Raw genomic sequence first — 114,065 nt, forward strand, 5'->3', positions numbered from 1 at the left:
CCGCCTTGCTTGGCGATGGCGAAGTCATTTCCGATCAGACCAAATTCCGCGCCTATTCCAAGGAATACGCCGAAGTTGAGCCTGTGGTCGCCACTTACAAAAATTTGCTGAAAGTGCAGGCCGACCTCGAAGGCGCCCAGGCGCTGCTCAAGGATAACGACCCGGACATGCGCGAAATGGCCGTGGAAGAAGTCCGCGAGGCCAAGGAAAAGCTGGCTGAGCTGGAAGGCGACCTGCAACGCATGCTGCTGCCCAGGGACCCCAACGACGGGCGCAACGTATTTCTCGAAATCCGTGCCGGCACCGGTGGCGACGAAGCGGCCATTTTCTCCGGCGACCTGTTCCGCATGTACTCGCGCTACGCCGAGCGGCGCGGCTGGCGTGTCGAGATCCTGTCGGAAAACGAAGGTGAGCACGGGGGCTATAAAGAAGTCATCGCGCGGGTCGAGGGCGACAACGTCTACGGCAAGCTCAAGTTCGAGTCCGGCGCGCACCGGGTACAGCGAGTGCCGGCGACCGAGTCCCAAGGCCGTATCCACACCTCGGCCTGCACCGTGGCGGTGTTGCCCGAGCCGGACGAGCAGGAAACCATCGAGATCAACCCGGCGGATCTGCGCGTCGACACCTACCGCTCCTCGGGCGCCGGTGGTCAGCACGTGAACAAGACCGACTCGGCGATTCGCATCACCCACTTGCCGTCCGGCATCGTGGTGGAATGCCAGGAAGAACGTTCCCAGCACAAGAATCGTGCGCGGGCCATGTCCTGGCTGTCAGCCAAGCTCAACGATCAGCAGACCAGCGCCGCCGCCAACGCCATTGCCAGCGAGCGCAAGCTGCTGGTGGGGTCGGGCGATCGCTCCGAGCGTATCCGCACCTACAACTTTGCCCAGGGCCGTGTCACCGATCATCGGGTCAACCTGACCCTTTATTCCCTCGACGAGATTCTCGCTGGCGGTGTGGATGCGGTGATCGAGCCGTTGCTGGCCGAATACCAGGCCGATCAACTCGCCGCCATTGGTGAATAAATGACCATCATCGCCAGCCTGCTGCGCGCCGCCGACCTGCCGGACTCGCCCACTGCACGTCTGGATGTGGAGCTGCTGCTGGCGGCTGCGCTGGGCAAGTCGCGCAGCTACCTGCACACCTGGCCGGAAAAAATCGTCAGCAGCGAAGCGGCGCTCACGTTTGGCGGTTACCTGCAACGGCGCCGAGCCGGTGAACCGGTGGCCTATATCCTCGGCCAGCAGGGGTTCTGGAAACTGGACCTGGAAGTGGCGCCGCACACGCTGATTCCGCGCCCGGACACCGAACTGCTGGTGGAGGCCGCGCTGGAATTGCTGCCGGCCACGCCCGCCACGGTGCTCGACCTGGGCACCGGCAGCGGTGCCATCGCCCTGGCCCTGGCCAGCGAGCGCCCGGCCTGGCAGGTGACCGCCGTTGATCGCGTGCTGGAGGCCGTGGCCCTGGCCGAGCGCAATCGCCAGCGCCTGCACCTCGGCAATGCCACGGTGCTGAGCAGCCATTGGTTCAGCGCCCTGGACGGTCATACATTTGATCTGATCATCAGCAACCCGCCCTACATTGCCGACAACGACCCGCATCTGGTGGCGGGCGATGTGCGTTTCGAGCCGGCCAGCGCGCTGGTGGCGGGCCGCGATGGCCTGGACGATCTGCGCCTGATCACTCAGCAGGCCGGGGCTTACCTGAATGCCGGTGGCTGGCTCTTGCTCGAACACGGTTACGACCAGGCGCAGGCCGTGCGCGATCTGCTGCTGAGCCAGGGGTTCGAAGGCGTGCACAGCCGCATCGACCTGGGTGGTCACGAGCGCATCAGCCTGGGACAACGGCCGTGCTGACCGATCAGGAGCTGTTGCGCTACAGCCGGCAGATTATGTTGCAGCATGTCGACATCGAGGGCCAGTTGCGCCTGAAAAACGCTCGCGCATTGATCGTCGGCCTGGGGGGGCTGGGCGCACCCGTTGCACTTTATCTTGCCGCAGCCGGTGTGGGCGAACTGCACCTGGCCGACTTCGATACGGTCGACCTGACCAACCTGCAACGCCAGATCATTCACGATACCGACAGCGTCGGGCAGACCAAGGTCGACTCGGCCGTGCGTCGTCTGACCGCCATCAACCCTGACGTCAGACTGGTCACCCACCGCAGCGCGCTGGATGCCGACTCCCTGGCCGCTGCCGTGGCGGCGGTGGACGTGGTGCTCGATTGCAGCGACAACTTTGCCACCCGCGAAGCGGTCAATGCGGCCTGCGTGGCCGCCGCCAGGCCACTGGTGAGCGGCGCAGCGATTCGTCTGGAAGGGCAATTGTCGGTATTCGACCCGCGCCGCGCCGACAGCCCCTGTTATCACTGTTTATACGGGCATGGCAGCGATACCGAACTCACCTGCAGCGAAGCCGGAGTGCTCGGCCCGCTGGTGGGGCTGGTCGGCAGCCTGCAAGCTCTGGAGGCGCTGAAACTGCTGGCCGGATTTGGTGAGCCGCTGGTGGGCCGTTTGCTGCTGATCGATGCCTTGACCACGCGTTTTCGCGAGTTGCGCGTCAAGCGCGACCCTGGTTGCGGCGTGTGCGGGGCGCCGCATGCTTAAGGACGCGCCGATCGGCGTGTTCGATTCCGGCGTCGGCGGTCTGTCGGTGCTGGACGAAATTCAACAGTTGCTGCCCCACGAGTCGCTGCTGTACGTGGCCGACTGTGGACATATTCCTTACGGCGAGAAAACCCCCGCGTTCATTCTCGAACGCTCGCGGCGGGTGGCTGAGTTTTTCCGCAGTCAAGGTGCCAAGGCGTTCGTGATTGCCTGCAACACCGCGACGGTGGCTGCGGTGGCCGACCTGCGTCAGGACTTCCCGGACTGGCCGCTGGTGGGCATGGAGCCCGCCGTCAAGCCCGCCGCCGCCGCCACCCGCAGTGGCGTAGTCGGGGTGCTCGCCACCACCGGCACCCTGCAAAGCGCCAAATTCGCCGCTTTGCTTGACCGTTTCGCCACCGACGTGCGAGTGGTCACCCAGCCGTGCCCGGGCCTGGTGGAGCTGATTGAAACCGGCGACCTGGCGAGCCCGGCACTGCGCCAGCTGTTGCAGGGTTACGTCGAGCCGCTGCTCAGTGCCGGCTGCGACACCATTATCCTCGGCTGCACGCATTATCCCTTCCTCAAGCCGCTGCTGGCGCAGATGTTGCCGCCCAGCATCATCCTCATCGATACCGGTGCCGCCGTGGCCCGCCAGCTCAAGCGGTTACTGGGCGAACGTGACCTTTTGGCCACCGGTAATCCGCGTCCAGCCCAGTTCTGGACCAGTGGTGATCTGTGTCACCTGAGAAATATCCTACCGACACTATGGAAATATCCGAGCGTTGTGCGAATATTTGGCGCGTGAAAAATTCGTGAAATAGGTCATTATCAGCTGGAACTTCCGTCTATGTGCCAGCTTCTATAGCGAGATAGCCTGTACAACACTTTATAACTTCGTTTGGAAAGGATGTTTCTTATGAAGCGCTTGTTCTGTTTGGCCGCGATTGTGGCCGCTGTGGTAGGACACTCTGTTTCGGCCAATGCTGCTGGCCTGGAGTTCGGGGTGGGGGGGACGAGCGATTCAACCATGACCTATCGGCTTGGCTTGACCTCCGATTGGGACAAGAGCTGGTGGCAGAGCGATGTGGGCCGCCTGACCGGCTACTGGAGCGGCGCCTACACCTACTGGGACGGCGACAAGACTGCAGGCGCCAGCAGCCTGTCGTTCTCGCCGGTGTTTGTGTATGAGTTTGCCGGGCAGACGGTCAAGCCTTACATCGAAGCGGGCATCGGCCTGGCGGTGTTCTCGCGCACACAGCTGGAAGACAACAATATTGGTCAGGCCTTCCAGTTCGAAGACCGCATCGGCTTTGGTCTGCGCTTTGCCGGCGGGCATGAAGTGGGCATTCGTGCCACGCACTATTCCAATGCCGGCATGAGCAGCAACAACGATGGGGTGGAAAGCTACGCGGTGCACTACACCTTGCCGCTGTAATCACCACCTCTTGCAGGAGCGAGCAAGCTCGCTCCTGCAAAGCAGGTCAGCAGGCTCAGCGATACGCCGTCGCAATTCCCTGGCGCTCTTCAAGGCACTCCGGTGCACCCATCTCGAATTCCCGGCAAATCAGCGGGCGTCGCTCGTAGATCGTGCACATCATCGTGTCCCGGTCCAGCGCCGCACACCAGCCGTCATCCAGACGCAGCATCACTTCGCCGCCCCAGTCATCGGTATCGATATAGCGCTCCGGCACGCCGGTGTCGGTGATCAGCAGCACTTCCAGCTGGCAGCAGCAGGCCGCGCACGTCGAGCAGGTGACGGCGGGTTCGTTGAGCTGAATGTGGGGGATGGTGGTCATGGGGCGCAGCTTCCAGCTTTAAGCGACGAGCTGCAAGTAGAAGCCGACCGGCTTCATCTTTTACTTGCCGCTTGAAACTTGTCGCTGGTGGCTGCTGCGGTCAGCAGCGTGAACACAAACGCCCACAGCACCGCCAACCCGGCCATCGTCGGGCCCGTGGCGTAACCGAACTGCACGCCGGCCAACTGACTTCCGGCGTAGTAAGACGCGGGCCCGCCCACCGCGCCCAGCAATGCCGCGCGCCACCAGGGCCGTGCGCTCCAGGCCAGGCAATGGTGCAAGGTGGTCGCCAGCAGAGCCCACAGCAACATCAACCAGAATGGAATCAGCGGGCCCGGCTCGTTGAAATGGAAGACCCCAAGGGCGCGCAAAGAGGTGTCCAGCAGCGTGCCCACCAGCGTGACGCTGATGATCAGCACGCCATCCTCGGCCGACGAACTGATCAACAGCAGGTGGATGGCCAGCACCGCCAGCCCCACTAGCAACCACAGGCTGTCGCCGCCCAGCACGCAGGCGAACCAGCCGCACTGGAACAGCGCCGCGTTGGCCAGCGATTTAAGCATCGAAGCGCCCGAGCAAGGGTGGATTGATCGCCGCCGGCTTGGCCAGCAACAGCTGGGCGGTGCCAATGGTGCGCTCCATGAAGCCACCTTCGCAGTAGCATAGATAAAACTCCCACAGACGCAGGAAGTATTCGTCGTAGCCCAATTCTGCAAGACGGCCATGGGCGCGGCGAAAGTTCTCGTGCCACAGGCGCAGGGTTCGCGCGTAGTGCAGGCCGAAATCCTCCATGTGCAGCAGGTTCATGTCGGTGTCGCGGCTGACGATGTGCAACATGTTCTGCACGCTGGGCAGCGCACCACCGGGAAAGATGTAGCGCTGGATGAAATCGACGCTGTTCCTGGCCTGCTCGAAGCGTTGCTCGCGAATGGTAATGGCCTGCAGCAGCATCAGCCCGTCGGGCTTGAGCAGGTGCGCGCATTGCTTGAAGTAGGTCGGCAGGAAGCGGTGGCCCACCGCCTCGATCATCTCGATGGACACCAGCTTGTCGTACTGGCCGGTCAGGTCGCGGTAGTCGCTCAGCAGCAGGGTCACCTGCTCCTGCAAGCCCAGGGCGGCGATGCGCCGTTCGGTGTAGGCGAACTGCTCTTTGGACAGGGTGGTGGTGGTGACCTTGCAGCCGTAATGCTGCGCCGCATACAGCGCCATGCTGCCCCAGCCGGTGCCGATTTCCAGCAGGTGGTCGCCGGGCTTGAGCGACAGTTTCTGGCAGATACGCTCCAGCTTGTTCAGTTGCGCCTGTTCCAGGGTGTCGTCGGCCTTAAGAAATTGCGCCGCCGAGTACATCATGGTCGGGTCGAGAAATTCTTCGAACAGGTCGTTGCCGAGGTCGTAATGGGCTGCGATGTTTTTCTGTGACCCCTTGCGCGTGTTGCGATTGAGCCAGTGCAGGCCCTGGGTGAACGGCCGTGCCATGCGCGCCAGGCCGCCTTCCATCGCGTCGAGCACGTCCAGGTTGCTGACCATCACACGCACGACAGCGGTAAGGTCCGGGCTGGTCCAGTAACCGTGGATAAACGCCTCGCCCGCACCGATCGAACCGTTGGCCGCCACCAGCCCCCATACGGCCGCGTCGAGGATGTGGATCTCCCCTAACAGGTGCGCTTCCCGTGCGCCGAACACGTGCCGTTCGCCGTCCTCGATCAGCACCAACTGGCCGTGGCGCAATTGGCTGAGCTGACGCAGCACGCCCTTGCGCAGCAGCGCACTGGTCATGCCGTTGACGTTCAGGCGGTTGGCCTTGACCGATACATTAGGGGATTTCATGGCGGCGATCCTTGGTATACCCAACTGCAGTGCGAGAGGCGCCATCGGCGGCTCGGTGGGGGAAAATCGGTGTGCGTTTGAGCAACAGGCGCACGGCCTGCCAGTAAATGGCCAGGCAGGTCTTGGCGGTCATCCAGGGGAAGCGCCGCAGGTAACGGTGCAGGCTGGCGCGGGTGAGCGGCTCTTTTTGCAGGCTCAGCGTGGCGTCGAAGACTTTGAGTTCGCCTTGCCAGTCGGCCATGTGCACACCCAACCGGTCGGCGGGCGGGCTGAAGCTCATGCGGTATTCCAGGTCGGGCGGCAAAAACGGCGACACATGGAACGCCTTGGCCACGGCGAAGTGCTGATGTTCGCCTGCGCCGAGGGCCAGTGCCGGCAGCACATAGTGATATCGCTCGCGCCAGGGCGTGTTGGTGACTTCACACAAAATCGCGGCCAACTCGCCGCGGGCCTCATAGCAGTAAAAGAAACTTACCGGGTTGAAGGCCAGCCCCCAGCTGCGGGCCTGGGTCAGCAGGCAGATGGCGCCCTCGGGCGTGCGCCCCAGGGCCTTGCTGACCTCAAGGCGCACGGCATCGGTGAGGCTCATGCCGTGGCGGGTCAAGGTGCGCAGGTAGTCCTGCTGGCGAAAGCCGAACGGCGCAAGGCGCTGGGTGCCCGCCAGGGGGGAGAGCGCGAGCACCTGCTCCTGTTCGCTTAAATCCAGGTACAGCAGGCCGATGCGGTAGCGAAAGGCGTGAGCCTTGGGCGCAAACCGGCGATGGGCGATCCAGCCGCTGTACAGGGCGCTGTTCACAGGGTTTCCCCGAAAGCCTGGGCCACGCGTAGCGCGCTGACTACGCCGTCTTCATGAAACCCGTTAGCCCAGTAGGCGCCGCAGTAAAAGGTGTTGCGCGCGCCGTTCAACTCTTCCCAGCGTGCCTGGGCGGCCACCGCCGCCAGGCTGTATTGCGGATGGGCATAGGTGAAGCGCGCCAGAATTTTGAGCGGATCGATCATTGGCGTCTGGTTGAGACTGACGCAAAACGTGGTGGCGCTGTCGATGCCTTGCAGGATGTTCATGTCGTAGGTGACGGCGGCCTGTGTGTCGAGGCTGTCGGTGAGGCGGTAATTCCAGCTGGCCCAGGCCAGTTTGCGCGCCGGCAGCAGGCGGGTGTCGGTGTGCAGCACCACGTCATTGTCGGCGTAGGGCATGGCACCGAGGATGGCTTGCTCGGCCTCGCTCGGGTCAGCTAGCAGCGCCAGGGCCTGGTCGCTGTGGCAGGCGAACACCACGCGGTCGAACGTCTCGCTGCCGGCGGCGCTGTGGATCACCACGCCGTCAGTGCTGCGCTCAACCTTGTGCACAGGGCAATCAAGACGGATTTTTTCGCGGAAACTGCGGGTCAGCGGTTCGATATACGCGCTGGAGCCCCCTTCGATCACGCACCATTGCGGGCGATTGTTCACCGACAGCAGGCCGTGGTTCTTGAAGAAGCGCACAAAGAACTGCAGGGGGAAACCGAGCATGTCCGCCAGAGACATCGACCAGATCGCCGCGCCCATCGGCACGATGTAATGGCGGATGAATCGCGGGCCGTAGCCACCGGCTTCCAGGTAGTCGCCCAGCGTCATGTCTGCACGGATGCGTTGCTGTTCAAGGTCCAGCGGCGCCTGGCGGTTGAAACGCAGAATATCGCGCAACATGCCCCAGAACCCCGGCGAGAGAATATTGCGGCGCTGGGCGAACAGGCTGTTGAGGTTATTGCCGTTGTATTCAAAGCCACTGCGCTGGTCGCTTACCGAAAAGCTCATCTCGGTGGGTTTGAACGTCACGCCGATCTGCCCCAGCAGGCGGATGAAATTGGGGTAGGTCCAGTCGTTGAACACGATAAAACCGGTATCCACCGCATAAGGCTTGCCGTCGACCGTCACGTTGGCCGTATGGGTATGCCCGCCGATGCAGGTATTGGCTTCAAACACGCTGATATCGTGGCGACGACTGAGCATATAGGCACTGGTCAGGCCGGCAATGCCGCTGCCGATGATGGCGATCTTCACAGGTCGTCCTTTTGCGGCGGCGGGCTGCGCAGCATGCGCTTGCCGATGATCAGTTGCGCCCGGCTCGGCAGTTTCGACAGCGGCCACAGGGTGGCGATGAACATCGCCGGGAACGCGATCTCCAGCGGGCGTTTGTCCAGCTTGGCGAAGATGTGCCGCGCCGCTTTGTCAGCCGGCCAGCTCAAAGGCATCGGGAAATCGTTGCGCTCGGTCAGCGGAGTATCGACGAATCCGGGGCTGATCACGGTGACGTCGATATTCTCCGGCGACAGGCTGATGCGCAGGGATTCGAACAGGTAACGCAAACCCGCCTTCGACGCGCCATAGGCTTCGGCCCGTGGCATCGGCAGGTAGGTCACGGCGCTGGCCACGCCCACCAGGTGTGGCGCGCGGCCGGCGCGCAACAGCGGCAGAGCGGCTTCGATGCAGTAGCTGCTGGCCAACAGATTGGTGCGCACCACGTGTTCGACGATGGACGAGTCAAACTGGCGCGCATCCACGTATTCGCAGGTACCCGCGTTGAGGATCACGGTGTCCAGCGCGCCCCAGGCTTCGCCGATCCGTTCGCCGATCTCGCGCACGGTCTGGCTGTTGGTCAGGTCGCCAGCCACCACCAGCACCTGGCCGGGATAGCGTTGGGCAAGTGCATCCAGCGGGCCTTGTGAGCGCGAGCTGAGGGCCACGTGGGCACCGCTGTCGAGCAGCTCCAGGGCCAGGGCGGCACCAATCCCACTGCTGGCGCCAGTCAACCAGTAACGGCGGGGCGAGTTCAGGCTCATGCGATTCTCCTTTTCAGCCAGCTTATGACTCGGCCGAATACCGGCAGGTGTTCATAGAGCATGGCGCCGGCATCGAAATAATCGCGATGGCGGTACACCTTGTTATCGCGCCACATCAGGTGCGAGCAGCCTTCCACTCGGACCACCTTGCCGCCGTTGAGGCGCGGGTGGCAAAAACTCATTTTCCAGCGCAGGTAGCCTTCGCCTTCGGCCACCTCGTCGAAGCCCTGATAGTCGAAGCGTAACTGGCTGATATGGCTGTACAGCTCGCTGAAGTAGCGGCGCAGTTCAGGCAGGCCATGGACCTGATGCAGCGGGTCGGCGAAGGCGATGTCCTGGCTGTAGAGGCTGTCGAGCAGGTGCAGGTTGTGCTTGTCGAGCGTGGCGAAAGCCTGGGCGAAGCGGCGCAGAAAGTCACTCATGCTCGGCCACCGCTTGACGGGACGGCAGGCTGCGGAAGGCGGCGAGGGCGCGCTCACGGGATTTTTTCAGGTCGACGATCGAGCGCGGGTAATCCGCCACGCCGAACAGTCCGCCTGCGGCCTCGGGGTTGTGCACTTCCTTTTTATTAAGCGCCGCCAGTTGCGGCAGCCAGTGCTTGATGAACACACCCTCGCCGTCGAATTTTTCCGACTGGCTCAATGGGCTGAAAATGCGGAAATACGGCGCCGAATCAGTACCGGTGGAGGAACTCCACTGCCAGCCGCCGTTGTTGGCGGCGAGGTCGCCGTCGATCAGGTGGCGCATGAAAAAACGCTCGCCCTCGCGCCAGTCGATCAGCAGGTTCTTGGTCAGGAACATCGCCACCACCATGCGCAGGCGGTTGTGCATCCAGCCGGTCTCCAGCAACTGGCGCATCGCCGCGTCGATGATCGGCAGGCCGGTGCGCGCTTCCTGCCAGGCCGCCAGGTCCTTGGGGGCGTGGCGCCAGGCGACGGCTTCGGTCTCGGGCCGGAACGCGCGGTGGCGCGACACCCGTGGATAGCCGACCAGGATGTGCTTGTAGAACTCGCGCCACAGCAATTCGTTGATCCAGGTGACGGCGCCAACGTTGCCCGTCTCGAACTCGCCACTGTTGCTCTGCAACGCCGCGTGCAGGCACTGGCGCGGCGAAACCACGCCGGCGGCAAGGTAGGCAGAGAGCTGGCTGGTGCCCGGTTTGGCCGGGTAGTCGCGCTCGTCCTTGTAATAGCCGATCTGTTGGTCGGCGAAGGTGTCGAGGCGGCGTCGGGCTTCGTCTTCGCCGGCCGGCCAGAGAGCGCGCAGGCTGTCGCTGGGCGCTTCGAAACCGGGCACGCTGGACGGAATCGGGTCGCTGTCGAGCGGCAGCTTTTGCTGGGCTTTTGGCGTTGCCACCAGGCGCGGCAGGGCGCTGTGCAGGCGGCTGTAGCACACCTTGCGAAACTGGCTGAAGACCTGGAAGTAGGTACCGGTCTTGGTCAGCACGCTGCCGGGTTGGAAAAACAGTTGGTCGAGGTAGCTGTGGAACGTCACCCCGCAGGCTTCCAGCGCCTGGGCCACGGCCTGGTCGCGGCGGCTCTCATGGATGCCGTATTCCTCGTTGACGTGCACCGAGGCCACCGCCAATTCCTGGCACAGCTTACTCAGCACGGCGGGAGCCTGGTCCCAGGTCGGCGCCGTGCGGATCAGCAAAGGAATATTGAGCGTGCCCAGCGCCTGGCGCAGGTGCTGCAGGTTGCGCAGCCAAAAGTCGACCTTGCACGCGGCATCGTCGTGGGCGAGCCATTGCTCGGGCGTGATCAGGTACACGGCGGCCATCGGGCCGCGCTGGCTCGCGGCGGCCAGGGCGGTGTTGTCGTGCAGGCGCAGGTCGGTGCGCAGCCAGATCAAATGCATTTAGACAATTCCACGCTCAATCAGTATCTGATGGGCCGCCAGCGGGTCTTCGGCGACGAACAGGTCAGGGATGTCCTGGGTTAGTACGGCCAATTCGGCGTGGTGGATGCACACCGTTGGTCCGGCGATCACAATCGGGCAACTGACGCCGCCCAACAGTTTGGCCAATGCCGGCACGTTCAGGGCCTTGCTCGAATACAGCAGCACGGCGCGCGGTTGCAGGTGTTCCACCGCCAGGGCCAGTTCGCCGGCGGGCAGCGGCCAGTCGAAGACTTCCACCGGGCAGTCGGCGCTGCTGGCCAGCCACGCGCTGAGCCACAGGTGCGGCTCCAGGGGCAGGTCCGAGTGGTTGACCAGCAGCAGCGGCGGACCCTTCAGTTGGCGGTTGGTGTGGTAAATACGCGCGCCGAACTTGCTGCGCAGCCAGGACAGAAAAAATACCCGCTCCATTTGCGCGCCGAACTGGCCCTGCCAGCGTTGCTCCAGCGCCTGCAGCAGCGGCAACAGTAATTGCGCACAGAGCGTGCGCGGCGGGTACAGCGCCATGGCCTGGTTGAAGGCGTCGTCGACCCGGCGCTCGGCCAGCTCGCTGATGGCCGTCAGCAGGTTCTGGTGCAGCGCGTGCCATTCGTTTTCCACGGCGTCCGGCCCGGCCTGCGCCGAGTCGATCAGGTTTTTCACCTGGCTGACCGGAACGCCTCGGTTGAGCCACGTAAGGATGGCGTGGATGCGTTGTACGTGAATATCGCTGAACAGCCGGTGCCCCTTGGGCGTGCGTTGCGGCACGATCAAGCCGTAGCGGCGCTCCCAGGCCCGCAGGGTGACCGCGTTGACGCCGGTCTGGCGCGCCACTTCGCGAATCGGCAGCCAGCCGTCTTCAAGGGCTTGAGCGATGTCATCGGATTCGTCTAGCAGGGCAGCTTTCATGGGTTAGATCGCATTTCGCAGGCTGAGGTTTTCCGGGTGCGGCTGCAGGTATGCCTGCTGAGCGATGTAGCGATCCGGGTGTTGGCGGAAATGGTGCTTGAGTAGGGTCAGCGGCACCACCAACGGCACGATGCCGTGGCGGTATTGATCGATGACGGTCTGCATTTCCTGCTTGTCGTCGCTGCTGATGGCCTGCTTGAGGTAGCCACTGATGTGCTGCAGCACATTGGTGTGGGTGCCACGGGTAGCGCACTTTTTCAGGCCGGTCATCAGGTCGCTGAAATAACAGTCGGCCAACGCCGGGAGGTCATCGCCCTTGCTCATGCTGCCCAGCAGGTTGCCCAGGCTTTTGTAGTGCACCGGGCTGTGGGCCATCAGTAAATATTTGTAGCGCGCATGGAAGGACAGCAGACGGTGACGGGTCAGGCCTTCGGCCAGCAGTTGTTGCCAGCTGGCGTAGACGAACACGCGGGTGAGGAAATTTTCCCGCAGCACCGGGTCGTTCAGCCGGCCGTCTTCTTCCACCGGCAGGTTGGGGTGGCGCGCGCAGAATGCCTGGGCGTAGATGCCGCGCCCGCCGCCGTCGACCGGGGCGCCGTTGTCGCGATAGACCTTGACCCGTTCCAGGCCACAGGACGGCGATTTCTGCATGAAAATGTAGCCGCACAGGTCTGTGTGTTCACGGGCCATCTGTTGGCCGTACTCATCGAGTGGCTGGGTGACGTCCAGCTCGCGGTGCACGGTGCCCACCGCCTGCGGATTGGCGGCATCGCCCACCAGGCGGATGGCTTCACGCGGGATACCCAGGCCGATGGCGACTTCAGGGCAGAGCGGCACGAACTCAAAATAGTCGGCCAGCGTCTCGCTGCACAGCTGGGATTGTTTGTGTCCGCCATTGAAGCGCACATTTTCGCCCAGCAAGCAGGCGCTGATGCCAATCCTGGGTTTTGCGGTGCTGGGCATGGACAAACCTCGGCAAAAAAATCCTGTACAGGTCTCAGGCTCTGTACAACTAATCTCATCATAGGTTTGATGCTGTACAAGTCAATTATTTTGTACAGCTTTTTTTGCGCGAGAGCTATTTCCAGCCCATGGTCCAATGATCGGCGTTTTGCAGGGTTTGCCAGGGCAGGCGTTGGGTGCGCCGAGTCATCACCGCCTGCAGTTCGATTTCCAGAACAGTGTTTTCCTCGTCACGAAACAGCTCGGTGACGAGGAAATGCTTTTCCTTGTTCTTCGGCGCGGTCGCGGTCCATTTCGACAGCAGCAGCTTGGCCGGATTGATGCGGTTCATTGCAGATGCTCGATCAGGCGTCGCGCCGCTTCCTGGCCGCTGAGCCAGGCGCCTTCGACACGGCCGGACAGGCACCAGTCACCACACACGAACAGGCCCAGGTCGGCGTCGGCCAGCACACCGAACTCGTGGCTGCTGGACGGCCGGGCGTAGAGCCAGCGGTGTGCCAGGCTGAACGACGGCGCCGGCATGGTGCAGTGCAGCAACTCGGCAAAGGCGCCGTGCAGGTGTTCGATCACGGCTTCCCTGGACAGGTCCAGGTGCGCCTTGCTCCAGGCGCTGGTGGCGTGCAGTACCCAGGTGTCGAGGGGAGTGTCGCGCCCGGGCTTGCTGCGGTTGCGCGCGAGCCAGTCGAGCGGGCTGTCCTGCACGAAGCAGCCTTGCATCGGCGTGTCCAGAGGCTTGTCGAACGCCAGGGCGATGGCCCAGGTGGGGTCCATTTTCACACCGGCGGCGGCACTTACCAGCTTGGGCGCGGCCGCCAGCAGCGCAGTGGCCTGGGGCGCGGGCGTGGCGATGATCACATGGCTGAACGGGCCATGGTTGCCGCCGTCGGCGTCCAGCAGGTTCCAGTGTTGTTCGCCCTGGAACACGTCGGTGATGCGGCAGCCGAAGGTCACCGGCAGGTCGTCGAGCAGTGCGCGGGTAATCGCACTCATGCGCGGCGTACCGACCCAGCGGATCTGCTCGTCGGGGGAGGGCGTGAGTTGGCCGGACTTGAAGTTGTACAGCTGCGGCTTCCACTGCTCCGCCCAGCCGTTGCTCTGCCAGCGCTGCACTTCGTTGACGAAGCGACGGTCGCGGGCGGTGAAGTACTGCGCGCCCATGTCCAGCGCGCCGGCATCGCTGCGCTTGCTGGACATGCGGCCGCCGCTGCCGCGGCTTTTATCGAAAAGGTGTACGACCTGCCCCGCGTCGCGTAACGCTTGGGCAGCGGACAGACCGGCGATGCCGGTGCCGATGATTGCGATGGGAACACTCATGGGAGGCCTCGTTTTACCGTTGGGTACAGCCTACGCCGACACCAATAGCTGTACAATCTCGTTTTTTGGTATAAGTTTTGGCGTGCCTGATTGTGTGGCGTGACCTATGGTTAACGTCGGTGACTTAACCAACGTTACGTCCGAATTCAACATTGTTCCTATTAGTAAAATAGACCAGTGACGGGCGGCGAACGTTACATGAGGAAGAACCCATGCATATTTTGCTGACCGGCGGTACAGGTTTGATCGGCCGCCAACTGTGTCGCCACTGGCTTGCCCAGGGCCATCGCCTGACCGTCTTGAGCCGCCAGCCGGAAACAGTGGCCAGGCTGTGTGGCACGCAGGTATTGGGCGTTGGCCGTTTGCAGGATGTGATTGGCGAGGTGGACGCGGTGGTCAATCTCGCCGGCGCGCCGATCGCCGACCGCCCGTGGACGCACAAGCGCAAGGCGCTGCTGTGGAGCAGTCGTATCAGCCTTACCGAAAGCCTGCTGGCGTGGATCGAAGGCCTGGCGCAGAAACCGGCGTTGTTGATTTCCGGTTCGGCGGTGGGCTGGTACGGCGATGGCGGCGAGCGCGAGTTGACCGAAGCCAGCGGCCCGGTGCAGGACGATTTCCCCAGCCAGCTGTGCATCGCCTGGGAAGAAACCGCTCAACGCGCCGAAGCCCTCGGGGTGCGCGTGGTGCTGGTGCGCACCGGTCTGGTACTGGCGGCCGAAGGCGGCTTTCTGGCGCGCCTGCTGCTGCCGTTCAAACTGGCGCTGGGCGGGCCTATCGGCAATGGTCGGCAGTGGATGCCGTGGGTGCACATCAAGGACCAAATCGCCCTGATTGATTTTCTTCTGCACAAGGAAGGCGCCAGCGGTCCCTATAATGCCTGCGCGCCACACCCGGTGCGTAATCGCGAGTTCGCCAAGACCCTGGGCCAGGTGCTGCATCGCCCGGCCTTCATGCCGATGCCGGCGTTTGCATTGAAGGTGGGGTTGGGCGAGTTGTCCGGGTTGCTGCTGGGCGGGCAGAAGGCCGTGCCCGAACGGCTGCTGGCGGCCGGTTTCACTTTTCAGTTCACGCAGTTGCATGCGGCTCTGGACGATTTGTCCAGCCGCCTTTAAGCCATAGGAAGTTGCATGACGGATCACGCGTTGTTACTGGTCAACCTGGGTTCTCCCGCGTCCACTTCGGTGGCCGATGTGCGCAGCTACCTCAACCAGTTTTTGATGGACCCTTATGTGATCGACGTGCCGTGGCCGGTGCGGCGCCTGCTGGTGTCGCTGATCCTGATCAAGCGCCCCGAGCAGTCGGCACATGCCTACGCGTCCATCTGGTGGGAAGAGGGCTCGCCCCTGGTGGTGCTCAGCCGTCGCCTGCAAGAGCAGATGACCCGGCAGTGGACCCAGGGCCCGGTCGAACTGGCGATGCGCTACGGGGAGCCCTCACTGGAAACCACCCTCACGCGTCTGGCCGCGCAGGGTATCCAAAAGGTGACCCTCGCGCCGTTGTATCCGCAGTTTGCCGACAGCACGGTCACCACGGTGATTGAAGAAGCCTGGCGCGTGATACGTGAGAAGAGGCTGAAGGTGCAGTTGTCGATCTTGCAGCCGTTCTACGATCAGCCGGAATACCTCGACGCCCTGGCGCAGAGCGCGCGGGCGTATGTGGAGCAGGATTACGATCACTTGTTGCTCAGTTTTCACGGGCTGCCCGAGCGCCACCTGACCAAGCTCGACCCTACCGGCCAGCATTGCTTCAAGGATGCCGACTGTTGCAGGAATGCTTCGCCGGCGGTGCTCGCCACCTGTTATCGCGCGCAGTGCTTCAGCGTTGCGCGTAACTTTGCCGAGCGGCTGGGGTTGCCGGACGGCAAGTGGTCGGTGGCGTTTCAATCGCGTTTGGGCCGCGCCAAGTGGATCGAACCCTACACCGAGGCGCGCCTTGAAGCGCTGGCCCAGCAGGGTGTGAAAAAGCTGCTGGTGATGTGCCCGGCGTTTGTGGCCGATTGCATCGAGACGCTGGAAGAGATCGGCGATCGCGGGCGTGAGCAGTTTTGCGCAGCGGGGGGCGAGGAATTGGTGCTGGTGCCGTGTCTGAATGACGACCCGCAATGGGCGGCGGCGCTCAACACGCTGTGCGAGCGTGCGCCTGCGTCACTGTAATCGAAACTGGCACAGCTCCAAATGTGGGAGGGGGCTTGCTCCCGATTGCGGAGTGTCAGTCACTGCATCTGGTGACTGATCCACTGCTATCGGGAGCAAGCCCCCTCTTATCAAACACAAAATAACTTTGATTTTAAAACCTGAAGTTTCAGGCAGCCACAGAGGCCCCAGTTTGCTGCGCGACAGCGTTAAGTCGAAGACTTGGCGGAGCCTCCCACATTTTTGTTTGTGTTTACAGGTTGAGGGTCAGGCTGACCGTCAGGTTGCGCGGCTCGCCCGGATTCACCCAGTAGGTGCTGTAGGACCGTTCGTAATACTTTTCATCGAACAGGTTGTTGAGGTTCAAACCCACGGTCACGTTTTTGGTGGCCTTGTAGTGAGCCAGCAAATCCACGGTGTGGTAGGCGGGCAATTCAAATCGGGTGCCCGCCTCGCCGGAGCGATCGCCCACGTAGGTAAACGCCGCGCCCAAGTCTGAACCGCGCAATGCGCCCTCCTGGAATTCATACACCCCCAGCAGACTGCCGCTGTGCTTGGCCACGCCGAGAATGCGGCTGCCGGCAGGAAGGCTGGCTTCGCCCTTGGTCACTTCGGCATCGATGTAGGCGTAGGCGCCGATCACCCGCACGGCGTCGGTCAATTGCCCGCTCACTTGCAGGTCAATGCCCTGGCTGCGGGCCTTGCCGATGGCTCGGTTGGTGTTGGTGGCCGGGTCCAGGCTGAGCACGTTTTCCTTCTCGATATGGAACGCGGCGACGGTGGCGCTGAGGCGGTCTTCGAACAGCTCAGTCTTGATCCCCACTTCATAACCCACGCCTTCTTCCGGCTTGAACGTGTTGCCGCCGGCATCCAGTCCGCTGTTGGGCTTGAATGAGGTGGACGCGTTGGCGAACACCCCGACTTCAGGCGTGAGCTGATACAGCAGGCCGGCCCGCTGGGTGAGCGCATCGTGAGTCTGCTTGCTGGTGACGTTGCGGGTGAAATCGTCGGTGCTCTGCTCGAAATGCTCAACGCGTGCGCCGACCATGCCGCGCAGGCGGTCGGTGAAGATGATCTGGTCCTGCAGGTTCAGCGCGTGGCTTTTGGTCTGCTCGAAAAAGTCGGTGCCGGAGCGCACGCCGTTGGGTTTGGGCTGACCGTAGACGGGGTTGTAGAGGTCGATGGCGTAATTGCTGCCGCCGATGGCGGTCACGCGTTCCTTCTTGCGGTAGTCCTCGTATTCGGTGCCGATCAGCAGTTCATGCTGCCAGCTGCCAATGTCGAACAGGCCGCGCAATTCCAGCTGGGTGATGCTGTCGTGCCAACCCATGGAACGTTCGCGGTAACGACGGTTGAGGGTGTGGCCGTCGGGATTCAACGCGCGGTTTTCCGACGCGTCGCCCCACAGGCTGCCCTGCTTGTAGTGACTGGCCAGGCGCAGTTTCCAGGCGTCGTTGAGGTGGTGTTCGAGGGCGGCCTGGAGGCGATTGTTGTGGTTGTCGATGTCACCATCATTGGGTTCGCCGAGGAAGGTGGAGCGCGAAACGCCGGGGGCGGCGACGATGCCACGGTCGAACGTGGAGCTGTGGCGCACGAATTCGCTTTCGACCAGCAGGCTGGTGTCCGGGTCCAGCTGCCAGCTGAACGAGGGCGCGACGAACACCCGTTTGCTCTCGACGTGGTCGCGGAAGCTGTTGTTGTCCTCCACTGCCAGGTTGACCCGTGACAGCACCTTGCCTTCGGCGTCGAGGGGCGTGTTGACGTCCAGCGCGGTGCGATAGCGGTCCCAGCTGCCGGCGCTGGTTTGCAGGGTGGTGAAGGCTTCGGGCTGCGGCTTTTTGGTGACGATGTTCACTGTGCCGCCGGGGTCACCGCGCCCATAGAGGCTGGCGGCGGGGCCCTTGAGCACTTCGATGCGTTCGATATTGGCCGCATCCGGTGTGCTCGGGTAGCCGCGGTTGGCGCTGAAACCGTCCTGGTAGAATTCTGAGGTGGTGAAGCCGCGCACGCTGTATTCGTAGAGCGTCAGGCCGCCGAAGTTGTTCTGCTTGGACACGCCGCCAGCAAATTCCAGCGCGCGTTCTACGCTGGTGCTGCCCAGGTCCTTGAGCACTGTGGCGGGGATAACGCTGATCGATTGCGGGATGTCGCGCAGGGCCGTGTCGGTTTTTGTCGCGCTGGCCGAGCGGCTGGCGCGGTAGCCGGTGACCGGGCTGGTAGCGGATTCATAGGTGTCACCGGTGACGCTGATGGTGTCCAGTTCTACGGTATTTTCTTCGGCGTAGGCGGGATCGAGCAGCAAACCCAGGGCCAGGCCAGCCAGGGGGGCAAACTTTCGAGACGACATGAGAGAGCGTTCCAAGGACGATATTGAAACAATATAACATGCCAATCGAGCGGGTTTCGCAGCGAAACATAAAGTTACAGGTGCTCGCGAGTGAGCACCTGAGCGGCTTATTCCTCTTCTTTCACCGGCGCAGGCGGCGGGCGCAGGCCGATTTCAGCCATCAGCTTGATTTCCTTGCCATTGCGCATCACTTGGATCGCCACCTTGTCGGTCGGCTTGATCCGCGCGACCTGATTCATCGACTTGCGCCCGTCGCCGGCGGGGGCGCCGTCGATGCTGAGGATCACGTCGCCCAACTGCAGGCCGGCTTTCTGTGCCGGGCCGTCGCGGAAAATCCCGGCGACCACGATCCCCGGGCGCCCGGTAAGGCCGAACGATTCCGCCAGCTCCTTGGTCAACGGCTGCACTTCGATACCCAGCCAGCCGCGAATCACCTGGCCGTGTTCGATGATCGACTTCATCACTTCCATCGCCAGTTTCACCGGGATCGCAAAGCCGATGCCCTGGGAGCCGCCGGACTTGGAGAAAATCGCCGTGTTGATCCCGGTCAGGTTGCCATTGGCGTCCACCAGCGCGCCGCCGGAGTTGCCGGGGTTGATGGCGGCGTCGGTCTGGATGAAATCTTCGTAGCTGTTGAGGCCCAACTGGTTGCGCCCGGTGGCGCTGATGATGCCCATGGTCACGGTCTGGCCGACGCCGAACGGGTTACCGATGGCCAGCGCCACGTCGCCCACACGCAGGCCGTCGGAGCGGCCGAGGGTGATGGCGGGGAGGTTTTTCAAGTCGATCTTCAACACCGCAAGGTCGGTTTCCGGGTCGCTGCCCACTACCCGCGCCAGGGTTTCGCGGCCATCACGCAAGGCCACCACAATCTGGTCGGCGCCGGTGGTCACGTGGTTGTTGGTGAGGATGTAGCCTTCGGGGCTCATGATTACCCCGGAGCCGAGGCTCGACTCCATGCGGCGTTTCTTGGGGCCGTTGTCGCCGAAGTAGCGACGAAATTGCGGGTCTTCAAAGAGCGGATGGGCCGGCTTGTTGATGACCTTGGTGGTGTACAGGTTGACCACCGCCGGGGCGGCGATGACGACCGCGTCGGCGTACGTCACCGGGCCTTGCACCACGGTGGTGGCTTGCGGCGCCTGCTGCAGGTTGACGTCAAGGCTTGGCAGGCCCACCCACTGGGGAAAACGCTGAATGATCAGCGTCGCGATCAGCACGCCAGCCAGTAATGGCCATCCAAAAAAACGCAGTGCCTTGAGCATCAAGTAAGTCCTGACAGGTTGCAGGGGGCGGGGGAGCGCCCATAATGTCGCGCATTATACGAGGCTGTGAGCACCTCGGAACCTGATATTTAGGAGTCTTTTATGGCCGTCCCCCTTACTACCCTCGTCGAGGAAGCGGACCGCTACCTCGCCAGCGCAAAAATTGCCGATTACTGCCCCAATGGTCTGCAGGTGGAAGGGCGCCCGCAGGTGATGCGCATCGTCAGCGGCGTGACCGCCAGCCAGGCGTTGCTGGACGCGGCGGTCGAAGCGCGCGCCGACCTGGTGCTGGTGCATCACGGGTATTTCTGGAAGGGCGAAAACCCGTGCATCACCGGCATGAAGCAGCGCCGCCTGAAAACCCTGCTCCAGCACGACATCAGCTTGCTGGCCTACCACCTGCCGCTGGACCTGCACGCCGATGTCGGCAATAACGTGCAACTGGCGCGTCAGTTGGACATCACGGTTGAAGGCCCGCTGGACCCGAACAACCCCAAGGTTGTTGGCCTGGTCGGTTCCCTGGCCGAGCCGTTGTCGCCCCGCGACTTCGCCCGTCGCGTACAGGACGTGATGGGCCGCGAGCCGCTGCTGATCGAAGGCAGCCCGATGATCCGCCGTATCGGCTGGTGCACCGGGGGTGGCCAGGGCTATATCGACCAGGCGATTGCCGCCGGTGTCGACCTTTACCTGAGCGGCGAAGCCTCTGAGCAGACCTTCCACAGCGCGCGGGAAAACGACATCAGTTTCATCGCCGCCGGCCATCACGCCACCGAGCGCTATGGTGTGCAGGCTTTGGGCGATTACCTGGCGCGGCGCTTCGCCCTGGAACATCTGTTCATCGACTGCCCCAATCCGATCTAAGCCACACAGTTGAGGCAAGTGTGGGAGGGGGCTTGACCGTATTGAACTGCCAAACTCGGCGGCATATTCATATACCGTTTCGATCTAGCAGGCTCCCTGATTAGAAGAAGTTGCTGTGCTAGCATGCCCCGCTCGAACACGGCCCGCTGGCCGTCCACAAGATCGTTTTTCCGTGAGTAACCATGGTCGACAAACTGACGCATCTGAAACAGCTGGAGGCGGAAAGCATCCACATCATCCGCGAGGTCGCCGCCGAGTTCGACAACCCGGTGATGCTCTACTCGATCGGTAAAGACTCTGCCGTGATGCTGCATCTGGCACGCAAGGCGTTCTTTCCGGGCAAACTGCCGTTTCCGGTAATGCACGTCGACACCCGCTGGAAATTCCAGGAGATGTACACATTCCGCGACCAGATGGTCGAAGAACTGGGCCTGGACCTGATCACCCACATCAACCCGGACGGCGTGGCGCAGGGCATCAACCCCTTCACCCACGGCAGCGCCAAGCACACCGACATCATGAAGACCGAGGGCCTCAAGCAGGCCTTGGACAAGCATGGTTTTGACGCAGCCTTCGGCGGTGCCCGTCGCGACGAAGAGAAATCCCGTGCCAAAGAGCGCGTGTACTCGTTCCGCGACAGCAAGCACCGCTGGGACCCGAAAAACCAGCGCCCCGAGCTGTGGAACGTCTACAACGGCAACGTCAACAAGGGGGAGTCGATCCGTGTGTTCCCGCTCTCCAACTGGACCGAGCTGGATATCTGGCAGTACATCTACCTGGAAGGCATCCCGATCGTGCCGCTGTACTTCGCCGCCGAGCGTGACGTGATCGAGAAGAACGGCACGTTGATCATGATCGACGACGACCGCATCCTCGAACACCTGTCCGACGAAGACAAAGCCCGCATCGTCAAAAAGAAAGTGCGTTTCCGCACCCTTGGCTGCTACCCGTTGACGGGCGCGGTAGAGTCCGAAGCCGAGACGCTGACGGACATCATTCAGGAAATGCTCCTGACGCGAACTTCCGAGCGCCAGGGCCGGGTCATCGACCATGATGGCGCCGGCTCCATGGAAGATAAAAAACGTCAAGGTTATTTCTAAGGGGCTGTCATGTCGCATCAATCTGATTTGATCAGCGAGGACATCCTCGCCTACCTGGGCCAGCACGAGCGCAAAGAGATGTTGCGCTTCCTGACCTGCGGCAACGTCGACGACGGCAAGAGCACCCTGATCGGGCGCCTGCTGCACGACTCCAAGATGATCTATGAAGATCACCTGGAAGCCATCACCCGCGACTCGAAAAAGTCCGGCACCACTGGCGATGACATCGACCTGGCCTTGCTGGTCGATGGCTTGCAGGCCGAGCGTGAGCAGGGCATCACCATCGATGTGGCCTACCGCTATTTCTCCACCGCCAAACGCAAATTCATCATCGCCGACACCCCCGGCCATGAGCAGTACACCCGCAACATGGCCACCGGTGCTTCCACCTGTGACCTGGCGATCATCCTGATCGACGCCCGCTACGGCGTGCAGACCCAGACCCGTCGCCACAGCTTCATCGCCTCGTTGCTGGGCATCAAACACATCGTGGTGGCCGTCAACAAGATGGACATCAATGGCTTCGACCAAAGCGTATTCGAGCAGATCAAGGCCGATTACCTGAAGTTCGCCGACGGTATCGCCTTCAAACCCAGCACCTTGGCGTTTGTGCCGATGTCGGCGCTCAAGGGTGACAACGTGGTGAACAAGAGCGAGCGTTCGCCCTGGTACACCGGGCAGTCGCTGATGGAGATTCTCGAAACCGTCGAGATTGCCAACGACCGCAACTACACCGACCTGCGTTTCCCGGTGCAGTACGTCAACCGTCCGAACCTGAACTTCCGTGGCTTCGCCGGCACCTTGGCCAGCGGCATCGTGCACAAGGGCGACGAGATCGTGGTGCTGCCGTCGGGCAAGAGCAGCCGCGTCAAATCCATCGTCACCTTCGAGGGTGAGCTGGAGCAGGCAGGCCCCGGCCAGGCCGTGACGTTGACCATGGAAGACGAAATCGATATCTCCCGTGGCGACCTGCTGGTACACGCCGGCAACGTGCCGCAAGTGACCGACGCCTTTGACGCCATGCTGGTGTGGATGGCCGAAGAACCGATGCTGCCGGGCAAGAAATACGACATCAAGCGCGCCACCAGCTATGTGCCGGGTTCCATCACCAGCATCGTGCACCGTGTGGACGTGAACACCCTGGCCGAAGGCCCGGCCAGTTCCCTGCAGTTGAATGAGATCGGTCGGGTCAAGGTGAGCCTCGACGCGGCCATCGCCCTGGACGGTTACGACAGCAACCGCACCACCGGCGCGTTTATCGTCATCGACCGCTTGACCAACGGCACCGTGGCGGCAGGCATGATCATCGCGCCGCCGGTCGGTCATGGCGGCGCAGCACAACACGGCAGCCTCGCCCACGTGGCCACTGAAGAACGCGCCCAGCGCTTCGGTCAGCGGCCGGCCACCGTGTTGTTCAGCGGTCTCTCCGGTGCCGGCAAGAGCACGTTGGCCTATGCGGTTGAGCGCAAGCTGTTCGACATGGGCCGTGCGGTGTTCGTGCTGGATGGCCAGAACCTGCGTCACGACCTGAACAAGGGCTTGCCGCAGGACCGCGCCGGTCGCACCGAAAACTGGCGCCGTGCCGCCCACGTGGCACGCCAGTTCAACGAAGCCGGCCTGCTGACGCTGGCGGCATTCGTTGCGCCGGATGCCGAAGGCCGCGAACAGGCCAAGGCGCTGATCGGCAGTGATCGCTTGCTGACCGTGTATGTGCAGGCCTCGCCGCTGGTATGCGCCGAGCGTGACCCGCAAGGTTTGTACGCGGCAGGCGGGGATAACATCCCCGGCGAGTCCTTCCCGTATGACGTTCCTTTGAATGCCGACCTGGTGATCGACACTCAGGCGGTGTCGCTGGAAGACAGCGTCAAGCAAGTGCTGGAACTGTTGCGCCAGCGCGGCGCGATCTAAAAAATGTGGGAGGGGGCTTGCTTCCGATGGCGGTGTGTCAGGCAGTACATCTGTCACTGATCCACTGCTATCGGGAGCAAGCCCCCTCCCACATGTTGGTCATCTTTTAGCTGGGAAATCGGTGTGCAGCTTGTCCAACAGTGCATCCTTGTCTTCCCACAACCGATTGATCCAGCCCTGGAACGCCAACCGATATTCCCCATCCTGTTCGTAATTCTTGCCAATGAACTCAGGGGGGATCTGCACTTCTTCAAAGTGCACAACCACATCCTTCACATTCCCGCACAACAAATCCCAATACCCCGGACGCCCGCCAGGGTAGTGAATGGTCACATTAACCAGTGACTTGAGCTGCTCACCCATCGCATCCAGCACAAACGCAATCCCGCCAGCCTTGGGCTTGAGCAAATAGCGAAACGGCGATTTTTGCTGGGCATGCTTGCCCGGCGTAAACCGCGTGCCTTCGGCAAAGTTGAAGATCCCCACCGGGTTGCTGCGAAACTTCGCACAGGTCCTGCGGGTGGTTTCCAGGTCCTTGCCTTTCTTCTCCGGGTGCTTCTCCAGGTACGCCTTGGTGTAGCGCTTCATGAACGGAAAGCCCAGCGCCCACCAGGCCAGACCAATCACCGGGACCCAGATCAGTTCCTGCTTGAGGAAGAACTTCAGTGGGCGGATCCGCCGATTCAACACAAATTGCAGCACCATGATGTCGACCCAGCTTTGGTGGTTGCTGGTCACCAGATATGAGTGCTGGTAGTCCAGGCCTTCAAGGCCGCTCAGGTGCCAGCGTGTGCGGCGCACCAGGTTCATCCAGCCTTTGTTGTTGGTCACCCAGGCTTCATGTGTGTGGTTCATCAGCCATTCGCTGAAACGCTTGGCGAAGGGCAACGCCTTGAACAGCGCGACGATAAACAGGAACGAACACAACAGGATCGTATTCAACGCCAGCAGCAGGGAAGCAATCACCCCGCGTACGGCAGCAGGCAGAAAATCCAGCATTCAGATATCCATAGGTCGGTTGGCGGCTTGGATCGCAGTGAGTGCGATGGTGTACACGATATCGTCCACCTGCGCGCCGCGCGGCAGGTCGTTGACCGGTTTGCGCAGGCCCTGAAGCATCGGCCCCAGGCTCACACAATCGGCGCTGCGTTGCACGGCCTTGTGAGTGGTGTTACCGGTATTCAGATCGGGGAACACGAACACCGTGGCCTTGCCGGCCACCAGGCTGTTGGGTGCCAGTTGCCGGGCCACGGCTTCGTTGGCGGCGGCGTCGTATTGCAGCGGGCCATCGATCAGCAGCGCGCTTTGCTGCTCGTGGGCGAGCAGGGTGGCTTCGCGGACCTTCTCCACTTCCTCGCCGCTGGCCGAGTCGCCGCTGGAGTAGCTGATCATCGCCACGCGCGGCGTGATGCCGAACGCGGCCGCCGAATCGGCGCTTTGCAGGGCGATTTCCGCCAGTTCGGCGGCGCTCGGGTGCGGGTTCATCACGCAGTCGCCGTACACCAGCACCTGCTCGGGGAACAGCATGAAGAACACCGACGACACCAAGGTGCAGCCTGGCGCGGTCTTGATCAGTTGCAGGGCAGGGCGGATGGTGTTGGCGGTGGAATGAATCACGCCGGAAACCAGACCGTCGACTTCATCCAGTGCGAGCATCATGGTGGCGATCACCACCGTGTCTTCCAGTTGCTGCTCGGCCATCGGTGCGTTGAGGCTCTTGCTCTTGCGCAGCGCCACCATCGGCTCGACATACCGTTGGCGAATCAGGTCCGGGTCGAGAATCTCCAGGCCGGCGGGCAGTTCGATGCCCTGGGCGCGGGCCACCGCTTCCACATCCGCGGGTTTGGCCAGCAATACGCAGCGGGCGATGCCTCGCGCCTGGCAAATGGCGGCGGCCTGCACGGTCAGTGGCTCGCTGCCTTCGGGCAATACGATGCGTTTGTTGGCGGCCTGGGCACGCTGGATCAACTGATAGCGGAACACCGCCGGCGACAGGCGCATCTCCCGCGGCGTGCCGCACCGCTGGTGCAGCCAGCGCGCGTCGAGGTGACTGGCGACGAAATCGGTGATGATCTCGGCGCGCTCGCGGTCATCGATGGGGATTTCCTTATTCAGGCTGTTGAGCTGGTTGGCCGTGTCGTAGGAGCCGGTGCTTACCGACAGCACCGGCAGCCCGGCCTGCAAGGCGCCCCGACACAAGTCCATGATGCGTGGGTCGGGCAGGGTGTCGCTGGTCAGCAGCAGGCCGGCCAGCGGCACGCCATTGATCGCGGCCAGGCTGACGGCGAGGATGATGTCGTCGCGATCACCGGGGGTTACCACCAGCACGCCGGGCTTGAGCAGCTCCACGGTGTTGCGCATGGTGCGGGCGCAGATGATGATCTTGGTCATGCGCCGGGTTTCGTAATCGCCCGCGTTGAGCACCTGCGCGCCCATCAGGTCGGCCACATCGCGGGTGCGCGGGGCGTTGAGCTCGGGTTGGTAGGGGATGCAGCCGAGCAGGCGGAAATCACCGCTGCGCAAGAGTGGCGAGTGTTCTTTAAGGCGCGCCGAGAAGGCCTCCATGCTCTCGTCGGTGCGCACCTTGTTGAGGATCACGCCGAGCACTTTCGGGTCTTTCGGCCCGCCAAACAGCTGGGCCTGCAATTCGACGCGGCCGGAGAGTTCGGTGAGCACTTCGTTTTCCGGCGCCGACACCAGGATCACTTCGGCATCCAGGCTCTTGGCCAGGTGCAGGTTGACCCGCGCCGCGTAACTGGCGCTGCGGGTCGGCACCATGCCTTCGACGATCAGCACGTCCTTGCCCACGGCGGCCTGTTGATAAAGCGTGATGATTTCTTCGAGCAGCTCATCCAGCTGACCGTCACCGAGCATGCGCTCCACATGGGCCAGGCCCAGCGGCTGCGGCGGTTTCAGTCCATGGGTACGGGCGACCAGCTCGGTGGAACGTTCCGGGCCGGTGTCGCCGGGGTGCGGCTGGGCGATCGGCTTGAAGAAGCCGACTTTGAGCCCGGCCCGCTCAAGCGTACGCACCAGCCCGAGGCTGATGGAGGTCAGACCCACACCAAAATCGGTGGGCGCGATAAAAAAAGTCTGCATGCGAATTCTCTGGAGGTGCATGGCTTGGGTGGCGCTCTATGCGTGAGCGTCTACCGTAAATCAGGTGCCAAGGTTATCGTTATTCGGTCCCGTCCGTCCGGGTTCTGTTCGCTTTCGGGCAAATCCTTGTTTAGACTTGTCCGTTCTTCATTCTTCTGCAAAAGGTCTCGCCCCATGCCGATCGCCGCCAACAAGGCTGTCTCCATTGACTATACCCTGACCAACGACGCTGGTGAGGTCATCGACAGCTCCGCCGGCGGCGCGCCGCTGGTCTACCTGCAAGGCGCAGGTAACATTATCCCGGGCCTGGAAAAGGCTCTGGAAGGCAAAGAGGTTGGTGATGAGCTGACCGTTGCCGTAGAACCTGAAGATGCCTACGGTGAGTACTCCGCCGAACTGGTCAGCACCTTGAGCCGCAGCATGTTCGAAGGTGTCGACGAGCTGGAAGTGGGCATGCAGTTCCACGCTTCCGCGCCGGACGGCCAGATGCAGATCGTCACTATCCGCGATCTGGATGGCGATGACGTTACTGTCGACGGCAACCACCCGCTGGCTGGCCAGCGTCTGAACTTCCAGGTGAAAATCGTGGCCATCCGCGACGCCTCCCAGGAAGAAGTGGCCCACGGCCACGTTCACGGTGAAGGCGGTCATCAGCACTGATTGATGCGTTAATCAGCTGGTAGCCAAAACGCCCCGACTGGTTCGGGGCGTTTTTTTTGTCCTGAGAATGTACGCGATCCAAATGTGGGAGCGGGCTTGCTCGCGAATGCAGTGGGTCAGTCGATACATGCATTAACTGATACACCGCGTTCGCGAGCAAGCCCGCTCCCACAAGGAAAACTGTGATCTATGGGCAAACAAAAATGCCCCGGACCTTTCGGTACGGGGCATTTTTTAACTGTTACGCAACTGACGTCGCGTTGGCAGTTGTTACCACTCAGGCTGCAGCAGGAACGCTCAGAGCCTTGATGTGGCCATTCAGGCGGCTCTTGTGGCGAGCGGCCTTGTTCTTGTGGATGATGCCTTTATCGGCCATACGGTCGATAACCGGCACAGCCAGAACGTAGGCTGCTTGAGCTTTTTCAGCGTCTTTGGTGTCGATGGCTTTAACTACATTCTTGATGTAGGTACGAACCATGGAACGCAGGCTGGCGTTGTGGCTGCGACGCTTCTCAGCCTGTTTTGCACGTTTTTTGGCGGAAGGTGTGTTGGCCACCGTCGAGCTCCTCGAAAGACTTTTTAGGAAATAGCAAACAAAATAGGCCGCGAATCATGCCGATGACTTGACGGGTTGTCAAGGGCGGCTGATGCGAACTGCTGAGTGGTCGATCTGAAGAGGCGGGTGATTTATTTCCGGCGCTTGACCTGTAAACTCGCGAGCTTTGGCGCTGTGCTGTTGCAGGCGCGCAGTATCGCATAAGTGGGCGCACAGTTCGCCTGCTCTTTATCCATAGGCGCAAACTCTTTCAATGAATCTGCTCAAATCGTTGGCTGCCGTCAGCTCTATCACGATGATCTCCCGGGTGCTGGGGTTCGTGCGCGATACCCTGCTGGCGCGCATTTTCGGCGCCAGCATGGCCACGGATGCGTTCTTCATCGCCTTTAAATTGCCCAACCTGCTGCGCAGGATCTTCGCCGAGGGGGCATTTTCCCAGGCGTTCGTGCCGATCCTGGCCGAATACAAGACCCAGCAGGGCGAGGAAGCGACCCGCACCTTTATTGCTTACGTCTCGGGTCTGCTGACCCTCGTCCTGATGCTGGTCACTGTCCTCGGCATGCTTGCCGCGCCCTGGGTGATCTGGGCCACGGCCCCCGGCTTTGCCAATACCCCGGAAAAATTTGCGCTGACCACCGATCTGCTGCGCGTGACCTTTCCTTATATATTGCTGATCTCCCTGTCGTCCCTGGCTGGCGCAATCCTCAATACCTGGAACCGTTTTTCGGTGCCGGCGTTCGTGCCGACCCTGCTCAACGTCAGCATGATTATTTTCGCGCTGTTCCTCACGCCTTACTTCGACCCGCCGGTCATGGCTCTCGGCTGGGCCGTCCTCGCAGGCGGCCTGGCGCAGCTGCTTTATCAACTGCCGCACCTGAAAAAAATCGGCATGCTCGTACTGCCGCGTCTCAACCTGAAAGACACCGGCGTCTGGCGCGTGATGCGCAATATGTTACCGGCGATCCTCGGCGTATCGGTCAGCCAGATCTCCCTGATCATCAATACTGCCTTCGCCTCGCTGCTGGTCTCTGGTTCCGTGTCGTGGATGTACTACGCCGACCGCCTGATGGAGCTGCCCTCCGGCGTACTCGGCGTGGCGCTGGGCACGATCCTGCTGCCAACCCTGGCGCGCACTTACGCGAGCAAGGACCGCCAGGAATACTCGCGCATTCTCGATTGGGGCCTGCGCCTGTGTTTCGTGCTGGTGCTGCCATGCTCACTGGCCCTCGGCATCCTGGCCGAGCCGCTGACAGTCTCACTGTTCCAGTACGGCCAATTCGACGCGCATGACGCCTTGATGACCCAGCGCGCACTCATCGCCTATTCTGTCGGCCTGCTCGGCATCATCGTGATCAAGGTGCTGGCGCCGGGCTTTTACGCCCAGCAGAACATCCGCACGCCGGTGAAAATCGCAATCTTCACGCTGGTCGTCACTCAACTGCTCAACCTGGTGTTCATCGGGCCGCTGGCCCATGCCGGCCTGGCCCTGGCCATCAGCGCAGGCGCCTGTATCAACGCGGGCCTGCTGTTCTACCAACTGCGCAAGCAGCAGATGTTCCAGCCGCAGCCGGGTTGGGGCCTGTTTGCGTTCAAGCTGCTGGTGGCGGTGGCGATGATGTCAGCGGTGCTGCTCGGGCTGATGCACTTCATGCCAGCGTGGGATCAGGGCTTCATGCTGGAGCGCTTCATGCGTCTTGGCGTGCTGGTGGTGGCCGGGGTGGTGGTGTACTTCGGGATGTTGCTGCTGCAGGGTTTCCGTCTGCGCGATTTCAATCGCAAGTCCCTGGGATAGAGAGTTTGTCGCGATAAAACAGCTGTTTTATCGATTCGATCCATTTGGCCTGCGCTGTTGCCTGTCGTCCGGGGCCGGGTGTGGTTATAATCGACCACTTTATGAGCAAGAAGCGCGTTATGCAGCTGGTTCGAGGTCTCCACAACCTGCGCCCCGAGCATCGGGGCTGCGTCGCCACTATTGGCAACTTTGACGGTGTTCACCGTGGTCACCAGGCTATCCTGGCCCGGCTGCGTGAGCGTGCTGTCGAGCTGGGCGTGCCCAGCTGCGTGGTGATTTTTGAACCACAGCCGCGCGAGTTCTTCAGCCCCGATACCGCGCCTGCGCGGCTTGCGCGTTTGCGCGACAAGCTGCAACTGCTGGCCGAAGAGGGCGTCGATCGAGTGCTGTGCCTGGCGTTCAACCAGCGCCTGCAAAGCCTCAGCGCCGCCGAGTTCGTCGACCGTATCCTGGTCGATGGCCTGGGCGTGCAGCACCTGGAGGTCGGCGACGATTTCCGTTTCGGCTGCGACCGCGTGGGCGATTTCGATTTCCTGCAACACGCCGGCGTCAACCAGGGATTCACCGTTGAAGCCGCGCAAACCGTCGAACTGGACGGCCTGCGCGTGAGCAGCACCCAGGTGCGTAATGCCTTGGCCGCTGCCGACTTCGCCCTTGCCGAGCGCTTGCTCGGTCGCCCGTTCCGCATTGCCGGGCGGGTACTGCACGGTCAGAAGCTGGCGCGCCAACTGGGCACGCCGACGGCCAACGTGCAACTCAAGCGCCGCCGTGTGCCGCTGACCGGGGTTTATCTGGTCAGCGTGGACATCGACGGCCAATCGTGGCCGGGAGTCGCCAACATAGGCGTCAGGCCCACGGTTGCAGGTGATGGCAAGGCCCACCTGGAAGTTCACCTGCTGGATTTTGCCGGCGATTTATACGACCGGCGTATTACGGTGGTTTTCCACCAGAAGCTGCGTGAAGAGCAGCGCTTCGCCTCGCTTGAGGCGTTGAAAACGGCGATCAATGCGGATGTCGCCGCCGCCCGTGCACTAGCCGCACCTAGCGCCCATCGCTAACCGAAGAGCCTTAAATGACCGACTATAAAGCCACGCTAAACCTTCCGGACACCGCCTTCCCAATGAAGGCCGGCCTGCCACAGCGCGAACCGCAGATTCTGCAGCGCTGGGACAGTATTGGCCTGTACGGTAAGTTGCGCGAAATTGGCAAGGATCGTCCGAAATTCGTGCTGCACGACGGCCCTCCTTATGCCAACGGCACGATTCACATCGGTCATGCGCTGAACAAGATTCTCAAGGACATGATCCTGCGCTCCAAAACCCTGTCGGGCTTCGATGCGCCGTATGTCCCGGGTTGGGACTGCCACGGGCTGCCGATCGAACACAAGGTCGAAGTGACCCACGGCAAGAACCTGGGCGCCGATAAAACCCGCGAGCTGTGCCGTGCCTACGCCGCCGAGCAGATCGAGGGGCAGAAGTCCGAATTCATCCGCCTGGGTGTGCTGGCCGAGTGGGACAACCCCTACAAGACCATGAATTTCAAGAACGAGGCCGGTGAAATCCGCGCCCTGGCCGAAATCGTCAAGGGCGGTTTCGTGTTCAAGGGCCTCAAGCCCGTGAACTGGTGCTTCGACTGCGGTTCGGCGCTGGCTGAGGCAGAAGTCGAATACGAAGACAAGAAGTCTTCGACCATCGATGTGGCCTTCCCGATCGCTGACGAAGCCAAACTGGCCCAGGCGTTCGGCCTGGCGAGCCTGAGCAAGCCGGCGGCCATCGTGATCTGGACCACCACCCCGTGGACCATCCCGGCCAACCAGGCGTTGAACGTGCACCCTGAATTCACCTATGCCCTGGTGGATGTGGGTGATCGCCTGCTGGTGCTGGCCGAAGAAATGGTCGAGGCGTGCCTGGCACGCTACGAACTGCAAGGTTCGGTCATCGCCACCACCACCGGCTCCGCACTGGAGCTGATCAATTTCCGTCATCCATTCTATGACCGCCTGTCGCCGGTGTATCTGGCCGAATATGTCGAGTTGGGTTCGGGTACGGGCGTGGTGCACTCCGCGCCGGCGTATGGCGTGGACGACTTCGTGACCTGCAAGGCCTATGGCATGGTCAACGACGAGATCCTCAACCCGGTGCAGAGCAACGGCGTCTATGCACCGTCTCTGGAGTTCTTCGGCGGCCAGTTCATCTTCAAGGCCAACGAACCGATCATCGAAAAACTGACGGAAGTCGGTGCGCTGCTGCACACCGAAACCATCAAGCACAGCTACATGCACTGCTGGCGCCACAAGACTCCGCTGATCTACCGCGCCACCGCGCAGTGGTTTATCGGCATGGATAAACAGCCCGCCAGCGGCGATACCCTGCGCAACCGCGCAATCAGCGCCATCGAAGACACCAAGTTCGTCCCGGCCTGGGGCCAGGCGCGTCTGCACTCGATGATCGCCAACCGTCCGGACTGGTGCATCTCCCGCCAGCGCAACTGGGGCGTGCCGATCCCGTTCTTCCTCAACAAGGAAAGCGGCGAACTGCACCCGCGCACTGTCGAATTGATGGAGGTCGTGGCCCAGCGCGTCGAGCAGGAAGGCATCGAAGCCTGGTTCAAGATGGACGCCGCCGAGCTGTTGGGCGACGAAGCGCCGCTGTACGACAAGATCAGCGACACCCTCGACGTGTGGTTCGACTCCGGCACCACCCACTGGCACGTGCTGCGCGGTTCCCACCCGATGGGCCACGAGACCGGCCCGCGGGCCGACCTGTACCTGGAAGGCTCGGACCAACACCGTGGCTGGTTCCACTCGTCATTGCTGACCGGCTGCGCCATCGACAACCACGCGCCGTACCGCGAACTGCTGACCCACGGTTTCACCGTCGACGAGACGGGCCGCAAGATGTCCAAGTCGCTCAAAAACGTGATCGAACCGAAAAAAATCAACGACACCCTGGGCGCCGACATCATGCGTCTGTGGGTAGCGTCGACCGATTACTCGGGCGAGATTGCTGTTTCCGAGCAGATCCTGGCGCGCAGCGCCGATGCCTACCGACGCATCCGCAATACCGCACGCTTCATGCTGTCGAACCTGACCGGCTTCAATCCGGCCACCGACCTGCTGCCGGCAGAAGACATGCTCGCCCTGGACCGTTGGGCTGTGGACCGTACCCTGTTGCTGCAGCGCGAGTTGCAGGAGCACTACGGCGAATACCGCTTCTGGAACGTCTACTCCAAGATCCACAACTTCTGCGTGCAGGAGCTGGGTGGTTTCTACCTCGACATCATCAAGGACCGCCAGTACACCACCGCTGCCAACAGCACGGCGCGCCGCTCTGCGCAGACCGCGCTGTACCACATCAGTGAAGCACTGGTGCGCTGGATCGCGCCGATCCTGGCGTTCACCGCAGACGAATTGTGGGAATACCTGCCGGGCGAGCGTAATGAGTCCGTGATGCTCAACACCTGGTACGAAGGCCTGACCGAACTGCCGGCCGACTTCGAACTGGGCCGCGAGTACTGGGAAGGCGTGATGGCCGTCAAGGTTGCGGTGAACAAGGAGCTGGAAGTCCAGCGTGCGGCCAAGGCCGTGGGTGGCAACCTGCAAGCCGAAGTCACCCTGTTTGCCGAGGAGGGCCTGACCGCCGACCTGAGCAAACTGAGCAACGAACTGCGCTTCGTGCTGATCACCTCCACCGCGAGCCTGGCACCGTATGCCCAGGCGCCGGCAGACGCGGTCGCCACCGAGGTGCCAGGCCTCAAGCTCAAAGTGGTCAAGTCGGCCTTCCCCAAGTGCGCCCGTTGCTGGCACTGCCGTGAAGATGTCGGCGTGAACCCTGAGCATCCGGAAATCTGTGGTCGTTGCGTCGACAACATCACCGGTAGCGGCGAGGTTCGCCACTATGCCTGAGGCCACTAGCCGTTTCGGACGCCTGGGCTGGCTCGTATTGAGCGTGCTGGTGCTGGTCATCGATCAGGTCAGCAAAGCTCATTTCGAAGGCGCCCTGGAAATGTTCCAGCAAATCGTGGTGATCCCGGATTACTTCAGCTGGACCCTGGCCTACAACACCGGCGCTGCCTTCAGCTTCCTGGCTGACGGCGGCGGCTGGCAGCGCTGGCTGTTTGCCGTGATCGCCGTGGTGGTCAGCGCGGTGCTGGTGGTATGGCTCAAGCGCCTGGGGCGCGATGACACCTGGCTCGCCATCGCTCTGGCGCTGGTGCTGGGCGGCGCGTTGGGCAACCTGTACGACCGCATTGCCCTGGGTCATGTGATCGACTTTATCCTGGTGCATTGGCAGAACCGTCACTATTTCCCGGCGTTCAACTTTGCAGACAGCGCCATCACCGTCGGTGCAATCATGCTTGCGCTGGACATGTTCAAAAGCAAGAAGACCGGAGCGTCCGCCAATGACTGATCATGAAGTGGCTGAACAACGCATCGGCCAAAACACGCAAGTCACTTTGCATTTTGCGCTGCGCCTTGAGAATGGCGACACCGTCGACAGCACGTTTGACAAGGCCCCGGCCACCTTCAAGGTAGGCGATGGCAACTTGCTGCCGGGTTTCGAAGCGGCGCTGTTCGGCTTCAAGGCCGGCGACAAGCGCACCCTGCAGATCCTGCCGGAGAACGCCTTTGGCCAGCCTAATCCGCAAAACCTGCAGATCATTCCGCGTTCGCAGTTCCAGGACATGGACCTGTCGGAAGGTTTGCTGGTGATCTTCAATGATGCGGCAAATACCGAATTGCCCGGTGTGGTCAAAACCTTCGATGACGCGCAAGTGACCATCGACTTTAACCACCCGCTGGCCGGTAAAACCTTGACGTTTGACGTTGAAATCATCGACGTTAAAGCGCTGTAACTAAATGTGGGAGGGGGCTTGCTCCCGATAGCAGTGTGTCAGGTATGAAAAATTGACTGACCCACCGCCATCGGAAGCAAGCCCCCTCCCACCTTTGATTTCCACAGGCAGTTCGGCCAGCATCAAAACCTGACTCAAACTGACTGCAAGACACGAGGCACAGCATGCAAATCAAACTCGCCAACCCCCGTGGCTTCTGCGCCGGCGTGGACCGGGCGATCGAAATCGTCAACCGCGCCCTGGAAGTCTTCGGGCCGCCGATTTACGTGCGTCATGAAGTTGTCCACAACAAATTCGTGGTCGAAGACTTGCGCGCACGCGGTGCCATTTTTGTCGAAGAGCTCGATCAGGTGCCGGACGACGTAATCGTTATCTTCAGCGCCCACGGGGTGTCCCAGGCCGTGCGCACCGAAGCGGCGGGCCGAGGCCTTAAAGTATTCGATGCCACCTGCCCGCTGGTCACCAAGGTGCACATCGAAGTGGCGCGCTACAGTCGCGACGGCCGGGAATGCATTCTGATTGGCCATGCCGGTCACCCGGAAGTCGAAGGCACCATGGGCCAGTATGACGCCACTAACGGCGGCTCCATCTATCTGGTGGAAGACGAAAAAGACGTCGCCAGCCTGCAGGTGCACAATCCCGAGCGTTTGGCTTTCGTGACCCAGACCACGTTGTCCATGGACGACACGAGCCGTGTCATCGATGCCTTGCGCACCCGCTTTCCGGCCATTGGCGGCCCGCGCAAGGACGACATCTGCTACGCCACGCAGAACCGCCAGGATGCGGTCAAGCAACTGGCCGACGAATGCGACGTGGTGCTGGTGGTCGGCAGCCCCAACAGCTCCAACTCCAACCGCTTGCGCGAGCTGGCTGAGCGGATGGCGACACCGGCATACCTGATCGACGGTGCCGAAGACCTGCAGCGCAGCTGGTTCGACGGTGTTGAGCGCATCGGCATTACCGCTGGCGCCTCGGCTCCGGAAGTATTGGTGCGCGGCGTGATCCAGCAACTGCATGCCTGGGGTGCGACCGGTGCCGACGAGCTGGCGGGTCGTGAAGAAAACATCACGTTCTCCATGCCCAAGGAGCTGCGGGTTCGTTCGCTGCTTTGATTGCCAGGGTGCCGGAGCTACTCCGGCACAACGCCTGCTCGGCCCTGTCGCTGCGCAGGCTGATGCGTCCGCTGGGCGCCAGTACCACCTGATACAGGCTCAGCGCCAAATCCGCGTCGCACACGTGCACAGTGCCTGCACGAAACCCCCCGCCCACAAATACCGGCTCGCCCATCCCACTGAACCGCACCTGGCTTCTAACCGGACTGTTACCTGCCATCGGCACGCGTGCGCTGTCCTGGCGTACCCTCAACACTGGATTATCGTCATCCTGATAACCGCGTCCGTTTATATCCACCACCACACGCCATCCACGGCTCCAATCGTCATCCACGGCGTGAATGATTACGGGCTGATTCCGCGCGATGGCCTCAGTGCGCGCGTAGCGCATGCCGCTGGCCAGGGATTGCGCGGCCTCCTGGCGGTGCCGGGAATCCAGCAAACCTTTGAAACCTGGCACGGCCAAATGCGCCAGGATGCCGCTCATGATCAAGCCCAGTAGCAGTTCGATCAGGGTAAAGCCCCGTTGTTTCATAAGTCGTCCCTCCATGGACCGGCTAAGTATTGAAGTGGCCTGTTCAGGTATAGCGCTCAAGTCCCTGCGTTGAATGATGGCCTTCATGTCCAAAGTATTTCGCTTTGTTCCCGAAGCGGCGGGGCTGAAAAAGCGACGCTAGTCTTGGGTCGCACCGCAGGAGTTTCCTGCGTTTTTTCGGCCCTCGACATGGATAACGACGGTAAATGCCTGCCTGCCCAACCTCCTTTTGTCCCAAGTGCCAAGCGGGCATGACTCTGATCGAAGTGCTGGTGGCGATGCTCATGCTCACCGTCGGTCTGTTGGGCGCGGCGGTGGTCCAGCTCAACGCGCTCAAGTACACCGACAGCGCGCGCATGATCAGCCAGGCCAGCTTTATCGCCTATGACCTGCTCGACCGCATGCGCGCCAATGTCGGGGCTGATTACGCATGGGCACGCACCGAGTACGCGCCGCCGGCCAGTTCCAGCGCCAGCGTGCGTGACCTCGACTTGCATGATTTCGACGCCAATATCGTCGCGTTTGCCGGTGAAAGTGCCAAGGGGGCGGTCACCCTTCGCGGTAGCGAAGTAATCGTCAGTATCAGTTGGGATGACGCGCGGGGCTCGAACGTCAGTGGGGCACGGCAAACCTTCAGCCTGACCAGCCGTATCACCGGCGACGCGGATGTTGCGCCATGAATCGTGCTGATCGAGGTTTCAGTTTGGTGGAAATGCTGCTGGCGTTGGCAGTTGGCCTGCTGTTGACGCTGGGTGTCAGTCATGTGGCGATCAGTGCCCGAGCGTCCCAGGCCAGCCAGCAGGCGGCAATGCTGCTACAGGATGATGCACGCTTCGTGCTCGGCAAAATGATTCAGGACATTCGGCAGGCGGGCATGTTTGGTTGCCAGTCAAGGGCGTTTATCGCCGATGCGCCGTTGGCGTTTGATCGGCCGATCAGTTGGGCCGTAACGGGCAGCTCCAGATCGCTGACGTTGGTGACGGCCGATTTGGGAGAGGGCAACGGCCTGCCGGATTGGACGGTGCTGTCCGACTGTTCCGGCCATGCGCAAGCCTTTGCCGGAGCTCCTCCTTCGGTAGCCCCCGGGCAGATACGCTTCGCGATACGGCAATTGACCTACACCTTCGAGTCGGGCCAGTTGAAGGTCAGCACACCGGCGGCCCCGGCAAAAACGGTGTTGGTGGATAACGTGCAGGCGTTCGACTTGAGTTTTGGCGTGGCGGCTCAATCCGAGTCGCAGCATGTGTTGCGTTATGAAAAGAGCCCGGCCGACGAGTCATTGATCCGCAGCGTGCGCATTCGCCTGACACTGCAAGACCCCACCGGGCGCGTGAAAGACCAGACCTACAACGTCGTTGCGGCGTTGCGTAACCGGCTGGGGTAAGGGGATATGGCAGGTAAGCGCGCACTTCATCATCGGCAGGCGGGCATGGTGTTATTGATCAGCCTCGTGTTCCTGCTGCTGTTGTCACTGGCCGGTTTGTCGTCGATGCAGGGTGCGGTGTCCCAGCAGAAAAGCGCGGGCAGTGCATGGCATCGCAATCAATCGCTGCAACGTGCCGAAAGTGGCCTGCGATTGGGTGAGTCGAGTCTGCGTCGAACCGCTGCCGCATGGCCAGTGTGTGCATCGGTCAAGGCCTGTGCGCCACCGCAGGAGTCGTCCGCAGTGATGGGGCCAGGGACTCATCCTGTTTCAACAGTGAAGTGGATAGCCATGCCGGACGGTGTTTATGGGATCCAGTCGCTCGGGCCGGCAGAGGGCCTGCTGCATCTGCCGCCGCACACCCCGGCGGCACTGTATCGGATCACTGCGGTGGGGATCAGCGAACAGGTACGCACTGTGCTGGAGGCCATGTACGCGCAGGTGGGAGAGGGGGAGGGCACGCGGTATCGGCGGGTCCTGTGGCGACAGTTGCATTAAGGAGATCTGTAATGGGCATGGAGAACCGGGGTTTCACCCTGATCGAGTTACTGATCGCCGTGGCGATCATCGCGTTGCTGGCCGGTATTGCCTATCCCGGCTACAGCGGCCATGTAAAAAAAGCCTATCGCGCAGAAATCGTCGCGTTGCTGACAGATCAGGCGCAGCATCTGGAGCGCTTTTACAGCCGGAACGGCACCTTTATTGATGCGAGCGGCGTCAGTGATGGCAATGATCGCTATAGAATCACGGCTGCATTGGGCCTCCATGCATTCAGCCTGCTCGCGACGCCTGTCGCCGACTCGGTGATGGCGACCGATCCCTGCGCAGCGTTCGGTCTCGCCAGCACCGGGGAACGCACCAACCCGGGGGCGATGCCCGACATGTCGCGCAAGACATGCTGGGGGCAGTGATGAGCGTGCAGGAAGATTGGGCGCCGGGCGCGCCTTTCCCTTTTTTATCGGCTGGATCAAATAATGGCTAAGCAACAGCAAGTGGTGATTGTCGGCGGCGGTGTAATCGGATTGCTGACGGCGTTCAACCTTGCCACTCAAGGGCTGGCGGTGGCTCTGCTGGACCGCGCGGGTCTGGGCCAGGAGTCCTCCTGGGCGGGGGGCGGGATTGTTTCGCCGCTGTACCCGTGGCGTTACAGCCCGGCAGTCACTGCGCTGGCCCACTGGTCACAGGATTTTTATCCACAGCTGGCAGCGCAATTATTTGCCGCAACCGGCGTCGATCCGGAGGTGCACACCACCGGTTTGTACTGGCTGGACCTGGATGACGAAAACGCAGCGCTGGCCTGGGCTGCCCGCGAAGGGCGACCGTTGAGCAAAGTCGACGTTTCGGCGGCGCATGATGCGGTTCCCGTATTGGGCGGCAGTTACTCCCAGGCCATTTACATGGCAAACGTGGCCAATGTGCGCAATCCGCGCCTGGTCAAATCCCTCAAGGCTGCTTTGCTTGCCTTGCCCGGTGTGACCCTTCACGAACAGTGCGAGGTCGACGGGTTCGTTTTGGACGGTGACGCGGTGGTGGGCGTGAACACGCCGGCAGGGCCGATCCTGGGTGATCAGGTGGTGCTCGCAGCAGGTGCCTGGAGCGGGGAGCTACTGGGCAAACTGGGCTTGGCGCTGCCCGTGGAGCCGGTCAAGGGGCAGATGATTCTGTACAGATGTGCGCCTGATTTTTTATCGAGCATGGTGCTGGCCAAGGGGCGCTATGCGATTCCCCGGCGCGATGGTCACATTCTGATCGGCAGCACCCTGGAGCACGCTGGATTCGACAAGACGCCAACCCAATACGCGTTGGAAAGCCTCAAGGCCTCGGCCGAGGAATTGATACCCGTGCTGGCGGATGCCGAAGTGGTTGGCCATTGGGCTGGTTTGCGCCCAGGCTCGCCGGAGGGCATTCCTTATATCGGCGAGGTGCCGGGCTTCAAGGGGCTGTGGCTCAACTGCGGGCATTACCGCAATGGCCTGGTGCTTGCCCCGGCATCCTGCCAGTTGTTCGCTGACTTGCTGCTTGAGCGGAGGCCGATCATCGACCCCTCACCCTATGCGCCCGCAGGTCGACTCAACGCTGGATAGATTTCGGCCCCTGCTCCAGGTGCGCCTGGGTGCAATACCAGTCCTGACGAGAGCTGATGGCGCGATCCTGCGGCAAATGCACGCCGCAGTGGGCGCAGCGCACCATCAGCGCCGCGCCGGGTTCACCGGGACGTTGCTGCCGGGCCGCCGGGCTTTTGAACTTGCGCCATAACCATACCGCGGCAGCAATGACGGCAATCCAGAACAGTAGACGAACCATGATGGGCAGTTTCTCGACAGGGAATGCGGCAGTTTAGCCAAGGACGCGGCGGGCGCACAGTGCATAAATAGGCGCCCATGAAAAAGGGAGCTCATCAGAGCTCCCTTTTTGCGTTGCGTCGTACAGATCAGTCAAACACGCCGAAGGTCATGTAGCTGAACCACGAGCGGTCCTCGTTGTTGCCAAGGGCCTGTGGCTCCTGCTCCTCGATCACATCACCGTTCTCGTCATGGGGCTTGAGCTCGGAAGGAATGGCGTCCTTGGCGTCCTGGTACTGCTTGATCACGTCCTGGTTGGCGCGGGTTTCACCTGGCGGCAACGGTGGACGGGAGTCGATCAGGCCCAGAGTGTACTTGCTCAGCCACGAACGGTTGTCGGCTTCAGCCACCTGAGGCACGAACTGGCCGTCTTTCAGGCTTGGGTGATCAGGGTAGTTGAGCTTCAGGGTTTCCAGGCTGGTGTTGGCCAGCTCGTCCAGGTGCAGACGCTGGTAGGCCTCGGTCATTACCGCCAGGCCGTCACCCACCGAAGGGGTCTCCTGGAAGTTTTCCACTACATAACGGCCACGGTTGGCGGCCGCTACATAGGCCTGACGGGTCAGGTAGTAGTGGGCGACATGGATCTCGTAGGACGCCAGCAGGTTGCGCAGGTAGATCATGCGCTGCTTGGCGTCCGGCGCGTAGCGGCTGTTGGGGTAGCGGCTGGTCAGTTGGGCGAACTCGTTGTAGGAGTCGCGGGCAGCGCCGGGGTCACGCTTGGTCATGTCCAGCGGCAGGAAGCGCGCCAGCAGGCCTACGTCCTGGTCGAACGAGGTCAGACCCTTGAGGTAGTAGGCGTAGTCCACGTTCGGGTGCTGTGGATGCAGGCGGATGAAGCGCTCGGCGGCGGACTTGGCAGCTTCCGGCTCGGCGTTCTTGTAGTTCGCGTAGATGAGCTCGAGCTGCGCCTGATCGGCGTAGCGCCCGAACGGATAACGCGACTCCAGGGCCTTCAGCTTGGCTGTGGCGCTGGTGTAGCTATTATTGTCCAGGTCTTTCTGAGCTTGCTGGTACAGCTCGACTTCGCTCAGGTTTTCGTCGACGACGTCCTTTGTTGACGAGCAAGCAGCAGTCATGGCGAGGATGGCGATCAGCAGCAGGTGTTTCACTTGCATGGCGGCTTGCGTCCCTATGACGGCCGCTGTCTTGGGCGGGGCCGTCCTGTTATGATGAGCGCCCCGTTGAAAGCCTCGGGGCAAAAGACGCCGTATTTAACCACAAGCGCGCAGCCGAAACCAAAGGCTGTGCCACGCCTAGTCTGAGCATGTCCGATAAAATTGAACTTCGCGCAGAGGTGCCGTCCGAATTGGGCGGCCAACGCCTCGATCAAGTCGCCGCACAATTATTCGCTGAGCACTCGCGCTCGCGCCTTTCCGCCTGGATCAAAGACGGCCGCCTGACTGTGGATGGAGCGGTTATCCGCCCGCGAGACATAGTCCATGGTGGTGCGATTCTTGAGCTGACTGCCGAGCAGGAAGCCCAGGGAGAATGGGTCGCCCAGGACATTGAGCTGGATATTGTCTATGAAGATGACGACATCCTGGTCATCAACAAACCCGCAGGCCTGGTGGTTCACCCGGCTGCCGGGCACGCTGACGGCACCTTGCTCAATGCCCTGCTGCACCATGTGCCGGACATCGTCAACGTCCCGCGCTGCGGCATCGTGCACCGCCTGGACAAGGACACTACCGGCCTGATGGTGGTGGCCAAGACCATCCAGGCGCAGACGCAGCTTGTTACTCAATTGCAGAGCCGCAGTGTCAGCCGGATCTACGAATGCATCGTGATCGGCGTGGTGGTGGCGGGTGGCAAGATCAACGCGCCCATCGGTCGCCATGGTCAGCAACGCCAGCGCATGGCGGTGATGGAGGGCGGCAAGCAGGCCGTCAGCCACTACCGCGTGCTGGAGCGTTTCCGCTCCCACACCCATGTGCGGGTGAAGCTGGAAACCGGGCGTACCCACCAGATTCGCGTGCACATGGCCCACATCAACTTCCCGTTGGTCGGTGATCCGGCCTATGGCGGTCGCTTCCGTATCCCTCCTGCGGCGAGTCAGACCATGGTCGAATCGCTGAAAACCTTTCCGCGCCAGGCATTGCATGCGCGCTTCCTGGAGCTCGATCATCCGACGAGCGGTAAGCGGATGAGCTGGGAATCGCCACTTCCAGACGATCTGGTCTGGTTGTTGTCGCTGCTCAAGCAGGATCGCGAGGCGTTTGTCGGATGAGTGACTGGCTGATTCCTGAATGGCCTGCGCCGTCTCAGGTTAAAGCCTGCGTTACCACCCGGGCGGGCGGCGTCAGTCTGGCGCCGTTCGATAGCCTCAATCTGGGCGATCATGTCGACGACGATCTTGACGCCGTGCTGGAAAATCGCCGTCGCCTTACCCACGCCTTTGCTATCGAGCCGGCCTGGTTGCGCCAGGTCCATGGGGTCAATGTGGTCAAGGCAGACCCGGGCCGCATTGTCGAAGCTGATGGCAGTTGGACCAGTACGCCGGGTATCGCCTGCACGGCCATGACCGCCGACTGCTTGCCGGCATTGTTCTGTAATCGCGCGGGCACCCGTGTTGCGGCGGCCCATGCTGGCTGGCGTGGCCTGGCGGCTGGGGTACTGGAAGCTGCGGTCGAAAGCCTGGCTGCCGAACCTGACGACGTATTGGTCTGGCTCGGTCCGGCAATCGGCCCGCAAGCCTTTGAAGTCGGTCCGGAAGTGCGTGAAGCCTTCATGCAGCAACTGCCTGTCACCGAACGAGCCTTTGTACCCAGTCGCAATTCCGGCAAGTTCATGGCCGACATCTACCAGCTGGCCCGCCTGCGCCTCGCTGCGCGTGGCGTAACAGCGGTCTACGGTGGCGGTTTTTGCACGGTGACCGACCCGCGTTTCTTCTCTTACCGCCGCAGCCCTCGCACCGGTCGGTTCGCCTCCCTTATCTGGCTTGAACGCTAGACTCTCCTGATCCACGTCAGGTGTTGCCTGCTTGAATCTTCCAGAATCCACCCCATCTATAAGGGCATCTGGCAGGTTTCTTCATTCAGGATGTGGTTACAGCTCCGGCCTGCTCAAAAGGAAGGTGACTAATGCGTATTGATCGTTTAACCAGCAAATTACAGTTGGCTTTGTCGGACTCCCAATCCCTGGCGGTCGGCCTCGACCATCCGGCAATCGAGCCTGCACATTTGATGCAGGCGCTCCTGGAGCAACAAGGGGGTTCCATCAAGCCCTTGTTGATGCAGGTAGGCTTTGACGTCAATAGCCTGCGCAAGGAGTTGAGCAAAGAGCTCGACCAACTGCCGAAAATCCAGAATCCCACTGGCGACGTGAATATGTCCCAGGACCTGGCGCGCCTCCTCAATCAGGCTGATCGCCTGGCCCAGCAGAAAGGCGACCAGTTCATCTCCAGCGAGCTGGTGCTGCTCGCCGCCATGGACGAGAACAGCAAGCTCGGCAAGTTGTTGCTGGGCCAGGGCGTGAGCAAGAAAGCGCTGGAAAACGCCATCAACAACCTGCGTGGCGGCGATGCGGTCAACGACCCCAATCATGAGGAGTCGCGTCAGGCTCTGGACAAATACACCGTCGACCTCACCAAGCGCGCCGAAGAGGGCAAGCTCGACCCGGTGATCGGCCGTGACGATGAGATCCGTCGCACCATTCAGGTGTTGCAACGCCGCACCAAGAACAACCCGGTGCTGATCGGTGAGCCTGGCGTGGGTAAAACCGCGATCGCCGAAGGTCTGGCCCAGCGCATCATCAATGGTGAGGTGCCAGACGGTCTCAAGGGCAAGCGGCTGTTGTCGCTGGATATGGGTTCGCTGATTGCTGGCGCCAAGTTCCGCGGTGAGTTCGAGGAACGCCTGAAATCCCTGCTCAATGAACTGTCGAAGCAGGAAGGGCAGATCATTCTGTTTATCGATGAGCTGCACACCATGGTCGGCGCCGGCAAAGGCGAAGGCTCCATGGACGCCGGCAACATGCTCAAGCCGGCGTTGGCGCGCGGTGAGTTGCACTGCGTCGGGGCCACCACGCTCAACGAATACCGCCAGTACATTGAAAAGGACGCGGCCCTTGAGCGGCGCTTCCAGAAAGTGCTGGTAGAGGAACCGAGCGAAGAAGACACCATCGCGATCCTGCGTGGACTTAAAGAGCGTTACGAGGTGCACCACAAGGTGGCGATCACCGATGGCGCGATCATTGCGGCGGCCAAGTTGAGCCATCGTTATATCACCGACCGGCAGTTGCCGGACAAGGCCATCGACCTGATCGACGAAGCGGCCAGCCGCATTCGCATGGAGATCGACTCCAAGCCGGAAGTGCTCGACCGTCTGGACCGGCGCCTGATTCAACTGAAAGTCGAATCCCAGGCCCTGAAGAAAGAGGAAGACGACGCGGCGAAGAAACGCCTGGAAAAACTCCAGGAAGAAATCCAGCGCCTGGAGCGCGAGTATTCGGACCTCGAGGAAATCTGGACCTCGGAAAAAGCCGAGGTGCAGGGCTCTGCGCAGATCCAGCAAAAGATCGAACAATCCCGCCAGGAACTGGAAGCCGCGCGCCGCAAAGGCGACCTTAACCGCATGGCCGAGTTGCAGTATGGGGTGATCCCGGACCTGGAGCGCAGCCTGCAGATGGTCGACCAACATGGCAAGGCCGAGAACCAGTTGCTGCGCAGCAAGGTGACCGAGGAAGAAATCGCCGAAGTCGTCTCGAAGTGGACCGGTATCCCGGTATCGAAAATGCTCGAAGGCGAGCGCGACAAGTTGCTGAAGATGGAGTCCCAGCTGCACCAGCGCGTCATTGGCCAGGACGAGGCGGTGGTGGCGGTCTCCAACGCGGTGCGGCGGTCGCGCGCGGGGTTGTCCGATCCTAACCGTCCGAGCGGCTCGTTCATGTTCCTGGGCCCCACCGGTGTGGGGAAGACCGAGCTGTGCAAGGCACTGGCGGAGTTCCTGTTCGATACCGAAGAGGCCATGGTGCGCATCGACATGTCCGAGTTCATGGAGAAGCATTCGGTGGCGCGCCTGATCGGCGCACCGCCAGGCTACGTGGGCTATGAGGAGGGTGGTTACCTGACCGAAGCCGTGCGGCGCAAGCCTTACTCGGTGATCCTGCTGGATGAGGTGGAGAAGGCGCACCCGGATGTGTTCAACATCCTGCTGCAGGTGCTCGAAGACGGCCGCCTGACCGACAGTCACGGGCGTACCGTGGACTTTCGCAACACGGTGATCGTGATGACCTCCAACCTGGGCTCGGCGCAGATCCAGGAATTGGTGGGTGATCGCGAAGCCCAGCGTGCGGCGGTCATGGATGCTCTGACCACGCACTTCCGCCCGGAATTTATCAACCGGGTCGATGAAGTGGTGATCTTCGAGCCATTGGCGCGGGATCAGATCGCCGGCATTACCGAGATCCAGTTGGGTCGCCTGCGTGGGCGTCTGGCCGAGCGTGAACTGTCGCTGCAACTGAGCCGAGAGGCGTTGGACAAGCTGATCGCGGTCGGTTACGACCCGGTGTATGGTGCGCGGCCGCTCAAACGTGCCATCCAGCGCTGGATCGAGAACCCGCTGGCGCAGTTGATCCTGTCGGGCAGTTTCATGCCCGGCACCAGCGTCGAGGCAACGGTGGAGAACGACGAAATCGTTTTCCATTAAGGCCGGCCCGTACGCAAATAAAGAAAGGCTCCGCATTGCGGGGCCTTTTTTTTCGATAGGGCGTTGAACTGTAAGGCAAAGGCTTGTAAAGTGCGCCCCGCAGCAATGTCAGCCCACGGATTTCTTCCCCCCAGGAAGAAATCAGAAAGAAGCGCAAATCCTTGTCTTGAAAGCAATTTAAAGGGTTGACAGAGGTTTTTAAGATTGTAGAATAGCGCGCCTCAGAGGCACTAACGTAGCGATACGGGCAGGGCTGAAGAGGAAGTTACATCGCAGTAAAATTTGAAATATGCAGTTCCGTGATAGCTCAGTCGGTAGAGCAAATGACTGTTAATCATTGGGTCCCAGGTTCGAGTCCTGGTCACGGAGCCAATTTCAAACCGGGGTATAGCGCAGTCCGGTAGCGCGCCTGCTTTGGGAGCAGGATGTCGGGAGTTCGAATCCCCCTACCCCGACCATATTTGGGTCGTTAGCTCAGTTGGTAGAGCAGTTGGCTTTTAACCAATTGGTCGTAGGTTCGAATCCCACACGACCCACCATTTTTGAGACCAGTTAGCGCTGGAATCGAATCTTAAGATCAGAGGCCAAAAGCGCTGATCGAAGAAGGCGACTGAAAGGTCGCCTTTTTTTTACCGGGGTATAGCGCAGTCCGGTAGCGCGCCTGCTTTGGGAGCAGGATGTCAGGAGTTCGAATCCCCTTACCCCGACCATATTAAAAGTCCTCGTATCGAAAGATACGGGGATTTTTTTTGTGCGCGCGAATCCTGAGCTCACCGCAAAGCACATGTGGGAGCGGGCTTGCCCGCGAATGCGGTGGTTCAGTCACAGCTGTACTGACTGACACAGCGCATACGCGAGCAAGCCCGCTTATGCACTCAGGTCTCCTTCAAGACTTGGTTATTAATGCAATTTAAGACGCGGCTCCGTACCCCGCCCAATCTTGCTGCCCAACATCAACATCGCCGTACGAAAGAACCCATACAGCGCCACCTGGTGCATGCGGTACAGCGACACATAGAACATGCGCGCCAGCCAGCCTTCCAGCATCACGCTGCCGGTCAGGTTGCCCATCAAGTTGCCCACCGCCGAGAACCGCGACAGCGAGATCAGCGAACCGTAGTCGGTGTATGTGTAGTGGGGCAGGTCCTTGCCGTCGATCCGCAGCTTCAGTGATTTCGCCAGCAAGGACGCCTGCTGGTGAGCCGCCTGCGCACGCGGCGGCACGTTGCGATCGGTGCCCGGTTGCGGGCAGGCGGCGCAGTCACCGAAGGCGAAGATGTTTTCATCATGTGTGGTCTGCAGGGTTGGCAGCACTTGCAACTGATTGATGCGGTTGGTCTCCAGCCCGTCAATCTCCTTGAGAAAGGCCGGTGCGCGAATGCCAGCCGCCCACACCTTGAGGCTCGCAGGAATTGCCTGGCCGCTGCTGGTGATCAGTGCGTCAGCGGTCACTTCGCTTACCGCTGCATTGGTCAGTACCGTCACGCCGAGCTTCTCCAGGGTTTTATGCACAGGTGCGCCGATGCGTTCCGGCAGCGCCGGCAATACCCGCGGTCCGGCTTCGATCAGGGTGATGTGCATGTTTTCCGGCTTGATCCGGTCCAGGCCATAGGCGGCCAGTTCGTGGGCGGCGTTATGCAGCTCGGCCGCCAGCTCCACCCCGGTGGCACCGGCGCCGACGATGGCGACGCTGATTTGCTCAACGGCATCGGTCTGCCCGGCATGGGCGCGCAGGTAGTGATTGAGCAACTGTTGGTGAAAGCGCTCGGCCTGTTTGCGTGTGTCTAGGAACAGGCAGTGTTGCGCTGCGCCTTCGGTGCCGAAATCGTTGGTGGTGCTGCCGACTGCAATCACCAGGCTGTCATAACCCAGCACGCGTGCCGGCACCAGCTCACGACCTTCTTCGTCGAGGGTGGCGGCCAGCTGGATTTTTTTCTGCTCACGGTCGAGGCCGCTCATGCGGCCCAGTTGGAACTCGAAGTGATTCCATTTGGCCTGGGCGACGTAATTGAGTTCGTCTTCCGAAGAGTTCAGCGAGCCGGCCGCGACTTCGTGCAGCAGCGGTTTCCAGATATGGGTCAGGTTGGTATCCACCAGGGTGATGCTGGCGGTGCCGCGCTTGCCTAGCGTCTTGCCCAGGCGGGTCGCCAACTCAAGGCCGCCGGCGCCGCCGCCGACGATGATAATACGATGGGTCATGGGGATATCTCGCAAGGCTAAAGGAAATCGGAGCAGTTACCCTCGCGAGCGCCAGGCAGCTCATAGCGTCAGGTAACTCAAAAAGGCAGATGGGCATACAAGCCTCGTCTGGTAGACGTTGCAAATGGGCGCCACGTTACAGGCGCGGTTTCAGAGGCTGATGCCCACATCGAACACTATGCTGCGCCCCAGATTGTTGCGCAAGAAATCCGGGGCATCTGGGTGGGCGAACAGCACGCGGGCAAATGTCGGCCCCACCAGCGACAGTGAGCGCCAGCCCTGACGCAGGTATTCGGTTGGCGGAGGAAAGTGGCTGTTGAGGTCCAGCACTTCGCGTTTGAGGCTGGTGAACGCGACAATATCCAGCTCGCCCAGGTCCATGCCGCGCTCTTTATAGTTAAGCGCTTTTTTGCGCAGTGTCGGCGCCAGCCGCAGCAGGAACTCATGGGCGGGAATGCGTCGCGGCTTGGCCTCGCGCCGCACCAATTGGCTGAGGGAAAACGCACTGCGCCGGCGCAGTACTTCATCGCGCCACTCATCATTAAGGCGCCGTCCCTGATCGAGCACGAAGAACACCTCGAAACTGGCGTCACGAAACAGCACATCCGGAGGCTCCTGCCCGGCGGCGTGAAACTCTTCGGCACGGAAGGGCACGTTCAGGCCTTGCAGCAGGCGCTGGCAGACCCAACGCTCACGCTCCCATTTGCGTGCATTGGACAGAAAAGCATTGGCTTGTTCGGCCGCCACGGTGAGCAGGCGCAAATAATCTGAGTCGTCCATACCTGCAGCTTAGCGTTCAAACGATGACCGCAGGAAGTCCCACTTTTATGCGACCTCAATGGCGCGGCGTCAGATCCTCGGAGAACAGCTCGTCTTCGGCATCTGGCGCCACCGGAATCTTGTGTTCTTCTGCAGCCCAGGCGCCCAGGTCGATGAGTTTGCAGCGGTCCGAGCAGAACGGCCGGTTGAGGTTGGTCGCTTTCCATTCCACGGGGGCGCCGCAGGTTGGGCAGTCGACGGTCAAGGGTTGGCTCATGATCGGCCTCCACGCAAAGTAAGGTAAAAGTGGTGCAGTCGCTCGACTTCGCCGTGCAACCAGGCGAGGTCCTGGTCATTGACCAGCACGTCATCGGCATGGTTCAGGCGGTCTTCGCGGCTGGACTGGGCCTTGAGAATTGCCTGCACCTGTTGTTCGCTGATGCCGTCGCGCTGCAGGGTACGCTGAATCTGCAGCGATTGCGGCACGTCGATCACCAGGATGCGCTGAGTCATGCTGTACTGCCCGGATTCGATCAACAGCGGCGACACCAGAATGGCGTAGGGCGACTGCGCACGCGCCAGGTGGCTGCGGATTTCCTCGGCGATCAGCGGGTGCAGCAGGGCCTCCAGCCAGAGGCGTTGCTCGGGAACCTCAAAGATCAGCTTGCGCAATGCCGCACGGTCCAGCTTGCCGTCCGGCATCAACACGCCGGCACCAAAGTGTTCGGCGATGCGTGCCAGCGCCGGTCGGCCTGGCTCGACCACCCAGCGGGCGGCGTGGTCGGCGTCGACCAGGTCGATGCCCAGGTCGATAAAGTGTTGGGCCGCCGCGCTTTTACCGCTGCCGATGCCGCCGGTGAGGCCGAGAATCCAGGGTGTTGCGACAGAAGGGGTCATCTGAAACCGACGAACTGCAAATAGAAGTCGGTTATTTGACCACCCCAGAGCAGCGCAATCCAGCCGGCAATTGCCAGATACGGACCAAAAGGTATCGGCGTGGAGACCTGTGTGTTCTTCAGGCGCATCAGGATCAGCCCCGCAGCCACGCCCAGCAGCGATGAAAGCAACAGCGTCATCGGCAGGATCTGCCAGCCGCCCCAGGCGCCGAGCAGTGCCAACAGCTTGAAGTCGCCGTAGCCCATGCCGTCCTTGCCGGTTGCCAGTTTGAACAGCCAGAACAGCGTCCACAGGCTCATATAGCCAAACACCGCACCCCAGAATGCCTCGGGCAGTGTCACCAGCAGGTCGAAGCTGTTGCCGATCAGTCCCAGCCACAGCAGCGGCAGCACCAGCACGTCCGGGAGCAATTGATGATCCATATCGATCAGGCTCACAGCCAGCAGTCCCCAGCTCAACACCATCACGGCGCCTGCCTGCCAACCGAAACCGAAATGCCACGCGACCATGGCCGAGAGCGCGGCGCATGCCAGCTCGGTAAACGGATAGCGCGCACTGATCGGGTGGCTACAGCGGGCGCAGCGCCCCCTGAGCATCAGGTAGCTCAGCAGCGGAATATTTTCCCAGGGCCGAATCGGATGATCGCAGTGAGGACAGCAGGAGTTAGGGTGCATCAGGTTGTACGTCGGCCCGGCCGGTTCGGCGGGCATGCCAAGCATCTCGCGGGACTGCTCGCGCCAGTCTCGTTCGAGCATCGTTGGCAGGCGCCACACCAGCACATTGAGAAAACTGCCGACGACAAGGCCGAGTACCGCCGCCATGGCGACAAAGGCCCAGTGCTGCTCAGTCATCAGCAGGTTCAAAACGCGGTACCCAGCTGGAACACCGGCAGGTACATGGCGATCACCAGCGCCCCGACGATGCCGCCCAGCACTACCATGATCAACGGCTCCATCAAGCTGGTGAGGTTGTCCACCTGGTTATCCACATCTGATTCGTAGTGGCTCGCCACCTTTTCGAGCATGTGGTCCAGGGTGCCGGACTCTTCGCCGATGGCAGTCATCTGGATTGCCATACGCGGGAACAGCCCGCTGCTCGCCATGGACTGATGAAGTGGCATGCCCGTGGATACATCGTGACGCATATGCTCTATCGCCTGTTTGAACAACCCGTTACCCACCGCGCCAGCCACTGACTCCAAGGCTTGTACCAACGGCACACCGGCGGCGAAGGTGGTTGAAAGCGTGCGGGCATAGCGGGCGACTGCGGATTTTTTCAGCAGTGTACCTGCCAGGGGAAGCTTCAACACACCGGCATCCAGCCGATGACGAAATCCAGATGAGCTAAGGCAGGCGTGGCGCACCCCGAAAAAAACCGTCGCCAGCCCCAGCGCAATGAGCCACCAGGCCTGCTGCATGAACGCCGACAACGCGATGATCAGCAAGGTAAAGCCAGGCAGCGTGCCGTCGACCCCGGCGAACAACTGCTCGAACTGTGGCACCACGTGGATCAGCAGCACGCTGCACACGACGCTGGCGACTACGATAACCGCGATGGGGTAGGTCATCGCCTTCCTGATCCTGGCCTTGAGTTGCTCAGTCTTTTCCTGATGGACGGCCACGCGCTCCAGCAGCGTTTCCAGTGCGCCAGCCTGCTCGCCCGCCGCTATCAGGTTGCAGTACAAGTCATCGAAGTGGCGTGGCTGTTTACGCAATGCCTGCGCCAGGCTGTTACCGGCGGCAACCTGCTGTTTCAAACCCTTGACCAGTGCCTGCATCTGCCGATTTTCAAAACCTTCGCTGATGATGTCGAAGGCTTGTAACAGCGCTATCCCGGCCTTGAGCAGCGTGGCCAGCTGGCGGGTAAAAAGCGCTATGTCCGATGGTTTGATCGGCTGGGTGAGGCCAGGCAGCCCTGGATACCTTTTACGCACACGGCCAGGGCTGATTCCCTGCTGGCGCAGTTGTGCCTTGACCAGCGCAGGGTTGTGCGCCGTGGTCTGCCCCGACACTCTGCGCCCTTTGCGATTGATGCCTTCCCAGTCGTACGTCGTTGAAGCGTTGTTCATGTCACGGTTCCGCACTCACGTCGTTGAAGACTTCCAGCTTAGTCACAGGAATGACGCTGGCAGGCTCGCTCCGGGGGCAAAATGTCAGAATGTGCGACCAAGGCGCGATTGAGCGCCTGCGGATGAGTACACTGGCGCCGTTGCAAACTACGGGGCGCAGGACGCGCCTTGTCATGGTTCTATTCTGGAGAGTGAATGTGATGCGTCAAAAAGGCTTTACCTTGATCGAATTGCTCATCGTCGTGGCAATTATCGGCATTCTGGCCACCATCGGCCTGCCCATGTACACCACGCACCAGGCCAAGGCCAAATTCACGGCCGGGCTGGCTGAAATCAGCGCGTTGAAGGCCGGTTACGAAGACACCCTGAACCAGGGGACCGTACCCACCGTCGCCTTGATCGGCGGCACCAGCCCCACCGCCAACTGCAGGATCGACGTGACAGGCGACGTTGCCACCGGCATCGGCTCCATCAGTTGCGAAATACTCGACGCCCCGGCGCCGGTGCTTGGCAAAAGCATTACCCTGACACGCAACGCCACCGAAGGCTGGAAGTGTGTCACCACCGCCGAGGCGAAATACGTCGCCAAAGGGTGTGGCGTCACAGGGGCATAAAGCGTGTTGTTAACCCGCATTCAGCGCGACAATCTGTTTCTGATCGCCACAGCGTGCCTGCTGGCGCTCGGCATCTGTGCGCCGTTCAGCGGGCATGACCTGCAACGGGGGACACAGATCTGCCTGGGGCTGTGCGCGGTGCTGTACGGGTTGTCGGTCTCTTCGCGCGAGGGGTCGGTGAATCGGCCTGCCGCCGCAGGCCTGGCACTGATTATGGTACTGGGCCTGGTATCTTCGGTGCTTGCGCATCAGCCCCTGTGGGCACTCACTGAAATGGCGCTGTTCATTTGCAGTGCGGCGATTGCGCTGGCGGTTACCTCGCTCAGGCGCCACGGCGGTGAATCGATCGATAGCGCGCTGATGTTGATCGTGCTGATGTTATGCGTGATCAAGTCCGTTCAGTACGGGTACGCGTTGATACTCGCGTTCGGCAGTGGCCAGCGCCTGCTCAACCTTGACCTGCTGCTGTCCGGATTTTCCAACAAGCGCTTCTACGGTCAATTCCAGACCTTCACCCTGCCATTGCTGGCACTGTCCCTGCTGATCCCCAAGGTCTCCCGTCCCGCACGCGCGGCCGCGCTGGTGTTGTTGTGCGTCTGGTGGTTGATTGCAATCAGCGGCGGCACCCGTGGTACATGGCTTGGCATGGCGGTGGCGGCGGCTGTGCTGGTGTGGCTTGGCCCCTCGGGGCGGCGCTGGGTGGCCTGGCAACTGGCGGGTGTTTGCGGTGGCCTGTTGCTTTACGGCTGCTTGTTCATGCTGCTGGCGCACCATTCTGGCAACGAGATTGTCAGTGCCGCCGGTGAGCGTCTCACCACGTCGCTGTCGGGTCGCGGCCCGATCTGGTGGCAGGGCTGGCAGATGATTGCCGAGCGCCCATGGTTGGGCTTCGGGCCCATGCATTTCGCCGATGTGGCCAATCCCATCGCCGCCCACCCTCACCAGGCCGTGCTGCAATGGGCCAGTGAGTGGGGCGTGCCGTCGGCACTGTGCGTGGCGGTTCTGGCAGGCTGGGGCGGCTGGGCCACCGTTGGACTGATCCGTGAGCGTGCCATGGTTGCCACGCGGGCCGATCTTCTGCGCTTATGCCTGTTTGCGGCGCTGGTCGGCGCACTGACGCAGTCCATGGTCGATGGCGTGATCGTGATGCCCAACTCGCAGGTTTGGCTGGCGTTGGTGGTGGGCTGGTTGATGGCGTTGCATGTGCGGCGAGCCCCTGAGCCGCCTGCTCTGCCGCTCGCTGCTGGCGCTTGGAGGATGACAAGTGTGCTCGCCGTGGGGCTGTTGGTGTATGTGGTAATCCGCGACGTTCCGCATCTGGAACACGCCCGGCAGGCCTATCTGGACGGGCGGGGCGATCACCTGCAGCCGCGCTTCTGGGCCCAGGGCGTGATAGCCCTGCCAAGGCCCTGAGCCGGCGTGTTCAAACGTCCCGATAGTACTTGGCTGGTATGCCAAACCACACCTGGTTGTCGGGCACATCCTTGCGCACCTGAGAGCACGCGCCAATCTCGGCATTTTCCCCAATGGTCACAGACGGCATGATCACGACGCTGGCGCCGAAGCGTGAGCCTTTCTTGAGCGTGCCTACGCATTTTTCGTCATTTTTGGTGAGGTCGGGCGTATCGGTGACCACGAATGCATATTTCATCACCACATCATCTTCAACAATGGTGTTGGCGGAGAGTGTGCCGCGACTGCCCATCAGTACGCGGTTGCCCAACTGACAGTTGTCTCGAATTTCACAGTAGGAAGTGAATGAGCAATCATCCCCAATCACTGCATTGCGACCAATTTTCGTATAGGTGCCGATTTTTGTATGCCTGCCGATTTTGGCGCCTTTGAGCACCATGGCATAGTCTTCGATCACAGCACCTTCCTTGATTTCAACATCATCTTCAATGATGCAGAACCGGCCGATCACAACACCATCGCCTATTACCGCCTTGTCTGAAACGATTGAGTAATTGTTCATTTCGATACTTTTAGTTTTCCAATGATTTTGGGACACCCGACAGATCGTCAGTTGCCGACTTCACCGTTTTGGCTGGCATGCCCATCACCAAAAGTCCGGGCTCCTCAATGTGTTTCACCACCACGGCTCCGGCACCAACCACCGTGCGCTCGGCTATGCGCGTCTGTGGTCTTACGATAGCACCCGATCCAAGAAAGCACTGATTGCCGAGTGTGACGTTGCCAGCAATCGATACGTTATTGGCAAAGTGACACTCGTCGCCGATCAATGAGCCATGACCAATCTTGCTGCCGTGTGCGATGACGCACCCCTGGCCAACGGTGGTTGTCTCGTTGACCGAGCCACGTACCACGGTCACATCGGTACCGAGGAAGGTGCCTTGCATGATTCGGGTGTAGCCGATCTGCGGCTGAACCACTCTTTGGCGCGTGGTCGGGTCCCAGATCCAGGCCGCCCCCGTTGCGCCGACGGTGGAGTGCGATTCAATGGTGACATCTTCTTCGATGGTGGTTCCGCGCATCACGGTCACGTGGGAGTGAAGGTTGGCACCTGCCTTCACAACACAGTCCTCCAGTACGCAGAAAGGTCCTATGTAAGCCGCAGGGTCGACTTCGCAATCCTCGCCAATAACGGCGGTGGGGTGGATGCCCTGAATTTTTTTTCGGTCTGGCACCATGGCTTCCATCAGGCGATAAAACACCAACTGTGGATGATCGACCTGGAGTATTACATTGCCTTCGCCGCACACATCGGCCCCTTCGCGCAGGACTATTGAATGGGTTATCGGCGGCGGCTGGCCAATGCCCGGCGCCAAAAAATAAATCCCGCCTTGCTCTATCTGACGCAGGCTCTTGAATGCAAAGGCGCTTTGAGCAGCGGTGCCATGGGCGACGAAGGCGATACCCATTTGCTGTAGCTGTTGCTGGACCTGCGCAAGCGAGAAGGTTTTCGGGGGGGTGGGCAAATGCATTCTCCACGTAGGGATGTTGGCTCGATCGTCACTCATGAAACGTCAGGCAGTCAACGAACGAATGAGGTTTCTCCCGTCACCTTCTGAGGGTGGCGATCTTTCGGCAGAGTGCCTATTATCGTTCAGCGTATCGGGCTGAGCGTCCGATGCGCGAACTGACTCAACGGCAATATTGTTTTCAGCTGATCCAAGAATGGTTCTGAAGGCCAGACGAGCAGGTATTCACGCCTGCTCTTTCGTATCTGCGCAACCTTGATGACCCAGATGCATCCCCATTCCCAGATCTGAGAGAACACCATGACCACGACTGAACTGACCCAGGAAGCCCGGCACGAAGAAGCCCTCAAAAAATACCTTGAGGCCACGCCGCAGCTCAAAGAAGAGATCAAGGACCTGAGTGCTGATGATCAGCGCGACCAGATCCAGTGGGCATTCGAGGATGAGGCCGAGAGCCAGAATCTCCAGCCTTGGGAGCTGACCCTTAAGTACACCTCGACACCGGAAGAATTCGAAACCGCACGCCTGGCCTTGCACAAAGAGGCGGCCGAGGTGCTGGGTGTCGAATGGGACGAGTACTGCGAGATGAACAACTTGGTCGTCTGAACCCGAACCTTTGCAGGAGCAAGCTTGCTCGCTCCTGCATTAATCCGGTGTCAGATACTCAGTCGCATCGACAAGTCCACCGCCTTCACATCCTTGGTCATCGCACCGATAGAAATGTAGTCCACCCCGGTTTCGGCGATGGGCAGCAAGGTGCTTTCGTTGATCCCGCCGCTCGCTTCCAGCCTGGCTTTGCCGCCGTTCAGGCGCACCGCTTCACGCATGTCGTCCAGGCTCAATTCATCGAGCATGATGATATCGGCCCCGGCATCGAGTGCTTCGCGCAATTCTTCCAGGCTTTCCACTTCAATTTCCACTGGCTTGCCCGGCGCGATTTTGTGCGCGGCGGCAACCGCTTGGCTAATGCCGCCGCAGGCCGCGATATGGTTTTCCTTGATCAGGAACGCGTCGTACAGACCCATGCGGTGGTTATGGCAGCCGCCACAGGTCACCGCATACTTCTGCGCCAAGCGCAGGCCCGGCAGGGTTTTGCGTGTGTCGAGCAACTTGACCTGGGTGCTGGCGACGAAGTCGGCCAGGTACTGGGCACGCGTGGCAACGCCTGACAGCAGTTGCAGAAAATTCAGTGCGCACCGTTCACCGCTGAGCAGCGAGCGGGCAGGGCCTTCGAGGTGGAACAGCACCTGATTGGGGCTGACACGCTCGCCATCGGCCACCTGCCAATGCACGGCGACCCGCGGATCCAGTTGGCGAAACACGGCATCCACCCAGGCCGTGCCACTGATAACCGCTGCGTCGCGGGTGATGATCGTGGCTTTCGCCAGCCGTTCAGCCGGGATCAACTGCGCGGTGATGTCGCCACTGCCGATGTCTTCCAGCAGTGCGCGGCGCACGTTGGCTTCGATTTCGGCAGCGATGTCGGCAAGACGGAGATTCGGCATAACAGGCTCCACAAACAATGTGCGCCGATTATAGGGGCACTGCGTGGCCGAACCCACCGCCACCTGCTCTTTTGCCGGTGAAACTCAGAGTTTGCTGGCGTAACGGCCCCTGTTTGCAAGATAATCCCGCGCCTTGCAATTGGCGTCATAGCTTTGACGTCCCGGTGATAATCGGATATCGGCGGCGCCCGCCTGATCGTCCCACCCCCTACACCGCCGTTTCAGGAGGCCAGGATGCACAATGACGGAAAGGTGGTGTCCATCAACAGGGCACAGGCTACGCCATCGCCGCTGGCGCGCCTGCCGGTGGTGTTGCTGCAGGTTCGCGACAAGGCTGCCCAACAGTTGCAACAGGGCTTGCAGGAGCTGTTTGATAACGCCGACGACACCTTGTTCGAAATGGCCGACAAGGCCCGCAATAACGCGGATCACCATATCTTTTTCGAGGCCATGCGCGACCTGCGGCTCAAGCGCAAGAATTTCGAACGCGCCTTCATGGCGCAACTGTTCCAGGCCTTCGCCCACCTCGGCCAAGCGGGCAGCGGTGAGCCGAAAATGGTCCCGCTGGTGTCCTACGATTCGCTGCCAGTCACCACCGACGATGCCCGCGAAAAAGCCGTGGCGCTCGAGGCGATGCTCGGCCGGGTGCGGCACCGCGATGGCCTGGCCCTGGGGCAATTGACTGCTCGTCTGAACGCCCTGCTTGGCAAGCAACTGGACGAGCGGGAAAACCCCTTGGGCCCGGCCCTGTTGTGCGAATTTTTCCTGCGCGCCGGGCGCAGCCTCGGTGTGGAAATCCGCGTCAAGCTGATCATGCTCAAGCTGTTTGAAAAATACGTGCTCAGCGACGCCGATCTGTTGTACGGCGAGGCCAATCAGTTGCTGGTGGCGACCGGCGTTTTACCTGAACTCAAGAGCGCGCCTTCCCGTCGCCGTGTTGGATGTGTGGCGAGCGAACCTGCACCGCCAGGCAGCTTGCCAGGCACCGACCAGACCCTGGATGAAAACGGTCAGCAGGACTTCGCCGCGCTGCAGCAGATGCTCGCGGCCGTGCGCGGCAGTGTGGCGCCCACTCTGGAAGCCAGCGCTGAACCCCAGCCGATTGCCACCCGCGACTTGCTGCGCCTGCTTTCCCATCTGCAGCAATACGTCCCGGAACCCCAGGCCGAGGATGACTTCGACCTGCGTAACCAGCTTGAACAACTATTGACCCGCGTCAGCGTCAAGAGCGGCAAGTCCCGCGTGGTGGAGGACGCCGACGAAGACGTGATCAACCTGGTCGCCCTGCTGTTCGAATTCATGCTCAAGGACCCTGCGGTGCCTGAAGCCTGCAAGGCGTTGATTGCGCGTTTGCAGATCCCTTTGCTGAAGGTGGCGTTGCTGGACAAACGTCTTTTCAGTTGCGCCAGTCATCCCGCGCGGCAGTTGCTCAATGAAATCGCCGTCTCGGCCCTGGGCTGGAACCCGTGCGAGGATTATCAGCGCGACAGTCTGTACCTGCGCATCGAACACGTCGTGCAGTGCCTGCTCAATGAATACGTCGACGACCCGGCGATTTTTTCCCGGTTGCTGGCGCAGTTCAGCGCATCGTGCGCCGAGGAGCAGCGGCGCAGCGAGTTGATTGAACAACACACCCGTGACGCTGAGGATGGGCGCATTCGTGCCGATGCGGCGCGTCAACACGTGGCTGACGTGCTTGACCGAAGGCTGCTGGGCAAGGTGTTGCCGCAGGCCGTGGTGCAGTTTCTGCAACAGGCCTGGAGCCAGGTGTTGTTATTGGCCAGCCTCAAGCATGGTGAGCAGTCGGTGCAGTGGCAGGCGGGGCTGCGCACCATGGACGAGCTGATCTGGAGCGTCAGCCTGCAGCACGACAGCGAGGCCGGTCGGCATCTGGTGGAGCAACTGCCGGGGTTGCTCAAGGCATTGCGTGACGGCCTGACCAGCGCAGCGGTCGATCCCTTCGACGCGCGCGATTTCTTTGTGCGCCTGCAAACGTTGCATCTGCAACCGGCGGAGGGTGTCGAGGCGCTGATTGAGGTGTGCGAGCCATGTGTGCTCGGCCCCGGTGCAGTCGATGCCTGCGAAGACCTGGCGGCGGACGATCCTGATCTGCTCAAAGCGCTGCAGCTGCGAATTGGCGGCTGGGTCGAGTTACAGGATGAGCGGCCAGCCCCCCTGCGCTGCAAGCTGCTGGCGATCATGGCACCTGTGGGTAGCTACGTGTTCGTCAACCGCTCGGGGCTCAAGGTCATGGAGAAAAGCGTCGGCCAACTGGCCCTTGCGTTCAAGCGTGGCGCTCTGCACCCGTTGGATGATGGCCCGCTGTTCGAGCGTGCGTTGACGGCAGTGACCGGCAAACTGCGCCAACTCAATCGCGGCAAGTGATCGCAACGGCAGGGTGGAACGCGGCATACTGGCCACAATTAGTCACGTTCACTTAGTCACGTTCAAGGATCCTGCATGCAACTGGACCCCGCCAGTGGTTGGTGCCAGGGCATTGGTCACTGCCCTTCGCCCAACTTCAACGAGCGCCCCTCAGGCGAAATCTCACTGCTGGTGGTGCATAACATCAGTTTGCCTCCGGCGCAGTTCGGCACTGGCAAGGTACAGGCGTTTTTTCAGAATCGCCTGGATGTCACGGAACATCCCTACTTTGAGGGGATTGCCGACTTACGCGTGTCTGCGCACTTTCTGATTGAGCGCGACGGTGCAGTGACGCAGTTTGTGTCCTGCCTCGACCGCGCCTGGCATGCCGGTGTCTCAAGCTTTGAGGGGCGAGAGACGTGCAATGACTTTTCCCTGGGCATCGAGCTGGAAGGCACGGACGACCTGGCGTACACCGATACCCAGTATGCATCGCTGATAGAGCTGACGAGCCAGTTGCTGGCGGCTTACCCGGGCATCACCCCTCAACGTATTTGTGGTCACAGCGACATCGCGCCGGGACGCAAGACCGACCCGGGCCCTGCATTTGATTGGACGCGCTTTCGTCGCGCCCTGGAGCAAGGAGAACACGCACAATGAGTTTTCTGGTGTTGGTATTGGCCGTGTGGATCGAAAAGTTCTCGGCGTTGCGCCAGCGGTTGCAGCGTGATGGCGGTTGGTTGCGCGAGCTGGCCAGGCTGGAAGCGAGCCCGCGGCTCGGCAAGCAGCCCTGGCTGGTCCTGGCCGTGCTGGTGCTGTTGCCGGTGGTATTGCTGGCGTTGCTATTGCTGGTGCTGGAGCCCGTGGCGTACGGCCTGCTGGCATTGCCGGTGCATTTGCTGGTGCTGATTTACAGCCTTGGGCGTGGCGATCTGCTCACGGCACTCGGTCCGTTTCGTGATGCCTGGCGGCGCGGCGATTTGCAGGCCGCCGAACACGTGGCCGAGCGCGACCTGAACGTGGCTGCCGACAGCGGTGAGCAGTTGCTGGAACGCGTCCAGGCCCACCTGCTATGGCAGGCCTACCAGAGCTTTTTTGCGGTGATTTTCTGGTATTTCCTGCTGGGCCCGGTCGCGGCACTGGCTTATCGCCTGCTGGCCCTGGCCAATGAACACAGCCAGAACCCCCAGGTGGCCGAGCGCTCCGGGCAACTGCGGCATGCATTCGACTGGGTGCCCGTGCGCCTTTTGGCCGCGAGCTTTGCCCTCGTAGGCAACTTCGTCGCGGTTGGCCGCGTGATGCTGCACGAACTGCTGAACTGGGACATCAGCGCCGCGCAACTGGTGGAAAAGGTCGGCCTGGCCGCCGCTGAAATCCCGCCGCCGGTCGTCGGGGCGGAAGGCATCAACAGCCTGGATCGCCTGTGGGAATTGCTGCTGCGTGCCGCCGTGCTCTGGTATGCCGGCTTCGCCATCTGGACCGTGTTGCCTTGATCAATTGCTTCTTTGGGTGGGGCATGAGCTGAGTCAGTCAACCACATTGCTGTGGCGAGCGGGCTTGCCTTAATGCCGCTCAGTTAAGCGCAGATTCCCCGTGGCGAGCAGGCTTGTCCTGCGTTGGGCTGCGCACCAAAACCAGGCGCTGAGCCGTATCAGGTAAACCGCGTTTTGCTGGATTGGGGGCGCTTCGCACCCCAACGCCGTTCAGTTAAGCCAGCGTGTTTGACGGGGCGCCTCAGATCAAGATCAAGAGCGCGGTGGCCTGAGAGCCGACCGGAATGGGGAATGTGAACGCGATCAAATGTGGGAGCGGGCTTGCCCGCGAAGGCGTCGGCCCAGCAAACATTGAGGTCGACTGACCCACCGCTTCCGCGGGCAAGTCGCAGCGCCGCTCCCAGAGGGGATTTACGCTTAACTGAACGGCATTAGGGCAAGCCCGCTCGCCACAGGGGCTCTGTTTGCTGCGTGACAAAGCCAGGTCGAAGGCTTGGCGGCGCGTTCCATATTTTGTATGTGAGAGAAGGTTGTAGGGTGTTTCGTTCGCGGTTGTGGTGCATATCCTGATTTCCTCGCGTGGCGCTTTCTGCCGACGTGGATGAGTGAGAATTCATATCATTCACTCACGTTCCAATGGAGGCACGACGATGACGGCTGCAATCGGCATCAAGGGGCACTGCGCCCATTGCGACATCACCTTTGAACTCAAGCCCTGGCAACTGAACGCCATCGCGATCCAGGAGCCTTTCGACTGCCCGTATTGCCAGCGCATTCTGCACCTGAGTTGCCCCAGGCAGTTGCGCAGGTTCAAGGCCCTGGACCACTGGGCCCTGATGCGGCCGGGCATGATTGTGCTGACCTGTGCCACGCTGATCGCGGCGCAGGTAGCGCAATGGATCGGGTTCATCGGCCTCATCGAGCAACTGAGCGTATCGCTGGGCGCGGCGCTGGTGCACGTGCTGGTGTTGCGTCATGTCCGTTACCGGCAGCAGATGACCCTGGAGCTGCAAGTGGTCAACCCGGCCCACGTGCTACCAATTGAACAGCTCGCGCGCATTGCGTGTGCTCGTCTCAGCCAGCACTAGGGGGCTGATGCCCATGCGCTCTGCCAAATCAGTACATATGGCAGGCAAGTGCTGCGGGCTGTTGCGCTGGCCCGGGTACATGGCCGGCGCCATATCCGGCGAATCCGTCTCCAGCACCATGGCCTCCAGCGGCAATTGAGCAAGCACCCTGTGCATGCGCAGGGCCTGGGGCCAGGTGGCGGCCCCGCCCAGGCCGAGTTTGAAGCCCAGCTTGATGTATTCGCGTGCTTCTTCCAGGCTGCCGGCAAACGCGTGAATGATGCCGCCCCGTGACAGGCGGATACGCTTGAGCGTGGCGATAACGGCGGCATGGCTGCGACGCACATGCACCAGCGCCGGTAACCGGAAGTCCTCGGCCAACTTCAACTGGGCCTCGAACAGCGGTTGCTGGCGCTCGCGGTTCAGCTCTTGAAGAAAGTAATCCAGACCTATCTCGCCCACGGCGCACAATTGCCGATGGCCGTGCAGGCGTGTCAGCCAGTCGCCAAGTTCAGTCAGGTCGGCAGGGCGATGTTGCTCCAGGTACACCGGATGCAGGCCGAAGGCGGCGAACAGGCCTTCATCCGCCTGCACCAACGTCCACACCCGCTGCCAGTTCTGCCGATACACCCCGAGCACCACCATGCGCTGCACGCCAAGCTGTCGGCTATGAGCGAGCACTTCACTACGGTCGGCGTCAAATTCCGGAAAATCCAGGTGGGTGTGGGTGTCGATCAGCTCCACGCTCAGGCCTCGTGAATGCGCTGCTTGAAGGTGCGGCCAATGGCGTGCACGCCGGGCTGGTAGTGTTCCTCTTCGATGGCGGCCAGGGCCAGGCTCAACGCCGCGTCGGCGATCAACTGATGTTGCTGGGCCATGGCATTGACCGGCAGCGGCAGGAAGTCCAGCAGTTGGGTGTCACCAAAGGTGCCCAGGCGCAACGGTTGCGACTTGAGCGGGTAATCGTGCAGCGCATCGAACACGCCTTGCAGCAGCACGTAGGACGTCGTCACCAGCGCGTCAGGCAAATGCCCCAGGCGTTGCAGCAGTTGCTCCATCAACTGTCGGCCGCATTCACGGCTGAAAGCCTCGCCCTGTTCAACAATCACCTCGCCGGTAAAGTCTTGCAGCGCCTGGTGAAAGCCTGCGGCGCGTTCCTGGCTGATGCTCAGCTCGGGCCGCGCGCCGATCAGCGCAATCTGCCCGGGCAGCGGTCGCAGCAGACTGCTGGTCAGTTGCTGGCACGCCTGGCGGTCGTCGCTGACCACCGAACAGAACTGCCCGGCTTCCATGACCCGGTCGATGGCAATCACCGGCAGGCCCTTGGCTTGCAGTTCGCGGTAACTGTCATCGCCTGCCGGCAGGCAACTGGCGACGAACAGCGCATCGCAGCGCCGCGCGCGAAACAGTTGCAGCAGTTGACGCTCGCTGTCGGCGTCATCGTCGGAGCTGGCAATCAGCAATTGATAGCCACGCGCCCGCGCGCCTTGCTCCAGCAGCTTGGCGATGCGTGCGTAACTGGGGTTTTCCAGGTCCGGCAAGATAAAGCCCAAGGTGCGCGTATGCCGACTGCGCAGCCCTGCGGCCTGGGGGTTGGGCGTAAAACCATGGGCTTGCACCACGGCACGCACCCGCTCGACCGTTGCACTGCTGATGCGTTGCTGTTCGGCTTTGCCGTTGATGACATAGCTGGCGGTGGTCACTGACACACCGGCCAGACGTGCGATATCGCTGAGTTTCAAAGCGGGATTTCCTTGTTTTTTGGAGCTTGCCCCGACATTTTGTCCAATCGTAACCGATTCCTGCATGCGACTAATGTCCAAGCTCAAGTGCCGAGTGGTCCTTCAAGCTTGCGCAATTAACGCGTAATCTGCCATAAATTCTAGATTAAACGTTTCAGCCAGCGTATTTTTACGACGTTCGCGACTGACTGGCTACTGCCAATTGACCATCAGCCGTTTAGTTCATAAACACGCTTACACTGTTTTATTCAAAACAATACCTAGTGCGTTGCGCGCACTAACTAGGAGAACGGCATGCTTGAGCTCACTGTAGAGCAGATATCCATGGGCCAATCGGCTGTGGATAAATCTGCTGCCTTGCAACTGCTCGCTGACACACTGGTGACCGACGGCCTGGTCGCCGAGGGCTACCTCAGTGGCCTGCAAGCCCGTGAAGCCCAAGGCTCGACCTTCCTCGGCCAAGGCATCGCCATTCCCCACGGCACGCCGGAAACCCGCGATCAGGTATTTTCCACCGGCGTGCGCCTGCTTCAGTTCCCCGAAGGGGTGGATTGGGGCGACGGCCAGATCGTCTACCTGGCGATCGGCATTGCCGCCAAGTCCGATGAACACCTGCGCCTGCTGCAACTCTTGACCCGCGCCCTCGGTGAAACCGACCTGGGCCAGGCGCTGCGCCGCGCTGAAAGCGCCGAAGCGCTGTTGAAACTGTTGCAAGGCGCGCCGCAGGAACTGGCGCTGGACGCCCAGATGATCAGCCTGGGCGTGTCCGCCGATGATTTTGAAGAGCTGGTATGGCGCGGCGCACGCCTGCTGCGCCAGGCCGACTGCGTGAGCAATGGTTTCGCCGCTGTGCTGCAGCAGGTCGAAGCGCTGCCCCTGGGCGATGGCCTGTGGTGGCTGCACAGCGAACAAACGGTGAAAAGCCCGGGCCTGGCGTTCGTCACCCCGGACAAACCCATGCGCTACCTTGGCCAGCCGCTCAATGGCCTGTTCTGCCTGGCGAGCCTGGGCGAAGCGCATCAGGCCTTGCTCGAACGCCTGTGTGCCTTGTTGATCGAAGGACGTGGCCAGGAATTGGGCCGCGCCACAAGCAGCCGCGCGGTGCTCGAAGTGCTCGGCGGCGAACTGCCGCCGGACTGGCCCAACGCGCGCGTCACCCTGGCCAACGCTCACGGCCTGCACGCGCGTCCGGCGAAGATCCTCGCGCAATTGGCAAAAAGCTTTGACGGCGATATCCGCCTGCGCATCGTCGATGGGCCGGTGGGCGCCGTGTCGGCCAAAAGCCTGAGCAAGCTGCTCAGCCTCGGCGCGCGTCGCGGTCAGGTGCTGGAGTTTGTCGCCGAACCCACCATTGCCGGCGACGCCTTGCCCGCCCTGTTGGCCGCCGTCGAGCAGGGCCTCGGCGAAGAGGTCGAACCGCTGCCGACGGTGAGCGAGCAGCTCACACCCGTCGAGATCGAACCCGTCATCAGCGCGCCGCTTGCCGGCAGCCAGAGCCAGGCCATCGCTGCCGCGCCGGGCATCGCCATCGGTCCTGCGCATGTCCAGGTGCAACAGGTGTTTGATTACCCGCTGCGCGGCGAGTCCTGTGCCATTGAGCGTCAGCGCCTGCAGGATGCGCTGGCCGATGTGCGCCGCGACATCCAGGGCCTGATCGAGCGCAGCCAGGCCAAGGCGATCCGCGAGATTTTCATCACCCACCAGGAAATGCTCGACGACCCGGAACTCACCGATGACGTCGACACGCGCCTCAAGCAGGGCGAAAGCGCGCAGGCGGCGTGGATGAGCGTGATCGAAAGCGCTGCCAAACAGCAGGAGTCGCTGCAGGATGCCTTGCTCGCCGAGCGCGCCGCCGACCTGCGCGACATCGGCCGCCGAGTGCTGGCGCAACTGTGCGGCGTCGAAAGCGCCCAGGAGCCGAGCGAGCCTTACATTCTGGTGATGGACGAAGTCGGCCCTTCGGACGTCGCGCGCCTGGACCCGGCTCGCGTGGCCGGCATCCTCACCGCCCGCGGTGGCGCCACGGCCCACAGCGCCATCGTCGCCCGTGCCCTCGGTATTCCCGCGTTGGTCGGCGCCGGGCCGGCCGTGTTGCTGCTGGCTGCGGGCACACCGTTGCTGCTCGATGGCCAGCGCGGTCGCCTGCACGTCGACCCCGATGCCGCTACGCTGCAACGTGCCACCGTGGAGCGCGACACCCGTGAGCAGCGTCTGCAAGCCGCTTCGGCTCAGCGCCACGAGTCGGCGCGCACCCGCGACGGTCATTCGGTGGAAGTGTTCGCCAACATCGGCGAAAGCGCCGGCGTGGCCAGCGCGGTGGAGCAGGGCGCCGAAGGCATCGGCCTGCTGCGTACCGAACTGATTTTCATGGCCCACTCGCAAGCCCCGGACGAAGCCACTCAAGAAGCCGAATACCGTCGCGTGCTGGACGGCCTCGACGGTCGCCCGCTGGTGGTGCGCACCCTGGATGTGGGCGGCGACAAACCGCTGCCGTATTGGCCGATTGCCGAAGAAGAAAACCCCTTCCTCGGCGTACGCGGTATTCGTCTGACCCTGCAACGCCCGCAGATCATGGAAGCGCAACTGCGCGCCCTGTTGCGCTCGGCGGACAACCGCCCGCTGCGCATCATGTTCCCTATGGTCGGCAGCGTCGATGAGTGGCGCGCGGCCCGTGACATGACCGAGCGCCTGCGCCTGGAAATCCCGGTGGCCGACTTGCAGTTGGGCATCATGATCGAAGTGCCGTCGGCTGCGCTGCTGGCGCCGGTACTTGCCAAGGAAGTCGACTTCTTCAGCGTCGGCACCAACGACCTCACCCAGTACACCCTGGCCATCGACCGTGGCCACCCGACGCTGTCCGCCCAGGCTGACGGCCTGCACCCGGCCGTTTTGCAACTGATCGACATCACCGTGCGCGCGGCTCATGCCCACGGCAAATGGGTGGGTGTGTGCGGCGAACTGGCCGCCGACCCGTTGGCTGTGCCGGTGCTGGTGGGGCTGGGGGTGGACGAGTTGAGCGTGTCGGCCCGCAGCATTCCTGAAGTCAAAGCGCGGGTGCGTGAATTCAGCTTGAGCGAGGCCCAAAGCCTGGCGCAAAAAGCACTGGCGGTGGGTTCGCCCGCCGAAGTGCGAGCCTTAGTGGAGGCCGTGTAAATGGCGAAGATTCTGACCCTGACGCTGAACCCGGCGTTGGACCTCACGGTACAGCTGCCGCGCCTTGAGCCGGGGGAGGTCAACCGCAGCGAAAACATGCTCACCCATGCGGCGGGCAAGGGCGTGAACGTCGCCCAAGTGCTGGCCGATCTGGGCCATCAGTTGAGCGTGAGTGGCTTTCTCGGCGACGCCAACCCGCAGGCCTTCGATGCGCTGATCAGCCGCCGTGGGTTCGTCGACGCATTCGTGCGCGTGCCGGGCGAAACCCGCAGCAATATCAAGATTGCCGAACACAATGGCCGCGTCACCGATATCAATGCACCGGGGCCGCAGGTGACCGAGCAGGCGCAAGCACAACTGCTCGCACTGCTGGCAGAGATCGGCCCCCGGTTCGACGCGGTGGTGGTCGCCGGCAGCTTGCCGCGCGGCGTCAGCCCGCAGTGGTTTCAGGCGTTGCTGGAGACGCTCAAGGCGCAAGGCTTGAAAATCGCCCTCGACACCAGCGGCGAAGCCCTGAGCGCCGGGCTCCAGGCCGGACCCTGGCTGGTCAAGCCCAATACCGAAGAACTGGCCGAAGCCCTGGGCGATGCCCCGGATGCCATCAGCCGTTTGCATCAGCTGGGTGTGGAACATGTGGTGGTGTCCGACGGTGCTGCAGGCGTGAGTTGGTACCGCCCCGGCGGCGCCCTGCACGCCACGCCGCCCAACGTAACGGTGGCCAGTACCGTGGGCGCCGGTGATTCGCTGCTGGCCGGGATGCTCCACGGTCTGCTCAGTGGCGATACGCCGGAACAGACCCTGAGCCGCGCCACGGCGATTGCCGCGATGGCGGTGACGCAGGTCGGTTTCGGCATCAGCGACCACGCACAGCTGGATATTTTGCAGAGCGGCGTCCAAGTGCGCGCGCTGACAGAACAATAAGAGGGTTTGTGATGAAATTAGCCATTGTTACCGCCTGCCCGAACGGCATGGTCACCAGTGTGCTGTGCGCCCGCTTGCTGGACGCCGCCGCGCAGCGCCAGGGGTGGAGCACCAGCGTCGAAGTGATCGATGTGCAGCACCCCGAACGTCAGTTGTCCGAAGCGATCCTCAACGATGCCGAGTGGGTCTTGCTGGTCAGCAGCACGCCGGTGGACATGCAACGGTTTATCGGCAAGCGTGTGTTCCAGAGCACGCCGGCCCAGGCATTGGCCGATGTCGAGGCGGTATTGCGCCGTGGGGCCGAAGAGGCTCAGGTGTACGTCGCCACGCAACAAGCGGCCAGCCAGGCGCCGCGTATCGTCGCGATCACCGCCTGCCCCACCGGCGTGGCGCACACCTTTATGGCCGCCGAAGCCTTGCAGCAGACGGCCAAGCGCCTGGGTTACGACCTGCAGGTGGAGACTCAGGGCTCGGTCGGCGCGCGCACGCCATTGAGTCCGCAGGCCATCGCCGAGGCCGATGTGGTGTTGCTGGCAGCGGACATCGAAGTCGCCACCGAGCGCTTTGCCGGCAAGAAGATCTACCGCTGCGGCACCGGCATTGCCCTCAAACAATCGGAAGCGACCCTCAACAAGGCGCTGGCCGAAGGTGTGGTGGAAAGCGCCGCCAGCGGCGCGGTGGCCAAACAGGAAAAAACCGGGGTCTACAAGCATCTGCTGACCGGTGTGTCGTTCATGTTGCCGATGGTGGTGGCAGGCGGCTTGTTGATCGCCTTGTCCTTCGTGTTCGGCATTCATGCCTTCGAAGAAAAGGGCACCCTGGCGGCGGCCCTCAAGAGCGTCGGCGACCAGGCCTTCATGCTGATGGTGCCGTTGCTCGCAGGCTATATCGCCTACTCGATCGCCGACCGTCCCGGCATCGCGCCCGGCATGATCGGCGGCCTGTTGGCCGGCACCCTGGGTGCGGGGTTCATCGGCGGGATTTTCGCCGGTTTTCTCGCCGGTTACTGCGTCAAGCTGATTACCCGCGCGGTGAAGTTGCCCCAGAGTCTGGAAGCCCTCAAGCCGATCCTGATCATTCCGCTGCTGGCCAGCCTGTTTACCGGTCTGGCGATGATTTACCTGGTGGGCCCGCCCGTGGCGCGACTGCTGACCGGCCTCACGGACTTTCTCAGCACCATGGGCACCACCAACGCCGTGCTGCTTGGCATCCTGCTCGGCGGCATGATGTGCGTCGACCTGGGCGGCCCGATCAACAAGGCCGCGTATGCGTTCTCGGTCGGCCTGCTGGCGGCCTCCAGCGGGGCGCCGATGGCCGCGACCATGGCCGCCGGCATGGTGCCGCCGATCGGCATGGGCATCGCCACCTTCCTGGCGCGGCGCAAATTTGCCCAGACCGAGCGCGAGGCCGGCAAGGCGGCGATGATTCTGGGTATGTGCTTCATCTCTGAAGGCGCGATTCCTTTCGCGGCCAAGGACCCGCTGCGGGTGATCCCGGCCAGCATCGCCGGCGGCGCGTTGACCGGTGCGCTGTCGATGTACTTCGGTTGCAAACTGGCCGCGCCCCACGGCGGGTTGTTCGTGCTGATCATTCCAAATGCGATGAATCACGCGCTGTTGTATTTGCTGGCGATTGTGGCCGGCAGCGTGGTGACCGGCGTGGTGTATGCGCTGATCAAACGCCCGGAGGCGGTAGAGCTGGCAGTCGCGCCCGCCTAGAAGAGGTGGCAGGGAGGCTTTCTGTGAGAGGGGGCTTGCTCCCACATTCAGCGCTTTATTGGCTGTAAGGTCGGTGTCATATCGGCATGGTTTAGTGGCCTCTTCGATACCCAGAGGGCACCCCCGCATGAGCCACTTCGATCTCGGCCGTCGCCGCGTGATGCAAGTCGTCGGCGCCGGCCTGTTGTTGCCTGGCCTGGCCCCGGCGGTGATCGCGTCGGTCAAGGACCGGCCTCAGCTCACCGACGGTGTGCAGTCCGGCGACCTGCTGGGCGACCGCGCGATGATCTGGAGCCGCAGCGACCGCCCCGCGCGCATGGTGGTGGAGTGGGACACCCGCAGCGTGTTCAGCAACCCGCGCCGGTTTGTCTCGCCGCTGGCCGACAGCCGCAGCGATTTCACCGCTCGCGTCGAGCTCACCGGCTTGCCGGTCGATCAGGCGATTTTCTACCGCGTGCATTTCGAGGACGCCCAGAGCGGCGTCGCCAGCGAGCCGTGGTTCGGCCACCTGCGCAGCGTGCCGCAGCAGCGCCGCGACATTCGCTTTGTGTGGAGCGGCGACACCGTCGGCCAGGGCTTTGGCATCAACCCGGACATCGGCGGCATGCGCATCTACGAAGCCATGCGTCTACGCCTGCCGGACTTCTTTATCCACAGCGGCGACACCATCTACGCCGACGGCCCGGTGCCGGCGCAACTGCCCACCGAAGGCGGGCGCATCTGGCGCAACCTCACCACCGAATCCAAGAGCAAGGTCGCCGAAACCCTCGACGACTATCGCGGCAACTATCGCTACAACCTGCTGGACGAAAACGTGCGGCGCTTTAACGCCGAGGTGCCGCAGATCTGGCAGTGGGACGACCACGAAGTGGTGAACAACTGGTCGCCCGGCAAGCAGCTCGACGAGCGTTACAAGGTCAAGGACATCAATACCCTGGTCGGCCGTGCGCGCCAGGCCTGGCTGGAGTATTCACCGATGCGCCGGCAGGACGCCGATGCTGGCGGGCGGATTTACCGCAAGCTCGCCTACGGCCCGTTGCTGGACGTGTTCGTGCTCGACATGCGCAGTTATCGCGGCGCCAATGATGACAACCTGGGCGGTGAAAAACCTTTTCTCGGGCGCGAACAGTTGGACTGGCTCAAGCGCGAACTCAAGGCCTCGACGGCCCAGTGGAAAGTCATTGCGGCCGACATGCCCATCGGCCTCGGTGTGCCCGACGGTGAAGTCAGCCCTGGCGTGGCGCGCTGGGAAGCCATTGCCAACAACGACCCGGGCCCGGCGCAGGGCCGCGAGCTGGAAATCGCCGAACTGCTTGGGTTCCTGCGCGCCCAGCAGGTGCGCAATCACGTGTGGCTGACGGCGGATGTGCACTATTGCGCAGCGCATCACTACCACCCCGACCGGGCGGCGTTTCAGGATTTCGAACCGTTCTGGGAATTTGTCGCCGGGCCTTTGAATGCCGGGAGTTTCGGGCCTAACCCGCTGGATAAAACCTTTGGCCCGGAAGTGGTGTTCGAGAAAGCACCGCCGGCGCAGAACACCTCGCCGTTCGCCGGATTTCAGTTTTTTGGCGAGGTACAGATTGACGGGCAGACGGCGGAGTTGACGGTGATTTTGCGCGACCTGGATGGGGTTTCTGTGTTTGAGCAGAGGTTGCAGCCTGCACAGCGTTCGGCACATCAATACACATCCCGCCGATAACGCCCTTGCTCAATCAACCGCTCCACTGTCTCACTGCCCAGTATGTCCACCAGCGCCTGATCCACCCCTGTCGCCATGCCCTGCAAACTCCCGCACACATAGATCGCCGCGCCTTCGGCCAGCCATTTGCGCAGCACGTCGGCTGATTCGCGCAGACGGTCCTGCACGTAGATTTTTTCTGCCTGGTCGCGGGAAAACGCCAGGTCCAGTAGCGCCAGGTCGCCACTGGCCAGCCAGCCGTGGAGTTCGTCCTGGCACAGAAAGTCATGCTGGCGCGTGCGTTCGCCAAACAACAGCCAGTTGCGCTGATGGCCCAGGGCGATGCGCGCTTTGAGCAAGCTGCGCAGGCCGGCGAGGCCGGTGCCGTTGCCCAGCAGGATCAGCGGCACGGGCATCTCTGGCAGATGGAAACCAGTGTTGCGGCGCAGGCGCAGGCGGATGGCGGAGCCGATCGCGGCGTGTTCAGTGAGCCAGCCGGAGCCCAGGCCCAGGCTGCCGTCTGGGCGGCGCTCCTGGCGTACGATCAGTTCCAGCACGCCGTCGCTGGCAATCGAGGCGATGGAGTATTCGCGCATGCCCAGCGGCACCAATGCATCCACCACCGCCTGGGCGTGCAAGCCGACCAGGTGTGCAAGCTTGGCCGGCAACTGGCGTGTGGCCAGAGCCCGAGCGAGCGGTTTCGCCAGGCCGTCGATCAGCACATCGTCGCTGCCGTTCAGGCCAAGGCTCTGGAGAAGCTGTTCGATGGCGTCCTTGCCATTGCACGGCAGGATTTCCACCAGGTCACCGGCCAGCCAGGCGTGGGGCGCCGCTGACGTCAGACCCAGCAGGTACACCGGCGTGCTCGCACTGTCACGGTTGAGCAGTGTTCGCTGGCTCAGCGTCCACTGTTCATACTGCGCCACCGGCCAGGCCGCTGCCGGCGCCTGGCCGGTGAGTTGGCCCAGTTGCTGTTGCCAGTCCAGCAGCGCAGCGGTGTCGCCGCTGTCGACTTCCACCGGGGCGAACAGCAGGTTGCCGCCCTGTTGGGTCAGCCAGAATTGCAGGCGCCGCGCAAAGCCGCAGAAGTGTTCGTACTGGCGATCACCCAGGGCCAGCACCGCGTAGTTCAAGCCCGCGAGGGACACATCCTGGCCCAGCACGCTGCGCTCGAAACCACGGGCGTTGTCGGGTGCTTCGCCATCGCCGAAGGTGCTGACCACGAACAGTGCGTTTTGCGCCTGGCTCAATTCATTCTGGCTGACACTGCCCAGGGGCTGCACCTTTACCGGCAGGCCAGCGGCCTGCAATTGCCCGGCGGTCTGCCAGGCCAGTTGTTCGGCAAAGCCGCTCTGGCTGGCGAAGCCGATCAGCCAGGCCGGCGCTTGGCTGTGGTTGTTCGCAAGGCCGTTGCGGGCATCGCGCACCTGGCGTTTTTTGCGGCGGCGGTCGAGGTACAACAGCCAACCGGTGATAAAGAACAACGGCATGCACAGCGCGCTGACAGTGAGGATGACCCGCCCCACGATGCCGAAGTAGCTGCCGGTGTGCAGCGCATAAATGCTGGTCAGCAGCTGCGATTTGAGACTTTTGCGGGCGTAGCGCTCATGGGCTTTGACCTCGCCGGTGGCGGGGTCGAGGTTGATCTGGTTCAGCGCGCGGTCATGAGACGCGTCACGCAGCAGGTAATAGACGATGGCCGGCTGCCCGGCGACGGTCGGCATGCGGATGTTATAGGCGCTCAGGCCGGGGCCGGCGCTGCTGTAGACGCTGCTCCAGATCGCGTCGTAATTGGCCACAGGCAGGGCGTCTGCGGGCGCCGGGTTACGCGTGCGTACCCGTTCGTTCTGTGGTGCGTCGGACAGCCATTGGGTCAGGCCCTTGTTGTACCAGTTGTAGGACCAGTACAGGCCGGTAAGCGCCGAGAACAGATAGAACAGCAGGCACCAGGTGCCGGACACCGAGTGCAGGTCCCAGTTGAAACTGCGGCCTTTTTTGCGCCAGTCCAGCGTCAGCCAGGCACGCCAGTTCTTCACTTGGCGCGGCCAGCGCAGGTACAGGCCGGACAGGCAGAAAAACAGCAGAATCAGGGTGCAGGCGCCGGTGATCTGCCGACCGGTTTCACCCATGGCGAGGAAGCGATGCACCTGCAGGATAATGCCGAAGAACTCCTGACCCGTCGCATCGCCACTGTAGTCGCCGGTGTAGGGGTCGAAGTAGCGCATCTGCCCCCGTCGCTCACCCGGTGGCGCGCTGAAGAAAACGCGCGCCGCGTTGCCGCTGTCGCTTTCCACCCACAGCATCGACACGGTCTTGCCTTCGGTGGCCTCCAGCTTGCGCACCAGTTCGGCGGGTGGCAGCACGCCGGCGTCGCGCTTTTCAACGTTCAATACATGGGGGTTGAGCGCCCTGAGTATTTCATCCTGAAACGACACCGCTGCCCCGGTGATCCCCATCAGGGCCAGTACCAGCCCGGCCGTGATGCCGAAGAACCAGTGCAACTGGAACAGGGTTTTCTTCAACACGTCGTACGGCCTCGCAGAACTGGATAGGGATTGACGGCGCGCATTATGCCGTGGGTTGTTGAGAAACATTCCTTTTTACATGCAAAAAGCCCACGACAAGGCGTGGGCTTTTTGATCGGGCAGGGGTTACACGTAGAACGATTTCAATGGCGGAAAGCCGTTGAACTCAACCGCGCTGTAGCTGGTGGTGTACGCACCGGTCGACAGCCAGTACAGGCGATCACCGATGGCCAGGTTCAGCGGCAGGCCGTACTTGTAGTTTTCGTACATGATGTCGGCGCTGTCGCAGGTAGGGCCGGCGATGACCACTTCTTCCATCTCGCCTTTCTTCTCGGTCCAGATCGGGAACTTGATGGCTTCGTCCATGGTTTCGATCAGGCCGGAGAATTTGCCCACATCCGTGTACACCCAACGCTCGACGGCGGTGCGCGATTTACGCGCCACCAGTACCACTTCGCTGACCAGGATGCCGGCGTTGGCGATCAACGAACGGCCTGGTTCGAGGATGATTTCCGGCAGTTCGTCGCCGAAGTCTTCCTTGAGGAAGCGGATGATTTCTTCGGCGTAGGTTTCCAGGCTGTTGGTGCGGGTGATGTAGTTGGCCGGGAAGCCGCCGCCCATGTTGATCAGCTTGAGGTGGATGCCGTCTTCTTCCTTCAGGCGCTCGAAGATCACTTTGACCTTGGCGATGGCCGCGTCCCACACGCTGATGTCGCGTTGTTGCGAACCGACGTGGAAGGAGATGCCGTAAGGCACCAGGCCCAGGTCACGGGCGAGGATCAGCAGGTCCATGGCCATGTCGGTCTGGCAGCCGAATTTGCGCGACAACGGCCAATCTGCCGTGGTCGAACCTTCGGTGAGGATGCGCACGTACACCTTCGAACCCGGTGCAGCCTTGGCGATGTTGCGCAGGTCGGCTTCGGAGTCGGTGGAGAACAGGCGCACGCCTTTCTCGTAGAAGTAGCGGATGTCTTTGGATTTCTTGATGGTGTTGCCGTAGCTGATACGGTCGGCGCTGACGCCGCGGTCCATGACCTTGTCCAGCTCGTAGATCGAGGCGATATCGAAGCTGGAGCCTTTTTCCTTGAGCAGGTCGATGATCTCGACGGCGGGGTTGGCCTTGACGGCGTAATAGACTTTGGCGAATTCGAAACCGGCGCGCAGGTCATCGTAGGCCTGGCTGATCATCGCGGTGTCGATCACCACGAACGGGGTTTCTTGCTTGTCGGCGAACGCCTTCATTTTGTCAAAGGTGGCGCGCGCGAAATAATCTTCGACCTGGATCGACATGCTGGGAACTCCTAGGGGCAAACTGAAATTAGCCATGGGTGCAAATGAACGTCCTCCGTATCCCCACTTTGGTTCGCCTACTTCCCAAGGCATGTCGCCGAAAGCAAAAAGGCCATGGGATGTACCGCTTCCCTTGGCCTTGCTGTCTCGTCGTCAGTACTTGAGCCGGATGGATCGTTTCCAGCATGGACGTTCGGCGCGAACTTTAGGGCTTGATGGGCGTGGGATCAACTAAAAATGTCGCGTTTTTGCACGCGTTCGTCGCGCTACCGCGTGCAGCTACTTATGTAACCGACAGGTGTGACGGATTGATGTTCCCCGGATGGGGCCAATCAGATGGATTTGCGGTGTATTCATCGCAGGCAAGCCAGCTCTCACATTTGAACTGCATTCTTATGCTGGAATGCATTCCCCTGTGGGAGCTGGCTTGCCTGCGATAGCAATCTATCAGGCCAAAGCAGTTTCGGCAGGCGAGACAATACTGGTCTTGCCCCCACGCGACTTGCCTGAACTCAGGTACTCGGCAATCGACTCCTGGGTGACTTCCCCCAGGAACACCCGCTCGGCATCCATCACCGGCAGCCACGAGCGGTTGAACTCGTACATGCGCGACAGCAGGATGCGCAGGTGCTCGTCATAGGCTGCCGTGGCGTTGAACTCGCGCAGGTACTGGCCGCACGTACCGGCCTGGCGGTGCAGGTCGCGGCGGCGTACATAACCCAGCGCCTTGTTCTCGGCGCAGGTGACGACCACATAACGGCGGTCATGCTCGTCCATCAGTTCCAGGGCATCGGCCACCGGGGTTTCCGGGCTCACCGACGGGGCGTTGTCCGCCGCGTCTTCGGCCTTCACCAGCAGCAGACGCTTGAGGGTGCTGTCCTGGCCGACGAAGTTGCTCACGAACTCGTCAGCCGGGTGCGCCAGCAACGTGTCCGGATGGTCGATCTGCAGCAGCTTGCCGGCGCGGAAGATCGCGATCTTGTCGCCCAGCTTGATGGCTTCGTCGATGTCGTGGCTGACCATGATCACGGTCTTGTTCAGCGCGCGCTGCATCTCGAAGAACTCGTTCTGGATCATTTCGCGGTTGATCGGGTCGACCGCGCCGAACGGCTCATCCATCAGCAGCAGCGGTGCGTCGGCCGCCAGTGCGCGAATCACGCCGATGCGCTGTTGCTGGCCGCCCGACAGTTCACGTGGGTAGCGGTGCAGATACTGCTTGGGTTCGAGCTTGATCATGCTCATCAGCTCGCGGGCGCGGTCGTGGCATTTCTGCTTGTCCCAGCCCAGCAGCTTGGGCACCACCACGATGTTTTCCTCGATGGTCATGTTCGGGAACAGACCGATCTGCTGGATCACATAGCCGATGTTGCGACGCAGGGTCACTTCGTCCAGGTCGGTGGTGTCTTCGCCATTGATCAGAATCTTGCCCGAGGTGGGCTTGATCAAGCGGTTGATCATTTTCAGCGTGGTGCTCTTGCCGCAGCCCGACGGGCCGAGGAATACGCAAATTTCGCCTTCATTGACGGTCAGGCTTACGTCGTTCACGGCGGAGACAGTTTTGCCGTTGCTTTGAAAAGTCTTGGTCAGGTTTTGAAGTTCGATCATTTGAGCAGTCCTTTTGGAGTCAGCGAGCGTTGCAGCCATTGCAGAAGCAGGTCGGCGAAGATGGCCAGGAGACTGACCAGCACGGCGCCGACGATCAGCATCGACATGTCGCTGCGGCTGATGGAAGCCAGAATAAGTACACCCAGGCCACCGGCGCCGATGGTGGCGGCAATGGTCATGACGCCGATATTCATCACCACGGCGGTGCGCACGCCGGCGAGGATCACCGGTACGGCAATCGGCAGCTCGACCATGCGCAGGCGCTGGCCGAAGGTCATGCCGATGCCCTTGGCGGCTTCGCGGATGCCCGGTTCCACGCCGGTGAGGGCCAGGTAGGTGTTACGCATGATCGGCAGCAGGGAGTAGAGGAACACGGCGGTGATTGCCGGCATTGGCCCCAGCCCCTGGCCGAATTTGGAGTAGAACGGCAGCAGCAGGCCGAACAGCGCAATCGACGGCACGGTCAGCAGCACCGTGGCGCTGGCCTGCAAGGGGCCGGCGAGCGTCGGGAAGCGCGTCATCAGTACGCCCAGGGGCACGCCAATGAAAATTGCCAGCAGTACGGCAATGCCGACCAGGGTGATGTGCTGCCAGGTCAGTTGCAGCACCTGGGCCCAATCAAGATGGGAAAAGGCGTTCAGGAATTCCATGTCTTCTCCTCTTAGTTGATGGAATGTTGGCGCAGGAAATCTGCGGCAACGGCGGACGGGCTTTCATGGTCGACATCGACCCGCGCGTTGAGCTGGCGCATGGTTGCATCGTCGAACAGGTCGGCCAGCGGCTTGAGTTCGGCAGCCAGTTGCGGGTGCTGGTCGAGGTATTCCTGGCGGATCACCGGCGCGGCCGTGTAGTCCGGGAAGTAGTGCAGGTCGTCCTCCAGCAGCTTCAATTTGAAGGCGTTGAGGCGACCGTCGGTGGTGTAGACCAGCCCTGCAAACACCTGGCCGTTACGCAGCGCGGTGTACACCAGGCCCGCGTCCATCTGCCGGGTGTTCTTGCGGGTCAGGTTCATGTCGTACAGCTTGACCATGCCGGCCAGGCCGTCGGAGCGGTTGGCGAACTCGGTGTCCAGCGCCACCAGGCGGTGTTCCCGGGTATCTGCCGCCATGGCTTTGGTGAGGTCGCTGATGTTGTTGATTTCAGGATGTTCCCTGGCCACCTTGTCCGGCAGCGCCAGCGCATAGGTGTTGCTGAAGTGCGACGGCGACAGCCAGGCCAGGCCTTTTTTCGCATCGAGTTCTTTCACCCGGGCGTAGGACTGTGCGCTGTCGAGTTTCTCGTCGATGTGGTTGTAGGCCACGAGCGACACGCCGGTGTATTCCCAGAGCAGGTCCAGTTGCCCGCTTTCCTGGGCACTGCGCGCCAGGTTGCTGCCCAGACCGCCGGTGACGCGGGTGTCGTAGCCCTTGGTGCGCAGGTATTGAGAGGTGATTTCGGCGAGCAGGGTCTGTTCGGTGAACACCCGGGCGCCGATGCGAATCACCGGTTTTTCGGCGGCTTGTGCAAACCCCGCGCACAGCAGGACGCAGCTCAGTATCAATGTCAGCTTTTTCATGTGAATTCCTTTACCCAACCTCAAGACGGACGCAACCCGCGTTCCAGCCAAAGGCGGCTGGCCATGGTCACCAGACCGTCCAGCAGCAACGCCAGCAGCGCGGTGCACGCGGCGCCGAGCAACAGTTGCGGCTGATTGTTCAGGGCGATGCCGGGGAAAATCAGGCTGCCCAGGCTGTTGGCGCCGATCAGGAAGGCCAGCGGCGCGGTGCCGACGTTGATCGCCAGGGCCACACGCACGCCACCGATGATGATCGGCACGGCGTTGGGCAATTCCACGCGAAACAGCACCTGGCGCGGGGTCATGCCGATGCCGGTGGCGGCTTCCTTGAGTGAGCCTTGAACGTTTTTCAGGCCTTCGTAGGTGTTGCGCACGATGGGCAGGAGGGAGGCGAGGAACAGCGCGAAGATGGCCGGGCCACTGCCGATGCCGAGGACGCCGAGGGCGATGGCCAGTACGGCCAGGGGCGGGACGGTGTTGCCGATGTTGAAGATCTGCATGAAGCGTTCTGCGCGCCCGACCATGTTCGGTCGGCTCAGCAGGATGCCGGCGGGGATGCCCACAATCAGGGCGGCCAGCATGGAGACTAAAACCAGAATCAGATGCGCTTGCAGGTAAAACAACAAATCGTCGCGGTACAGTTCGATCGTGTTGATGCCGATCCAGTGGACCAGCAGGGCCAGGAGCGCGACGACAACCGCACCTCCTATCAGCCCTTTGCCATAGCGAATAGCCACAGGCGGACTCCTTTTTTCTTTTGTCGGCGAACACATTCTGCTGCGGCAATGCCATTGCTGGCTGTCGGCGAAAGCGTTCGCGAAAAGCAGCTCGTCGATACCGGCAACGCGGTATGTATCGAGCCATGAGCGCAGCCCCGTCAGGCTAACTTGCTGATTTTTCAGCCCTGTTACGAGTGCGATAACAGGGGAATGGACGTCTCCACCTTTTAAAAGGTTCCACACTTGGCAGCATTTAGCCACCCCTGATCGGGTGAACGGTGGTCCGAACCGTGGGGTTTGCGCTATACTCGCGCCCCTTTTTTGACTCACCTGCCAGGCGATTTCCCATGACCCACCAGGCCGCCGAAGTCGCGAAACGCCGCACTTTCGCTATTATTTCCCACCCCGATGCCGGTAAGACCACCATCACCGAGAAGCTGTTGCTGATGGGCAAGGCAATCGCGGTGGCCGGCACGGTGAAATCGCGCAAATCCGACCGCCATGCCACCTCCGACTGGATGGAAATGGAAAAGCAACGGGGTATCTCCATTACCACGTCGGTCATGCAGTTCCCGTATCGCGACCACATGGTCAACCTGCTCGACACCCCCGGCCACGAAGACTTTTCCGAAGACACCTACCGCACCCTCACCGCCGTGGACTCGGCGTTGATGGTGCTCGACGGCGGTAAAGGCGTCGAGCCACGCACCATCGCGCTGATGGACGTGTGCCGACTGCGTGACACGCCGATCGTCAGCTTCATCAACAAACTCGACCGCGACATCCGCGACCCCATCGAGCTGCTCGACGAAATCGAAGCGGTCCTGAAGATCAAGGCTGCGCCGATCACCTGGCCGATCGGTTGCTACCGCGACTTCAAGGGCGTGTACCACCTGGCCGACGACTACATCATTGTCTACACCGCCGGCCACGGACATGAGCGCACCGAAACCAAGATCATCGAGAAGCTAGACTCGGACGAAGCCCGCGCCCACCTGGGTGACGAGTACGACCGTTTTGTCGATCAGCTGGAATTGGTGCAAGGCGCCTGCCATGAGTTCAACCAGCAGGAGTTCCTCGACGGCCAACTGACCCCGGTGTTCTTCGGTACCGCGCTGGGTAACTTCGGTGTCGATCACGTGCTGGACGCGGTGGTCGACTGGGCTCCGCGCCCGCTGGCCCGTGTCGCCAACGAGCGCACCGTGGAGCCGGTGGAAGAGAAATTCACAGGCTTCGTGTTCAAGATCCAGGCGAACATGGACCCCAAGCACCGCGACCGTATTGCCTTCATGCGCATTTGCTCCGGCAAGTACGAGAAAGGCATGAAGATGCGCCATGTGCGCACCGGCAAGGACGTGCGCATTGGCGATGCCCTGACGTTCTTCTCCTCCGAGCGTGAGCAACTGGAAGAAGCGTTCGCCGGCGACATCATCGGCCTGCACAACCACGGCACCATCCAGATCGGCGACACCTTCACCGAAGGCGAAGCGCTGGGCTTCACCGGCATCCCGCACTTCGCCCCGGAACTGTTCCGCCGCGTACGCCTGCGTGACCCGCTCAAGTCCAAGCAACTGCGCCAGGGTCTGCAGCAGTTGGCGGAAGAGGGCGCCACCCAGGTGTTCTTCCCCGAGCGCAGCAACGACATCATCCTCGGCGCCGTGGGGGTGCTGCAGTTCGACGTGGTCGCCAGCCGTTTGAAAGAGGAATACAAGGTGGAGTGCTCCTATGAGCCGATCACCGTGTATTCGGCGCGCTGGATTGAGTGTGGTGACAAGAAGAAGCTGGAAGAGTTTTCCAACAAGGCGGTGGAGAACCTTGCGGTGGATGGCGGTGGGCACCTCACGTATCTGGCGCCGACGCGGGTTAACCTGGCATTGATGGAAGAGCGATGGCCGGACGTGAAATTCCGCGCAACGCGTGAGCATCACTAAGGTCTGCGCGCTAACCCCGCGTACGCTTTAAATGTGGGAGGGGGCTTGCTCCCGATAGCAGTGGGTCAGCTACGTATAAGCTGACTGACACTCCGCTATCGGGAGCAAGCCCCCTCCCACATGTGCATCTCCATTTGTCTGATGGATATCACACTGCTTTTGCTCTGCTTTGGCTTTTGATCTGAAGCGCCCCGTCAACCACGCTGGCCGGAGTGCGGTCACACCGAGCCGCCGTTACCGCAGCAACGGATATGTACACCACAACCCCCTCCTGACCAGCCAGCGATTGGCGCTAACCCCACATCGGGTCTAGCGTGTACCCATCGACTGTAAAGGAGACCACTGTGCGAAATGTTCAATACGCCATCCCTTTGGTATTGGTGGCAGCGCTAGGCTTGACGGCTTTACCTGCGTCGGCGGAGCTGGGTGTTCCCCAATGGAAAGACACCGGCCCCGTCACAAAGAGAAAGCAGAACGAGGTCAACTCAGGCAGCTGGAAACCGCAGTCTCAGCCCACAGACATCAAGGACCCGGAAAATCCCATCAACGAAGGCGAAGACAGTGAAACCTTTGACGACGGGGAAACCTGAGTCACGCAATAAAAAACCCCTCCTGCCAGGCTGATGCGCAACCTGACGGGAAGGGCTGTAGAACGCGGTTTACTGTAGGCGCGAGCTTGCTCCTGCAGGAGGTCAGGCCACGAATTGCTCTGCGTAGTGGCAAGCCACCTGCCGATTATCCAGCGGGCGCAACATCGGCTCCTCGGTGCTGCACCGTGCTGTCGCGTATGGGCAGCGCTTGTGGAACGCGCAGCCGGACGGCGGGTTCAGCGGGTTGGGCAGCTCGCCGACGATCTTGATCTTCGGCTTGTTCGGGTCCGGATGGATCGTGGGGGTAGCCGAGAGCAGTGCCTGGGTGTACGGGTGAAGCGGACGCGCGTAGATGTCTTCCTTGGGGCCCACCTCAACCGGGCGGCCGAGGTACATCACCATCACGTCGTCGGCAACGTGCTGCACCACCGCCAGGTTGTGGGAGATGAACACGTAGGCGGTGTTGAACTCCTGCTGCAGGTCCATGAACAGGTTGAGCACCTGGGCCTGGATCGAGACGTCGAGCGCCGAGGTCGGTTCGTCCGCCACCAGCACCTTGGGTTGCAGCATCATGGCGCGGGCCAGGGCGATACGCTGGCGCTGGCCGCCGGAGAACATGTGCGGGTAGCGCTGATAATGCTCGGGGCGCAGGCCCACCTGCTTCATCATCGCCTGCACTTTCTCGCGGCGCTCGGCGGCGGACAGATCAGTGTTGATCAGCAGCGGCTCGCCGAGCTGGTCACCGACTTTCTGGCGCGGGTTCAACGAGGCGTATGGGCTCTGGAACACCATTTGCACGTCTTTGCGCAGTTGCTTGCGCTGGGCCTTGTCGGCGCCGGCGACTTCTTGCCCTGCGATTTGCAGTGAGCCCGAAGACGGCTCTTCGATCAGCGTCAGAGCGCGGGCCAGGGTGGATTTGCCGCAACCCGACTCGCCTACCACGGCGAGAGTCTTGCCGGCTTCCAGTTCGAACGACACACCATTGAGCGCGCGTACCAGCGCGTGGCCCTTGAACAGGCCACGGGACACTTCGTAGTGACGGGTCAGGTCGCGGGCGGTAAGAACGACGGCCATTACGCCACCTCCTGGTTCAAGGGGTAGAAGCAGCGCGCCAGGCTGTTGGTTTTAGGGTCGAGTGTCGGGCGCTGGGTACGGCAGTTGTCCTGCACGTACGGGCAGCGCGGCGACAGCAGGCAGCCTTGTGGACGGTCATAGCGGCCCGGCACGATGCCCGGCAGGGTGGCCAGGCGCGTGGCGCCAAGGCTGTGCTCGGGGATCGCCTTGAGCAGCGCTTCGCTGTAGGGGTGCGCCGGGATGTCGAACAGTTGCGGCACCTGGCCGACTTCCACGGCCTGGCCTGCATACATCACGCAGACGCGCTGGGCGGTTTCGGCCACCACCGCGAGGTCGTGGGTGATCAGCACCAGGCCCATGTTCTGCTCTTTCTGCAGGGCCAGCAGCAGTTCCATGATCTGTGCCTGGATGGTCACGTCCAGCGCAGTGGTCGGCTCATCCGCGATCAGCAGCTTGGGCTCGCCGGCAATCGCCATGGCGATTGCCACACGCTGGCTCATACCGCCGGACAGTTGGTGCGGGTAGGCGTCCATACGGCTGGCGGCGCCCGGGATCTCGACTTTTTCCAGCAACTCGATGGCACGTTTGCGGGCTTGCTTGCCGGACATTTTCAGGTGCAGGCGCAGCACTTCTTCAATCTGGAAACCCACGGTGTAGCTGGGGTTCAACGCGGTCATCGGGTCCTGGAACACCATCGCCAGGTCTTTGCCGACGATCTGGCGGCGCTGGCGGTTGCTCAGCTTGAGCATGTCCTTGCCGTCGAAGGTCAGCGCATCGGCGGTGACGATGCCGGGGTGCTCGATCAGGCCCATCAGCGCCATCATGGTCACGGATTTACCCGAGCCCGATTCGCCAACGATGGCCAGTACTTCGCCTTTGTCGACCGAAAGGTCGAGGCCGTCGACCACCGGTACGGCGGTCTTGTCGCCGAAGCGCACATTGAGATTCTTGATTTCTAACAGTGACATGGAAATCTCCTCAGGCGGCGTTCTTGAGTTTCGGGTCCAGCGCATCGCGCAGGCCGTCGCCCATCAAGTTGATTGCCAGCACGCTGAGCAAAATGGTCAGACCCGGCAGGCTCACGACCCACCAGGCGCGTTCGATGTAGTCACGGGCCGAGGCCAGCATGGTGCCCCACTCCGGGGTTGGCGGTTGCACGCCAAGGCCGAGGAAGCCCAGGGCGGCTGCGTCGAGAATCGCCGAGGAGAAGCTCAGCGTGGCCTGCACGATCAGCGGCGCCATGCAGTTGGGCAACACGGTGATGAACATCAGGCGTGGCAACCCGGCACCGGCCAGGCGCGCGGCGGTCACGTAGTCACGGTTCAGTTCGCCCATCACCGCCGCGCGGGTCAGACGCACATAGGACGGCAGCGAGACGATAGCGATGGCGATCACGGTGTTGATCAGGCCAGGGCCGAGGATCGCGACGATGGCAACGGCCAGCAGCAGCGACGGCAGGGCCAGCATGATGTCCATCAGACGCATGATGGTCGGCCCGAGCAAGCGCGGGAAGAACCCGGCGAACAGGCCCAGCAGGATGCCCGGGATCAGCGACATCACCACCGACGACAGGCCGATCAGCAGCGACAGGCGCGAGCCCTGGATCAGGCGCGAGAGCAGGTCGCGACCCAGCTCATCGGTGCCGAGCAGGAACTGGATCTGCCCGCCTTCGAGCCACGACGGCGGGGTCAGCAGGAAGTCACGGTACTGCTCGCTGGGGTTATGTGGCGCAACCCAGGGGGCGAAGATCGCGCAGAACACGATCAGCAGCATGAATGCCAGGCCGGCAACCGCGCCTTTGTTTTTGGAGAAGGCTTGCCAGAATTCTTTGTACGGGGACGGGTACAGCAGGCTTTGATCGACTGCCGACGCTTGTGTAGGTGTGGTCATGGTCATGATCTCAGCGCTGGTGACGGATGCGTGGGTTGGCGAAGCCGTAGAGGATATCCACCACGAAGTTCACCAGGATCACCAGGCAGGCGATCAGCAGGATGCCGTTTTGCACCACCGGGTAGTCCCGCGCGCCAATGGCTTCGATCAGCCATTTGCCGATGCCGGGCCACGAGAAGATGGTTTCGGTCAGGACCGCACCGGCCAGCAGCGTGCCGACTTGCAGGCCAACCACGGTGAGCACCGGGATCAGCGCGTTGCGCAGGCCGTGGACGAACACCACGCGCGCCGGCGACAGGCCCTTGGCCTTGGCGGTACGGATGTAGTCCTCACGCAGCACTTCGAGCATGGACGAACGGGTCATCCGCGCGATCACCGCCAGCGGAATGGTACCCAGCACGATGGCGGGCAGGATCAGGTGGTGCAGCGCATCCCAGAACGCGTCCGGCTCGTCAGCCAGCAGCGTGTCGATGAGCATGAAGCCGGTGCGCGGCTCGATGTCGTAGAGCAGGTCGATACGCCCGGACACCGGAGTCCAGCCCAGGCTTACCGAGAAGAACATGATCAGGATCAGGCCCCACCAGAAGATTGGCATCGAATATCCCGCCAGGGAGATGCCCATCACCCCGTGGTCGAACAGGGATCCTCGCTTGAGTGCCGCGATCACCCCGGCCAGAAGGCCCAGGATGCCGGCGAACAACAGGGCGGCCATGGACAGTTCCAGGGTCGCGGGAAAGAGAGCGGTGAACTCGGTCCACACGCTGGTGCGCGTGCGCAGCGATTCGCCAAGGTCGCCCTGGGCGAGCTTGCCGACATAGTCCAGGTATTGCGCATACAGGGGCTTGTTAAGGCCAAGGCGCTCCATTGCCTGTGCGTGCATCTCGGGGTCGACGCGGCGTTCGCCCATCATGACTTCTACGGGGTCGCCGGGGATCATGCGAATCAACGCAAACGTCAGCAACGTGATGCCGAAGAACGTGGGGATCAGTAACCCCAGTCGGCGGGCAATAAAACTAAACATCTTGTCGTTTACCTCAATCAGCCGGTTAGGCAGGTTCGGCACCGTCAATGTCGACGGTGCCGAGCGTTTCTCTTATTTACTTCACCTGGGTGGTGGCGAAGTTATTTGTGGTCAGAGGGCTTTGGATATAACCCTCGACGTTTTTACGCATGGCGGTGAACATTTTCGGGTAGGCCATGGGAATCCAGGGTTGATCCTTGTCGAAAACGTCCATGGCCTGTTCATAGAGTGCGGCGCGCTGGGCGGGTTCAGAGATTGCGCGCGCCTTGTCGATCAAGTCCTGAAACTCTTTGTTACACCAGCGGGCGTAGTTTTCGCCGTTTTTGGCTGCATCGCAACTCAAGTTGGGCGTGAGGAAGTTATCCGGGTCACCGTTGTCACCGGCCCAGCCGGCGGAAACCATGTCGTGCTCGCCGTTTTTAGCACGCTTGAGCATTTCGCCCCATTCCATAACTTTGATATTCAGCTTCAGGCCAATCTGCGCCAGATCCGCCTGCATGCGCTGGGCGCCGAGCATCGGGTTGGGGTTGGTCGGGCCGCCACCGTTACGGGTGAACAGGGTGAACTCGGTGCCTTCCGGCACGCCCGCTTCCTTGAGCAGGGCACGGGCCTTGTCGAGGTCGCGAGGCGGGTTTTTCAGCTTGTCGCTGAAGCCCAGCAGCGTCGGCGGGTAAGGGCCGGTGGCGTCGACGGCGTTGCCTTTGCCATACAGCGATTCGTTGTAGCCCTTTTTGTCGAACGCAATGTTGATCGCGTGGCGCACCCGTGCGTCGCTCATGTACTTGTGGGTGGTGTTCAGGGCGGTGTAGGCGGTGGTCATTGCCGCCAGTTCAGCGACCTTAAGGTTCGGGTCGTTCTTGATACTGGGCAGGTCATCGGGCTTGGGATACAGCGCAATCTGGCACTCGTTGGCCTTGAGCTTTTGCAGGCGCACGTTGTTGTCGACCGCAATGGCCAGAATCAACGGGTCGGCTGGAGGCTTGCCACGGAAATACTCCGGGTTGGCCTTGAAGCGCACTTGGGCGTCTTTCTGGTAGCGGGTGAAGATGAACGGTCCGGTGCCGATCGGCTTGCTGTTGAGCTCGTCGGTCTTGCCGGCAGCGAGCAGCTTGTCGGCGTATTCGGCGGAGTGGATGGCGGTGAACGGCATCGCAACATCGGCCAGGAACGGTGCTTCAGGGCGCGTCAGCGTGAAGACCACGGTGTGGTCGTCGGTCTTCTCTACGCTCTTGAGGAGATCCTTGAAGCCCATGCTTTCAAAGTACGGGTAGCCCACGTTGGACTTGTTGTGCCACGGGTGTTTCGGGTCCAGCTGGCGCTGGAAGCTCCAAAGCACGTCATCGGCATTCATGTTGCGCGTGGGTTTGAAGTAGTCGGTGGTGTGGAACTTGACGTCGTCACGCAGATGGAACGTGTAGGTCAGACCGTCCTCACTGATTTCCCAGGAGGTGGCGAGCGCGGGCACGATCTCGGTAGTGCCGGGCTTGAAGTCCACCAGGCGGTTGAACATGGTTTCGGCCGCGGCGTCGGCGGTGACGGCGGTGGTGTACAGCACCGGGTCAAAACCTTCCGGGCTGGCTTCGGTGCAGACCACCAGCGGTTTGGCCGAAACGCCGATCGCAACGCTCAACAGCGCAGCAGCAATGGCGGCTTGTAGCGGGAGCATTTTCATTCAGAGCCCTCTGCAATCGATGGGACCAGACAAACGTATACGGCGGGCTCCTGGGAGCCCGCCGTATACCTGGTGCTAATTAAAGGATGTTGAACGGGATGGTGGTGACCAGGCGGAATTCACGCAGGTTACCGTCAGACTGGTTTTCGCTGGCGCGGTGAGTCACGTAGGTAGCGCGAAGGGTGGTGGCTTTCAGAGGGCCACTCTGGATGGCGTAGGAGCTGCCAACGCCGTATTCCTGGTGGTGCTCGCCGTTCTGGGATTGGATGCCGTTGTAAGCGAAGCCTTTCACGCCACCGTCGCCGGTGTAGTGGGTGCCGTCGATGCCCCAGCCGCGAGCCGAGTAGATGTTGAACTTCAGGCCTGGCACGCCGTATTCGGCCATGTTGATGCCATAGGCAACCTGGAAGGACTTCTCGTTCGGACCGTTGAAGTCAGAGGTCAAGGAGTTGGCCAGGTAGATGCCGTTGGTTTCGTGCAGGTAGTCGAAGTACTCGTTACCGTTCACTTGCTGGTACGAGAAGGTCAGGCTGTGAGCCTGGTGAGTCAGGCCGAGCGACAGCGAGTAAGTATCGTTGTCGATCTTGCCCATCAACTTTTTGCCTTCGTCGACGGTCTTGTAGTAGTTCAGGCCGGTGGTCAGGCTCAGTTGCTGGCTGTCACCCAGTTCATGGGTAGCGCCGAAGTAGTACTGGTTCCAGAAGTCTTTGACCTGAGCGCCGAAGAAGCTGGTTTTCAGGCTCTTGAACGGCTGGTAGTTCACGCCTGCGGTGTAGACGTGGTCGGCTTCCTGGCCGTTGCCGTATTCGGTACGGAATTTCGACAGGCTCTGCTCGGTACGTGGCGATACGCGGTCGAAGTAAGCGCCCTGGAACGACAGGTTGCTGAACTCTTCGCTGTTGAGGGAAAAACCTTCAAAGCTCGACGGCAGCGCACGGTTGCCGATGGTGTCGACGATGCCGCTGCTGAAGTTTTGACGGCCGGCGGTCAAGGTGGTGTTCGAGACACGGAACTTGACGTTGGCCAGGCCCAGTTTGCTCCACTGGTCGACTGCGTCGCCGTCGGAGTCGGCCAGGGTACGGTTGGAGCCACCCTTGATGTCACGTTTGCTGCGGTCCAGCACGATTGCGTTGTAGGCCGCCACTTCGGTGGCCACGCCCACGGTGCCCTGAGTAAAGCCCGAGCTCAGGTTGAGGATGGTGCCTTGTACCCAGTTGGTACGGTAGGCGTCAGTGCGTGCTTCACCGTGCTTCTGGTAAGTGAACTTGCCGCCACGAAACCGTTGTTCGTTGGAGAACCAGTTACGGGTGGTACCGCCCAGGCTTGCGCCGTCGACAAAACCCTTGGCTTCGCTTTGGGCGCTGGTGCCTGCCAGTGTGGTAGGAACGAAATCCTGGCTTTGCGTGTCGGCGAAGGCGGTTGCCGTGATGCTGCTGATGGCCAGGGCCAGAAGCGCTTTGTTGCTCAGTTTCATGGGTGGAGCTCCTTTGGTTCTCTTTTTTTATGCCGGTCTTTTTAGGTGAACCGGCTATTGGGTGTGTAACTCGTTCAAGCTGTTGCAAACGTTTGCTGTAGGAAATTTCGCTACAAAAAGCCGCACGTCTGCGCGAGAGCCCGATTCGCTCTCTGCAATCCGGTTAGTTTCTTATGGGTTGATACTGACGCCCGAGAACACGTTGCGGCCGAAGGGGCTCACTTTGAAACCTTCGACTTTGGTGCTTAACGGCTGATTGACCGTCGAGTGGGCGACTGGTGTGATCGGCACCTGGCTTTTAAGCAATTTCTGCGCCTGTTTGTACAAAACGGTGCGTTGTTCGCGGTCGGTGACGACCTTGGCTTGCTTGATCAGCTTGTCGTAGGCCGGGTCGCACCACATGGAGTAGTTGTTCCCGCCGATGGCGTCGCAGCTGTAGAGCGTGCCCAGCCAGTTGTCCGGATCACCATTGTCACCGGTCCAGCCGATCAGGCTCACATCGTGCTCACCGTTCTTGGTGCGCTTGATGTATTCCCCCCACTCGTAGCTGACGATCTTCACTTTCAGGCCGATCTTGGCCCAATCGTTCTGCAGCATTTCGGCCATCAGCTTGGCGTTGGGGTTGTAGGGACGTTGCACCGGCATGGCCCACAGGGTGATTTCGGTGCCTTCCTTCACGCCGGCGGCCTTGAGCAGTTCCCGGGCTTTTTCCGGATTGTAGGCAGCGTCCTTGATGCTGTCGTCGTAGGACCACTGCGTGGGCGGCATGGCGTTGACCGCCAGTTGCCCCGCGCCCTGGTACACGGCGTTGAGGATGCTCTGCTTGTTCACCGCCATGTCCAGCGCCTGGCGCACTTCGAGCTGGTCGAACGGTTTGTGGCGCACGTTGTAGGCGATGTAGCCCAGGTTGAAGCCAGGCTTGGTCAGCAATTGCAGGTTCGGGTCGGCCTTGAGCGCGTCGACGTCGGCCGGGCGCGGGTGCAGGGTGACCTGGCATTCGCCGGCCTTGAGCTTTTGCACACGCACCGACGCATCGGTGTTGATGGCGAAGATCAATTGGTCGAGCTTGACCCGGCTTGGGTCCCAATACTGCTTGTTGGCTACATAACGGATCTGCGAATCCTTCTGGTAGCGCTGGAACACGAACGGGCCGGTGCCGATCGGCTTCTGGTTGATGTCGCTGGGCTTGCCTTCCTTGAGCAGCTGCTCGGCGTATTCGGCCGAGAGGATGGAGGCGAAGCTCATGGCGATGTTCTGCACGAACGCGGCATCGACCGTATTCAGGGTCATGACCACGGTGTACGGGCCGGTTTTCTCGACCTTGGCGATGTTCTTGTTCAGGCTCATCCCGTTGAAGTAGGGAAACTCGGTGGGGTAGGCCTTGCGGAACGGATGCTCGGCGTCAAGCATGCGGTTGAAGGTGAACAGCACGTCGTCGGCATTGAAATCCCGCGTCGGCTTGAATTCCTTGTTGCTGTGGAATTTCACCCCTTCGCGCAGGTGAAAAGTGTAGGTCAGGCCGTCTTCGGAAATGTCCCACTTGGTCGCCAGGCCAGGCACCACATTGGTCTCACCCTTTTCAAACTCGACCAGGCGGTTGTACAGCGGCTCGGCCGCGTCGTTGTCGGTGGCCGTGGTGTATTGCGCGGTGTCGAAGCCTGCCGGGCTGCCTTCGGAGCAGAACACCAGGCTCTTCTTGTCGGCGGCCTGGCCCAGCGTGGCTGCAGCCAGCAGGCTGGTGCCGAAAATCGCGGATAGAACGGTGGTATGGCGCATGACGATCCCAATCCTTGTTTGTAGTTATCGATCAGCAAGCAATCACCCTGGCGTCCTGCCAGGGTGACATTACTGATCCCACACACAGCAAGTGCCTTTCCGAACGTAGCCTCTGTGCTGTCCTGCGACGTTATGGTTCGCGGACTTCGCAGTAAATGCGCAAAATCGGATGGACCATGTAGGCAGTGGATGCACATATCGCAGTCCGCTGCTGTAGGACGCAGTGGATGCGTATGTAGTCTTTTCCCTACGGTCCGGGCGGAAACAATAACGGCGACGTTATGAAACGTCGCCGTCAGTGATGTTTACTTGCCGCTTACGCTGACGCCGTAGAAGGAGTTCAAGCCAAACGGGCTGATCTTGAAGTCCTGCACGGTGTTGCGCATGGGTTGATACACCGTCGAGTGCGCGATGGGTGTCATCGGTACTGCATCTTTGAGGATATGTTGCGCCTGCTTGTACAGCTCGGTGCGTTTGGCGACATCGGAGGTGGCCTTGGCTTCTTTCACGATGCCGTCGAATTTCTTGTCACACCACTTGGAGAAGTTGTTGCCGGCCAGGGAGTCGCAGCCGAACAGCACGTTCAGCCAGTTGTCCGGGTCACCATTGTCGCCGCTCCAGCCAATGATCATGGCCTGGTTCTCGCCGCCTTTGGAGCGTTTGATGTACTCGCCCCACTCATAGCTGACGATGTTGACCTTCAGGCCGATCTGTTTCCAGTCGTTCTGCAGCATCTCGGCCATCAGCTTGGCGTTGGGGTTGTATGGACGCTGTACCGGCATGGCCCACAGGGTGATCTCGGTGCCTTCCTTGACGCCGGCTTCCTTGAGCAATTCCTTGGCTTTGGCAGGGTCGAACTTGGCATCTTTGATGGTGGTGTCGTAGGACCACTGGGTCGGCGGCATGGCGTTGACGGCCAGTTGGCCAGCGCCCTGGTAAACGGAGTCGATGATCTGCTGCTTGTTCACCGACATGTCCAGTGCTTCACGTACGCGCAGGTCGGACAGCGGGTTGGCTGCGGTCTGGCCCTTGAGTACCGGCATGACGTTGTAGGCGATGTAGCCCAGGTTGAAACCGGCCTGGTGCGGCAGTTTCAGGTCCTTGTCTTCGCCCAGCGCCTTGAGGTCGGCCGGACGTGGGAACAGGGTGATCTGGCATTCGTTTTTCTTGAGCTTCTGGATACGCACCGACGGGTCGGTGGTGATGGCGAAGATCAGGTTGTCGATCTTCACGTCTTCAGGTTTCCAGTAGTCCTTGTTGCCGGTGTAGCGAATGTTCGAGTCTTTCTGGTAGCTCTTGAACACGAACGGGCCGGTACCGATAGGCTTCTGGTTGATGTCGGCAGGCTTGCCTTCCTTCAACAGCTGAGCGGCATATTCGGCGGACTGGATCGAGGCGAAGCTCATGGCCAGGTTCTGGATGAAAGCCGCGTCCACGGTGCCAAGGGTGAACTTGACGGTGTGGTCATCGACTTTCTCGATGTTCTTGATGTTGGTGTCCATCCCCATGTCCGTGAAGTACGGGAACTCGGTGGGGTAGGCCTTACGGAATGGATCGTCTTTATTGATCATCCGGTTGAACGTGAACAGTACGTCGTCTGCCGAGAATTCACGAGTCGGCTTGAAGTACGGGGTGGTGTGGAACTTGACGCCTTCGCGCAGGTGGAAGGTGTACGTCAGGCCATCCGGGGACACGTCCCAGCTGGTGGCCAGGCCGGGTACCACGGCGGTGCCGCCACGTTCGAACTGGCTCAGACGGTTGAACATGGTTTCGGCCGAGGCATCGAAGTCTGTTCCGGTGGTGTACTGGCCTGGATCGAAACCGGCCGGGCTCCCTTCGGAGCAGAACACCAGGTTAGTTGCCGCAAGGGCTGCAGGGGCGGCGGCCATTAGGCCCGCGCTCACTAATAACGGAAGGACTGCGTGTTTGAGCATGTTGGCCTCATGATTTGTTGTCATTTTTGGTGGTGAGGGCGACCTCGTGAGTCGGCCTGCGGATACTTATGCAGGCGCCATACCCATTGCAAGACGCTGAACCGCTGCAAGGCTCAAAGTGTGGTACGAACGTACAGGAATGTCGCATTTATGAAAGTTTTGACATAAATGCATATATTTAGAGCGTTTTTTCGGTGCATGAGGCGCACCAGAAACGCCCGGCCGAGGCGTCTGGCGCACTCGGTTGGGGCGCTTGTGTTACTTCTCCAGACTCACGCCGTAGAACGGTGTCAGCCCAAACGGGCTGATCTTGAAGTCCTGCACTTCCTTGCGCAGTGGCTGGAAAACCGTCGAGTTTGCAATAGGCGTTATAGGCACTTGTTCCTTAAGGATTTTCTGTGCCTGCTGATACCACTTGATGCGCTGCTCGCGGTCATTGCTGACCTTGGCCTGCTGTACCAGCTTGTCGTAGGCCGGGTTACACCATTTGGCGTAGTTGCTGCCCTTGACCGCGGCACAACTGTAGAGCACACCCAGCCAGTTATCCGGGTCTCCGTTGTCGCCGGTCCAGCCGTAGATCATGGCGTCGTGTTCGCCGTTCTTGGCGCGTTTGATGTATTCGCCCCACTCATAGCTGACGATATTGGCCTTGATGCCTACCTTGGCCCAGTCCTGCTGGATCATCTGCGCCGACATGCGCGCGTTCGGGTTGGAGGCGCGCTGAACGGTCATCGCCCACAGGTTGATCGTGGTGCCGGGGGCGATACCTGCTTCTTGGAGTAGCGCCTTGGCCTTGGTCGGATCGTGGGGCGCGTCCTTGATCGTCGAGTCATAGGACCACTGCGCCGGAGGCAGGGCGTTCTGCGCCAATTGTCCGGCGTCCTGGTAAACAGCCTTGATGATCGCCGGCTTGTCGATGGCCATGTCCAGCGCCTGGCGCACCTTGAGCTGATCCAGCGGTGGGTGGGTCACGTTGTAGGCGAGGAAGCCCAGGTTGAACCCCGCCTGCTGCTGCACGCGCAGGTTAGGGTCCTGCTTGATCACTTCAATGTCCTGCGGGCGCGGATAACCGCTGACCTGGCATTCACCGGCCTTGAGTTTTTGCAGGCGCGAGGCCGCATCCGGGGTGATCGCGAACACCAGGTTGTCGAGCTTCACATCCTCGGGCTTCCAATACTGTTTATTGGCCACGTAGCGGATCTGCGAATCCTTCTGGTAACGCTTGAACACAAACGGACCGGTGCCGACCGGCTTCTGGTTGATGTCTTCGGCCTTGCCTTGCTTGAGCAACTGCGCGGCGTATTCGGCGGACTGGATAGAGGCGAAGCTCATGGCCAGGTTCTGCACGAACGAGGCGTCGACATTGTTGAGGTTGAAACGCACGGTGTGGTCGTCGAGTTTTTCGACGCTTTTGATCGTGGTGTTCAAGCCCATGTCGGTGAAGTAGGGCGACTCGGACGGGTAGGCCTTGCGAAACGGACTCTCGGCATCGAGCAGGCGATTGAAGGTGAACAGCACGTCGTCCGCATTGAAGTCGCGGGTGGGGGTGAAGAAGTCGGTGGTGTGGAACTTGACGCCATCGCGCAGATGGAAGGTGTACGCCAGGCCGTCTTTGGAAATATCCCAGCTGGTTGAAAGGCCAGGTTCAACTTCGGTGCCGCCGCGCTTGAACTGGGTCAGGCGGTTGAACACGGTTTCGGCCGAGGCATCGAAGTCGGTGCCGCTGGTGTACTGGCTGGGATCAAAACCGGCGGGGCTGGCTTCGGAGCAGTAAACCAGGGTGGTAGCCGCCTGGGCCATCGGCATGAATGCCAGCAGGCCTGCAGCGAGGAGCAGTGGTTTGATGGCGATTCTTTCCATGTAGACCCCTTAGATGGCAGGCATATAAACGCTGCCCAAACGAAAACGGCGGTCACCGAGGTTACCGCCGTTTAGGTGTGTCAGGTAGGGGTTACTGCATCTGCACTTCGATCACGCCATCGGCGCTCATATTGACCTGGCTGGTGCCAGCCTCCACCTCGGGCGTCGGCGCTGAATCGACCATCGCCGATTTCATCATCATCGCGCCACGGGCATAGGGCATCGGGTAGCCATTGCTGTTGAAGTTCAGGTTGACGATCTTGTAACCCTTGCCGCCCAGTGCGTCCGTCGCCAGTTGTGCACGGGCCTTGAAGGCGGCCACCGCGTCCTTGAGCAACGCGTCTTCGCTGGCCTTGCGCGTGGTGTCGGCGATGGCGAAGTCCATGTTCTGCATTTTCAGGGTGTTGAGCAGCTCGCCGGTGAGCTTGGACAGCGCCGGGAAGTCCGCGCTTTCCAGGCGCAGTTCGGCGCGTTCGCGCCAGCCGGTGATCTTCTGGTTCTTGTTGTCGTAGATCGGGTAGCTGTTGCGGCTGCCCTGGCGCAGGGTCACGGCCTTGACTTCGCGGGCCTGGCCGAGCGCGGTGTTCATGGTGTTGGTGATTTCGGCGGCGAGCTTGGCCGGGTCGCTGTTCTGCGATTCGGTATAGAGGGTGACGATCATCTTGTCGCGGGCGACTTCCTGGCTGACTTCAGCGCGCAGGGAGATCTGGTTGTAATGCAGCTCCTCGGCGGCCAGCGCCGGCAGGCTGACCAGGGTGCTGGCGCCGAGGGTGAGCAGGGCGGCGCTGCGAGTGAAACGAGACATGGAAGCTCCTTGGGACAGTGGTGTTGGGTATGACTGTAGACGTTGGTGTCGGGTTCTTCGGGTTTACGAATTAGAAAAAAAGTTTCAAGCGACAAGCTGCAAGTGAATGCGTGGCGAACTTGCAGCTTTCAATGTGCGGCTCGTAGCGGCAGTGCCGGCTGCGGCAAAGAGCCACACATCCGGTGCCCGAGGCGCTGCTTCGTTTATACTCCTGCCGATCCGCCTGCAGCGCTCATCGGGAGAGCCCATGCTCGCCGCCGTAAAACTGACTTCCGCCACCCGCCAGAACCTCTGGCGCCTGACGTTTATCCGCACCCTGGTACTGGCCGCACAGGCCGGCTCCGTCGGGCTCGCCTACTGGTTCGATCTGCTACCGCTGCCCTGGCTGCCGCTGGGCGTGACGCTGGGGTTTTCCACGGTGTTGTGCGTGTTCACCGTGATCCGGTTGCGTACCACCTGGCCGGTTACCGAGTTGGAATATGCGCTGCAGTTAGCCTGTGACCTGTTTATCCACAGTGTGTTGCTTTATTTCTCTGGCGGTTCCACCAACCCGTTCGTCTCCTTTTATCTGGTGCCGCTGACCATCGCCGCGGTGACCTTGCCATGGCGCTATTCGGTGGTGCTGTCGGGGATCGCGCTGACCCTCTACACCCTGCTGCTGGCCCAGTTCTATCCGCTGCAAACTTTCCCCATCGCGCGTGAAAACCTGCAGATCTACGGGATGTGGTTGAGCTTTGCGCTGTCGGCGGCGGTCATCACCTTTTTTGCCGCACGCATGGCCGAAGAGCTGCGCCGCCAGGAGGAACTGCGCGCCATTCGCCGCGAAGAGGGCCTGCGCGACCAGCAACTGCTGGCCGTCGCCACCCAGGCCGCCGGTGCGGCCCACGAACTCGGCACGCCACTGGCCACCATGAGCGTATTGCTCAAGGAAATGACCCAGGACCATCACGACCCGGCGCTGCAGGATGACCTCAGCGTGCTTCAGGAGCAGGTCAAGCAGTGCAAGTTGACCCTGCAGCAACTGGTACGCGCCGCCGAAGCCAATCGCCGCCTGGCGGTGGAGATGCAGGACGTGACCCAATGGATCGACGAAGCCCTGAATCGCTGGCACCTGATGCGTCCCGAAGCCAGTTACCGCTTTACCCTGCTGGGCCAGGGCAGCGTGCCGCGCATGGCGCCACCGCCTGACCTGACCCAGGCATTGCTCAACCTGTTGAACAATGCCGCCGACGCCTGCCCTGAAGGCCTTGGCGTGCAGCTGGACTGGGACGCCGAACACGTCACCCTCAGCATCCGTGACCACGGCGCCGGCGTGCCACTGGCCATTGCCGAGCAGATCGGCAAGCCCTTCTTTACCACCAAGGGCAAAGGCTTCGGCCTGGGCCTTTTTTTGAGCAAGGCCAGCGTGACCCGCGCGGGCGGCTCAGTGAAACTCTACAGTCATGAGGAAGGTGGCACGCTCACCGAGCTGCGCCTGCCCCGTGCCGCACGAGGAGATAGCGATGAGTGACGAGATCCAAGTCGAAGGCGAAGAGCTGCCGCATCTGTTGCTGGTAGATGACGACGCCACCTTTACCCGGGTGATGGCGCGCGCCATGAGCCGTCGCGGCTTTCGCGTGAGCACCGCAGGCTCCGCCGAAGAAGGCTTGAGCATCGCCCAGGCCGACCTGCCGGACTACGCCGCGCTCGACCTGAAAATGGACGGCGACTCGGGCCTGGTGCTGTTGCCCAAGCTGCTGGAACTCGACCCGGAAATGCGCGTGGTGATCCTTACCGGATACTCGAGCATCGCCACCGCCGTCGAGGCCATCAAGCGCGGCGCCTGCAACTACCTGTGCAAGCCGGCGGACGCCGACGACGTGCTGGCCGCGCTGCTCTCCGAGCACGCCGACCTCGACACCCTGGTGCCGGAAAACCCGATGTCGGTGGACCGTCTGCAGTGGGAACACATCCAGCGCGTGCTGACCGAGCACGAAGGCAATATCTCGGCCACCGCCCGCGCCCTCGGCATGCACCGCCGCACCTTGCAACGCAAGCTGCAAAAGCGTCCGGTGCGCCGCTGAACCTAAGCTGAACGACCCGTCTCAGGCCGCACGGAGCCCTGAACCGATCCCTTATGATCGGTTCAAACGCCTGCCATTTTTCCTACAGAGCCTGAACGATGAACCAGAACGCAGAGTATTCCGCGGTCAATGACGCCGTGCATGGGCAATTCTTCCGTCGAACCTGGGCGATGATCACACCGTATTGGCGCAGTGAGGAGAAGGGCAGGGCGTGGCTGCTGCTGGCCGCAGTGATTGCGCTGTCACTGTTCAGCGTGGCGATCTCCGTGTGGATCAACCACTGGTACAAGGATTTCTACAACGCGCTGGAGAAGAAGGACACCGCCGCATTCTGGCAACTGATCGGCTATTTTTGCGGGATCGCGACGGTGGCCATTCTCGGCGCGGTCTACCGCCTTTACCTGACGCAGATGCTGACCATCCGCTGGCGCGCCTGGCTGACCGAAAAACACTTCGCGCGCTGGCTCGCCCACAAGAACTACTACCAGCTGGAGCAGGGCGGTTACACCGACAACCCCGACCAGCGGATTTCCGAAGACCTCAACAGTTTCACCTCCAACACCCTGGGCCTGGGCCTTGGGCTGCTGCGCAACGTCGTCAGCCTGGTGTCGTTTTCGGTGATCCTGTGGGGTGTGTCGGGCAGTATCGAGGTATTTGGCATCACCGTCCCGGGTTACATGTTCTGGTGTGCACTGGTGTATGCCGGCGTCGGCAGTTGGCTGACCCATCTGATCGGGCGTCGTCTGATCGGCTTGAGCAACCAGCAGCAACGCTTCGAAGCCGACCTGCGTTTCTCCATGGTGCGGGTGCGCGAGAATGCCGAAAGCATCGCTCTGTACAACGGCGAGCCCAACGAGAATCAGCGCCTGAAGACGCGTTTCGGCCGGGTGTGGCACAACTACTGGGACATCATGAAAGTGTCCAAGCGCCTGACCTTTTTTACCGCCGGTTACGAGCAGATCGCGATCGTGTTCGCGTTTATCGTGGCGGCCCCGCGTTACTTTGCCGGCAAGATCGAGCTGGGCGAGCTGATGCAGATCAACTCGGCGTTCGGCAACGTGCAGGGCAACTTCAGCTGGTTTATCAGTGCCTATACCGACCTCGCCGCCTGGCGCGCCACCAGTGACCGTTTGTTGAGCTTCCAGCAAGCCATGACCGACAACGAGCAACGACCGCCCGCCATCGAGGTGAATGCCGAAGGCGAGCGCTTGATGGTGCAGGGCCTGGGCATGAACCTGGCCGATGGCCGTCACTTGCTTACCGATGCGAACATGATTGTCGAACCGGGCCAGCGCCTGATGCTCAGCGGTCGCTCCGGCAGCGGCAAGAGCACCCTGCTGCGTGCGATGGGCCACTTGTGGCCAACGGGTCATGGCAGCATTCGCCTGCCGGCGGCGCGTTATCTGTTCCTGCCGCAAAAACCCTACCTGCCGATCGGCACGTTGAAAGCAGTGTTGAGTTATCCACAGGACAACAGCGCCTACACCGCCGAACGTTATGCGCAGGTGCTGGAAACCTGCCGCCTGCCGCAACTGGTGGCGCGCCTGGACGAGGCCAACCATTGGCAGCGCATGCTTTCGCCCGGCGAGCAGCAGCGTCTGGCCTTTGCCCGCGCCTTGTTGTTCGCGCCGCAATGGTTGTACATGGACGAGGCGACCTCGGCCATGGACGAGGAGGATGAGGCCAGCTTGTACCAAGCCCTGATCGATGAGCTGCCGGGGCTGAGCATTGTCAGCGTCGGTCACCGCAGCAGCCTCAAGCGCTTCCACGGACGGCATGTACGGATCGAGGGTGGCTGGTTGCAGGAGCAGCCCGTTTCCTGAGCATTGGATGCGGTCAGTGTGGAAGGGGGCTTGCTTGCGATAGCGGTCTGCCAGTTACCGGTGAGCTGACTGATACATTGCAATCGGGAGCAAGCCCCCTCCCACATTTTGACCAGACGTGAGGCTCAAACAAAAAGCCCGGCTGATCATTGATCAGCCGGGCTTTTTGTCGTGCCTGAAAAGACTTACTTCTTCAAGCCGTAATGCTCATCCAGCATGCCGGGGGCGTTCGGCGTTTTTGGCGCGTAGTCCCGTGGTGGCTCCTGGTTTTCCCGAGGTGGCGTCAGTCGCTCCCGGGGGGCTTGCGGTGCATCGGAATGCAGCGCGGCCAGCAGGCGCTGGCGGGTGATGTCATCCAGGGCCAGGCGGTTGGCGCCATCGGCGAGATGGTCCTGTACATCCTGGTAGCTCTGGGTGAGTTTCTTGACCAGGGTCGCGGTGCTGTTGAAGTGGGTAACAACCTCGTTCTGATAACTGTCAAAACGTTCCTGAATGTCATCCAGCTGACGCTGCGTGCGGTTAGGCGCGGCATTCGGCAGCAGGCGAGCAACCAGGAATCCAATGGCGACACCGGCAACCAGGGCAAGAGTCGGCAACAACCAAACTAAGAGCGAGTGTTCCACGAGTCCTTCCTCTATAAACGGCTTTGCTTTACGTTAACGGCTCGGACCTGCGCTGTATACCGCGATTAAGCTCGCAATGATGCCATGCACAGACTTTTAGCTAGACGAGTCGACCCTTTGAGAGGTCACGGAGTTCATCTCTTGCTCATGCGTGAAACCCCCGTTTTGATCGATGGCCCGGTGGGCCAATTGGAAGCCCTGTACCTGGATCACCCCGAGCCACACGGCCTGGCGCTGATCTGCCATCCCAACCCGGTGCAGGGCGGGACCATGCTTAATAAAGTCGTTTCGACCCTGCAGCGCACCGCGCGCGATGCCGGTTTGATTACGCTGCGTTTTAATTACCGTGGCGTCGGCGCCAGTGCCGGCACCCATGACATGGCCACCGGTGAAGTCGACGATGCCGAAGCGGCCGCCACTTGGCTGAGGGAAAAACACCCTGACCTGCCGATCACCCTGCTGGGGTTTTCCTTCGGCGGTTATGTGGCCGCCAGCCTCGGCGGTCGCCTGGAAGCAAAGGGCGAGCAACTCGCGCATCTGTTCATGGTCGCCGCTGCGGTGATGCGCCTGCGCGATACCGATGTACTGCCGCAGGGCTGCCCGCTGACCGTGATCCAGCCGGAAACCGACGAAGTCGTCGACCCGCAAATCGTCTACGACTGGTCCGCCGCCTTGAAACGCCCCCATGAGCTGCTGAAAGTGGCAGAATGCGGGCACTTTTTTCATGGCAAGCTCACCGATCTGAAGGATCTGGTGTTGCCGCGCCTCTCGAATTGACAGCAGTCTGACAAGCGATTACCCATGACGACTCGTACCCGTATCCTCACCGGCATTACCACCACCGGCACGCCGCACCTGGGCAACTACGCCGGTGCGATTCGCCCGGCGATCCTGGCAAGCGAAGACGCCAATGCCGACTCCTTCTACTTTCTGGCCGACTACCACGCCCTGATCAAGTGCGATGACCCGCAGCGCATCCAGCGCTCGCGCATGGAAATCGCCGCGACCTGGCTGGCCGGTGGCCTGGATGTGAACCGGGTGACGTTCTATCGCCAGTCCGACATTCCGGAAATTCCCGAGCTTACCTGGCTGCTGACCTGCGTGGCGGCCAAGGGCCTGCTCAACCGCGCGCATGCCTACAAGGCGTCGGTGGACAAGAACGTGGAAGCCGGCGAAGACCCGGACGCGGGTATCAGCATGGGCCTTTACAGCTACCCGGTGCTGATGGCGGCGGACATCCTGATGTTCAACGCGCATAAGGTGCCGGTCGGTCGCGACCAGATCCAGCACGTGGAAATGGCCCGGGATATCGGCCAACGCTTCAACCACCTGTTCGGCAAGGGCAAGGAGTTTTTCACCATGCCCGAAGCATTGATCGAAGAAAGCGTCGCCACCTTGCCGGGCCTGGATGGTCGCAAGATGTCCAAGAGCTACGACAACACCATCCCGTTGTTCACTAGCGCCAAGGACATGAAGGACTCGATCTCGCGCATCGTCACCGACTCCCGCGCCCCGGGCGAAGCCAAGGACCCGGACAATTCGCACTTGTTCACGCTCTACCAGGCGTTCGCCACCAAGGCCCAGGAAGAAGAGTTCCGCGCTGAGTTGTTGCAAGGCCTGGGCTGGGGCGAGGCGAAGAACCGCCTCTTCACCCTGCTCGACGGCCAGCTCGGCGAAGCTCGCGAGCGCTATCACCAGTTGATGTCGCGCCCTGCGGACATGGAAGACCTGCTGATGGTCGGCGCCAGGAAGGCCCGCGCCGTGGCGGCGCCGTTCCTTGCCGAGTTGCGTGAGGCGGTGGGCTTGCGTTCATTCGTCGAGCAGGCTGCTGCTCCCGTCAGCGCCAAGAAGAAAGCCGCCAAAGCCGCGCGCTTCGTGAGCTTCCGTGAAGACGACGGCAGCTTCCGCTTCCGCTTGTTGGCTGCCGATGGCGAGCAACTGCTGCTGTCGCGCAACTTCGCCGACGGTAAAGCCGCGGGTGCGGTGACCAAACAGCTGCAAAGTGGCGTGATGCTGGACGTGCGTCCTGAAGCTCTGGGTTTTAGCGTGTGGCTGGACGGCGCGGCAGTCGCCGACAGCGCTCAGTTCGCCGATAACGCGAGCCGCGATGCCGCCATCGCCGCCTTGCGCGTCGCGTTGACCCCAACCGAGGATTAACCCGACCAAGGGTTGATTGCCATTCCCCAGGGCCGCCGCTACAGTGACGGCCCGTTTTTGTTGCCTTGCTAACGAAATTATGACGCCCCTAGAACGATATCAAGCTGATCTGAAACGCCCTGAATTCTTCCATGATGCGGCGCAGGAAAATGCCGTGCGTCATTTGCAGCGCCTGTACGACGACCTCGTCGCGGCCTCGCAAAACAAGCCCGGGATGTTCAGCAAGCTGTTTGGCAAGAAAGACCAGACGCCGGTCAAAGGCCTGTACTTCTGGGGCGGCGTTGGCCGGGGCAAGACCTACCTAGTGGACACCTTCTTCGAAGCGCTGCCGTTCAAGGAAAAGGTGCGCACGCACTTTCACCGCTTCATGAAGCGCGTGCACGAAGAGATGAAAACCCTGCCGGGTGAGAAAAACCCGCTGACCATCATCGCCAAGCGCTTTTCCGACGAAGCCAGGGTGATCTGCTTCGATGAGTTCTTTGTCTCCGACATCACCGACGCGATGATTCTCGGTACCTTGATGGAAGAGCTGTTCAAGAACGGCGTGACCCTGGTCGCCACCTCGAACATCGTGCCCGACGGCTTGTACAAGGACGGCCTGCAACGTGCGCGCTTCCTGCCGGCCATCGCGTTGATCAAGCAGAACACCGAGATCGTCAACGTCGACAGCGGCGTCGACTACCGCCTGCGTCATCTCGAGCAGGCGGAGCTGTTCCACTTTCCGTTGAACGAGGCGGCCCACGAAAGCCTGAAAAAAAGCTTCCGCGCCCTGACGCCGGAATGCACCCAGGCGGTGGAAAACGACAAGCTGATGATCGAGAACCGCGAAATCATCGCCTTGCGTACCTGCGACGACGTGGCCTGGTTCGAATTCCGCCAACTGTGCGACGGCCCGCGCAGCCAGAACGACTACATCGAACTGGGCAAGATCTTCCATGCGGTGATCCTCAGCGGCGTGGAGCAGATGAGTGTGACCACCGACGATATCGCGCGGCGGTTCATCAACATGGTCGATGAGTTCTACGACCGTAACGTCAAGCTGATCATCTCGGCGGAAGTCGAACTCAAGGACCTCTACACCGGCGGTCGCCTGAACTTCGAGTTCCAGCGCACGTTGAGCCGGTTGCTGGAGATGCAGTCCCACGAGTTCCTGTCGCGCGGGCACAAGCCTTAAGCAATCTGCAGAGCAATGGAGGTTCAGTGTGGGAGCCGGGCTTGCCCGCGATAGCGGTGTGTCAGCAACTAATCTGCTAGTTGATACACCGCTATCGCAGGCAAGCCAGCTCCCACATGGGTTTGTGTTTGCTTGGTTTATGCGGCTTGCTGGAATTGCTGGCGGTACTGGTTCGGTGACAGTTCGGTGTGCTGCCTGAACAACCGCGCGAAGAAACTCGCATCGTCATAACCCACCTCATAGCTGATGGTCTTGATGCTCTTGCGGCTGCCCGAGAGCAGGCCCTTGGCCGTCTCGATACGCAGGCGTTGCAGGTAGTGCAGCGGCTTGTCGCCGGTGGCGGTCTGGAAGCGGCGCATGAAGTTGCGAATGCTCATGCCGTGCTCGCGGGCCACGTCTTCGAAGCGAAACTTGTCGGCGAAATGCTCTTCGAGCCAGTGCTGGATCTGCAGGATGATGACGTCCTGGTGCAGCTTTTGTCCGCCGAAGCCGATGCGTCCCGGCGAGTAACTGCGCTGCACTTCATAGAGGATGTCACGGGCCACGGCCTGGGCGATGTTGGCGCCGCAAAAGCGTTCGATCAGGTAGATGTAGAGGTCACAGGCCGAGGTGGTGCCGCCGGCGCAGTACAGGTTATCGGCGTCGGTCAGGTGCTTGTCCTGATTGAGGTGAACCTGGGGAAAGCGCTCGCTGAAGGCCGTGAAGAAGCGCCAATAAGTAGTGGCCTCTTTGCCATCGAGCAGGCCGGCTTCGGCCAGCCAGAACACCCCGGTGGCTTCGCCGCACAGTACGGCGCCACGGGCGTGTTGCTCGCGCAGCCATGGCAGCACTTGCGGGTAGCGGGTGCACAGGGTTTCGAAGTCGTCCCAGAAGGCCGGTAACACGATGATGTCGGCGTCTTCCAGGCCGCCGTCAACCGGCATGATCACGTCGCTGAAGCTGCGCACCGGTTGGCCGTCGGGGCTGACCAGGCGGGTTTCGAAGCCCGGGTTCAGGCCCAGGCCCTGCTGTTTGCCGTAGCGCAGGCTGGCGAGGTGAAAAAAATCCTTGGCTTGCATGAGCGTGGACGCGAACACCCGGTCGATGGCCAGGATGCTGACGCGCCGCAACAGCGTGGAGGCTTGGTTGGACATGATTTCATTTATTCTTATAGGGGAAAGTGGTCACCAGACGGCTGGATCGTCTTATTTTTCGCCAGCCGTGTCCAGCCCCCTGTGACGCTGTCGGGAGCGAGCACCCACTCACATTCAACGGTGTTCACCGATCAAGTGTGGGAGGGCGCCTGCTGCCGATAGCGGTTTACACACCCATCAAGGTGCAGGGTTGGGATGCTCCTTCTGAATCGCCTCGATGCCGTCCAGCACGTCCCTGGACAACTTCAGCTCGGCACTGGCAATGTTGCTGTCCAGTTGCGCCAGGCTTGTGGCGCCAATGATATTGCTGGTCACGAACGGCTGCTGCGTGACGAACGCCAGGGCCATCTGCGCCGGGTCCAGGCCGTGCTCCCGCGCCAGCGCCACATAGCGGCTGCAGGCCGCTTCCGACTGCGGGTTGAAGTAGCGGCTGAAGCGGCTGTATTCCGTCAGCCGCGCCTTGGCCGGGCGGGCGCCGTTTTCGTATTTGCCGCTGAGCATGCCGAACGCCAGCGGCGAGTAGGCCAGCAGGCCGCACTGTTCGCGAATCGCCACTTCCGCCAGGCCCACTTCAAAGCTGCGGTTGAGCAGGTTGTAGGGGTTCTGGATCGACACCGCACGCGGCCAGCCACGGGCTTCGGCCAGGGCCAGGAATTTCATGGTGCCCCATGGCGTTTCATTGGACAGGCCGATGTGGCGGATCTTGCCGGCCTTGACCTGCTCGTCCAGCGCTTCGAGGGTTTCCTCCAGTGGGGTGATGTCTGGCTGATCCTCGTGCTGGTAGCTCAGCTTGCCGAAGAAGTTGGTGTTGCGCTCCGGCCAGTGCAGTTGGTAGAGGTCGATCCAGTCGGTTTGCAGGCGTTTGAGGCTGGCGTCCAGCGCCTGCACGATGTGGGTGCGGTTGTGTTTGAGGTTGCGGTCACGGATATAGTCGATGCCGTTGCCGGGGCCGGCGATCTTGCTGGCCAGGATCCAGTCGGCGCGGTCGCCGCGGCTTTTGAAGTAGTTGCCGATATACCGCTCGGTGGTGGCATAGGTGTCGGCCTTGGGCGGCACGGGGTACATTTCGGCGGTATCGAGGAAGTTGATTCCGGCTGCCTTGGCCCGTTCAATCTGGGCGAAAGCCTCTGCCTCGCTGTTCTGTTCACCCCAGGTCATGGTGCCCAGGGCTATCGCGCTCACGTTCAGATCCGTACGGCCCAGCTGTCGATAATCCATCGGGTACTCCTTGCAGGGAAAACAATCATAAAAGCAGGTTGAATTTTTTTTCGCAATCTGCATAATTGCCCACCTCTTTCTGCAGTGGAAGTGATGCGCCGTCTGCCGAAGAATCTTGCCGTTGAACGGACGCGCCGACCCGAGCCCCCGATAGCGTCTGTATCCGGCTGCCTTTGACTTGTCAAAGTACGCACTATTCAGTAAGATCCGCCGTCTAATTTACAGGGCGGCCCCTGAGGCTATTAAAGAATGACAACTTTTACTGCAAAACCGGAAACAGTTCAGCGCGACTGGTTTGTCGTCGACGCCGCTGGTCAGACCCTGGGTCGTCTGGCCACTGAAGTCGCCAGCCGTCTGCGTGGCAAGCACAAGCCTGAGTACACCCCTCACGTTGATACCGGTGACTACATCGTGATCATCAACGCTGAGCAGGTACGTGTTACCGGCAACAAAGCGCAAGACAAAATGTACTACCGTCACTCCGGTTTCCCAGGCGGTATCAAGTCTTCCAACTTTGAAGGCCTGATCTCCAAGAAGCCTGAAGCCCCGATCGAAATCGCGGTCAAAGGCATGCTGCCGAAGGGCCCACTGGGTCGCGATATGTTTCGCAAGCTGAAAGTCTATGCGGGCGCTGTACACCCTCATGCTGCTCAGCAGCCCCAAGAACTGAAGTTTTAACGGAATAGTTCATTATGTCGGCGACTCAAAATTACGGCACTGGCCGTCGCAAAACCGCAACCGCACGCGTTTTCCTGCGTCCGGGCACTGGTAACATCTCGATCAACAACCGCACTCTGGAAAACTTCTTCGGTCGCGAAACTGCCCGCATGGTAGTTCGTCAGCCGCTGGAACTGACCGAGACCGTTGAAAAGTTCGACATCTACGTCACCGTTATCGGTGGCGGTGTAAGTGGTCAGGCTGGCGCAATCCGCCACGGTATCACTCGCGCTCTGATGCAGTACGACGAAACCCTGCGTGGCGCTCTGCGCAAAGCTGGCTTCGTGACTCGCGATGCCCGTGAAGTTGAACGTAAGAAAGTCGGTCTGCGTAAAGCGCGTAAGCGTCCGCAGTACTCGAAGCGTTAATTCGCTTTACGTTCCACAAAAACGCCCAGTCTCCTCACGGAGCTGGGCGTTTTTTATTGCTCGGGATTCGTGCGTATTTTCCTCGGTGACAACATGCCACGTCCGTATAGTCCTTATACTTCAAGGGCTGTTGGCCAGGCTCAGGGGGACTCCCTTTTCACGGATGTGGCTTTTAACTACCATCCGACAACGCTTTTACAGGCAGAGATTCAACACTGAGCAGGCGCCTGATTTAGCGGGCTATAGAGCTGATGGGGGAGAGGATTGAATGAGCAATGACGGCGTGAATGCAGGCCGGCGTCGCTTCCTGGTAGCAGCCACCTCTGTGGTGGGTGCTGCAGGAGCGGTGGGGGCTGCGGTCCCGTTCGTGGGGTCATGGTTCCCCAGCGCCAAGGCGAAAGCTGCGGGCGCGCCGGTGAAGGTGAATGTCAGCAAGATCGAGCCTGGGCAGCAGATGATTGTCGAGTGGCGCGGCCAGCCGGTGTTCATTGTGCGTCGTACCGAGGAAATTCTGAGGAACCTGAAAAGCCTCGAAGCCCGTTTGTCTGACCCCAGCTCCGAGAACTCCGACCAGCCCGCCTATGCCAGGAATGAAGTGCGTTCGATCAAACCCGAGATTCTGCTGCTGGTCGGTTTGTGTACGCACCTGGGTTGCTCACCGACGTTTCGCCCTGAAGTCGCACCGGTCGACCTGGGCAAGGACTGGGTTGGCGGCTACTTCTGCCCGTGCCACGGGTCCCATTACGATCTCGCCGGGCGCGTCTACAAGTCCCAGCCTGCACCGCTGAACCTGCCCGTGCCGCCGCATTCCTACGAAACGGACGACGTAATTGTCATTGGCCTCGACCAGGAGAACGGATGATGAGCAAGTTCATGGACTGGATCGATGCGCGCTTTCCCGCCACCAAACTGTGGGAAGGCCACCTCAGCAAGTACTACGTGCCGAAGAATTTCAACTTCTTCTACTTCTTCGGCTCCCTGGCCTTGCTGGTGCTGTTCAACCAGATCATTACCGGCGTCTGGCTGACGATGAGTTACACGCCCACGGCTGAGGAAGCGTTCGCCTCCGTTGAAGGCATCATGCGTGACGTCAACCATGGAGCCACCCTTCGAACGCTGCATGCCGTGGGCGCCTCGATGTTCTTCATCGTCATCTACCTGCACATGTTCCGTGGCCTGCTTTACGGTTCCTACCAGAAGCCCCGCGAGCTGGTGTGGGTGTTCGGCATGCTGATCTACCTGGCGCTCATGGCAGAAGCTTTCATGGGCTATCTGCTGCCATGGGGGCAGATGTCGTACTGGGGCGCCCAGGTGATCATCTCGCTGTTCGGCGCAATTCCGCTGATCGGCAACGACCTGGCCCAGTGGATCAGGGGTGACTACCTGGTTTCCGGCATCACCCTGAACCGTTTCTTCGCGTTGCACGTCGTGGCCCTGCCGATCGTGATCCTGGGGCTGGTAGTGCTGCACATCCTGGCGCTACATGAGGTGGGGTCCAACAATCCGGATGGCGTGGACATCAAGCAGTACAAGGACGAGAACGGCATTCCGCTGGACGGTATTCCATTCCACCCTTACTACACCGTGAAAGACCTTGTCGGCGTGGTGGTATTTCTATTCGTGTTCTGCTCGATCGTGTTCTTTTTCCCGGAAATGGGCGGTTACTTCCTCGAGAGACCCAACTTCGAACCCGCCAACCCTCTCAAGACGCCCGAGCACATTGCCCCGGTCTGGTACTTCACGCCGTTCTACGCGATCCTGCGCGCCATCCCCGACAAATTCATGGGCGTGATCGCCATGGGCGCCGCTGTCGCGGCGTTGTTCGTGTTGCCCTGGCTCGACCGTAGCCCGGTCAAGTCAATGCGCTACAAGGGCTGGCTGAGCAGGCTCTGGCTGTGGCTGTTCTGCATGTCGTTCGTGACGCTGGGCGTGCTGGGGCTACTGGCGCCGACGCCTGGGCGCACGGTGTTGTCGCAGGTCTGCACCTTCCTGTACTTCGCCTACTTCATGCTGATGCCGTTCTATACCCGGATCGAGAAGACCAGACCGGTTCCGCAAAGGGTGACGGGCTGATGAAAAAACTATGTGTGGCATTGATGCTGGCGGCGCTGCCACTGCTGGCCTGCGCCGCCGAGCATGAGGCACCGCTGGAGCACGTCGACATCGACGTGTCCGACAAGGTCGCCCTGCAGGACGGCGCGCGCACCTTCGTCAACTATTGCATGGGCTGCCACAGCGCCAAGTACCAGCGCTATGAGCGCGTGGCCGACGACCTGGGCATCCCTCACGCGCTGATGCTGGAGAAGCTGGTGTTCACCGGCGCCAAAATCGGCGACCACATGGACATTGGCATGCAACCTGCGGATGCCAAGGCCTGGTTCGGCGCGGTACCGCCCGACCTGACCCTGGTGGCCCGGGTTCGCGGCAACGATTGGCTGTACGGCTATCTCACGTCGTTCTATGAAGACCCGGCCCGCCCATGGGGCGTGAACAACAAGGTCTTCCCGAATGTGGGCATGCCGAACGTTCTGGTCGGCCTGCAGGGTCGCCAAGTGGTAGGATGCACGCAGGTTCAGGCCGTTGAAGATGGCAAGAAGCAATATGACCCGTTGACCGGTACGCCGCTGACCCATCAAGCGTGTGATCAACTGACCATCCTGCCCAACACCGGTACGCTGAACGAAGAGCAGTTTGACGAGAAGGTCAGAAACCTGGTGACCTTCCTGGCCTACTCGGCCAACCCGGTCAAATTGCAGCATCAGCGCATCGGTACGTACGTCTTGCTCTACCTGGCTTTCTTCTTTGTATTCGCCTATCTGCTCAAACGTGAATACTGGAAAGATGTGCATTGATCCAACCGTAAGCAATTGCTGTTAATCTTGCGCGCCCAGCGGCTTCTCTGACTACACGGCGACCTGGTTGAACCGGGTGCTGCAGAGAGGCGCCCTGGGCGCGCTCGTTTTTGAGCTTTCGATAATTTCAACAAGCGAGGAGGACCGCCATGGGCGTGACCAACCGGTTGGCCTGTTACTCCGACCCCGCCGACCACTATTCCCACCGAGTACGTATCGTGCTCGCAGAGAAGGGTGTCAGCGCCGAGATCATCAGTGTGGAAGCGGGTCGTCATCCGCCGAAGCTGATCGAAGTGAACCCTTACGGCAGCTTGCCCACCCTGGTCGATCGTGACCTGGCGTTGTGGGAGTCGACCGTGGTGATGGAATACCTGGATGAGCGTTACCCGCATCCGCCCTTGCTGCCGGTGTATCCGGTGGCGCGCGCCAACAGCCGTCTGTTGATTCACCGGATCCAGCGCGACTGGTGCGGGCTGGTGGATGTGATCCTCGATTCGCGCAGCAAAGAGGCAGCCCGTGTCGTGGCGCGCAAGGAATTGCGCGAGAGCCTGACAGGCGTTTCGCCGCTGTTCGCGGATAAACCTTTTTTCCTCAGCGAGGAACAAAGTTTGGTGGATTGCTGCCTACTACCCATACTCTGGCGCTTGCCGATCCTGGGCATTGAACTGCCACGGCCGGCCAAGCCGCTGCTTGATTACATGGATCGCCAATTTGCGCGTGAGGCTTTCCAGGCGAGTCTGTCTGGCGTCGAACGCGACATGCGCTAAGGCTTAAGGAGCCGTTGATGAACTCCAGTCGACCCTATTTGGTCCGCGCCCTCTACGAGTGGATTGTGGACAACGATTGCACCCCGCACATGCTGGTCAATTCCGAATTCCCCAAGGTGGATGTACCCCAGGGTTTTGCCAGTGACGGACAGATTGTGCTGAACGTATCACCCAGTGCCGTGCGCCACCTGCACATGGACAACGAAGCCGTCAGTTTCGAAGGCCGTTTCGGCGGTGTGCCGCATACGCTCTTCGTGCCGATTGGCGCCATCCTCGGCATCTACGCCCGGGAAAATGGCCAGGGCATGGTGTTTGATCTCGAATCGCCTTTCGAGGACGAGCCGTCCATCGAAGACGACGGCGGTAATGATCTGCCGCCGCCGGATTCGGAGCCACCGCGCCCCAGCGGCCGGCCGAGCTTGAAAGTGGTGAAGTAAAGGGTTTGTCCTTGCGGACGCTCCCAATTAATGCCCCGACCTGTGTCGGGGCATTTTTTTTGCGCGCAGGATAGGGGTGAAAGTCGCGCCTGGACAGTGATCGTACAACCACCATGGGCTATGATGCGTGTTCAAGCTCACCGAGAAAGATGATTCATCATGGAAAACGCCAGCACCGCCCCTCGTCTTCCCCGCAAGCGCCGCAGCCTTGCCCAGGAATTGGTCACGGTGTTGTCCGAGCAGATCCGTGACGGCCAGCTCAAGCGCGGTGACAAGTTGCCCACCGAGTCGGCGATCATGGACGCCCATGGGGTCAGCCGCACGGTGGTGCGCGAAGCCATCTCGCGCCTGCAGGCGGCGGGGCAGGTGGAGACCCGCCACGGCATCGGCACCTTTGTGCTCGATACGCCAAGCCCCAGCGGCTTTCGCATTGACCCGGCCACCGTGGTGACCCTGCGTGACGTATTGGCGATCCTCGAGCTGCGTATCAGCCTGGAGGTGGAGTCGGCGGGCCTGGCTGCCTTGCGCCGCAGTGATGAGCAACTGGCCGCCATGCGCGCCGCCCTCGACGCCCTCAACGAAAGCGCCGCCCACGCCGGCGACGCGGTTGCCTCGGACTTTGCGTTTCACCTGGAAATCGCTCTGTCCACCGGCAACCGTTACTTCACCGACATCATGACTCACCTGGGCACCAGCATCATCCCGCGAACCCGCCTGAATTCGGCGCGTCTGGCCCATGACGACCAGCAGCACTACATGGTCCGCCTGAGTCGCGAACACGAAGAAATCTACGACGCCATTGCCCGCCAGGATTCGGACGCGGCCCGCGCCGCGATGCGCCTGCACCTGACCAACAGCCGCGAGCGCCTGCGCCATGCCCATGAAGAGGCAGAGGCGCAGCGCAACTGAAGCAGAGGTTGCACGCGGTCAAAATGTGGGAGGGGGCTTGCTCCCGAAGGCAGTGGGTCAGTCAACATCAATGTTTGATGGATCGACGCTTTCGCGAACAAGTCGCACCACCGCTCCCACAGGGGATCTGCGCTTAACTGACTGGCATCAGAGCAAACCCCTCCCACATTGATTTCCATCGTCTGGAAAATCCTGCTGCACACCCGTTGTGATGAATTGCAGTTGACGAATCCTTTTATAGTTGTACGATGACGTACGACATCATCACAACCAACAATAACCTTTCGACAGAAAGTCTTCGCCCAGGGTGTTCGAATAATGAATCCACAAGAACTGAAGTCCATCCTTTCCCACGGTCTGCTGTCTTTCCCGGTGACCGATTTCAACGCCCAGGGTGACTTTCACCAAGCGGGCTACATCAAGCGTCTTGAGTGGCTGGCCCCGTACGGCGCCACGGCCCTGTTCGCCGCGGGCGGCACCGGTGAGTTTTTCTCCCTGGCGGCCAGCGAATACTCCCAGGTGGTGAAAACCGCAGTCGATACCTGCGCCTCCAGCGTGCCGATTCTTGCCGGTGTGGGCGGTGCGACGCGCCAGGCCATCGAATACGCCCAGGAGGCCGAGCGCCTCGGTGCCAAGGGCCTGCTGCTGCTGCCGCATTACCTCACTGAAGCCAGCCAGGACGGGGTTGCCGCCCACGTTGAAGCCGTGTGCAAATCGGTCAAGATCGGCGTCGTGGTCTACAACCGCAACGTTTGCCGCCTGACTGCGCCGCTGCTGGAACGTCTGGCCGAGCGCTGCCCGAACCTGATCGGCTACAAGGACGGCCTGGGTGACATCGAGTTGATGGTGTCGATCCGCCGTCGTCTGGGTGACCGTTTCAGCTACCTCGGCGGCCTGCCGACTGCAGAGGTTTACGCCGCTGCCTACAAGGCCCTGGGCGTGCCGGTGTACTCCTCGGCGGTGTTCAACTTCATCCCGAAAACCGCGATGGACTTCTACCACGCGATTGCCAAAGACGACCACGCCACCGTGGCCAACATCATCGACGACTTCTTCCTGCCGTACCTTGATATCCGTAACCGCAAAGCCGGCTACGCCGTGAGCATCGTCAAGGCGGGTGCGAAAATCGCTGGCTACGACGCAGGCCCGGTGCGCACGCCGCTGACCGACCTGCTGCCGGAAGAGTACGAAGCCCTGGCCGCGCTGATCGACAAGCAAGGCCCGCAATAACTTATCAACAAGGCCGCTGAGCAATCAGCGGCCTTTTGCGTCAGGAGAAGATTCGTGTCCCAAGCAAAGCGTTTTGAAAACTACATCAATGGCGAATGGGTAGCCGGTGCCGACTACTGCACCAACCTCAACCCGTCGGAGTTGTCCGATGTCATTGGTGAATACGCCAAGGCCGATGTCGCCCAGGTCAACGCTGCTATCGACGCCGCCCGCGCTGCGTTCCCGGCCTGGTCCACCTCCGGGATCCAGGCTCGCCATGACGCGCTGGATAAGGTCGGCAGCGAAATCCTCGCCCGCCGCGAAGAACTCGGCACCCTGCTGGCCCGGGAAGAGGGCAAGACCCTGCCCGAGGGCATTGGTGAAGTGACCCGCGCCGGCAATATCTTCAAGTTCTTCGCCGGTGAATGCCTGCGTCTGTCTGGCGACTACGTGCCCTCGGTACGTCCGGGCGTCAACGTCGAAGTCACCCGCGAAGCATTGGGCGTGGTCGGCCTGATCACCCCGTGGAATTTTCCGATCGCCATCCCCGCCTGGAAAATCGCCCCGGCCCTGGCCTACGGTAACTGTGTGGTGATCAAACCGGCTGAGCTGGTACCCGGCTGCGCCTGGGCCCTGGCCGAGATCATCTCGCGCGCGGGCTTCCCCGCCGGTGTGTTCAACCTAGTGATGGGCAGCGGTCGCGTGGTCGGTGACGTGCTGGTCAACAGCCCGAAAGTGGATGGCATCAGCTTCACCGGCTCCGTGGGCGTCGGGCGCCAGATCGCTGTCAGCTGCGTGTCGCGCCAGGCCAAGGTGCAGTTGGAAATGGGCGGCAAGAACCCGCAGATCATTCTCGATGACGCCGACCTCAAGCAGGCTGTCGAGCTGTCGGTGCAGAGTGCGTTCTACTCCACCGGCCAGCGCTGCACCGCGTCGAGCCGTCTGATCGTCACCGCCGGTATTCACGACCAGTTCGTCGCGGCGATGGCCGAGCGCATGAAGTCGATCAAGGTCGGCCACGCCCTCAAAAGCGGTACCGACATCGGCCCGGTAGTGTCCCAGGCCCAACTGGACCAGGACCTGAAATATATCGACATCGGCCAAAGCGAAGGCGCGCGGCTGGTGAGCGGTGGCGGCCTGGTGACTTGTGACACCGAAGGCTACTACCTGGCGCCAACGCTGTTTGCCGACAGCGACGCGGCAATGCGCATCAGCCGTGAAGAGATCTTCGGCCCGGTGGCCAACGTGGTGCGCGTGGCGGATTACGAGGCGGCGCTGGCGATGGCCAACGACACCGAGTTCGGTCTATCGGCGGGCATCGCCACCACGTCCCTGAAATACGCCAACCACTTCAAGCGCCACTCCCAGGCCGGGATGGTGATGGTCAACCTGCCCACCGCCGGCATCGACTATCACGTGCCGTTTGGTGGCCGTAAAGGCTCGTCCTATGGCTCGCGCGAGCAGGGCCGCTATGCGCAAGAGTTCTACACCGTGGTGAAGACCAGCTATATCGGTTCGTAATACGCAACACCTGTGGCAACGCTGTCTGTGGGCGCTGGCTTGCCTGCGATGCAGTCACCTCGGAGTGTCAATCACTCCACGGTGCCTGCTATCGCAGGCAAGCCGGCTCCTACAGAAAGCGTTGTCCGCAGCACAACTTGATGACCCGCAAAAAAAATAATTAGTGGGAGTACTTCTACATGCAAGCGACCAAGCCGACCCACGTCCGCTATTTGATCCTGCTCATGCTGTTTCTGGTGACCACGATCAACTACGCCGACCGGGCCACCATCGCCATCGCCGGCTCCAGCCTGCAAAAAGACCTCGGCATCGACGCGGTCACCCTCGGTTATATCTTCTCTGCATTCGGTTGGGCCTACGTGGCCGGGCAAATTCCCGGTGGCTGGCTGCTCGATCGGTTCGGCTCGAAGAAAGTCTATGCCCTGAGCATCTTTACCTGGTCGCTGTTCACCGTGCTGCAAGGCTATGTCGGTGAGTTCGGTATCTCCACCGCCGTGGTTGCGCTGTTCATGCTGCGCTTCATGGTGGGCCT

The 114,065-nt window shown here is 61.3% G+C and carries 105 protein-coding genes, 4 tRNA genes and 1 pseudogene (2 of these 110 cut by a window edge); 59 read left to right on the forward strand and 51 right to left on the reverse strand.

What is annotated here, in order from left to right:
* From prfA to H045_RS00535, 5 genes are all read left to right on the forward strand, one after another.
* Positions 1–1,025 carry the 3' portion of a peptide chain release factor 1 gene (gene prfA / locus H045_RS00515; protein ID WP_004372454.1) on the forward strand. 58 nt of this gene lie to the left of the window's left edge, so only the last 1,025 of its 1,083 coding nucleotides appear in the window; its start codon lies beyond the left edge, outside the window; it ends in the stop codon at positions 1,023–1,025.
* On the forward strand, positions 1,026–1,856 hold the full coding sequence (gene prmC / locus H045_RS00520) for a peptide chain release factor N(5)-glutamine methyltransferase (protein ID WP_015371124.1): 831 nt from the start codon (positions 1,026–1,028) through the stop codon (positions 1,854–1,856).
* Positions 1,850–2,605 (forward strand): molybdopterin-synthase adenylyltransferase MoeB, encoded by a 756-nt coding sequence (locus H045_RS00525; protein WP_015371125.1) that lies wholly within the window; start codon positions 1,850–1,852, stop codon positions 2,603–2,605. The genes prmC and H045_RS00525 overlap by 7 nt, the downstream gene beginning before the upstream one ends.
* On the forward strand, positions 2,598–3,392 hold the full coding sequence (gene murI, locus H045_RS00530; RefSeq protein ID WP_004372447.1) for a glutamate racemase: 795 nt from the start codon (positions 2,598–2,600) through the stop codon (positions 3,390–3,392). Before H045_RS00525 ends, murI begins: the two co-directional genes overlap by 8 nt.
* A 111-nt stretch (positions 3,393–3,503) precedes the next feature.
* Positions 3,504–4,022, forward strand: a complete 519-nt coding sequence (locus H045_RS00535) for an acyloxyacyl hydrolase (RefSeq protein ID WP_004372445.1) — start codon at positions 3,504–3,506, stop codon at positions 4,020–4,022.
* 55 nt (positions 4,023–4,077) lie between these two features.
* On the opposite strand, the gene H045_RS00540 is transcribed toward H045_RS00535, so the two are convergent.
* From H045_RS00540 to H045_RS00595, 12 genes are all read right to left on the reverse strand, one after another.
* Positions 4,078–4,383, reverse strand: a complete 306-nt coding sequence (locus tag H045_RS00540) for a YkgJ family cysteine cluster protein (protein ID WP_004372444.1) — start codon at positions 4,381–4,383, stop codon at positions 4,078–4,080.
* Positions 4,384–4,436: 53 nt separating this feature from the next.
* The gene (locus H045_RS00545; protein WP_015371126.1) at positions 4,437–4,946 is read right to left on the reverse strand and encodes a DUF2878 domain-containing protein; all 510 of its coding nucleotides are present in this window, start codon (positions 4,944–4,946) and stop codon (positions 4,437–4,439) included.
* Positions 4,939–6,210, reverse strand: a complete 1,272-nt coding sequence (locus H045_RS00550) for an SAM-dependent methyltransferase (protein WP_004372439.1) — start codon at positions 6,208–6,210, stop codon at positions 4,939–4,941. Before H045_RS00550 ends, H045_RS00545 begins: the two co-directional genes overlap by 8 nt.
* Positions 6,197–7,006, reverse strand: a complete 810-nt coding sequence (locus H045_RS00555) for a DUF1365 domain-containing protein (protein WP_015371127.1) — start codon at positions 7,004–7,006, stop codon at positions 6,197–6,199. The genes H045_RS00550 and H045_RS00555 overlap by 14 nt, the downstream gene beginning before the upstream one ends.
* Positions 7,003–8,250 (reverse strand): NAD(P)/FAD-dependent oxidoreductase, encoded by a 1,248-nt coding sequence (locus H045_RS00560; RefSeq protein ID WP_015371128.1) that lies wholly within the window; start codon positions 8,248–8,250, stop codon positions 7,003–7,005. Before H045_RS00560 ends, H045_RS00555 begins: the two co-directional genes overlap by 4 nt.
* Positions 8,247–9,029, reverse strand: coding sequence for an SDR family NAD(P)-dependent oxidoreductase (locus H045_RS00565; protein WP_004372434.1), 783 nt, complete (start codon positions 9,027–9,029; stop codon positions 8,247–8,249). Before H045_RS00565 ends, H045_RS00560 begins: the two co-directional genes overlap by 4 nt.
* Positions 9,026–9,451 carry a nuclear transport factor 2 family protein gene (locus tag H045_RS00570; protein WP_004372432.1) on the reverse strand — a complete coding sequence of 142 codons (426 nt, stop codon included), beginning with the start codon at positions 9,449–9,451 and terminating at the stop codon, positions 9,026–9,028. Before H045_RS00570 ends, H045_RS00565 begins: the two co-directional genes overlap by 4 nt.
* Positions 9,444–10,886, reverse strand: coding sequence for a deoxyribodipyrimidine photo-lyase (gene phrB / locus H045_RS00575; RefSeq protein WP_004372430.1), 1,443 nt, complete (start codon positions 10,884–10,886; stop codon positions 9,444–9,446). Before phrB ends, H045_RS00570 begins: the two co-directional genes overlap by 8 nt.
* A complete protein-coding gene (locus tag H045_RS00580; protein ID WP_015371129.1) occupies positions 10,887–11,813 on the reverse strand; it encodes a MerR family transcriptional regulator in 927 nt (308 codons plus the stop codon).
* Between the two features lie 3 nt (positions 11,814–11,816).
* A complete protein-coding gene (locus H045_RS00585; protein WP_015371130.1) occupies positions 11,817–12,776 on the reverse strand; it encodes a YbgA family protein in 960 nt (319 codons plus the stop codon).
* A 115-nt stretch (positions 12,777–12,891) separates the two neighbouring features.
* The gene (locus H045_RS00590) at positions 12,892–13,107 is read right to left on the reverse strand and encodes a TIGR02450 family Trp-rich protein (RefSeq protein ID WP_004372424.1); all 216 of its coding nucleotides are present in this window, start codon (positions 13,105–13,107) and stop codon (positions 12,892–12,894) included.
* Positions 13,104–14,090, reverse strand: coding sequence for an NAD(P)/FAD-dependent oxidoreductase (locus tag H045_RS00595; protein ID WP_015371131.1), 987 nt, complete (start codon positions 14,088–14,090; stop codon positions 13,104–13,106). Before H045_RS00595 ends, H045_RS00590 begins: the two co-directional genes overlap by 4 nt.
* 212 nt (positions 14,091–14,302) lie before the next feature.
* Between H045_RS00595 and H045_RS00600 the strand changes: the two genes are divergently transcribed.
* Together H045_RS00600 and hemH are read left to right on the forward strand one after the other, a co-directional pair.
* Positions 14,303–15,202, forward strand: coding sequence for a TIGR01777 family oxidoreductase (locus tag H045_RS00600; protein ID WP_004372421.1), 900 nt, complete (start codon positions 14,303–14,305; stop codon positions 15,200–15,202).
* A gap of 15 nt (positions 15,203–15,217) precedes the next feature.
* The gene (hemH, locus tag H045_RS00605) at positions 15,218–16,243 is read left to right on the forward strand and encodes a ferrochelatase (RefSeq protein ID WP_004372419.1); all 1,026 of its coding nucleotides are present in this window, start codon (positions 15,218–15,220) and stop codon (positions 16,241–16,243) included.
* 232 nt (positions 16,244–16,475) lie between these two features.
* Here the strand turns inward: hemH and H045_RS00610 are convergent, their stop codons facing one another.
* A complete protein-coding gene (locus H045_RS00610; protein WP_015371132.1) occupies positions 16,476–18,569 on the reverse strand; it encodes a TonB-dependent siderophore receptor in 2,094 nt (697 codons plus the stop codon).
* Positions 18,570–18,676: 107 nt separating this feature from the next.
* A complete protein-coding gene (gene algW / locus H045_RS00615; protein WP_004372415.1) occupies positions 18,677–19,831 on the reverse strand; it encodes a Do family serine endopeptidase AlgW in 1,155 nt (384 codons plus the stop codon).
* Positions 19,832–19,933: 102 nt separating this feature from the next.
* Here algW and H045_RS00620 point away from each other — a divergent pair, with 102 nt between their 5' ends.
* From H045_RS00620 to cysN, 3 genes are all read left to right on the forward strand, one after another.
* Complete coding sequence (locus tag H045_RS00620; protein WP_004372413.1) at positions 19,934–20,692, forward strand: Nif3-like dinuclear metal center hexameric protein; 759 nt, start codon at positions 19,934–19,936, stop codon at positions 20,690–20,692.
* 182 nt (positions 20,693–20,874) lie between these two features.
* The gene (cysD, locus tag H045_RS00625) at positions 20,875–21,792 is read left to right on the forward strand and encodes a sulfate adenylyltransferase subunit CysD (RefSeq protein WP_015371133.1); all 918 of its coding nucleotides are present in this window, start codon (positions 20,875–20,877) and stop codon (positions 21,790–21,792) included.
* A gap of 9 nt (positions 21,793–21,801) precedes the next feature.
* Positions 21,802–23,700, forward strand: a complete 1,899-nt coding sequence (gene cysN, locus H045_RS00630; protein WP_004372409.1) for a sulfate adenylyltransferase subunit CysN — start codon at positions 21,802–21,804, stop codon at positions 23,698–23,700.
* A gap of 99 nt (positions 23,701–23,799) precedes the next feature.
* Here the strand turns inward: cysN and H045_RS00635 are convergent, their stop codons facing one another.
* From H045_RS00635 to H045_RS25400, 3 genes and pseudogenes are all read right to left on the reverse strand, one after another.
* A complete protein-coding gene (locus H045_RS00635; protein ID WP_004372406.1) occupies positions 23,800–24,699 on the reverse strand; it encodes an acyltransferase in 900 nt (299 codons plus the stop codon).
* Positions 24,700–26,799 carry a phosphate acetyltransferase gene (gene pta, locus H045_RS00640; RefSeq protein WP_015371134.1) on the reverse strand — a complete coding sequence of 700 codons (2,100 nt, stop codon included), beginning with the start codon at positions 26,797–26,799 and terminating at the stop codon, positions 24,700–24,702. It abuts the gene before it with no gap.
* Positions 26,800–26,876: 77 nt separating this feature from the next.
* Positions 26,877–27,005, reverse strand: a pseudogene (locus tag H045_RS25400) (DUF3565 domain-containing protein); the annotation flags it as partial.
* Between H045_RS25400 and H045_RS00645 the strand changes: the two are divergent.
* A complete protein-coding gene (locus H045_RS00645; RefSeq protein WP_004372402.1) occupies positions 26,974–27,459 on the forward strand; it encodes an FKBP-type peptidyl-prolyl cis-trans isomerase in 486 nt (161 codons plus the stop codon). The pseudogene H045_RS25400 and the gene H045_RS00645 sit on opposite strands and share 32 nt — an antisense overlap.
* Before the next feature lie 277 nt (positions 27,460–27,736).
* Here the strand turns inward: H045_RS00645 and rpsT are convergent, their stop codons facing one another.
* Positions 27,737–28,015 (reverse strand): 30S ribosomal protein S20, encoded by a 279-nt coding sequence (gene rpsT, locus H045_RS00650; protein WP_003188401.1) that lies wholly within the window; start codon positions 28,013–28,015, stop codon positions 27,737–27,739.
* Between the two features lie 253 nt (positions 28,016–28,268).
* Between rpsT and murJ the strand changes: the two genes are divergently transcribed.
* The 6 genes from murJ (at position 28,269) to ispH (ending at position 35,773) form a co-directional block, all read left to right on the forward strand.
* Positions 28,269–29,807, forward strand: a complete 1,539-nt coding sequence (gene murJ, locus H045_RS00655; protein ID WP_004372398.1) for a murein biosynthesis integral membrane protein MurJ — start codon at positions 28,269–28,271, stop codon at positions 29,805–29,807.
* Between the two features lie 119 nt (positions 29,808–29,926).
* Positions 29,927–30,865 carry a bifunctional riboflavin kinase/FAD synthetase gene (ribF, locus tag H045_RS00660; protein WP_004372396.1) on the forward strand — a complete coding sequence of 313 codons (939 nt, stop codon included), beginning with the start codon at positions 29,927–29,929 and terminating at the stop codon, positions 30,863–30,865.
* Between the two features lie 14 nt (positions 30,866–30,879).
* Positions 30,880–33,711, forward strand: coding sequence for an isoleucine--tRNA ligase (gene ileS / locus H045_RS00665; protein WP_015371135.1), 2,832 nt, complete (start codon positions 30,880–30,882; stop codon positions 33,709–33,711).
* Positions 33,704–34,216 carry a signal peptidase II gene (gene lspA / locus H045_RS00670; protein ID WP_015371136.1) on the forward strand — a complete coding sequence of 171 codons (513 nt, stop codon included), beginning with the start codon at positions 33,704–33,706 and terminating at the stop codon, positions 34,214–34,216. The genes ileS and lspA overlap by 8 nt, the downstream gene beginning before the upstream one ends.
* A 7-nt stretch (positions 34,217–34,223) precedes the next feature.
* On the forward strand, positions 34,224–34,661 hold the full coding sequence (gene fkpB, locus H045_RS00675; protein WP_004372392.1) for an FKBP-type peptidyl-prolyl cis-trans isomerase: 438 nt from the start codon (positions 34,224–34,226) through the stop codon (positions 34,659–34,661).
* 164 nt (positions 34,662–34,825) lie between these two features.
* The gene (ispH, locus tag H045_RS00680) at positions 34,826–35,773 is read left to right on the forward strand and encodes a 4-hydroxy-3-methylbut-2-enyl diphosphate reductase (RefSeq protein ID WP_004372390.1); all 948 of its coding nucleotides are present in this window, start codon (positions 34,826–34,828) and stop codon (positions 35,771–35,773) included.
* Here ispH and H045_RS00685 read toward each other — a convergent pair.
* The gene (locus tag H045_RS00685; RefSeq protein ID WP_004372388.1) at positions 35,727–36,308 is read right to left on the reverse strand and encodes a GspH/FimT family pseudopilin; all 582 of its coding nucleotides are present in this window, start codon (positions 36,306–36,308) and stop codon (positions 35,727–35,729) included. The two genes, ispH and H045_RS00685, sit on opposite strands and share 47 nt — an antisense overlap.
* 206 nt (positions 36,309–36,514) lie before the next feature.
* On the opposite strand from H045_RS00685, the gene pilV reads away from it, so the two are divergent.
* The 5 genes from pilV (at position 36,515) to thiO (ending at position 39,815) form a co-directional block, all read left to right on the forward strand.
* On the forward strand, positions 36,515–36,988 hold the full coding sequence (gene pilV / locus H045_RS00690) for a type IV pilus modification protein PilV (protein WP_032870621.1): 474 nt from the start codon (positions 36,515–36,517) through the stop codon (positions 36,986–36,988).
* Positions 36,985–37,692 (forward strand): PilW family protein, encoded by a 708-nt coding sequence (locus H045_RS00695; RefSeq protein ID WP_015371137.1) that lies wholly within the window; start codon positions 36,985–36,987, stop codon positions 37,690–37,692. Before pilV ends, H045_RS00695 begins: the two co-directional genes overlap by 4 nt.
* A 6-nt stretch (positions 37,693–37,698) precedes the next feature.
* Complete coding sequence (locus H045_RS00700; protein WP_041931410.1) at positions 37,699–38,229, forward strand: PilX N-terminal domain-containing pilus assembly protein; 531 nt, start codon at positions 37,699–37,701, stop codon at positions 38,227–38,229.
* 11 nt (positions 38,230–38,240) lie between these two features.
* The gene (locus tag H045_RS00705; RefSeq protein WP_004372380.1) at positions 38,241–38,642 is read left to right on the forward strand and encodes a type IV pilin protein; all 402 of its coding nucleotides are present in this window, start codon (positions 38,241–38,243) and stop codon (positions 38,640–38,642) included.
* A 63-nt stretch (positions 38,643–38,705) separates the two neighbouring features.
* Positions 38,706–39,815, forward strand: a complete 1,110-nt coding sequence (thiO, locus tag H045_RS00710) for a glycine oxidase ThiO (RefSeq protein ID WP_015371139.1) — start codon at positions 38,706–38,708, stop codon at positions 39,813–39,815.
* Here thiO and H045_RS00715 read toward each other — a convergent pair.
* Both H045_RS00715 and H045_RS00720 read right to left on the reverse strand, forming a co-directional pair.
* Complete coding sequence (locus tag H045_RS00715; protein ID WP_004372376.1) at positions 39,802–40,035, reverse strand: PP0621 family protein; 234 nt, start codon at positions 40,033–40,035, stop codon at positions 39,802–39,804. The two genes, thiO and H045_RS00715, sit on opposite strands and share 14 nt — an antisense overlap.
* Before the next feature lie 127 nt (positions 40,036–40,162).
* A complete protein-coding gene (locus tag H045_RS00720) occupies positions 40,163–41,188 on the reverse strand; it encodes an outer membrane protein assembly factor BamD (RefSeq protein WP_015371140.1) in 1,026 nt (341 codons plus the stop codon).
* Positions 41,189–41,337: 149 nt separating this feature from the next.
* Between H045_RS00720 and rluD the strand changes: the two genes are divergently transcribed.
* The 7 genes from rluD to H045_RS00755 all read left to right on the forward strand — a co-directional run bounded on the left by rluD (position 41,338) and on the right by H045_RS00755 (position 46,428).
* The gene (gene rluD, locus H045_RS00725) at positions 41,338–42,300 is read left to right on the forward strand and encodes a 23S rRNA pseudouridine(1911/1915/1917) synthase RluD (RefSeq protein WP_015371141.1); all 963 of its coding nucleotides are present in this window, start codon (positions 41,338–41,340) and stop codon (positions 42,298–42,300) included.
* Positions 42,297–43,022 (forward strand): peptidoglycan editing factor PgeF, encoded by a 726-nt coding sequence (gene pgeF / locus H045_RS00730; RefSeq protein WP_015371142.1) that lies wholly within the window; start codon positions 42,297–42,299, stop codon positions 43,020–43,022. The genes rluD and pgeF overlap by 4 nt, the downstream gene beginning before the upstream one ends.
* A 131-nt stretch (positions 43,023–43,153) precedes the next feature.
* Positions 43,154–45,718, forward strand: a complete 2,565-nt coding sequence (clpB, locus tag H045_RS00735; RefSeq protein ID WP_015371143.1) for an ATP-dependent chaperone ClpB — start codon at positions 43,154–43,156, stop codon at positions 45,716–45,718.
* Between the two features lie 296 nt (positions 45,719–46,014).
* Positions 46,015–46,090: transfer RNA gene (locus H045_RS00740), tRNA-Asn, on the forward strand.
* Positions 46,091–46,099: 9 nt separating this feature from the next.
* A tRNA-Pro gene (locus H045_RS00745) sits at positions 46,100–46,176 on the forward strand.
* 5 nt (positions 46,177–46,181) lie between these two features.
* Positions 46,182–46,257: transfer RNA gene (locus H045_RS00750), tRNA-Lys, on the forward strand.
* 94 nt (positions 46,258–46,351) lie between these two features.
* Positions 46,352–46,428: transfer RNA gene (locus H045_RS00755), tRNA-Pro, on the forward strand.
* A gap of 190 nt (positions 46,429–46,618) precedes the next feature.
* On the opposite strand, the gene H045_RS00760 is transcribed toward H045_RS00755, so the two are convergent.
* From H045_RS00760 to H045_RS00785, 6 genes are all read right to left on the reverse strand, one after another.
* Positions 46,619–47,917 carry an NAD(P)/FAD-dependent oxidoreductase gene (locus tag H045_RS00760; protein ID WP_015371144.1) on the reverse strand — a complete coding sequence of 433 codons (1,299 nt, stop codon included), beginning with the start codon at positions 47,915–47,917 and terminating at the stop codon, positions 46,619–46,621.
* A gap of 150 nt (positions 47,918–48,067) precedes the next feature.
* Positions 48,068–48,697 carry a DUF1780 domain-containing protein gene (locus tag H045_RS00765; protein ID WP_004372358.1) on the reverse strand — a complete coding sequence of 210 codons (630 nt, stop codon included), beginning with the start codon at positions 48,695–48,697 and terminating at the stop codon, positions 48,068–48,070.
* A 55-nt stretch (positions 48,698–48,752) separates the two neighbouring features.
* Positions 48,753–48,953 carry a DNA gyrase inhibitor YacG gene (gene yacG / locus H045_RS00770; protein ID WP_004372356.1) on the reverse strand — a complete coding sequence of 67 codons (201 nt, stop codon included), beginning with the start codon at positions 48,951–48,953 and terminating at the stop codon, positions 48,753–48,755.
* On the reverse strand, positions 48,950–49,573 hold the full coding sequence (coaE, locus tag H045_RS00775; RefSeq protein ID WP_004372354.1) for a dephospho-CoA kinase: 624 nt from the start codon (positions 49,571–49,573) through the stop codon (positions 48,950–48,952). The genes yacG and coaE overlap by 4 nt, the downstream gene beginning before the upstream one ends.
* A complete protein-coding gene (locus tag H045_RS00780) occupies positions 49,570–50,436 on the reverse strand; it encodes a prepilin peptidase (RefSeq protein WP_015371145.1) in 867 nt (288 codons plus the stop codon). The genes coaE and H045_RS00780 overlap by 4 nt, the downstream gene beginning before the upstream one ends.
* Complete coding sequence (locus tag H045_RS00785; protein WP_004372350.1) at positions 50,433–51,641, reverse strand: type II secretion system F family protein; 1,209 nt, start codon at positions 51,639–51,641, stop codon at positions 50,433–50,435. The genes H045_RS00780 and H045_RS00785 overlap by 4 nt, the downstream gene beginning before the upstream one ends.
* A 200-nt stretch (positions 51,642–51,841) precedes the next feature.
* Between H045_RS00785 and H045_RS00790 the strand changes: the two genes are divergently transcribed.
* Complete coding sequence (locus tag H045_RS00790; RefSeq protein ID WP_004372348.1) at positions 51,842–52,255, forward strand: pilin; 414 nt, start codon at positions 51,842–51,844, stop codon at positions 52,253–52,255.
* 3 nt (positions 52,256–52,258) lie between these two features.
* Positions 52,259–53,668: an O-antigen ligase family protein gene (locus H045_RS00795; protein WP_015371146.1), complete on the forward strand. Its 1,410-nt coding sequence runs from the start codon at positions 52,259–52,261 to the stop codon at positions 53,666–53,668.
* 10 nt (positions 53,669–53,678) lie between these two features.
* Here H045_RS00795 and H045_RS00800 read toward each other — a convergent pair whose 3' ends face one another.
* Together H045_RS00800 and H045_RS00805 are read right to left on the reverse strand one after the other, a co-directional pair.
* Positions 53,679–54,230: an LbetaH domain-containing protein gene (locus H045_RS00800; protein ID WP_004372345.1), complete on the reverse strand. Its 552-nt coding sequence runs from the start codon at positions 54,228–54,230 to the stop codon at positions 53,679–53,681.
* 10 nt (positions 54,231–54,240) lie between these two features.
* Complete coding sequence (locus H045_RS00805) at positions 54,241–55,236, reverse strand: hypothetical protein (protein ID WP_169895115.1); 996 nt, start codon at positions 55,234–55,236, stop codon at positions 54,241–54,243.
* Positions 55,237–55,497: 261 nt separating this feature from the next.
* Between H045_RS00805 and H045_RS00810 the strand changes: the two genes are divergently transcribed.
* Positions 55,498–55,803, forward strand: coding sequence for a DUF6388 family protein (locus H045_RS00810; RefSeq protein WP_004372341.1), 306 nt, complete (start codon positions 55,498–55,500; stop codon positions 55,801–55,803).
* 50 nt (positions 55,804–55,853) lie between these two features.
* On the opposite strand, the gene nadC is transcribed toward H045_RS00810, so the two are convergent.
* Complete coding sequence (gene nadC, locus H045_RS00815; protein ID WP_015371149.1) at positions 55,854–56,702, reverse strand: carboxylating nicotinate-nucleotide diphosphorylase; 849 nt, start codon at positions 56,700–56,702, stop codon at positions 55,854–55,856.
* 234 nt (positions 56,703–56,936) lie between these two features.
* On the opposite strand from nadC, the gene H045_RS00820 reads away from it, so the two are divergent.
* From H045_RS00820 to H045_RS00835, 4 genes are all read left to right on the forward strand, one after another.
* A complete protein-coding gene (locus H045_RS00820; RefSeq protein WP_015371150.1) occupies positions 56,937–59,087 on the forward strand; it encodes a DUF1631 domain-containing protein in 2,151 nt (716 codons plus the stop codon).
* Between the two features lie 75 nt (positions 59,088–59,162).
* Complete coding sequence (gene ampD, locus H045_RS00825) at positions 59,163–59,726, forward strand: 1,6-anhydro-N-acetylmuramyl-L-alanine amidase AmpD (RefSeq protein WP_004372336.1); 564 nt, start codon at positions 59,163–59,165, stop codon at positions 59,724–59,726.
* Positions 59,723–60,559, forward strand: a complete 837-nt coding sequence (gene ampE / locus H045_RS00830) for a regulatory signaling modulator protein AmpE (protein WP_015371151.1) — start codon at positions 59,723–59,725, stop codon at positions 60,557–60,559. The genes ampD and ampE overlap by 4 nt, the downstream gene beginning before the upstream one ends.
* A gap of 650 nt (positions 60,560–61,209) precedes the next feature.
* Positions 61,210–61,647, forward strand: coding sequence for a hypothetical protein (locus H045_RS00835; RefSeq protein ID WP_004372330.1), 438 nt, complete (start codon positions 61,210–61,212; stop codon positions 61,645–61,647).
* Here the strand turns inward: H045_RS00835 and H045_RS00840 are convergent.
* Positions 61,594–62,370: a TatD family hydrolase gene (locus tag H045_RS00840; protein WP_015371154.1), complete on the reverse strand. Its 777-nt coding sequence runs from the start codon at positions 62,368–62,370 to the stop codon at positions 61,594–61,596. The two genes, H045_RS00835 and H045_RS00840, sit on opposite strands and share 54 nt — an antisense overlap.
* A gap of 2 nt (positions 62,371–62,372) precedes the next feature.
* A complete protein-coding gene (cra, locus tag H045_RS00845; RefSeq protein ID WP_004372326.1) occupies positions 62,373–63,368 on the reverse strand; it encodes a catabolite repressor/activator in 996 nt (331 codons plus the stop codon).
* Between the two features lie 294 nt (positions 63,369–63,662).
* Between cra and ptsP the strand changes: the two genes are divergently transcribed.
* The 4 genes from ptsP (at position 63,663) to H045_RS00865 (ending at position 70,862) form a co-directional block, all read left to right on the forward strand.
* Positions 63,663–66,521: a phosphoenolpyruvate--protein phosphotransferase gene (gene ptsP, locus H045_RS00850; RefSeq protein WP_015371155.1), complete on the forward strand. Its 2,859-nt coding sequence runs from the start codon at positions 63,663–63,665 to the stop codon at positions 66,519–66,521.
* Positions 66,522–67,442 (forward strand): 1-phosphofructokinase, encoded by a 921-nt coding sequence (pfkB, locus tag H045_RS00855; RefSeq protein WP_004372322.1) that lies wholly within the window; start codon positions 66,522–66,524, stop codon positions 67,440–67,442.
* An 11-nt stretch (positions 67,443–67,453) separates the two neighbouring features.
* Positions 67,454–69,160, forward strand: a complete 1,707-nt coding sequence (locus H045_RS00860; protein ID WP_004372320.1) for a PTS fructose-like transporter subunit IIB — start codon at positions 67,454–67,456, stop codon at positions 69,158–69,160.
* A gap of 127 nt (positions 69,161–69,287) precedes the next feature.
* On the forward strand, positions 69,288–70,862 hold the full coding sequence (locus H045_RS00865; RefSeq protein WP_015371156.1) for an alkaline phosphatase D family protein: 1,575 nt from the start codon (positions 69,288–69,290) through the stop codon (positions 70,860–70,862).
* Here the strand turns inward: H045_RS00865 and H045_RS00870 are convergent.
* The 6 genes from H045_RS00870 to H045_RS00895 form a co-directional block, all read right to left on the reverse strand.
* Complete coding sequence (locus H045_RS00870) at positions 70,841–73,366, reverse strand: PepSY domain-containing protein (protein ID WP_041931411.1); 2,526 nt, start codon at positions 73,364–73,366, stop codon at positions 70,841–70,843. The genes H045_RS00865 and H045_RS00870 overlap by 22 nt on opposite strands.
* Before the next feature lie 126 nt (positions 73,367–73,492).
* Entirely contained in the window at positions 73,493–74,656 is a 1,164-nt protein-coding gene (locus H045_RS00875) for a type III PLP-dependent enzyme (RefSeq protein WP_004372314.1), read from the reverse strand.
* Positions 74,657–75,103: 447 nt separating this feature from the next.
* On the reverse strand, positions 75,104–76,261 hold the full coding sequence (locus H045_RS00880; protein ID WP_004372312.1) for an osmoprotectant ABC transporter ATP-binding protein OsmV: 1,158 nt from the start codon (positions 76,259–76,261) through the stop codon (positions 75,104–75,106).
* A complete protein-coding gene (locus H045_RS00885; protein ID WP_004372310.1) occupies positions 76,258–76,911 on the reverse strand; it encodes an ABC transporter permease in 654 nt (217 codons plus the stop codon). Before H045_RS00885 ends, H045_RS00880 begins: the two co-directional genes overlap by 4 nt.
* Before the next feature lie 11 nt (positions 76,912–76,922).
* Positions 76,923–77,816 (reverse strand): glycine betaine ABC transporter substrate-binding protein, encoded by an 894-nt coding sequence (locus H045_RS00890; RefSeq protein ID WP_015371158.1) that lies wholly within the window; start codon positions 77,814–77,816, stop codon positions 76,923–76,925.
* A gap of 20 nt (positions 77,817–77,836) precedes the next feature.
* Positions 77,837–78,553: an ABC transporter permease gene (locus H045_RS00895; protein ID WP_004372306.1), complete on the reverse strand. Its 717-nt coding sequence runs from the start codon at positions 78,551–78,553 to the stop codon at positions 77,837–77,839.
* A gap of 329 nt (positions 78,554–78,882) precedes the next feature.
* On the opposite strand from H045_RS00895, the gene H045_RS00900 reads away from it, so the two are divergent.
* Positions 78,883–80,466 carry a peptide chain release factor 3 gene (locus H045_RS00900; protein WP_004372303.1) on the forward strand — a complete coding sequence of 528 codons (1,584 nt, stop codon included), beginning with the start codon at positions 78,883–78,885 and terminating at the stop codon, positions 80,464–80,466.
* A 344-nt stretch (positions 80,467–80,810) separates the two neighbouring features.
* Positions 80,811–81,056 carry a hypothetical protein gene (locus tag H045_RS00905; protein WP_004372301.1) on the forward strand — a complete coding sequence of 82 codons (246 nt, stop codon included), beginning with the start codon at positions 80,811–80,813 and terminating at the stop codon, positions 81,054–81,056.
* Positions 81,057–81,158: 102 nt separating this feature from the next.
* Here H045_RS00905 and H045_RS00910 read toward each other — a convergent pair whose 3' ends face one another.
* The 10 genes from H045_RS00910 to H045_RS00955 form a co-directional block, all read right to left on the reverse strand.
* Complete coding sequence (locus tag H045_RS00910) at positions 81,159–82,130, reverse strand: peptide ABC transporter ATP-binding protein (RefSeq protein WP_004372299.1); 972 nt, start codon at positions 82,128–82,130, stop codon at positions 81,159–81,161.
* On the reverse strand, positions 82,130–83,098 hold the full coding sequence (locus H045_RS00915; RefSeq protein WP_004372297.1) for an ABC transporter ATP-binding protein: 969 nt from the start codon (positions 83,096–83,098) through the stop codon (positions 82,130–82,132). Before H045_RS00915 ends, H045_RS00910 begins: the two co-directional genes overlap by 1 nt.
* Before the next feature lie 10 nt (positions 83,099–83,108).
* Complete coding sequence (locus H045_RS00920) at positions 83,109–84,020, reverse strand: ABC transporter permease subunit (RefSeq protein ID WP_004372295.1); 912 nt, start codon at positions 84,018–84,020, stop codon at positions 83,109–83,111.
* Between the two features lie 10 nt (positions 84,021–84,030).
* Positions 84,031–85,041 carry an ABC transporter permease subunit gene (locus H045_RS00925; protein ID WP_003171721.1) on the reverse strand — a complete coding sequence of 337 codons (1,011 nt, stop codon included), beginning with the start codon at positions 85,039–85,041 and terminating at the stop codon, positions 84,031–84,033.
* Between the two features lie 76 nt (positions 85,042–85,117).
* Positions 85,118–86,713 carry an ABC transporter substrate-binding protein gene (locus H045_RS00930; protein ID WP_004372291.1) on the reverse strand — a complete coding sequence of 532 codons (1,596 nt, stop codon included), beginning with the start codon at positions 86,711–86,713 and terminating at the stop codon, positions 85,118–85,120.
* A 79-nt stretch (positions 86,714–86,792) separates the two neighbouring features.
* Positions 86,793–88,187 carry an OprD family porin gene (locus H045_RS00935; protein ID WP_004372289.1) on the reverse strand — a complete coding sequence of 465 codons (1,395 nt, stop codon included), beginning with the start codon at positions 88,185–88,187 and terminating at the stop codon, positions 86,793–86,795.
* A 171-nt stretch (positions 88,188–88,358) separates the two neighbouring features.
* Positions 88,359–89,963 carry an ABC transporter substrate-binding protein gene (locus H045_RS00940; protein WP_004372287.1) on the reverse strand — a complete coding sequence of 535 codons (1,605 nt, stop codon included), beginning with the start codon at positions 89,961–89,963 and terminating at the stop codon, positions 88,359–88,361.
* Between the two features lie 305 nt (positions 89,964–90,268).
* Complete coding sequence (locus tag H045_RS00945; RefSeq protein WP_004372286.1) at positions 90,269–91,897, reverse strand: ABC transporter substrate-binding protein; 1,629 nt, start codon at positions 91,895–91,897, stop codon at positions 90,269–90,271.
* A 258-nt stretch (positions 91,898–92,155) separates the two neighbouring features.
* A complete protein-coding gene (locus H045_RS00950) occupies positions 92,156–93,757 on the reverse strand; it encodes an ABC transporter substrate-binding protein (protein WP_015371159.1) in 1,602 nt (533 codons plus the stop codon).
* Between the two features lie 91 nt (positions 93,758–93,848).
* Complete coding sequence (locus tag H045_RS00955) at positions 93,849–94,562, reverse strand: SIMPL domain-containing protein (RefSeq protein ID WP_015371160.1); 714 nt, start codon at positions 94,560–94,562, stop codon at positions 93,849–93,851.
* Between the two features lie 247 nt (positions 94,563–94,809).
* Between H045_RS00955 and H045_RS00960 the strand changes: the two genes are divergently transcribed.
* From H045_RS00960 to H045_RS00970, 3 genes are all read left to right on the forward strand, one after another.
* The gene (locus tag H045_RS00960; protein WP_004372280.1) at positions 94,810–96,072 is read left to right on the forward strand and encodes an ATP-binding protein; all 1,263 of its coding nucleotides are present in this window, start codon (positions 94,810–94,812) and stop codon (positions 96,070–96,072) included.
* Positions 96,065–96,625, forward strand: a complete 561-nt coding sequence (locus H045_RS00965; RefSeq protein ID WP_004372278.1) for a response regulator transcription factor — start codon at positions 96,065–96,067, stop codon at positions 96,623–96,625. Before H045_RS00960 ends, H045_RS00965 begins: the two co-directional genes overlap by 8 nt.
* A gap of 98 nt (positions 96,626–96,723) precedes the next feature.
* A complete protein-coding gene (locus H045_RS00970; RefSeq protein ID WP_015371161.1) occupies positions 96,724–98,448 on the forward strand; it encodes an ABC transporter ATP-binding protein/permease in 1,725 nt (574 codons plus the stop codon).
* A gap of 185 nt (positions 98,449–98,633) precedes the next feature.
* Here the strand turns inward: H045_RS00970 and H045_RS00975 are convergent, their stop codons facing one another.
* Entirely contained in the window at positions 98,634–99,071 is a 438-nt protein-coding gene (locus H045_RS00975) for a Z-ring associated ZapG family protein (RefSeq protein ID WP_004372274.1), read from the reverse strand.
* 147 nt (positions 99,072–99,218) lie between these two features.
* Here H045_RS00975 and H045_RS00980 point away from each other — a divergent pair, with 147 nt between their 5' ends.
* The 3 genes from H045_RS00980 to zapE all read left to right on the forward strand — a co-directional run bounded on the left by H045_RS00980 (position 99,219) and on the right by zapE (position 102,402).
* A complete protein-coding gene (locus H045_RS00980; RefSeq protein WP_041931580.1) occupies positions 99,219–99,848 on the forward strand; it encodes an alpha/beta hydrolase in 630 nt (209 codons plus the stop codon).
* 24 nt (positions 99,849–99,872) lie between these two features.
* A complete protein-coding gene (locus H045_RS00985) occupies positions 99,873–101,228 on the forward strand; it encodes a tryptophan--tRNA ligase (protein ID WP_015371163.1) in 1,356 nt (451 codons plus the stop codon).
* 79 nt (positions 101,229–101,307) lie between these two features.
* Positions 101,308–102,402, forward strand: coding sequence for a cell division protein ZapE (zapE, locus tag H045_RS00990; RefSeq protein WP_004372268.1), 1,095 nt, complete (start codon positions 101,308–101,310; stop codon positions 102,400–102,402).
* A 137-nt stretch (positions 102,403–102,539) separates the two neighbouring features.
* Here the strand turns inward: zapE and H045_RS00995 are convergent, their stop codons facing one another.
* Positions 102,540–103,460: a GlxA family transcriptional regulator gene (locus tag H045_RS00995; RefSeq protein WP_169895159.1), complete on the reverse strand. Its 921-nt coding sequence runs from the start codon at positions 103,458–103,460 to the stop codon at positions 102,540–102,542.
* A gap of 252 nt (positions 103,461–103,712) precedes the next feature.
* Positions 103,713–104,753 (reverse strand): NADP(H)-dependent aldo-keto reductase, encoded by a 1,041-nt coding sequence (locus tag H045_RS01000; RefSeq protein WP_004372264.1) that lies wholly within the window; start codon positions 104,751–104,753, stop codon positions 103,713–103,715.
* Positions 104,754–105,002: 249 nt separating this feature from the next.
* On the opposite strand from H045_RS01000, the gene rplM reads away from it, so the two are divergent.
* The 11 genes from rplM to H045_RS01055 all read left to right on the forward strand — a co-directional run.
* A complete protein-coding gene (rplM, locus tag H045_RS01005) occupies positions 105,003–105,431 on the forward strand; it encodes a 50S ribosomal protein L13 (RefSeq protein WP_003171742.1) in 429 nt (142 codons plus the stop codon).
* 14 nt (positions 105,432–105,445) lie between these two features.
* Positions 105,446–105,838: a 30S ribosomal protein S9 gene (gene rpsI / locus H045_RS01010; protein WP_003216038.1), complete on the forward strand. Its 393-nt coding sequence runs from the start codon at positions 105,446–105,448 to the stop codon at positions 105,836–105,838.
* Between the two features lie 268 nt (positions 105,839–106,106).
* Positions 106,107–106,700, forward strand: coding sequence for a ubiquinol-cytochrome c reductase iron-sulfur subunit (gene petA, locus H045_RS01015; RefSeq protein WP_004372253.1), 594 nt, complete (start codon positions 106,107–106,109; stop codon positions 106,698–106,700).
* Positions 106,700–107,911, forward strand: a complete 1,212-nt coding sequence (locus H045_RS01020) for a cytochrome b (protein WP_015371164.1) — start codon at positions 106,700–106,702, stop codon at positions 107,909–107,911. The genes petA and H045_RS01020 overlap by 1 nt, the downstream gene beginning before the upstream one ends.
* On the forward strand, positions 107,911–108,690 hold the full coding sequence (locus tag H045_RS01025) for a cytochrome c1 (protein WP_015371165.1): 780 nt from the start codon (positions 107,911–107,913) through the stop codon (positions 108,688–108,690). Before H045_RS01020 ends, H045_RS01025 begins: the two co-directional genes overlap by 1 nt.
* 149 nt (positions 108,691–108,839) lie before the next feature.
* Positions 108,840–109,457 carry a glutathione S-transferase N-terminal domain-containing protein gene (locus tag H045_RS01030; protein WP_004372247.1) on the forward strand — a complete coding sequence of 206 codons (618 nt, stop codon included), beginning with the start codon at positions 108,840–108,842 and terminating at the stop codon, positions 109,455–109,457.
* A gap of 17 nt (positions 109,458–109,474) precedes the next feature.
* The gene (locus tag H045_RS01035) at positions 109,475–109,894 is read left to right on the forward strand and encodes a ClpXP protease specificity-enhancing factor (RefSeq protein ID WP_004372245.1); all 420 of its coding nucleotides are present in this window, start codon (positions 109,475–109,477) and stop codon (positions 109,892–109,894) included.
* Between the two features lie 159 nt (positions 109,895–110,053).
* Positions 110,054–110,803 carry a FadR/GntR family transcriptional regulator gene (locus H045_RS01040; protein ID WP_004372242.1) on the forward strand — a complete coding sequence of 250 codons (750 nt, stop codon included), beginning with the start codon at positions 110,054–110,056 and terminating at the stop codon, positions 110,801–110,803.
* 318 nt (positions 110,804–111,121) lie between these two features.
* Positions 111,122–112,033, forward strand: coding sequence for a 5-dehydro-4-deoxyglucarate dehydratase (gene kdgD / locus H045_RS01045; RefSeq protein ID WP_015371166.1), 912 nt, complete (start codon positions 111,122–111,124; stop codon positions 112,031–112,033).
* A 54-nt stretch (positions 112,034–112,087) separates the two neighbouring features.
* A complete protein-coding gene (locus H045_RS01050; protein WP_015371167.1) occupies positions 112,088–113,533 on the forward strand; it encodes an aldehyde dehydrogenase family protein in 1,446 nt (481 codons plus the stop codon).
* 179 nt (positions 113,534–113,712) lie between these two features.
* Positions 113,713–114,065 carry the 5' portion of an MFS transporter gene (locus H045_RS01055; protein WP_015371168.1) on the forward strand. The gene runs 1,012 nt beyond the window's last position, so 353 of the gene's 1,365 nt are visible here — the first part of the coding sequence; its start codon is at positions 113,713–113,715; its stop codon lies off the right edge, out of view.

Source organism: Pseudomonas poae RE*1-1-14 (genome assembly GCF_000336465.1).
Lineage (GTDB): Bacteria > Pseudomonadota > Gammaproteobacteria > Pseudomonadales > Pseudomonadaceae > Aquipseudomonas > Aquipseudomonas poae.

Excerpts from the sequence above, each read along its gene's own strand:
- prmC (WP_015371124.1), top strand. The coding sequence starts at position 1,026 with ATGACCATCATCGCCAGCCTGCTGCGCGCCGCCGACCTGCCGGACTCG.
- murI (WP_004372447.1), top strand. The coding sequence starts at position 2,598 with ATGCTTAAGGACGCGCCGATCGGCGTGTTCGATTCCGGCGTCGGCGGT.
- H045_RS00535 (WP_004372445.1), top strand. The coding sequence starts at position 3,504 with ATGAAGCGCTTGTTCTGTTTGGCCGCGATTGTGGCCGCTGTGGTAGGA.
- H045_RS00540 (WP_004372444.1), bottom strand. The coding sequence starts at position 4,383 with ATGACCACCATCCCCCACATTCAGCTCAACGAACCCGCCGTCACCTGC.
- H045_RS00545 (WP_015371126.1), bottom strand. The coding sequence starts at position 4,946 with ATGCTTAAATCGCTGGCCAACGCGGCGCTGTTCCAGTGCGGCTGGTTC.
- H045_RS00550 (WP_004372439.1), bottom strand. The coding sequence starts at position 6,210 with ATGAAATCCCCTAATGTATCGGTCAAGGCCAACCGCCTGAACGTCAAC.
- H045_RS00565 (WP_004372434.1), bottom strand. The coding sequence starts at position 9,029 with ATGAGCCTGAACTCGCCCCGCCGTTACTGGTTGACTGGCGCCAGCAGT.
- H045_RS00570 (WP_004372432.1), bottom strand. The coding sequence starts at position 9,451 with ATGAGTGACTTTCTGCGCCGCTTCGCCCAGGCTTTCGCCACGCTCGAC.
- phrB (WP_004372430.1), bottom strand. The coding sequence starts at position 10,886 with ATGCATTTGATCTGGCTGCGCACCGACCTGCGCCTGCACGACAACACC.
- H045_RS00580 (WP_015371129.1), bottom strand. The coding sequence starts at position 11,813 with ATGAAAGCTGCCCTGCTAGACGAATCCGATGACATCGCTCAAGCCCTT.
- H045_RS00585 (WP_015371130.1), bottom strand. The coding sequence starts at position 12,776 with ATGCCCAGCACCGCAAAACCCAGGATTGGCATCAGCGCCTGCTTGCTG.
- H045_RS00590 (WP_004372424.1), bottom strand. The coding sequence starts at position 13,107 with ATGAACCGCATCAATCCGGCCAAGCTGCTGCTGTCGAAATGGACCGCG.
- H045_RS00595 (WP_015371131.1), bottom strand. The coding sequence starts at position 14,090 with ATGAGTGTTCCCATCGCAATCATCGGCACCGGCATCGCCGGTCTGTCC.
- H045_RS00600 (WP_004372421.1), top strand. The coding sequence starts at position 14,303 with ATGCATATTTTGCTGACCGGCGGTACAGGTTTGATCGGCCGCCAACTG.
- hemH (WP_004372419.1), top strand. The coding sequence starts at position 15,218 with ATGACGGATCACGCGTTGTTACTGGTCAACCTGGGTTCTCCCGCGTCC.
- H045_RS00610 (WP_015371132.1), bottom strand. The coding sequence starts at position 18,569 with ATGTCGTCTCGAAAGTTTGCCCCCCTGGCTGGCCTGGCCCTGGGTTTG.
- algW (WP_004372415.1), bottom strand. The coding sequence starts at position 19,831 with ATGCTCAAGGCACTGCGTTTTTTTGGATGGCCATTACTGGCTGGCGTG.
- H045_RS00620 (WP_004372413.1), top strand. The coding sequence starts at position 19,934 with ATGGCCGTCCCCCTTACTACCCTCGTCGAGGAAGCGGACCGCTACCTC.
- cysD (WP_015371133.1), top strand. The coding sequence starts at position 20,875 with ATGGTCGACAAACTGACGCATCTGAAACAGCTGGAGGCGGAAAGCATC.
- cysN (WP_004372409.1), top strand. The coding sequence starts at position 21,802 with ATGTCGCATCAATCTGATTTGATCAGCGAGGACATCCTCGCCTACCTG.
- H045_RS00635 (WP_004372406.1), bottom strand. The coding sequence starts at position 24,699 with ATGCTGGATTTTCTGCCTGCTGCCGTACGCGGGGTGATTGCTTCCCTG.
- pta (WP_015371134.1), bottom strand. The coding sequence starts at position 26,799 with ATGCAGACTTTTTTTATCGCGCCCACCGATTTTGGTGTGGGTCTGACC.
- H045_RS00645 (WP_004372402.1), top strand. The coding sequence starts at position 26,974 with ATGCCGATCGCCGCCAACAAGGCTGTCTCCATTGACTATACCCTGACC.
- murJ (WP_004372398.1), top strand. The coding sequence starts at position 28,269 with ATGAATCTGCTCAAATCGTTGGCTGCCGTCAGCTCTATCACGATGATC.
- ribF (WP_004372396.1), top strand. The coding sequence starts at position 29,927 with ATGCAGCTGGTTCGAGGTCTCCACAACCTGCGCCCCGAGCATCGGGGC.
- ileS (WP_015371135.1), top strand. The coding sequence starts at position 30,880 with ATGACCGACTATAAAGCCACGCTAAACCTTCCGGACACCGCCTTCCCA.
- lspA (WP_015371136.1), top strand. The coding sequence starts at position 33,704 with ATGCCTGAGGCCACTAGCCGTTTCGGACGCCTGGGCTGGCTCGTATTG.
- ispH (WP_004372390.1), top strand. The coding sequence starts at position 34,826 with ATGCAAATCAAACTCGCCAACCCCCGTGGCTTCTGCGCCGGCGTGGAC.
- H045_RS00685 (WP_004372388.1), bottom strand. The coding sequence starts at position 36,308 with ATGAAACAACGGGGCTTTACCCTGATCGAACTGCTACTGGGCTTGATC.
- pilV (WP_032870621.1), top strand. The coding sequence starts at position 36,515 with ATGCCTGCCTGCCCAACCTCCTTTTGTCCCAAGTGCCAAGCGGGCATG.
- H045_RS00695 (WP_015371137.1), top strand. The coding sequence starts at position 36,985 with ATGAATCGTGCTGATCGAGGTTTCAGTTTGGTGGAAATGCTGCTGGCG.
- H045_RS00700 (WP_041931410.1), top strand. The coding sequence starts at position 37,699 with ATGGCAGGTAAGCGCGCACTTCATCATCGGCAGGCGGGCATGGTGTTA.
- H045_RS00705 (WP_004372380.1), top strand. The coding sequence starts at position 38,241 with ATGGGCATGGAGAACCGGGGTTTCACCCTGATCGAGTTACTGATCGCC.
- thiO (WP_015371139.1), top strand. The coding sequence starts at position 38,706 with ATGGCTAAGCAACAGCAAGTGGTGATTGTCGGCGGCGGTGTAATCGGA.
- H045_RS00715 (WP_004372376.1), bottom strand. The coding sequence starts at position 40,035 with ATGGTTCGTCTACTGTTCTGGATTGCCGTCATTGCTGCCGCGGTATGG.
- H045_RS00720 (WP_015371140.1), bottom strand. The coding sequence starts at position 41,188 with ATGCAAGTGAAACACCTGCTGCTGATCGCCATCCTCGCCATGACTGCT.
- rluD (WP_015371141.1), top strand. The coding sequence starts at position 41,338 with ATGTCCGATAAAATTGAACTTCGCGCAGAGGTGCCGTCCGAATTGGGC.
- pgeF (WP_015371142.1), top strand. The coding sequence starts at position 42,297 with ATGAGTGACTGGCTGATTCCTGAATGGCCTGCGCCGTCTCAGGTTAAA.
- clpB (WP_015371143.1), top strand. The coding sequence starts at position 43,154 with ATGCGTATTGATCGTTTAACCAGCAAATTACAGTTGGCTTTGTCGGAC.
- H045_RS00760 (WP_015371144.1), bottom strand. The coding sequence starts at position 47,917 with ATGACCCATCGTATTATCATCGTCGGCGGCGGCGCCGGCGGCCTTGAG.
- H045_RS00765 (WP_004372358.1), bottom strand. The coding sequence starts at position 48,697 with ATGGACGACTCAGATTATTTGCGCCTGCTCACCGTGGCGGCCGAACAA.
- yacG (WP_004372356.1), bottom strand. The coding sequence starts at position 48,953 with ATGAGCCAACCCTTGACCGTCGACTGCCCAACCTGCGGCGCCCCCGTG.
- coaE (WP_004372354.1), bottom strand. The coding sequence starts at position 49,573 with ATGACCCCTTCTGTCGCAACACCCTGGATTCTCGGCCTCACCGGCGGC.
- H045_RS00785 (WP_004372350.1), bottom strand. The coding sequence starts at position 51,641 with ATGAACAACGCTTCAACGACGTACGACTGGGAAGGCATCAATCGCAAA.
- H045_RS00790 (WP_004372348.1), top strand. The coding sequence starts at position 51,842 with ATGCGTCAAAAAGGCTTTACCTTGATCGAATTGCTCATCGTCGTGGCA.
- H045_RS00800 (WP_004372345.1), bottom strand. The coding sequence starts at position 54,230 with ATGAACAATTACTCAATCGTTTCAGACAAGGCGGTAATAGGCGATGGT.
- H045_RS00805 (WP_169895115.1), bottom strand. The coding sequence starts at position 55,236 with ATGAGTGACGATCGAGCCAACATCCCTACGTGGAGAATGCATTTGCCC.
- H045_RS00810 (WP_004372341.1), top strand. The coding sequence starts at position 55,498 with ATGACCACGACTGAACTGACCCAGGAAGCCCGGCACGAAGAAGCCCTC.
- nadC (WP_015371149.1), bottom strand. The coding sequence starts at position 56,702 with ATGCCGAATCTCCGTCTTGCCGACATCGCTGCCGAAATCGAAGCCAAC.
- H045_RS00820 (WP_015371150.1), top strand. The coding sequence starts at position 56,937 with ATGCACAATGACGGAAAGGTGGTGTCCATCAACAGGGCACAGGCTACG.
- ampD (WP_004372336.1), top strand. The coding sequence starts at position 59,163 with ATGCAACTGGACCCCGCCAGTGGTTGGTGCCAGGGCATTGGTCACTGC.
- ampE (WP_015371151.1), top strand. The coding sequence starts at position 59,723 with ATGAGTTTTCTGGTGTTGGTATTGGCCGTGTGGATCGAAAAGTTCTCG.
- H045_RS00835 (WP_004372330.1), top strand. The coding sequence starts at position 61,210 with ATGACGGCTGCAATCGGCATCAAGGGGCACTGCGCCCATTGCGACATC.
- ptsP (WP_015371155.1), top strand. The coding sequence starts at position 63,663 with ATGCTTGAGCTCACTGTAGAGCAGATATCCATGGGCCAATCGGCTGTG.
- pfkB (WP_004372322.1), top strand. The coding sequence starts at position 66,522 with ATGGCGAAGATTCTGACCCTGACGCTGAACCCGGCGTTGGACCTCACG.
- H045_RS00860 (WP_004372320.1), top strand. The coding sequence starts at position 67,454 with ATGAAATTAGCCATTGTTACCGCCTGCCCGAACGGCATGGTCACCAGT.
- H045_RS00865 (WP_015371156.1), top strand. The coding sequence starts at position 69,288 with ATGAGCCACTTCGATCTCGGCCGTCGCCGCGTGATGCAAGTCGTCGGC.
- H045_RS00875 (WP_004372314.1), bottom strand. The coding sequence starts at position 74,656 with ATGTCGATCCAGGTCGAAGATTATTTCGCGCGCGCCACCTTTGACAAA.
- H045_RS00880 (WP_004372312.1), bottom strand. The coding sequence starts at position 76,261 with ATGATCGAACTTCAAAACCTGACCAAGACTTTTCAAAGCAACGGCAAA.
- H045_RS00885 (WP_004372310.1), bottom strand. The coding sequence starts at position 76,911 with ATGGAATTCCTGAACGCCTTTTCCCATCTTGATTGGGCCCAGGTGCTG.
- H045_RS00890 (WP_015371158.1), bottom strand. The coding sequence starts at position 77,816 with ATGAAAAAGCTGACATTGATACTGAGCTGCGTCCTGCTGTGCGCGGGG.
- H045_RS00900 (WP_004372303.1), top strand. The coding sequence starts at position 78,883 with ATGACCCACCAGGCCGCCGAAGTCGCGAAACGCCGCACTTTCGCTATT.
- H045_RS00910 (WP_004372299.1), bottom strand. The coding sequence starts at position 82,130 with ATGGCCGTCGTTCTTACCGCCCGCGACCTGACCCGTCACTACGAAGTG.
- H045_RS00915 (WP_004372297.1), bottom strand. The coding sequence starts at position 83,098 with ATGTCACTGTTAGAAATCAAGAATCTCAATGTGCGCTTCGGCGACAAG.
- H045_RS00920 (WP_004372295.1), bottom strand. The coding sequence starts at position 84,020 with ATGACCACACCTACACAAGCGTCGGCAGTCGATCAAAGCCTGCTGTAC.
- H045_RS00925 (WP_003171721.1), bottom strand. The coding sequence starts at position 85,041 with ATGTTTAGTTTTATTGCCCGCCGACTGGGGTTACTGATCCCCACGTTC.
- H045_RS00930 (WP_004372291.1), bottom strand. The coding sequence starts at position 86,713 with ATGAAAATGCTCCCGCTACAAGCCGCCATTGCTGCTGCGCTGTTGAGC.
- H045_RS00935 (WP_004372289.1), bottom strand. The coding sequence starts at position 88,187 with ATGAAACTGAGCAACAAAGCGCTTCTGGCCCTGGCCATCAGCAGCATC.
- H045_RS00940 (WP_004372287.1), bottom strand. The coding sequence starts at position 89,963 with ATGCGCCATACCACCGTTCTATCCGCGATTTTCGGCACCAGCCTGCTG.
- H045_RS00945 (WP_004372286.1), bottom strand. The coding sequence starts at position 91,897 with ATGCTCAAACACGCAGTCCTTCCGTTATTAGTGAGCGCGGGCCTAATG.
- H045_RS00950 (WP_015371159.1), bottom strand. The coding sequence starts at position 93,757 with ATGGAAAGAATCGCCATCAAACCACTGCTCCTCGCTGCAGGCCTGCTG.
- H045_RS00955 (WP_015371160.1), bottom strand. The coding sequence starts at position 94,562 with ATGTCTCGTTTCACTCGCAGCGCCGCCCTGCTCACCCTCGGCGCCAGC.
- H045_RS00960 (WP_004372280.1), top strand. The coding sequence starts at position 94,810 with ATGCTCGCCGCCGTAAAACTGACTTCCGCCACCCGCCAGAACCTCTGG.
- H045_RS00965 (WP_004372278.1), top strand. The coding sequence starts at position 96,065 with ATGAGTGACGAGATCCAAGTCGAAGGCGAAGAGCTGCCGCATCTGTTG.
- H045_RS00970 (WP_015371161.1), top strand. The coding sequence starts at position 96,724 with ATGAACCAGAACGCAGAGTATTCCGCGGTCAATGACGCCGTGCATGGG.
- H045_RS00980 (WP_041931580.1), top strand. The coding sequence starts at position 99,219 with ATGCGTGAAACCCCCGTTTTGATCGATGGCCCGGTGGGCCAATTGGAA.
- H045_RS00985 (WP_015371163.1), top strand. The coding sequence starts at position 99,873 with ATGACGACTCGTACCCGTATCCTCACCGGCATTACCACCACCGGCACG.
- zapE (WP_004372268.1), top strand. The coding sequence starts at position 101,308 with ATGACGCCCCTAGAACGATATCAAGCTGATCTGAAACGCCCTGAATTC.
- H045_RS00995 (WP_169895159.1), bottom strand. The coding sequence starts at position 103,460 with ATGCAAGCCAAGGATTTTTTTCACCTCGCCAGCCTGCGCTACGGCAAA.
- H045_RS01000 (WP_004372264.1), bottom strand. The coding sequence starts at position 104,753 with ATGGATTATCGACAGCTGGGCCGTACGGATCTGAACGTGAGCGCGATA.
- rplM (WP_003171742.1), top strand. The coding sequence starts at position 105,003 with ATGACAACTTTTACTGCAAAACCGGAAACAGTTCAGCGCGACTGGTTT.
- rpsI (WP_003216038.1), top strand. The coding sequence starts at position 105,446 with ATGTCGGCGACTCAAAATTACGGCACTGGCCGTCGCAAAACCGCAACC.
- petA (WP_004372253.1), top strand. The coding sequence starts at position 106,107 with ATGAGCAATGACGGCGTGAATGCAGGCCGGCGTCGCTTCCTGGTAGCA.
- H045_RS01020 (WP_015371164.1), top strand. The coding sequence starts at position 106,700 with ATGAGCAAGTTCATGGACTGGATCGATGCGCGCTTTCCCGCCACCAAA.
- H045_RS01025 (WP_015371165.1), top strand. The coding sequence starts at position 107,911 with ATGAAAAAACTATGTGTGGCATTGATGCTGGCGGCGCTGCCACTGCTG.
- H045_RS01030 (WP_004372247.1), top strand. The coding sequence starts at position 108,840 with ATGGGCGTGACCAACCGGTTGGCCTGTTACTCCGACCCCGCCGACCAC.
- H045_RS01035 (WP_004372245.1), top strand. The coding sequence starts at position 109,475 with ATGAACTCCAGTCGACCCTATTTGGTCCGCGCCCTCTACGAGTGGATT.
- H045_RS01040 (WP_004372242.1), top strand. The coding sequence starts at position 110,054 with ATGGAAAACGCCAGCACCGCCCCTCGTCTTCCCCGCAAGCGCCGCAGC.
- kdgD (WP_015371166.1), top strand. The coding sequence starts at position 111,122 with ATGAATCCACAAGAACTGAAGTCCATCCTTTCCCACGGTCTGCTGTCT.